The organism is Pseudomonas sp. GW821-FHT05D12 (assembly GCF_059419825.1).
Map to the genome: position 1 here is coordinate 173,015 of NZ_JBWKSN010000011.1, position 93,790 is coordinate 266,804.

At 62.2% G+C, this 93,790-nt stretch carries 97 protein-coding genes, 1 pseudogene and 1 riboswitch (1 of these 99 only partly in view); of the genes and pseudogenes, 47 read left to right on the plus strand and 51 right to left on the minus strand.

Annotated features, from left to right (window positions below):
- On the plus strand, positions 1-61 hold the 3' portion of the coding sequence (locus tag AC07SI_RS21110) for a fructose-bisphosphate aldolase (protein ID WP_223015466.1). Its footprint begins 233 nt before the window's first position; only the last 61 of its 294 coding nucleotides appear in the window; its start codon lies off the left edge, out of view; it ends in the stop codon at positions 59-61.
- Between the two features lie 60 nt (positions 62-121).
- On the opposite strand, the gene fba is transcribed toward AC07SI_RS21110, so the two are convergent.
- The 6 genes from fba to tkt form a co-directional block, all read right to left on the minus strand.
- Complete coding sequence (fba, locus tag AC07SI_RS21115) at positions 122-1,186, minus strand: class II fructose-bisphosphate aldolase (protein ID WP_003177554.1); 1,065 nt, start codon at positions 1,184-1,186, stop codon at positions 122-124.
- 198 nt (positions 1,187-1,384) lie between these two features.
- The gene (locus AC07SI_RS21120) at positions 1,385-1,717 is read right to left on the minus strand and encodes an MliC family protein (RefSeq protein WP_106802423.1); all 333 of its coding nucleotides are present in this window, start codon (positions 1,715-1,717) and stop codon (positions 1,385-1,387) included.
- Positions 1,718-1,779: 62 nt separating this feature from the next.
- Positions 1,780-2,007, minus strand: coding sequence for a hypothetical protein (locus AC07SI_RS21125; RefSeq protein ID WP_495006444.1), 228 nt, complete (start codon positions 2,005-2,007; stop codon positions 1,780-1,782).
- A 29-nt stretch (positions 2,008-2,036) separates the two neighbouring features.
- The gene (locus tag AC07SI_RS21130; RefSeq protein ID WP_025857657.1) at positions 2,037-3,200 is read right to left on the minus strand and encodes a phosphoglycerate kinase; all 1,164 of its coding nucleotides are present in this window, start codon (positions 3,198-3,200) and stop codon (positions 2,037-2,039) included.
- 17 nt (positions 3,201-3,217) lie between these two features.
- Positions 3,218-4,273 carry an erythrose-4-phosphate dehydrogenase gene (epd, locus tag AC07SI_RS21135; protein ID WP_106802420.1) on the minus strand — a complete coding sequence of 352 codons (1,056 nt, stop codon included), beginning with the start codon at positions 4,271-4,273 and terminating at the stop codon, positions 3,218-3,220.
- A gap of 167 nt (positions 4,274-4,440) precedes the next feature.
- The gene (gene tkt, locus AC07SI_RS21140; protein WP_106802419.1) at positions 4,441-6,438 is read right to left on the minus strand and encodes a transketolase; all 1,998 of its coding nucleotides are present in this window, start codon (positions 6,436-6,438) and stop codon (positions 4,441-4,443) included.
- 259 nt (positions 6,439-6,697) lie between these two features.
- Here tkt and AC07SI_RS21145 point away from each other — a divergent pair, with 259 nt between their 5' ends.
- The 5 genes from AC07SI_RS21145 to AC07SI_RS21165 all read left to right on the plus strand — a co-directional run bounded on the left by AC07SI_RS21145 (position 6,698) and on the right by AC07SI_RS21165 (position 11,697).
- Positions 6,698-7,693, plus strand: coding sequence for an ArsR/SmtB family transcription factor (locus tag AC07SI_RS21145; RefSeq protein ID WP_065904848.1), 996 nt, complete (start codon positions 6,698-6,700; stop codon positions 7,691-7,693).
- A 19-nt stretch (positions 7,694-7,712) separates the two neighbouring features.
- Positions 7,713-8,903, plus strand: a complete 1,191-nt coding sequence (gene metK / locus AC07SI_RS21150; RefSeq protein WP_495006445.1) for a methionine adenosyltransferase — start codon at positions 7,713-7,715, stop codon at positions 8,901-8,903.
- Between the two features lie 216 nt (positions 8,904-9,119).
- The gene (locus tag AC07SI_RS21155) at positions 9,120-9,470 is read left to right on the plus strand and encodes a hypothetical protein (protein WP_065904850.1); all 351 of its coding nucleotides are present in this window, start codon (positions 9,120-9,122) and stop codon (positions 9,468-9,470) included.
- A gap of 96 nt (positions 9,471-9,566) precedes the next feature.
- Entirely contained in the window at positions 9,567-11,231 is a 1,665-nt protein-coding gene (gene ligB / locus AC07SI_RS21160; protein ID WP_495006446.1) for an NAD-dependent DNA ligase LigB, read from the plus strand.
- Between the two features lie 70 nt (positions 11,232-11,301).
- Positions 11,302-11,697 carry a DUF1090 domain-containing protein gene (locus tag AC07SI_RS21165; RefSeq protein ID WP_065904854.1) on the plus strand — a complete coding sequence of 132 codons (396 nt, stop codon included), beginning with the start codon at positions 11,302-11,304 and terminating at the stop codon, positions 11,695-11,697.
- A 6-nt stretch (positions 11,698-11,703) separates the two neighbouring features.
- On the opposite strand, the gene AC07SI_RS21170 is transcribed toward AC07SI_RS21165, so the two are convergent.
- A complete protein-coding gene (locus AC07SI_RS21170; RefSeq protein ID WP_065904855.1) occupies positions 11,704-12,153 on the minus strand; it encodes a c-type cytochrome in 450 nt (149 codons plus the stop codon).
- A 128-nt stretch (positions 12,154-12,281) separates the two neighbouring features.
- On the opposite strand from AC07SI_RS21170, the gene mltA reads away from it, so the two are divergent.
- Positions 12,282-13,469 carry a murein transglycosylase A gene (mltA, locus tag AC07SI_RS21175; protein ID WP_495006447.1) on the plus strand — a complete coding sequence of 396 codons (1,188 nt, stop codon included), beginning with the start codon at positions 12,282-12,284 and terminating at the stop codon, positions 13,467-13,469.
- 292 nt (positions 13,470-13,761) lie between these two features.
- Here the strand turns inward: mltA and AC07SI_RS21180 are convergent, their stop codons facing one another.
- Positions 13,762-14,148, minus strand: a complete 387-nt coding sequence (locus tag AC07SI_RS21180; protein ID WP_065904857.1) for an MAPEG family protein — start codon at positions 14,146-14,148, stop codon at positions 13,762-13,764.
- A 182-nt stretch (positions 14,149-14,330) separates the two neighbouring features.
- Between AC07SI_RS21180 and AC07SI_RS21185 the strand changes: the two genes are divergently transcribed.
- Positions 14,331-15,590 (plus strand): cation:proton antiporter, encoded by a 1,260-nt coding sequence (locus AC07SI_RS21185; RefSeq protein WP_495006448.1) that lies wholly within the window; start codon positions 14,331-14,333, stop codon positions 15,588-15,590.
- On the opposite strand, the gene AC07SI_RS21190 is transcribed toward AC07SI_RS21185, so the two are convergent.
- From AC07SI_RS21190 to AC07SI_RS21200, 3 genes are all read right to left on the minus strand, one after another.
- On the minus strand, positions 15,584-16,471 hold the full coding sequence (locus AC07SI_RS21190) for a formate/nitrite transporter family protein (RefSeq protein WP_495006449.1): 888 nt from the start codon (positions 16,469-16,471) through the stop codon (positions 15,584-15,586). The genes AC07SI_RS21185 and AC07SI_RS21190 overlap by 7 nt on opposite strands.
- 71 nt (positions 16,472-16,542) lie before the next feature.
- Complete coding sequence (locus tag AC07SI_RS21195; protein WP_495006450.1) at positions 16,543-18,474, minus strand: patatin-like phospholipase family protein; 1,932 nt, start codon at positions 18,472-18,474, stop codon at positions 16,543-16,545.
- A gap of 105 nt (positions 18,475-18,579) precedes the next feature.
- Complete coding sequence (locus tag AC07SI_RS21200) at positions 18,580-18,984, minus strand: acyl-CoA thioesterase (RefSeq protein ID WP_065904864.1); 405 nt, start codon at positions 18,982-18,984, stop codon at positions 18,580-18,582.
- Between the two features lie 189 nt (positions 18,985-19,173).
- A riboswitch (S-adenosyl-L-homocysteine riboswitch) is annotated at positions 19,174-19,279 on the plus strand.
- A gap of 21 nt (positions 19,280-19,300) precedes the next feature.
- Between AC07SI_RS21200 and ahcY the strand changes: the two genes are divergently transcribed.
- The 5 genes from ahcY (at position 19,301) to rhlE2 (ending at position 25,850) form a co-directional block, all read left to right on the plus strand.
- Positions 19,301-20,710: an adenosylhomocysteinase gene (gene ahcY / locus AC07SI_RS21205; protein WP_010207176.1), complete on the plus strand. Its 1,410-nt coding sequence runs from the start codon at positions 19,301-19,303 to the stop codon at positions 20,708-20,710.
- A 165-nt stretch (positions 20,711-20,875) separates the two neighbouring features.
- Entirely contained in the window at positions 20,876-21,721 is an 846-nt protein-coding gene (gene metF, locus AC07SI_RS21210; RefSeq protein ID WP_065904866.1) for a methylenetetrahydrofolate reductase [NAD(P)H], read from the plus strand.
- An 83-nt stretch (positions 21,722-21,804) separates the two neighbouring features.
- The gene (locus AC07SI_RS21215; protein ID WP_495006451.1) at positions 21,805-22,887 is read left to right on the plus strand and encodes a hypothetical protein; all 1,083 of its coding nucleotides are present in this window, start codon (positions 21,805-21,807) and stop codon (positions 22,885-22,887) included.
- A gap of 63 nt (positions 22,888-22,950) precedes the next feature.
- Positions 22,951-23,742: a substrate-binding periplasmic protein gene (locus AC07SI_RS21220; protein WP_120450288.1), complete on the plus strand. Its 792-nt coding sequence runs from the start codon at positions 22,951-22,953 to the stop codon at positions 23,740-23,742.
- Between the two features lie 221 nt (positions 23,743-23,963).
- On the plus strand, positions 23,964-25,850 hold the full coding sequence (gene rhlE2, locus AC07SI_RS21225) for an RNA helicase RhlE2 (RefSeq protein WP_495006452.1): 1,887 nt from the start codon (positions 23,964-23,966) through the stop codon (positions 25,848-25,850).
- A 226-nt stretch (positions 25,851-26,076) separates the two neighbouring features.
- Here rhlE2 and AC07SI_RS21230 read toward each other — a convergent pair whose 3' ends face one another.
- Complete coding sequence (locus AC07SI_RS21230) at positions 26,077-26,655, minus strand: YceI family protein (protein ID WP_065904872.1); 579 nt, start codon at positions 26,653-26,655, stop codon at positions 26,077-26,079.
- Between the two features lie 32 nt (positions 26,656-26,687).
- Positions 26,688-27,239, minus strand: a complete 552-nt coding sequence (locus tag AC07SI_RS21235; protein ID WP_003216842.1) for a cytochrome b — start codon at positions 27,237-27,239, stop codon at positions 26,688-26,690.
- Between the two features lie 281 nt (positions 27,240-27,520).
- Between AC07SI_RS21235 and AC07SI_RS21240 the strand changes: the two genes are divergently transcribed.
- Entirely contained in the window at positions 27,521-28,927 is a 1,407-nt protein-coding gene (locus AC07SI_RS21240) for an adenosylmethionine--8-amino-7-oxononanoate transaminase (RefSeq protein WP_495006453.1), read from the plus strand.
- 65 nt (positions 28,928-28,992) lie between these two features.
- Positions 28,993-29,712, plus strand: coding sequence for a 16S rRNA (uracil(1498)-N(3))-methyltransferase (locus AC07SI_RS21245; protein WP_495006454.1), 720 nt, complete (start codon positions 28,993-28,995; stop codon positions 29,710-29,712).
- A 53-nt stretch (positions 29,713-29,765) separates the two neighbouring features.
- Here the strand turns inward: AC07SI_RS21245 and AC07SI_RS21250 are convergent, their stop codons facing one another.
- From AC07SI_RS21250 to AC07SI_RS21260, 3 genes are read right to left on the minus strand one after another with little or no spacing between them, the layout of a single operon-like run.
- Complete coding sequence (locus AC07SI_RS21250) at positions 29,766-30,668, minus strand: transporter substrate-binding domain-containing protein (protein WP_106802409.1); 903 nt, start codon at positions 30,666-30,668, stop codon at positions 29,766-29,768.
- Positions 30,669-30,692: 24 nt separating this feature from the next.
- Positions 30,693-31,043 carry a RidA family protein gene (locus AC07SI_RS21255; RefSeq protein ID WP_065904878.1) on the minus strand — a complete coding sequence of 117 codons (351 nt, stop codon included), beginning with the start codon at positions 31,041-31,043 and terminating at the stop codon, positions 30,693-30,695.
- Between the two features lie 10 nt (positions 31,044-31,053).
- Positions 31,054-32,295 carry a D-amino acid dehydrogenase gene (locus AC07SI_RS21260; RefSeq protein ID WP_495006455.1) on the minus strand — a complete coding sequence of 414 codons (1,242 nt, stop codon included), beginning with the start codon at positions 32,293-32,295 and terminating at the stop codon, positions 31,054-31,056.
- Between the two features lie 107 nt (positions 32,296-32,402).
- On the opposite strand from AC07SI_RS21260, the gene AC07SI_RS21265 reads away from it, so the two are divergent.
- Positions 32,403-33,305 (plus strand): LysR family transcriptional regulator, encoded by a 903-nt coding sequence (locus AC07SI_RS21265; RefSeq protein WP_495006456.1) that lies wholly within the window; start codon positions 32,403-32,405, stop codon positions 33,303-33,305.
- Positions 33,306-33,328: 23 nt separating this feature from the next.
- On the opposite strand, the gene trhA is transcribed toward AC07SI_RS21265, so the two are convergent.
- Positions 33,329-33,946 (minus strand): PAQR family membrane homeostasis protein TrhA, encoded by a 618-nt coding sequence (gene trhA / locus AC07SI_RS21270; RefSeq protein ID WP_065904887.1) that lies wholly within the window; start codon positions 33,944-33,946, stop codon positions 33,329-33,331.
- A 203-nt stretch (positions 33,947-34,149) separates the two neighbouring features.
- On the opposite strand from trhA, the gene AC07SI_RS21275 reads away from it, so the two are divergent.
- From AC07SI_RS21275 to AC07SI_RS21285, 3 genes are read left to right on the plus strand one after another with little or no spacing between them, the layout of a single operon-like run.
- Positions 34,150-34,716 (plus strand): chromate transporter, encoded by a 567-nt coding sequence (locus tag AC07SI_RS21275; RefSeq protein WP_120450299.1) that lies wholly within the window; start codon positions 34,150-34,152, stop codon positions 34,714-34,716.
- Complete coding sequence (locus tag AC07SI_RS21280; RefSeq protein WP_282397442.1) at positions 34,716-35,258, plus strand: chromate transporter; 543 nt, start codon at positions 34,716-34,718, stop codon at positions 35,256-35,258. The genes AC07SI_RS21275 and AC07SI_RS21280 overlap by 1 nt, the downstream gene beginning before the upstream one ends.
- Before the next feature lie 38 nt (positions 35,259-35,296).
- Positions 35,297-36,217 (plus strand): LysR family transcriptional regulator, encoded by a 921-nt coding sequence (locus tag AC07SI_RS21285; protein WP_065904893.1) that lies wholly within the window; start codon positions 35,297-35,299, stop codon positions 36,215-36,217.
- A 17-nt stretch (positions 36,218-36,234) separates the two neighbouring features.
- Here AC07SI_RS21285 and madM read toward each other — a convergent pair whose 3' ends face one another.
- The 14 genes from madM to AC07SI_RS21355 form a co-directional block, all read right to left on the minus strand.
- Positions 36,235-36,999 (minus strand): malonate transporter subunit MadM, encoded by a 765-nt coding sequence (gene madM / locus AC07SI_RS21290; protein ID WP_058426582.1) that lies wholly within the window; start codon positions 36,997-36,999, stop codon positions 36,235-36,237.
- 1 nt (position 37,000) lies between these two features.
- Entirely contained in the window at positions 37,001-37,414 is a 414-nt protein-coding gene (gene madL / locus AC07SI_RS21295) for a malonate transporter subunit MadL (RefSeq protein WP_064454526.1), read from the minus strand.
- Between the two features lie 67 nt (positions 37,415-37,481).
- Complete coding sequence (gene mdcH, locus AC07SI_RS21300; protein WP_495006457.1) at positions 37,482-38,381, minus strand: malonate decarboxylase subunit epsilon; 900 nt, start codon at positions 38,379-38,381, stop codon at positions 37,482-37,484.
- A complete protein-coding gene (locus AC07SI_RS21305) occupies positions 38,378-38,974 on the minus strand; it encodes a malonate decarboxylase holo-ACP synthase (RefSeq protein WP_495006458.1) in 597 nt (198 codons plus the stop codon). The genes mdcH and AC07SI_RS21305 overlap by 4 nt, the downstream gene beginning before the upstream one ends.
- Positions 38,968-39,738 (minus strand): biotin-independent malonate decarboxylase subunit gamma, encoded by a 771-nt coding sequence (gene mdcE / locus AC07SI_RS21310; protein ID WP_495006459.1) that lies wholly within the window; start codon positions 39,736-39,738, stop codon positions 38,968-38,970. Before mdcE ends, AC07SI_RS21305 begins: the two co-directional genes overlap by 7 nt.
- Positions 39,735-40,574, minus strand: a complete 840-nt coding sequence (locus tag AC07SI_RS21315; protein WP_106802403.1) for a biotin-independent malonate decarboxylase subunit beta — start codon at positions 40,572-40,574, stop codon at positions 39,735-39,737. Before AC07SI_RS21315 ends, mdcE begins: the two co-directional genes overlap by 4 nt.
- Positions 40,567-40,866 carry a malonate decarboxylase subunit delta gene (locus AC07SI_RS21320; RefSeq protein ID WP_213554037.1) on the minus strand — a complete coding sequence of 100 codons (300 nt, stop codon included), beginning with the start codon at positions 40,864-40,866 and terminating at the stop codon, positions 40,567-40,569. The genes AC07SI_RS21315 and AC07SI_RS21320 overlap by 8 nt, the downstream gene beginning before the upstream one ends.
- A complete protein-coding gene (locus AC07SI_RS21325; protein ID WP_495006460.1) occupies positions 40,866-41,699 on the minus strand; it encodes a triphosphoribosyl-dephospho-CoA synthase in 834 nt (277 codons plus the stop codon). Before AC07SI_RS21325 ends, AC07SI_RS21320 begins: the two co-directional genes overlap by 1 nt.
- Positions 41,700-43,370 carry a malonate decarboxylase subunit alpha gene (gene mdcA / locus AC07SI_RS21330; protein ID WP_065904906.1) on the minus strand — a complete coding sequence of 557 codons (1,671 nt, stop codon included), beginning with the start codon at positions 43,368-43,370 and terminating at the stop codon, positions 41,700-41,702.
- A 325-nt stretch (positions 43,371-43,695) separates the two neighbouring features.
- The gene (locus AC07SI_RS21335; protein WP_106802400.1) at positions 43,696-44,130 is read right to left on the minus strand and encodes a hypothetical protein; all 435 of its coding nucleotides are present in this window, start codon (positions 44,128-44,130) and stop codon (positions 43,696-43,698) included.
- A complete protein-coding gene (locus tag AC07SI_RS21340; RefSeq protein ID WP_213554043.1) occupies positions 44,093-44,722 on the minus strand; it encodes a nucleotidyltransferase domain-containing protein in 630 nt (209 codons plus the stop codon). The genes AC07SI_RS21335 and AC07SI_RS21340 overlap by 38 nt, the downstream gene beginning before the upstream one ends.
- 61 nt (positions 44,723-44,783) lie before the next feature.
- Entirely contained in the window at positions 44,784-45,023 is a 240-nt protein-coding gene (locus tag AC07SI_RS21345; RefSeq protein WP_495006461.1) for a DUF6124 family protein, read from the minus strand.
- 526 nt (positions 45,024-45,549) lie between these two features.
- Complete coding sequence (locus tag AC07SI_RS21350) at positions 45,550-45,969, minus strand: hypothetical protein (protein ID WP_065902111.1); 420 nt, start codon at positions 45,967-45,969, stop codon at positions 45,550-45,552.
- A complete protein-coding gene (locus AC07SI_RS21355) occupies positions 45,947-46,330 on the minus strand; it encodes a polymorphic toxin type 44 domain-containing protein (protein WP_106802397.1) in 384 nt (127 codons plus the stop codon). The genes AC07SI_RS21350 and AC07SI_RS21355 overlap by 23 nt, the downstream gene beginning before the upstream one ends.
- Positions 46,331-46,600: 270 nt before the next feature.
- On the opposite strand from AC07SI_RS21355, the gene AC07SI_RS21360 reads away from it, so the two are divergent.
- Positions 46,601-46,882 carry a HigA family addiction module antitoxin gene (locus AC07SI_RS21360; protein WP_495006462.1) on the plus strand — a complete coding sequence of 94 codons (282 nt, stop codon included), beginning with the start codon at positions 46,601-46,603 and terminating at the stop codon, positions 46,880-46,882.
- Positions 46,883-47,026: 144 nt separating this feature from the next.
- On the opposite strand, the gene AC07SI_RS21365 is transcribed toward AC07SI_RS21360, so the two are convergent.
- The 6 genes from AC07SI_RS21365 to pilG all read right to left on the minus strand — a co-directional run bounded on the left by AC07SI_RS21365 (position 47,027) and on the right by pilG (position 56,872).
- Complete coding sequence (locus tag AC07SI_RS21365) at positions 47,027-47,482, minus strand: chemotaxis protein CheW (protein ID WP_065902115.1); 456 nt, start codon at positions 47,480-47,482, stop codon at positions 47,027-47,029.
- Entirely contained in the window at positions 47,475-53,291 is a 5,817-nt protein-coding gene (locus AC07SI_RS21370; protein WP_495006463.1) for an Hpt domain-containing protein, read from the minus strand. Before AC07SI_RS21370 ends, AC07SI_RS21365 begins: the two co-directional genes overlap by 8 nt.
- Positions 53,292-53,467: 176 nt before the next feature.
- The gene (locus AC07SI_RS21375) at positions 53,468-55,519 is read right to left on the minus strand and encodes a methyl-accepting chemotaxis protein (RefSeq protein WP_106802394.1); all 2,052 of its coding nucleotides are present in this window, start codon (positions 55,517-55,519) and stop codon (positions 53,468-53,470) included.
- Positions 55,516-56,040, minus strand: coding sequence for a chemotaxis protein CheW (locus AC07SI_RS21380; RefSeq protein ID WP_065902122.1), 525 nt, complete (start codon positions 56,038-56,040; stop codon positions 55,516-55,518). Before AC07SI_RS21380 ends, AC07SI_RS21375 begins: the two co-directional genes overlap by 4 nt.
- 12 nt (positions 56,041-56,052) lie before the next feature.
- The gene (gene pilH, locus AC07SI_RS21385) at positions 56,053-56,418 is read right to left on the minus strand and encodes a twitching motility response regulator PilH (RefSeq protein ID WP_014720320.1); all 366 of its coding nucleotides are present in this window, start codon (positions 56,416-56,418) and stop codon (positions 56,053-56,055) included.
- A 46-nt stretch (positions 56,419-56,464) separates the two neighbouring features.
- Positions 56,465-56,872 carry a twitching motility response regulator PilG gene (pilG, locus tag AC07SI_RS21390; RefSeq protein WP_010564379.1) on the minus strand — a complete coding sequence of 136 codons (408 nt, stop codon included), beginning with the start codon at positions 56,870-56,872 and terminating at the stop codon, positions 56,465-56,467.
- Between the two features lie 238 nt (positions 56,873-57,110).
- Between pilG and gshB the strand changes: the two genes are divergently transcribed.
- The 7 genes from gshB (at position 57,111) to AC07SI_RS21425 (ending at position 63,216) form a co-directional block, all read left to right on the plus strand.
- Positions 57,111-58,064, plus strand: a complete 954-nt coding sequence (gene gshB / locus AC07SI_RS21395; RefSeq protein ID WP_106802393.1) for a glutathione synthase — start codon at positions 57,111-57,113, stop codon at positions 58,062-58,064.
- A 77-nt stretch (positions 58,065-58,141) separates the two neighbouring features.
- The gene (locus AC07SI_RS21400; protein WP_065902126.1) at positions 58,142-59,050 is read left to right on the plus strand and encodes an energy transducer TonB; all 909 of its coding nucleotides are present in this window, start codon (positions 58,142-58,144) and stop codon (positions 59,048-59,050) included.
- Between the two features lie 273 nt (positions 59,051-59,323).
- Positions 59,324-59,893, plus strand: coding sequence for a YqgE/AlgH family protein (locus AC07SI_RS21405; protein ID WP_065902129.1), 570 nt, complete (start codon positions 59,324-59,326; stop codon positions 59,891-59,893).
- On the plus strand, positions 59,893-60,330 hold the full coding sequence (gene ruvX / locus AC07SI_RS21410) for a Holliday junction resolvase RuvX (RefSeq protein WP_065902131.1): 438 nt from the start codon (positions 59,893-59,895) through the stop codon (positions 60,328-60,330). Before AC07SI_RS21405 ends, ruvX begins: the two co-directional genes overlap by 1 nt.
- A gap of 82 nt (positions 60,331-60,412) precedes the next feature.
- Entirely contained in the window at positions 60,413-60,919 is a 507-nt protein-coding gene (gene pyrR / locus AC07SI_RS21415; protein WP_065902137.1) for a bifunctional pyr operon transcriptional regulator/uracil phosphoribosyltransferase PyrR, read from the plus strand.
- Positions 60,920-60,943: 24 nt separating this feature from the next.
- A complete protein-coding gene (locus AC07SI_RS21420; protein WP_065902138.1) occupies positions 60,944-61,948 on the plus strand; it encodes an aspartate carbamoyltransferase catalytic subunit in 1,005 nt (334 codons plus the stop codon).
- Entirely contained in the window at positions 61,945-63,216 is a 1,272-nt protein-coding gene (locus tag AC07SI_RS21425; protein ID WP_065902139.1) for a dihydroorotase, read from the plus strand. The genes AC07SI_RS21420 and AC07SI_RS21425 overlap by 4 nt, the downstream gene beginning before the upstream one ends.
- Positions 63,217-63,360: 144 nt before the next feature.
- On the opposite strand, the gene AC07SI_RS21430 is transcribed toward AC07SI_RS21425, so the two are convergent.
- Positions 63,361-63,789 (minus strand): NINE protein, encoded by a 429-nt coding sequence (locus tag AC07SI_RS21430; RefSeq protein ID WP_106802392.1) that lies wholly within the window; start codon positions 63,787-63,789, stop codon positions 63,361-63,363.
- 250 nt (positions 63,790-64,039) lie between these two features.
- Here AC07SI_RS21430 and AC07SI_RS21435 point away from each other — a divergent pair, with 250 nt between their 5' ends.
- On the plus strand, positions 64,040-64,678 hold the full coding sequence (locus tag AC07SI_RS21435) for a C40 family peptidase (protein WP_106802391.1): 639 nt from the start codon (positions 64,040-64,042) through the stop codon (positions 64,676-64,678).
- A gap of 308 nt (positions 64,679-64,986) precedes the next feature.
- On the opposite strand, the pseudogene AC07SI_RS21440 reads toward AC07SI_RS21435, so the two are convergent.
- Positions 64,987-66,020, minus strand: a pseudogene (locus AC07SI_RS21440) (type IV pilus twitching motility protein PilT).
- 57 nt (positions 66,021-66,077) lie between these two features.
- Between AC07SI_RS21440 and AC07SI_RS21445 the strand changes: the two are divergent.
- The 9 genes from AC07SI_RS21445 (at position 66,078) to AC07SI_RS21485 (ending at position 72,774) form a co-directional block, all read left to right on the plus strand.
- Complete coding sequence (locus AC07SI_RS21445; protein WP_495006464.1) at positions 66,078-66,764, plus strand: YggS family pyridoxal phosphate-dependent enzyme; 687 nt, start codon at positions 66,078-66,080, stop codon at positions 66,762-66,764.
- Between the two features lie 33 nt (positions 66,765-66,797).
- Positions 66,798-67,616 (plus strand): pyrroline-5-carboxylate reductase, encoded by an 819-nt coding sequence (proC, locus tag AC07SI_RS21450; protein ID WP_213554054.1) that lies wholly within the window; start codon positions 66,798-66,800, stop codon positions 67,614-67,616.
- A 24-nt stretch (positions 67,617-67,640) separates the two neighbouring features.
- Positions 67,641-68,228, plus strand: coding sequence for a YggT family protein (locus AC07SI_RS21455; RefSeq protein WP_065902151.1), 588 nt, complete (start codon positions 67,641-67,643; stop codon positions 68,226-68,228).
- Positions 68,229-68,416: 188 nt separating this feature from the next.
- Complete coding sequence (gene metX, locus AC07SI_RS21460) at positions 68,417-69,556, plus strand: homoserine O-succinyltransferase MetX (RefSeq protein WP_065902154.1); 1,140 nt, start codon at positions 68,417-68,419, stop codon at positions 69,554-69,556.
- Positions 69,557-69,563: 7 nt separating this feature from the next.
- Positions 69,564-70,184, plus strand: a complete 621-nt coding sequence (gene metW / locus AC07SI_RS21465; protein ID WP_016972957.1) for a methionine biosynthesis protein MetW — start codon at positions 69,564-69,566, stop codon at positions 70,182-70,184.
- 21 nt (positions 70,185-70,205) lie between these two features.
- Positions 70,206-70,640, plus strand: a complete 435-nt coding sequence (locus AC07SI_RS21470; RefSeq protein WP_065902156.1) for a DUF4426 domain-containing protein — start codon at positions 70,206-70,208, stop codon at positions 70,638-70,640.
- Positions 70,637-71,233, plus strand: a complete 597-nt coding sequence (gene rdgB / locus AC07SI_RS21475; RefSeq protein WP_495006465.1) for an RdgB/HAM1 family non-canonical purine NTP pyrophosphatase — start codon at positions 70,637-70,639, stop codon at positions 71,231-71,233. The genes AC07SI_RS21470 and rdgB overlap by 4 nt, the downstream gene beginning before the upstream one ends.
- Positions 71,230-72,432: a radical SAM family heme chaperone HemW gene (hemW, locus tag AC07SI_RS21480; RefSeq protein ID WP_495006466.1), complete on the plus strand. Its 1,203-nt coding sequence runs from the start codon at positions 71,230-71,232 to the stop codon at positions 72,430-72,432. The genes rdgB and hemW overlap by 4 nt, the downstream gene beginning before the upstream one ends.
- Before the next feature lie 18 nt (positions 72,433-72,450).
- Positions 72,451-72,774, plus strand: coding sequence for a DUF3392 domain-containing protein (locus tag AC07SI_RS21485; RefSeq protein ID WP_016972961.1), 324 nt, complete (start codon positions 72,451-72,453; stop codon positions 72,772-72,774).
- Between the two features lie 138 nt (positions 72,775-72,912).
- On the opposite strand, the gene trmB is transcribed toward AC07SI_RS21485, so the two are convergent.
- The 4 genes from trmB to AC07SI_RS21505 form a co-directional block, all read right to left on the minus strand.
- Complete coding sequence (gene trmB, locus AC07SI_RS21490; protein WP_065902164.1) at positions 72,913-73,638, minus strand: tRNA (guanosine(46)-N7)-methyltransferase TrmB; 726 nt, start codon at positions 73,636-73,638, stop codon at positions 72,913-72,915.
- Positions 73,639-73,647: 9 nt separating this feature from the next.
- Positions 73,648-74,442 carry a thiazole synthase gene (locus AC07SI_RS21495; RefSeq protein WP_015886353.1) on the minus strand — a complete coding sequence of 265 codons (795 nt, stop codon included), beginning with the start codon at positions 74,440-74,442 and terminating at the stop codon, positions 73,648-73,650.
- Between the two features lie 63 nt (positions 74,443-74,505).
- Positions 74,506-74,706 carry a sulfur carrier protein ThiS gene (gene thiS / locus AC07SI_RS21500; protein ID WP_032865944.1) on the minus strand — a complete coding sequence of 67 codons (201 nt, stop codon included), beginning with the start codon at positions 74,704-74,706 and terminating at the stop codon, positions 74,506-74,508.
- 71 nt (positions 74,707-74,777) lie between these two features.
- Entirely contained in the window at positions 74,778-75,158 is a 381-nt protein-coding gene (locus AC07SI_RS21505) for a DUF423 domain-containing protein (protein ID WP_065902165.1), read from the minus strand.
- A 74-nt stretch (positions 75,159-75,232) separates the two neighbouring features.
- On the opposite strand from AC07SI_RS21505, the gene mtgA reads away from it, so the two are divergent.
- Positions 75,233-75,955 (plus strand): monofunctional biosynthetic peptidoglycan transglycosylase, encoded by a 723-nt coding sequence (gene mtgA, locus AC07SI_RS21510; RefSeq protein WP_120450346.1) that lies wholly within the window; start codon positions 75,233-75,235, stop codon positions 75,953-75,955.
- 179 nt (positions 75,956-76,134) lie between these two features.
- Here mtgA and rpoH read toward each other — a convergent pair whose 3' ends face one another.
- The 4 genes from rpoH to ftsY all read right to left on the minus strand — a co-directional run bounded on the left by rpoH (position 76,135) and on the right by ftsY (position 80,206).
- Positions 76,135-76,989, minus strand: coding sequence for an RNA polymerase sigma factor RpoH (gene rpoH, locus AC07SI_RS21515; protein WP_003176698.1), 855 nt, complete (start codon positions 76,987-76,989; stop codon positions 76,135-76,137).
- Between the two features lie 129 nt (positions 76,990-77,118).
- Complete coding sequence (ftsX, locus tag AC07SI_RS21520; RefSeq protein WP_106802384.1) at positions 77,119-78,141, minus strand: permease-like cell division protein FtsX; 1,023 nt, start codon at positions 78,139-78,141, stop codon at positions 77,119-77,121.
- Positions 78,138-78,809, minus strand: a complete 672-nt coding sequence (gene ftsE / locus AC07SI_RS21525; protein WP_003213784.1) for a cell division ATP-binding protein FtsE — start codon at positions 78,807-78,809, stop codon at positions 78,138-78,140. The genes ftsX and ftsE overlap by 4 nt, the downstream gene beginning before the upstream one ends.
- Positions 78,806-80,206, minus strand: a complete 1,401-nt coding sequence (gene ftsY / locus AC07SI_RS21530; protein ID WP_495006467.1) for a signal recognition particle-docking protein FtsY — start codon at positions 80,204-80,206, stop codon at positions 78,806-78,808. Before ftsY ends, ftsE begins: the two co-directional genes overlap by 4 nt.
- A gap of 230 nt (positions 80,207-80,436) precedes the next feature.
- Here ftsY and AC07SI_RS21535 point away from each other — a divergent pair, with 230 nt between their 5' ends.
- The 4 genes from AC07SI_RS21535 (at position 80,437) to AC07SI_RS21550 (ending at position 85,145) form a co-directional block, all read left to right on the plus strand.
- Positions 80,437-81,792, plus strand: coding sequence for a M16 family metallopeptidase (locus AC07SI_RS21535; RefSeq protein WP_262132648.1), 1,356 nt, complete (start codon positions 80,437-80,439; stop codon positions 81,790-81,792).
- Positions 81,785-83,275, plus strand: a complete 1,491-nt coding sequence (locus AC07SI_RS21540) for a M16 family metallopeptidase (RefSeq protein ID WP_120450351.1) — start codon at positions 81,785-81,787, stop codon at positions 83,273-83,275. The genes AC07SI_RS21535 and AC07SI_RS21540 overlap by 8 nt, the downstream gene beginning before the upstream one ends.
- Entirely contained in the window at positions 83,275-83,892 is a 618-nt protein-coding gene (gene rsmD / locus AC07SI_RS21545) for a 16S rRNA (guanine(966)-N(2))-methyltransferase RsmD (RefSeq protein ID WP_065902177.1), read from the plus strand. The genes AC07SI_RS21540 and rsmD overlap by 1 nt, the downstream gene beginning before the upstream one ends.
- A gap of 257 nt (positions 83,893-84,149) precedes the next feature.
- Positions 84,150-85,145 (plus strand): hydrolase, encoded by a 996-nt coding sequence (locus AC07SI_RS21550; RefSeq protein ID WP_495006468.1) that lies wholly within the window; start codon positions 84,150-84,152, stop codon positions 85,143-85,145.
- Between the two features lie 119 nt (positions 85,146-85,264).
- On the opposite strand, the gene AC07SI_RS21555 is transcribed toward AC07SI_RS21550, so the two are convergent.
- Positions 85,265-86,119 carry a sulfurtransferase gene (locus AC07SI_RS21555; RefSeq protein WP_495006469.1) on the minus strand — a complete coding sequence of 285 codons (855 nt, stop codon included), beginning with the start codon at positions 86,117-86,119 and terminating at the stop codon, positions 85,265-85,267.
- 33 nt (positions 86,120-86,152) lie between these two features.
- Complete coding sequence (locus AC07SI_RS21560; RefSeq protein WP_065902184.1) at positions 86,153-86,824, minus strand: TetR/AcrR family transcriptional regulator; 672 nt, start codon at positions 86,822-86,824, stop codon at positions 86,153-86,155.
- Between the two features lie 146 nt (positions 86,825-86,970).
- Between AC07SI_RS21560 and AC07SI_RS21565 the strand changes: the two genes are divergently transcribed.
- From AC07SI_RS21565 to AC07SI_RS21585, 5 genes are all read left to right on the plus strand, one after another.
- A complete protein-coding gene (locus AC07SI_RS21565; RefSeq protein WP_495006470.1) occupies positions 86,971-88,398 on the plus strand; it encodes a coniferyl aldehyde dehydrogenase in 1,428 nt (475 codons plus the stop codon).
- 28 nt (positions 88,399-88,426) lie between these two features.
- Complete coding sequence (locus AC07SI_RS21570) at positions 88,427-88,972, plus strand: twin-arginine translocation pathway signal protein (RefSeq protein WP_106802377.1); 546 nt, start codon at positions 88,427-88,429, stop codon at positions 88,970-88,972.
- 115 nt (positions 88,973-89,087) lie between these two features.
- The gene (locus AC07SI_RS21575; RefSeq protein WP_495006471.1) at positions 89,088-90,683 is read left to right on the plus strand and encodes a GMC family oxidoreductase; all 1,596 of its coding nucleotides are present in this window, start codon (positions 89,088-89,090) and stop codon (positions 90,681-90,683) included.
- Between the two features lie 114 nt (positions 90,684-90,797).
- Positions 90,798-91,277, plus strand: a complete 480-nt coding sequence (coaD, locus tag AC07SI_RS21580) for a pantetheine-phosphate adenylyltransferase (protein ID WP_003176711.1) — start codon at positions 90,798-90,800, stop codon at positions 91,275-91,277.
- A 268-nt stretch (positions 91,278-91,545) separates the two neighbouring features.
- Positions 91,546-91,797: a YfhL family 4Fe-4S dicluster ferredoxin gene (locus AC07SI_RS21585; RefSeq protein ID WP_017139475.1), complete on the plus strand. Its 252-nt coding sequence runs from the start codon at positions 91,546-91,548 to the stop codon at positions 91,795-91,797.
- A 133-nt stretch (positions 91,798-91,930) separates the two neighbouring features.
- On the opposite strand, the gene mutM is transcribed toward AC07SI_RS21585, so the two are convergent.
- Positions 91,931-92,743, minus strand: a complete 813-nt coding sequence (gene mutM, locus AC07SI_RS21590; RefSeq protein ID WP_065902194.1) for a bifunctional DNA-formamidopyrimidine glycosylase/DNA-(apurinic or apyrimidinic site) lyase — start codon at positions 92,741-92,743, stop codon at positions 91,931-91,933.
- Positions 92,744-92,764: 21 nt separating this feature from the next.
- On the minus strand, positions 92,765-93,577 hold the full coding sequence (locus AC07SI_RS21595; protein ID WP_177343930.1) for an HDOD domain-containing protein: 813 nt from the start codon (positions 93,575-93,577) through the stop codon (positions 92,765-92,767).
- Positions 93,578-93,790: the final 213 nt, after the last annotated feature.

Sequence of the window (93,790 nt, forward strand, 5' to 3'; positions counted from 1 at the left end):
CGTGAGCGATGTATTCCGGGTGATTGAACACCGGGGTTTCGACAGCTCCACCGTCGCCTGATCAAATTCCATAAACAAAAAAGCCCGCATCGCTGCGGGCTTCTTTTTAAACGCCTGAGGCTCAGTTCACCTTAGCGTTCAACTCACCTTTCAAATATCGCTGGTACATCGCTTCCAACGAGATCGGCTTGATCTTCGAAGCGTTACCGGCGGTGCCGAACGCTTCGTAGCGAGCGATACACACATCACGCATCGCAGTCACGGTAGCGCCGAAGAATTTGCGTGGGTCAAATTCGCTCGGGTTGGTGGCCATCAGGCGACGCATCGCACCGGTGGAGGCCAGGCGCAGGTCGGTGTCGATGTTGACCTTGCGCACGCCGTACTTGATGCCTTCGACGATTTCTTCAACCGGTACGCCGTAGGTTTCTTTGATGTCACCGCCGTACTGGTTGATGATCGCCAGCCACTCTTGCGGAACCGAGGAAGAGCCGTGCATCACCAGGTGGGTGTTAGGGATGCGCTTGTGGATTTCCTTGATGCGGTCGATGGCCAGCACGTCGCCGGTCGGCGGCTTGGTGAACTTGTAGGCGCCGTGGCTGGTGCCGATGGCGATGGCCAGGGCATCAACCTGGGTCTTCTTGACGAAGTCGGCGGCTTCTTCCGGGTCAGTCAGCATCTGGCTGTGATCCAGCACGCCTTCGGCGCCGATGCCGTCTTCTTCACCGGCCATGCCGGTTTCCAGGGAACCCAGGCAGCCCAGCTCGCCTTCAACCGAAACGCCGCAGGCGTGAGCCATGGCCACGGTTTGTTGGGTGACGCGTACGTTGTATTCGTAGTCGGTTGGGGTCTTGCCGTCTTCACCGAGGGAGCCGTCCATCATCACCGAGCTGAAGCCCAGCTGGATGGAACGCTGGCACACGTCCGGGCTGGTGCCGTGGTCCTGGTGCATGCACACCGGGATATGCGGGAATTCTTCGATCGCGGCGAGGATCAGGTGACGCAGGAACGGGGCACCCGCGTATTTGCGCGCACCGGCCGAAGCCTGGACGATCACCGGGGAGTCTGTCTTGTCAGCGGCTTCCATGATGGCGCGCATCTGCTCAAGGTTGTTGACGTTAAAGGCTGGGACGCCGTAGCCGAACTCGGCTGCGTGGTCCAGCATTTGACGCATGCTGATAAGTGCCATTGTGTTGTCTCTCCCGGTCGAGGGTCGTTAATCGTGCAAGCCTGCCGTAGCGGCGGCTGCTATTCAAGTTATTGCAGGTCAGGGTGAGTGCATCTGACCGGCTGAATCGTTATTGCTGATGAGCTGGACTCAAATTCCAATCGGAAACACCGCTTTCGCGGGCAAGCCAGTTCCCACATTTGATCTTCAGTGATCTCACTATTGGGCCTTGCAGCCGCGCCCGATCAAATCATCAGTGGCGACCCAGTAAACCAGGCCTTCCTCACCTTTTGTGTGGAACGCCAACTGGTCGTTGCTATAAAGCACGCCCGAGGCGGCAACGTCCTGTTTAAGGCGATAAACCTGGTCCGAACCACCGAGGCGAACATCCACCTCGTTGCGGGCCTGGTTGGCAAAGCGCCAGTTCACTTCGGCCTTGCTGTCGCAAATCCAAGTGGTCCATTTATCGGCAGGCTCTGCCTTGTTGAACATGTTCATGCTGCTGCAACCGGCCAGAAGGGCCAGGGCTGCCAGGGCGAAAACGCCTTTCATTGCCAATCCTCGAACGACGGCCCAAAGCGCCGTCATTGCTGTCGGTTAGTTGATCTGACCCGTCAAGGGCAACCCTGTTCCTGACCGTTGGGCGCGGCGTCGTATTTCTCCAGCCGCTCGTTGCCGATGCGCTTGTTGATCACCGGCATGGTCTCGGCCTGCCAGTCCGCCTGATAACAGCTCTTTTTCTGCGCCGGGGCAGACTTATCCGCCTCCGGCACAGTGCTTGGCGTGCTGCCGCAGCCGGCCAACAGGCCCGCCGCGATCATCAATGCCAACGGCTTGATCATGGGAATACTCCTTTTCCGGATCACGAGCCTCAGCCTTTGGCTCGGGTTTCCAGCACTTCAACGGCCGGCAGGACTTTGCCTTCGACGAACTCGAGGAACGCGCCGCCACCGGTAGAAATGTAGGAGATCTGGTCAGCAACGCCATATTTATCGATGGCGGCCAGGGTGTCGCCACCACCGGCAATGGAGAACGCCGAGCTTTCGGCAATGGCCTTGGCCAGCACTTTGGTGCCGTTGCCGAACTGGTCGAACTCGAACACGCCGACCGGGCCGTTCCACAGAATGGTCTGCGAGGCTTTCAGCAGTTCAGCGAAGTTGGCCGCGGTTTGTGGGCCGATATCCAGGATCATGTCGTCGGCAGCCACATCAGCAATCAGCTTGACGGTAGCTTCGGCGCTTTCAGCGAATTCCTTGGCCACGACCACGTCGACCGGCAATGGCACGCTGACTTTGGCGGCGATGGCGCGGGCGGTGTCGAGCAGGTCCGGCTCGTACAGCGACTTGCCTACCGGATGGCCGGCGGCGGCCAGGAAAGTGTTGGCAATGCCGCCGCCGACGATCAACTGGTTGCAGATCTGGCTGAGGCTGTTGAGCACGTCCAGCTTGGTCGAGACCTTGGAGCCGGCCACGATGGCGGCCATTGGCTGTGCCGGCGCGCCCAGGGCCTTGCCCAATGCATCCAGTTCAGCGGCCAGCAGTGGGCCAGCCGCGGCGACCTTGGCGAACTTGGCCACGCCGTGGGTCGAACCTTCGGCGCGGTGGGCGGTGCCGAAGGCGTCCATCACGAACACGTCGCACAGCGCAGCGTATTGCTGGGCCAGTTCGTCGCTGTTCTTTTTCTCGCCTTTGTTGAAGCGCACGTTTTCGAACAGCACGATGTCGCCGGCCTTCACGTCGACGCCACCCAGGTAATCAGCGACCAGTGGCACGTCGCGCCCCAGGGCCTTGCTCAGGTAGTCGGCTACCGGCTTGAGGCTGTTCTCGGCGGAGAACTCACCTTCGGTCGGACGACCCAGGTGCGAGCAGACCATCACGGCCGCGCCTTTTTCCAGGGCCAGCTTGATGGTCGGCAGCGAGGCCAGGATTCGCGCATCGCTGGTGACAACACCGTCCTTGACTGGGACGTTGAGGTCTTCGCGAATCAGTACGCGCTTACCTTGCAGATCGAGGTCGGTCATCTTCAACACGGTCATGGGTCGCAGTTCCTGAATTACTGTTGAGGTTGTTTAGAGGCGATGTGCAGATAATGTTCCGCAACATCCAGCATTCGGTTGGCAAAGCCCCATTCGTTGTCGAACCAGGCCAGGATGTTCACCAGCCTCGGGCCGGAAACGCGGGTCTGGCTGGCATCGACAATGGCCGAATGCGGGTCATGGTTGAAATCACAACTGGCGTGGGGCAACTCGGTGTAGGCCAGCAGGCCTTTGAGCGGGCCGCTGGTGGCGGCGTCGCGCAGGATCCGGTTGACCTCCGTCGCGTCGGTATCGCTGACGGTTTGCATGGTGATGTCCAGGCAGGACACGTTCACCGTCGGCACCCGTACGGCTTTGGCCTGAATTCGCCCGGCAAGTTCCGGCAGCAGTCGCTCGATACCGCGAGCCAGGCCGGTGGACACCGGAATCACTGACTGGAACGCCGAGCGCGTGCGACGCAGGTCTTCGTGGTGATAGGCATCGATCACCGGCTGGTCGTTCATCGCCGAGTGAATCGTGGTGATCGACACGTAATCCAGGCCAATCGCCTGATCCAGCAGACGCAACAGCGGCACGCTGCAATTGGTGGTGCAGGACGCGTTGGAGACCAACAACTCAGTGCCGGTCAGGCAATCCTGGTTGATGCCGTAGACGATGGTGGCGTCGACATCCGCCTCGCTGGCCATCGGCTGGGAAAACAGCACACGCGGTGCGCCGGCGTCGAGGAAACGCTGGCCATCGGCACGGGTGTGGTAGGCACCGGAGCATTCCAACACCAGGTCGACGCCCAGCGCCGCCCAGTCGATGCCCTCGGGGGTGGCACTGCGTAATACTTTTACGCAGTCGCCATTGATATGCAGACAATCGCCTTCCACACGCACTTCGCCGGGGAAGCGGCCGTGAGTGGAGTCAAAGCGTGTCAGGTATTCGATGCTGGCCATGTCGGCCAAATCGTTGATAGCAACAATCTCAAACCCGGCCGCCGCCCCTCGCTCGAACAGAGCACGCAAGACGCAACGACCAATGCGGCCGTAGCCGTTGAGTGCAACTTTGTAAGGACGCGGTTGGGGCATGGGGTTCTCGATTACCTTGGGTAATGGGGTGTCTACCAGACTGCCTTCGCGAGCAAGCCCGCTCCCACATTTGGAATGGGTTCACAATTGCAACCATGTGAACCCGATCTAATGTGGGAGCGGGCTTGCTCGCGAAGGCGTCAGTACAGCCACCTCAATCTACAGCCTTAGTCTTCCAGCAGCTCTTCAGCCTGGCCCAGGATATTTTCCAGGGTGAAGCCGAACTCTTCGAACAACGCTGGCGCCGGCGCCGACTCACCGTAGGTGGTCATGCCGATCACGCGGCCTTCCAGGCCCACGTACTTGTACCAGTAGTCGGCGTGAGCCGCTTCGATGGCGATACGTGCGCTGACCTGCAGTGGCAATACCGATTGCTTGTAGCCGGCGTCCTGGGCTTCGAACACGCTGGTGCACGGCATGGACACAACGCGCACGTTGCGGCCTTGCTCGGTCAGCTTGTCGTAGGCCTGGACGGTCAGGCCGACTTCGGAACCGGTGGAGATCAGGATCAGCTCCGGCTCGCCGACGCAGTCCTTGAGCACATAACCGCCACGGCTGATGTCGGCGATCTGCGCGTCTGTACGCGCCTGGTGCTGCAGGTTCTGACGCGAGAAGATCAGCGCCGAAGGGCCGTCCTTACGCTCGATCGCGTGTTTCCAGGCCACTGCGGATTCGACCGCGTCGGCTGGACGCCAGGTGTCCAGGTTCGGCGTGGTGCGCAGGCTGGTCAACTGCTCGACCGGCTGGTGCGTCGGGCCGTCTTCGCCCAGGCCGATGGAGTCGTGGGTGTACACGTGGATCACGCGCTTCTTCATCAGTGCGGCCATGCGCACGGCGTTGCGCGCATATTCCATGAACATCAGGAAGGTCGCGCCGTAAGGCACCAGGCCGCCGTGCAGGGACACGCCGTTCATGATGGCGCTCATGCCGAACTCGCGTACGCCGTAGTACATGTAGTTGCCGCTGGCGTCTTCGGCCGAGACACCTTTGCAGCCTTTCCACAGGGTCAGGTTGGAACCGGCCAGGTCAGCCGAGCCGCCGAGGATCTCAGGCAGCAGCGGGCCAAAGGCGTTCAGGGTGTTCTGGCTGGCTTTACGGCTGGCGATGGTCTCGCCCTTGGCCGCGACTTCGGCGATGTAGGCCGAGGCTTTTTCCGAGAAGTCCGCAGGCAGGTCACCGGCCAGGCGGCGTACCAGTTCGTTGGCCAACTCAGGGAATTCGGCGGAGTAGGCCGCGAAACGCTGGTCCCACTCGGCTTCGGTCGCCAGGCCTTTTTCCTTGGCGCTCCACTCGGCGTAGATGTCGGCCGGGATTTCGAACGGGCCGTGGTTCCACTTCAGCGCTTCGCGGGTCAGGGCGATTTCCGCGTCACCCAGTGGGGCGCCGTGGCAGTCTTCTTTACCCTGCTTGTTCGGCGAGCCGAAACCGATGGTGGTCTTGCAGCAGATCAGGGTGGGTTGCTCGCTCTTGCGCGCGGTGTCGATGGCGGTCTTGATCTCTTCCGGATCGTGGCCATCCACGTTGCGGATCACCTGCCAGTTGTAGGCTTCGAAACGCTTGGGCGTGTCATCGGTGAACCAGCCTTCGACTTCGCCGTCGATGGAGATGCCGTTGTCATCGTAGAAGGCGATCAGCTTGCCCAGGCCCAGGGTGCCGGCGAGGGACGCGACTTCGTGGGAAATGCCTTCCATCATGCAGCCATCACCCAGGAACACGTAGGTGTGGTGGTCGACGATGTTGTGGCCAGGGCGGTTGAACTGCGCGCCCAGGACTTTTTCGGCCAGCGCGAAACCAACAGCGTTGGCCAGGCCTTGGCCCAGGGGACCGGTGGTGGTCTCGACGCCTGGGGTGTAGCCGAATTCCGGGTGGCCCGGGGTACGGCTGTGCAGCTGGCGGAAGCTCTTGAGGTCATCGATGGTGACGTCGTAGCCGGTCAGGTGCAGCAGCGAATAGATCAGCATCGAGCCGTGGCCGTTGGACAGCACGAAGCGGTCACGGTCGGCGAACGACGGGTTGCTCGGATTGTGTTTCAGGTAGTCACGCCAAAGTACCTCGGCGATATCCGCCATGCCCATTGGGGCACCGGGATGGCCGCTGTTGGCTTTTTGCACGGCATCCATGCTGAGGGCACGAATGGCGTTGGCACGCTCACGACGGCTGGGCATCGCTGATCTCCTGGGGTTTGAATAAAAGAAACGGAAAAAAGGACCGGCATTTTCCCTCAGCCACCGCCTGCGGGCAATGACAGATAGTCACTTGTGGGTGTTTTTCCTGTGGTTTGCGCGGCAATCGCTTGCAGAAAAGACCGACCGGTTCGTCTAAAGGTTATAGCGGCTGCTTATAACTGCCACTTATCGTTCAATATCAAAACTTTTTGATATTGGCCTTGCGAGGTCTTCACCTCGTCACTAGACTGCTGGCCTTATGAATCTACCCGTGCCTTCCCTGCGTCCTGACGACGGCGATGACCTGGCAGCCTTGTGCAAGGCCGCTGGCGACCCGTTGCGCCTGAACGTATTGCGCGCACTGGCCAACGATTCGTTCGGCGTACTGGAATTGGCGCAGATCTTCGCCATCGGCCAGTCCGGCATGAGCCACCATTTGAAGGTACTGGCCCAGGCCGACCTGGTAGCCACCCGCCGCGAAGGCAATGCGATTTTCTACCGTCGCGCCCTGCCCCACACCGAGTTGCTCGGCGGCAAGCTGCACGCCGCCCTGCTCGAAGAAGTCGACAGCCTGGCCCTGCCCAGCGACGTGCAGTCGCGCATCGGTCAGGTCCATGGTCAGCGCGCCGCCGCCAGCCAGGATTTTTTCACCCGGGTTGCCGAGAAGTTTCGCGCCCAGCAGGACCTGATCGCAGGTTTGCCGCAATACCGCGACAGCGTACTGGCGCTGCTGGACAAGCTGAGCTTCAGTGATGAAGCCACGGCACTCGAAGTGGGCCCTGGCGATGGCGGTTTCCTGCCAGAACTGGCGCGGCGTTTCCAGCAGGTCACGGCGCTGGACAACAGCCCGGCCATGCTCGAACTGGCGCGCCAGCTGTGCGAGCGTGAAGCATTGGGCAACGTGCGCCTGCAGTTGGCGGATGCGCTCAATCACAACAGTCTGCAGGCCGACTGCGTGGTGCTGAATATGGTGCTGCACCATTTCGCTGCCCCCGCAGACGCCCTCAAGCAGATGGCGAAGTTGCTGCAACCCGGCGGTAGCCTGCTGGTCACAGATTTATGCAGCCACAACCAGAATTGGGCCAGGGAGGCCTGCGGTGATCTCTGGTTGGGTTTTGAACAGGACGATCTGGCCCGTTGGGCCACCGCTGCGGGACTCGTTCCCGGGGAAAGCCTCTATGTAGGTTTACGTAATGGTTTCCAGATCCAGGTCCGCCATTTCCAGCGGCCGGCTGGCGACACTCACCATCGGTAAATTTCAGGAAAACATCGAGATGAGCGAATACTCCCTTTTCACCTCCGAGTCCGTGTCTGAAGGGCATCCGGACAAAATCGCCGACCAGATTTCTGATGCGGTGCTGGACGCCATCATTGCTGAAGACAAGTTCGCCCGTGTGGCGTGCGAGACCCTGGTGAAAACCGGTGTAGCGATCATCGCTGGCGAAGTAACGACTACCGCCTGGGTTGACCTGGAGCAGATCGTTCGTGATGTGATCACCGACATCGGCTACACCAGCTCCGACGTCGGCTTCGACGGCGCGACCTGCGGCGTGATGAACATCATCGGCAAGCAATCGCCTGACATCAACCAGGGTGTCGACCGTGCCAAGCCTGAAGATCAGGGCGCCGGCGACCAGGGCCTGATGTTCGGCTACGCCAGCAACGAAACCGACGTGCTGATGCCAGCGCCGATCACCTTCTCGCACCAGCTGGTGCAACGCCAGGCTGAAGCCCGCAAGAACGGCCTGCTGCCTTGGCTGCGCCCGGACGCCAAGTCCCAGGTGACCTGCCGCTACGAAGGCGGCAAAGTCGTCGGCATCGACGCCGTTGTACTGTCGACCCAGCACAACCCGGACGTTTCCTACGCTGATCTGCGTGAAGGCGTGATGGAGCTGATCGTCAAGCACGTACTGCCGGCCGAACTGCTGTCCAAGGACACCCAGTTCCACATCAACCCGACTGGCCAGTTCATCATTGGTGGCCCGGTGGGCGACTGCGGCCTGACCGGTCGCAAGATCATCGTCGACAGCTACGGCGGCATGGCCCGTCACGGCGGTGGCGCGTTCTCCGGCAAAGACCCATCCAAGGTTGACCGTTCGGCAGCCTACGCCGGTCGCTACGTGGCCAAGAACATTGTCGCCGCGGGCCTGGCCGAGCGCTGCGAGATCCAGGTGTCCTACGCCATCGGCGTGGCCCAGCCTACGTCGATCTCGCTGAATACCTTCGGTACCGGCAAGATCAGCGACGACAAGATCGTCAAGCTGGTGCGCGAGATCTTCGACCTGCGCCCTTACGCGATCACCACCATGCTCGACCTGCTGCACCCGATGTACCAGGAAACCGCAGCCTACGGCCACTTCGGTCGTACCCCTGCGCAGAAGACTGTCGGCGACGACACCTTCACCACCTTCACCTGGGAAAAGACCGATCGCGCCGACGACCTGCGCACCGCCGCCGGCCTGTAATCGCTCACGGCATATAAAGCCTCGCCGGGTTTACCCCCGGCGGGGCTTTTTTATTGCGTGCGGGATCACCCTCACATTTTTTGGATCCAAAGCTTGCAGGCCAAATAATGGCCCTCTAGAATCCGCGCCCTCTCGGGCCCTCTACCTTATTTGGATATTGCCCTGCGCCAGCCCGGGATCGATCAGCGCGCAGGCAATCGAACATTGAGGTTTTTCATGCGCATCTCCACGCTCGCCCCTGCCGCCCTTCTGCTCAGCCTGTTCGCCCTGCCGGCCCAATCCGCCGACCTGAGCGCACTGAGTGGCGCGCTGACGTCCCAACTGGGTGGCGGCAACTCCGGCGACTGCCAGAAGCAATCCGCGGACCTGCAAGCCAAGATCGATGCAGCCGAAGCCCAGAAAGACAACCTGAAAGTGAAGGCCTTCAAAGCGGCGCAGGAGCAGATCAACAAAGGCTGTAACAAACTTGCTGAAACCCAGGCCAAGGCCGACGCCAAGCAGCAAACCCAGGAGGCCAAGGCTGATAAGAATGACGCCGTGAAAGCCTTGGGCGGTCTGTTCAAGTAACTGGAAACACCCGGTAAAAAGCCCCGCACTGCCGGGGCTTTTTTGTGCCTGTCTGGATCACTTAGGCTGGGCGCCCTTTACGAGCAAGGAATGCTCATGACGCGCTTACTGATTGCGCTGCTGCTCAGCACGCTGACCTTTTCAGCCTGGGCTGACGGCTGCCCGGCTGAAGCCCGGACCCAACTCGGCACCCTGGCCGAACAGATCCGCCAGTGGGATGACAGCTATCACCGGCTCGGCCATTCCCCCGTCAGCGATGAGCTCTACGACCAGGCTCGCCAACGCCTCGCGCAATGGCGCGAATGTTTCCCCCAACCCACGGCAAAGCCCGACAACCCACTGGCCAGCGCACGCGGCACCCTGGCTCACCCGGTCGCCCATACCGGCCTGGCAAAACTGCTGGATGAACAGGCAGTCGGCACCTGGCTCGGCACGCGCCAGGAGGTGTGGATACAACCCAAGGTCGATGGCGTGGCGGTGACATTGGTGTACCGCCAGGGTCGGCTGAGCCGGGTCATCAGCCGTGGCGATGGTCTGCTCGGCCAGGACTGGTCAGCCTCGGCGCGCAAGATCCCCGCCATTGTCCAGCAGTTACCGGAGCCCCTCGACCTGGTGCTGCAAGGCGAACTCTACTGGCGCCTCGACGACCACGTGCAGTCGGCACATGGCGGGCTCAATGCCCGCAGCAAAGTGGCTGGGCTGATGAACCGCAAACACTTGAGCGACATCGAAGCCGCCGGCATCGGCGTGTTCATCTGGGCCTGGCCCGACGGCCCGGCCGCGTTCAACGAGCGCCTGGCCAGCCTGGCACGCTGGGGTTTCACCGACAGCCAGCGCTACAGCCAGCCCATCCAGGACATTACCCACGCCGCACACTGGCGCGCCTATTGGTACAACCATCCCCTGCCCTTCGCCAGTGATGGCGTGGTGCTGCACCAGGCGCAGCGCGCACCCGCCGAGCGCTGGCAGGCCAGCACGCCGTACTGGGCGGTCGCCTGGAAGTACCCGGCGGCCAAGGCCCTGGCGCTGGTGCGCAACGTGCGGTTCAAGATCGGCCGTACCGGGCGCATCACCCCGATGCTCGAACTCGAACCCGTGCGACTGGATGACCGGCAGATCAGCCGTGTCAACGTCGGCTCGCTGAAACGCTGGCAAGCACTGGACATCCGCCCTGGCGATCAGGTCGCCATCAGCCTGGCGGGCCAGATCATCCCACGGTTGGACCAAGTGATCCTGCGCAACGCCACCCGGGTCGACCTGCCGGTCCCGGACCCTCTGGACTTCCACGCCTTGAGCTGCTGGCAGCTGGACCCCGGCTGCGAGGAACAACTGCTGGCGCGGCTCACCTGGCTCAGCGGTGATCAAGGCCTGGCCTTGCCCCATATCGGCCGCGAAACCTGGAACATATTGATCCAGGCCGGTCTAATCGCAGGCTTTCTCGATTGGTTAACCCTGGACGCGGCAGAGCTTGCTAACATTGATGGCTTCGGCGATCGCAGCCGCGCGCGGGTGCTCGACAGCCTGCACAGCGCGCGGCAACGGCCCTTCGCCCAATGGCTCAAGGCCCTGGGCATACCGCCTGCGGCACGCAACAACCTGGAAGGCGGCTGGCAGACACTGGCCGCCAAGGACACCCAGGCCTGGCAGGCCACCGATGGCATCGGCCCGGGTCGCGCAGCGCAACTGAGCGCTTTTTTCCGCGATCCGCACGTACAGGCTTTGGCTGAAACACTACGCGTGGCCGGGATAGACGGGTTTTGAACCCGGCCTGGCCACCTTTGAACGGCGGCAGAATTCATCCTGCTGCCAGATTGCGACTTTGGAGTCCCACATGAAATTTCTCGCCCCCTTTGTCTTGTTGACTGTCGCAAGCTGCATGGCCACGCCACTGCTGGCGGCCGAAGAAGTTGCCCCCCTCACCGGCTGCGCCGCCAAGCGCCAGGCCATCAGCGCCCAGATCGAACAAGCCAAGGCGCATGGCAACAGCGCGCAACAGGCCGGCCTGGAAAAAGCCCTGAGCGAAGTCACTGCCAACTGCACCGACGCCTCCTTGAGGAAGGAGCGCGAAAACAAGGTGCTCGACGCCAAGCACGAAGTCAGCCGCCGTCAGGCTGACCTCGACAAGGCGATGAAAAAGGGCGATGCCGAGAAAATCAACAAGCGTAAGGACAAGCTCGCCCAGTCGCGCAAAGAACTGCAGGACGCCGTGGAACAACTCGACGAATAACGCCGGTCAGTGATCGCGAAACTGCTTATGGCAGGCGCTGCAGGCATCTTCGACTTTCTGCACCGCAGGCCCAAGGTTGCTGGCCTTATACGGCTGGACCTGGCTGGCGACCACCAGTTCACCGGTGGCCGCTTCAAGGTTGCGGGCCAGTTCCTGGAAGCGTGCCTGTTGTTGCCATACGTCGTCCTTGGCACTGGTGTGATCTTCTTCGCGCACGCTCGGGAAGTGCTTCCACGGTTCATGCGACAACGCATCAAGCTTGACCGCGCCTTCGGCAAACTTCGCGCCGTCGAACGGGATGCGCCCGCGCAACATGCCGCCCAGGTCCTCGCCGGTCTTGAGCATCTGCTTGAAAATCGCCTTGCGCTGGCCCAGCGGGGAATTTGGATCGACGCCGCCACAGGCGGACAAGGCCACGCAGGCCAGCAATACAACCGTCAGTTTTTTAAAAGTCATGATGGCTCAGGGTCACGGGAAACGGCGGCCAGTATCCTCGCCCCGCCCGTAAAGACCAATAGCCCTATTAATAATAAGGGTTGCCCGGCTGCGCTACAGCGCGGGCAATCGCTTCAGGAATTGCGTTTATGAATGTCGTGCTGAAAACCTGGAGCCGTCGCCTGGCGTGGGCTCTGCCGATTGCTGCACTGCTGGCCGGCTGTGATGGCGGTAAAGACGCCAACAAAACAGAGGAAGTGGCCAAACCCCATGCCGTAGCCACCTACGTGAGCGCGCCATGGGAAGCCCTGCCGGCGGTGTCCGACAGCGACCTGCTGGCCGGCTTTGAAGCCTGGCGCAGCGCCTGCCAACGCCTCAAGGCCGACCCGATCTGGGGTGCGACCTGTGCCGCAGCGGTCACCGTGCCGGGCAATGCCGTGGCGGTGCGTGGTTTTCTCAAAGAACGCCTGGATGTATTCGGCCTGCGCTCGGCCGACGACACCCCCAATGGCCTGATCACCGGCTACTACGAACCGGTCTACCCCGGCAGCCTGACCAAGACTGCCACCGCCCATGTGCCCGTGTATGGCGTGCCGGATGACCTGATCATCGTCAATCTGGAAAGCATCTATCCGGAACTCAAGGGCAAGCGCCTGCGCGGTCGCCTCGAAGGCCGCGTGCTCAAGCCCTATGACGATGCCAGCGCCATCAACGGCCAAGGCTCCAGCGCCAAGCCGATTGCCTGGCTGACCAACCCGATGGACCTGCAATTTCTGCAGATCCAGGGCTCAGGCCGCATTCAACTCAAGGACGGCCGCCAACTGCGCGTGGGTTATGGCGACCAGAACGGCTACCCCTATCGTCCTATCGGCCGCTGGCTGGTGGAGCAAGGCGAGTTGAAGAAAGAAGAAGTGACCATGGGCGCCATCAGCGCTTGGGCCAAGGCGCACCCGGAGCGAATCCCGGAACTGCTCGCGAGCAACCCCAGCTACGTGTTCTTCAGCGCCCGTCCCGACAGCAATGAAGGTCCACGCGGTTCGCTGAACGTGCCGCTGACGGCAGGCTACAGCGTGGCGGTGGATCGCAAGGTGATCCCGCTGGGCAGCCTGTTGTGGCTGTCGACCACCACGCCCGACGGCTCGGCATTGGCACGTCCCGTCGCCGCACAGGACACCGGCGGTGCAATCACCGGCGAAGTGCGCGCGGATCTGTTCTGGGGCACGGGTGATGCGGCAGGCGAGTTGGCGGGGAATATGAAGCAGCAAGGCCAGATCTGGATGCTGTGGCCCAAAGGCGCGGCGTTGCCGCACGTGCCGGATGCACCCTCGGGTACCTGAGGAACACTGAAGATCAAATGTGGAAACGGGCTTGTCGTGGGGAGAAGGCCTGTCGTGGGGAGCGGACTTACTGTGGCGAGCGGGCTTTCGTGGCGAGCGGGCTTGCCCCGCGTTGGGGTGCGAAGCAGCCCTGACAACAGGCACCGAGTTCCTTCTGAAAAAACTCGGTGTGCCGATTGGGGCCGCTTCGCGCCCCAACGCGGGGCAAGCCCGCTCGCCACAGTAGGCCCGCTTGTCACAGCAGCCCGCTTGCCACAGTAAGCCCGGCCACAATAGAGGGCCGGGCTACGCCTTAGATCGAGACGAAGAAGAAGCTCGCGATCAATACCATTCCTACAAACCACACCAGCGAACGCAGCATTGCCCAGTCGGCGACGTAGCAGATGATGTACAACAGGCGACTGGTGATAAACAGCACCGCCAGCACATTGATGGTCACCAACGACGCAGTCCCGGCAAGGTGGGCGATAATCACCGCCGCCGCGAAGGCGGGTGTCACCTCAAAGCTGTTGAGCTGCGCGTTGTGGGCGCGCTTGGCGAAGCCGTCGAGGGTATCCAGGAAAGCGCGCGGATCATGATTCTGCCGCGGGCCGAATTTGCCGCCACTGAACTTGGCCACCCCTGTGCACAGGTAAGGCAGGAAAATCGCTATCAACACACACCAGAAAGCCACCGTCATCACTGATTCCTTTTGTAGTTTTAAACAGAAATTAGAGTTTTAGCACTAAACCTAGCAAACCGCACTTACCGGCTATGAGCACGCCGCGCACCGAAAGGTTCTATCGCGCTGTGCAACCTCATGCCCGCCCTGCGGTCCACCCATGCACCAAAGAACTGCCACCCAACCTCCAAGGACCCCGGATGCTTGAACTTGTCGCCGCCTTCATCTGCCTCACCACCCTGCTCACCTATGTGAACTTCCGTTTTATCGGCCTGCCACCCACCATCGGCGTGATGGTCACGGCCCTGCTGTTTTCGCTGATCCTGCAAGGCCTGAGCGTGCTCGGCTACCCGGGCCTGGAGGAACGTATCCAGCAACTGATCGGCCAGATCGACTTCGGCGATTTGCTGATGAACTGGATGCTGTCGTTCCTGCTGTTCGCCGGCGCCCTGCACGTCAACCTCAACGACCTGCGCAGCTATCGCTGGCCCATCGGCCTGCTGGCAACGTTCGGCGTGTTGATTGCCACCGTGGTGATCGGCAGCCTGGCGTACTACATCTTCGCGCTGTTTGGCTGGCACGTAAGCTTCCTCTACTGCCTGCTGTTCGGCGCGCTGATCTCACCCACCGACCCGATTGCGGTCTTGGGCGTGCTGCGTACCGCGAACGCCTCCAAACCGCTGAAAACCACGATCGTCGGCGAGTCGCTGTTCAACGACGGCACGGCGGTGGTGGTGTTTACGGTTTTACTGGGTATTGCACAGCTGGGCGAAACGCCGACCGTAGGCGCTACCGCGATGCTGTTTGCCCATGAGGCGATTGGCGGCGTGGTGTTCGGTGGCCTGATCGGCTACCTCGTGTACCTGATGATCAAGAGCATCGAGCAGCACCAGATCGAAGTGATGCTGACCCTGGCCCTGGTCATCGGCGGTTCGGCGATGGCCACCGAACTGCACGTCTCGGCGCCGATTGCGATGGTGGTGGCCGGTCTGATCATCGGCAACCTGGGGCGCAAGCTGGCGATGAACGACATGACCCGTCGCTATCTGGATGGCTTCTGGGAGCTGCTCGATGACATGCTCAACGCGCTGCTGTTCGCGCTGATCGGCATGGAGCTGCTGCTGTTGCCGTTCAACTGGCTGCACGTCTTCGCTGCCAGCCTTCTGGCCGTGGCAATCCTGCTGTCACGCCTGCTGACCGTTGCTCCGGCGATCCTGCTGCTGCGCCGCTGGCGCACGGTGCCACGCGGGACCATCCGCATCCTGACCTGGGGCGGCTTGCGCGGCGGGGTTTCGGTAGCGCTGGCACTGGCCTTGCCGCTCGGCCCGGAGCGCGACCTGCTGCTGAGCATCACCTACATCGTGGTGCTGTCGTCGATCCTGTTGCAGGGGTTGAGCATCGGCAGGCTGGTCAAGCGCGTGACTCGGGAAGAGCCCCAAGCCACGCCCGAGCCTCACTGATCCTTGTTGATCTGCTGCGGATGCCTCGGGTCCGCAGCGGTTTTTCCCGGCAAGCTGCTTTCACTGCGGATCTGCGTGTGACTGATCAACGCAAAGATAAAGCTGCCGCCGATGATATTGCCGGCCAGGGTCGGGCCGGCAAACACCAGCCAGAAATCTTTCCACGGCAATTCGCCGGCAAACACCAGGTACGAAACCTCGGCCGAACCGACGACGATATGGGTGAAGTCCCCCAGGGCCATCAGGTAAGTGATCAGGATAATGATCCACATCTTGGCGCTTTCCATGGAGGGGATCATCCACACCATGGTCGCGATCATCCAACCGGAAACGATGCCTTTTGCAAACATCTGGCCGGCGTCGTTTTCCATGATCTTGCGGCCGATTTCGAGGAAGGCCAGGTCGGTCTTGGTATCGAAGATCGGCAGGTGCAGCATCACATACGCCACCAGCAGGGTGCCGCACAGGTTGCCGACCAGCACGACTGTCCATAAGCGCAGCAGGCGTCCCGCGTTGCCCAGCGTAGGTTTGCTCATCACCGGCAGCACGGCAGTCAGGGTGTTTTCGGTGAACAATTGCTGGCGCGCCAGGATCACCGCGAGGAAGCCCGCGCAGTAGCCGAAGCTGGCGATGACCTTGAAGGCTTCGCCATCTGGCAGGCGCGAGTTGAGCAAGCCCATCGCCATCAGCGACAGTCCCATGGTCAGGCCGGCAGCCAGCGCCGACCACCACAAGGCGGCGACGCTGCGCTCCAGCTCCTGGTCGCCCTGGGTGCGGATGATTTCATGCAACACCGCCGCGCGCGGGGGTTGGTTCTTGTCTACGTCCTGTTGCTCTTCCTGCGACAGGTTGGGGGTCTTGCCGTCTGCTTGAGTGGCCATGATGTACCAGAGTCCGAGGGGTGCCTGTAGCTACGACATGCCGGCACAGTAGCTGTTCAGTGGCCAGGCAACTAAACCCGTTTGCGCCAGGCCTTGGCCATCTCCACAGTAGTGTCACTGGAAGACATACTCCATGGCGTGTTGCGCGCCTGGTAATGTTCGCTGAGATCATCAAGCACACGATTGAACGCCTGCGGCGTGGTGGCCTTGGCCAAGTCTCGTGCCGCGCGCTGCAACAGTTCGACATTGAATGCCGGCTGGCCAGGCCGGAACAGTGACGGGTAGATAACCTCCCGTGTAAAGCTCTCGGCACTCACCGCAATATCGCGACGTTTCATTTCGGCAACAGCGCAAGCCATGACCCTGGAAGTGGACGGTACATCGCCGGAGCCCTGACTAGCAGCCACTTGCAGCAATCGCTGAAAATTTCGCTGGCCTGGGTCATTCAAGCGCCGTCCCAACCACTCCAATTGCTCGGGACTTCGGGCAAGTGCTTCCAGATTGCGCACTGCCGACGACAGCTTCGGTGTGAACAGCAAGCCATCATGCGACTTATCGACCTCTGTAATCGCATGGTCCAGCGCGCACAACGCCTGTTTCGCTTCTTCTCGAAACATCAGCACACTGGCTGCGGCGCTGTCTGCCTGCAACGCCGTCTGCACACTGGCCAGTGTTTCATCATCCATCGCCAGCACCGCCGCATCCAGCGAACCGAACGAGTGAGACTCCCTCGTCGAGGCCAGATTCTGCAGGTGCCCAGCCACCGTTTCACGGGTCCTTTCCTGCAGGTGCTGCTTGTGCTCATCCTTCATGGTGAAGTTGACCGTCCCGTTGAACAGGCCGCGAAAATCTCCCTGCTCAGTATTCAGTGGCGACACCAGCGTCTGGTCGGCAAATGCCTTGAGCCTATTATCCTGGTAAGCCTCGGCAGCCGAATGTGGCGTTCCCGTAATGCAGTCGACCAAGCTGCTGAAAAAACTGCCACTTTGGGCAGGCTCCTCGGCGGAGTCAGGCTCGAATTTGATGATCAGCGACTCGGGCTTGCTCAGGAGGCTCTCGGCAAACAATCGGTCCACCACGCCTGGCGCTGGCGTATTGAGCATCAGGCCACCGTCCTGAAAGGTCGTGGTTTCTGTCGCCATCTGGAAGCCATGCCCCTGTTCCACAGGGCTTTTGAACAGTGCCGGCAACGAACCCGAAATATGCGCAGCGCGGGCAATATCCATGTCTGGCGTCAAACTGCTGTTGAACACTACCAACTGTGGACGCCCTCCAAACATGCCCGTGCCGGTGATATTGAGTTGCTTGACCGCTGCAATACTGCGGCTTAACACCTCAAGGTCGGCAAACGTCGGTGCCCCACCAGCACTGAGCTTGTCAGCAATGCGCATGACTTCGGCAGGCCGGGTTTCTCTGGGAGTGTCGGCAATATGACCAAGAAGCGCCTTGCGCGACTCGTCGCGGATCATGTCCTCCAGCGGGGCGGCATCGGTTTTCAGGCGCGGCAGCAGGGTCATCAGCAACTGGGAAATATTGCCGACCGGGCCCGGCAAGTACCCGAGGTATTTGCCCAGTGTCGAACTGGCGTCCTGCAACCAGGCCGTCACAGGGTCTTTGCTGTTCAGCAAAGTTGGCAGACTGATGTTGTCCGACAGTCCATCGAAGGCTGCGGCACTCATTCCACTGGCAATCAATGCCGCAGAAATCGCACCGGCGGATGAGCCGGAAACCACCTGGATGCCTTCCAGCTTCCGGGCGTCCTCGAGTGCCTGCACCACCCCCGAAAAGGCAACCCCCTTGGCGCCACCACCGCTGAGCACCAAATGCGTGATGGGCGGCCGCGACAATGTCACCTCCACACGCCCATGGGGATCGCGCTGGAGGATCAGATTGCGCGTGCCGCCGCCCTCCACCCGAAACATCTTCGCGGTGTGATCGACGCGGGTACTGACATCTCCAGGCGAGGGAAACTGAACGGGGTTGACCGGATTGAGCACTTTCATGCGCTGACTCACTCTGCGGGGGGTGTAGTGCTGAGTGATGACAGCGCCTGGGAAAGATCCAACCGGAACAATCAGGTAACAGAAACCAAACCGGTGGGCATGCAGTTACTCCTGGATGCCATCCTCTTGAAACTGGTCCTTGACGTACTTGATTTCCGTACGGCCGTGAGGCGCTGGCAGGCCATCTTCACCGAGGTTGACGAAGACCATTTTCTCGACGGTGAGGATGCTTTTACGGGTGATCTTGTTGCGCACTTCACAGGTCAGGGTGATCGAGGTGCGGCCGAATTCGGTGGCGGTGATGCCCAGCTCGATGATGTCGCCCTGGCGCGAGGCACTGACGAAGTTGATTTCGGAGATGTACTTGGTTACCACGCGCTGGTTGCCCAACTGGACAATCGCATAGATTGCCGCTTCTTCGTCGATCCAGCGCAACAGGCTGCCACCGAACAGAGTGCCGTTGGGGTTGAGGTCTTCGGGTTTTACCCATTTGCGGGTGTGGAAGTTCATGGGGACTCCAGGTTTGAGATGTTTGGCGATGGGGTTGTGGCCCCCAGCTTCAAGTTTTAAGCGACAAGCTGCAAGTAGTAGCCGATTCGCTCTTACTTGCCGCTTGTAGCTTGTTGCTTGCCACTAGCCGGACAAAGACAGCTATAATCGCCCCCGATTTCAGAACGGCTACTACCGTTCTCCCGCCACCTGTCCGAGGGGCGCTGCAGCAGGTTCAACCTGTCAGGCTCGGATGGGGCGTTGTCCGGCCTGGTTAGCCAGCTGGATACTAAACGCACAACGGCGCCCATTCGCACACTACGAATGGAGGCTCTTCATGAGCGCTGTAAACACGCCTGCAGATTTCAACGACTACAAAGTCGCCGACATGTCCCTCGCTGCCTGGGGCCGTCGCGAAACCTTTATCGCCGAATCCGAAATGCCTGCGCTGATGGGCCTGCGTCGCAAGTACGCTGCTGAGCAACCGCTCAAGGGCGCGAAGATCCTCGGCTGCATCCACATGACCATCCAGACTGCCGTGCTGATCGAAACCCTGGTTGCCCTGGGTGCCGAAGTACGCTGGTCGTCCTGCAACATCTTCTCGACTCAAGACCAGGCCGCTGCCGCTATCGCTGCTGCCGGTATCGCCGTGTTCGCCTGGAAAGGCGAGACCGAAGAAGAGTACGAGTGGTGCCTGGAGCAAACCATCCTCAAGGATGGCAAGCCATGGGACGCCAACATGATCCTCGACGACGGCGGCGACCTGACCGAGCTGCTGCACAAGAAGTACCCGCAGATCCTCGACCGCGTCCACGGCGTGACCGAAGAAACCACCACCGGCGTACACCGCCTGCTGGACATGCTGGCCAAGGGCGAGCTGAAAATCCCGGCCATCAACGTCAACGACTCGGTGACCAAGAGCAAGAACGACAACAAGTACGGCTGCCGTCACAGCCTGAACGATGCCATCAAGCGCGGCACCGACCACCTGCTGTCGGGCAAGCAAGCCCTGGTGATCGGCTACGGTGACGTGGGCAAGGGTTCGTCCCAGTCCCTGCGTCAGGAAGGCATGATCGTCAAGGTGTCCGAAGTCGATCCGATCTGCGCCATGCAAGCCTGCATGGACGGTTTCGAAGTGGTTTCGCCGTTCATCAACGGCCAGAACGACGGCACCGAAGCGAGCATCGACAAAGCCCTGCTGGGCAAGATCGACCTGATCGTGACCACCACCGGTAACGTCAATGTTTGCGATGCGAACATGCTCAAGGCCCTGAAAAAGCGCGCCGTGGTGTGCAACATCGGTCACTTCGACAACGAAATCGACACTGCTTTCATGCGCAAGAACTGGGCATGGGAAGAAGTGAAGCCACAGGTACACAAGGTTCACCGTACCGGCGCTGGCGATTTCGACCCGCAGAACGATGACTACCTGATCCTGCTGGCTGAAGGCCGCCTGGTTAACCTGGGCAACGCCACCGGCCACCCAAGCCGCATCATGGATGGCTCGTTCGCCAACCAGGTTCTGGCCCAGATCTTCCTGTTCGGCCAGAAATACGCCGACCTGTCGCCTGCCCAGAAAGCCGAGCGCCTGACCGTGGAAGTACTGCCGAAGAAACTCGACGAAGAAGTGGCCCTGGAAATGGTCCGCGGCTTCGGTGGCGTCGTGACTCAACTGACCAAGACCCAGGCCGACTACATCGGTGTGACCGTCGAAGGTCCGTTCAAGCCGCACGCTTACCGCTACTAAGCAGCGGCAAGCTTTCAACGGCAAGCGGCAAGAAATGCGCTTGTGCCGAGGGCTTGCTACTTCATTGCTCTTTAAGCAGCTACCAGCTGCGAGCTTCAAGCTGCAAGAACAGGCAGACCGCCCTCTTGCAGCTTGAGGCTTGCAACTTGCAGCTGGAGACCTCACATGTCCCAAGACCGTCGCTACAGCTTCGAGTTCTTCCCGACCAAGACCGATGCTGGACATGAAAAACTGATGGCCGTTGCCAAGCAACTGGCCAGCTACAACCCTGACTTCTTCTCCTGCACCTACGGCGCCGGCGGCTCGACCCGTGACCGCACGATCAACACCGTGCTGCAGCTGGAAAGCGAAGCCAACATTCCCGCCGCTCCGCACTTGTCGTGCGTGGGCGACAGCAAGGCCGACCTGCGCGGCCTGCTGACCCAATACCAGCAAGCCGGCATCAAGCGCATCGTCGCCTTGCGTGGCGACCTGCCATCCGGCATGGGCATGGCCAGCGGTGAGCTGCGCTACGCCAACGACCTGGTGAGTTTCATCCGAGAAGAAAGCGGCGATCACTTCCATATCGAAGTGGCGGCTTACCCGGAGATGCACCCCCAGGCGCGTAACTTCGAAGACGATCTGCAGAATTTCGTGCGCAAGGCCAACGCCGGCGCCGACAGCGCGATCACCCAGTACTTCTTCAACGCCGACAGCTACTTCTACTTCGTCGAGCGCGTGCGGGCCATGGGTGTGAACATCCCGATCGTGCCAGGCATCATGCCGATCACCAACTACAGCAAGCTGGCACGTTTCTCCGACGCGTGCGGTGCCGAGATCCCACGCTGGATCCGCAAGCAACTGGAAGCCTACGGCGACGACGTCAAGAGCATCCAGGCGTTCGGCGAACAGGTCATCAGCAGCATGTGTGAAGAATTGCTGCAAGGTGGCGCACCCGGGCTGCACTTCTATACGCTTAACCAGGCTGAGCCGAGCCTTGCAATCTGGAACAACCTCAAGCTGCCGCGCTGAGGTCTGACCGAGTTGCACCCAGGCCCTCGTTTATACGAGGGCTTTTTTTGTTCACATCTCCCCGGAATGGAAGCCTGCAGTAAATGAATACAGCGTCCCCGACTCCCCGCCCGCAGCTGGTTTACCTGGTATTCGGCGCCGAGACCTATCATCAGGAAGCGGTATTCAGCATCGCCAGTGCCCTGGCGCAGCTGGGCGCAACCGAGGACCTGCCCCTGGACATCCAGGTGTTCAGCGACAACCCGGCGCCCTACGACGGCCTGCCGGTGCAGGTCCACGTACTGGATGAGGCCACGCGCAAACGCTGGAGCGAGCCTCACGGCTACCATTTCCGCACCAAGCACGTGCTGTTGCGCCAAGTCCTGGAAACGGCGGAGCGGGCACTGCTGATCGACACCGATACGTTTTTCCACGATTCGCCCATGGCCCTGTTCGAGCGCGTCGCGCCCGGCACCCTGCTGTGCAACGCCTTCCACGCCAAGTATGGCGATAACCGCGAAAGCGTGCTGTACGAAGCGCTCGCGCCATACCTGAGCGAAAAAGGCCTGGCCGACGACAACATGTGGCTGCTCAACTCCGGGGTCATGGGCCTGGCACGCCAGGACGCGCACCTGCTGGACCAGTCGATCGCGCTGATGGACGAACTGTTCCCGATGGCTCTCGGCGCCTACACCCTGGAAGAGTTCTGCCTGTCGGTTGCCGCCTACCGCCAGGTCAACGTGCGCCAATGCCCGGACCTGATCCACCACTACTGGAGCCGCAAACAGCTGTTCCGGGCCAAGGTCAAGGCGTGGATCACCAAGCACAGCGCCAGCCCCATCAGCACCCTGGCCCTGGCCGACACACGCAAGGTCTCCGCCCACTTGCCGCGCCCGCCACGCCTGCAGCGCCTGATGTACAAGCTGATCACCCTGGCCCTGCCCAAGCGCAAGCAGCAGTTCATCCGCGAGATTCTCTACGGGTGCTACGAGCACCAAAACGAGTTCGACCAGGCATGTGGCCCGGTTTGGTGGGACAAGGCCCGCCAGAATCAGGAAGAGCGCCAGCAGCGCCCGGTCGATGCACACCAACTGGAGCACTGGTTCGCCAACCCGTTGGTGCGCCTGATTCTCGGTGAGCGGCGTACCGCCATCTACGAGCACCTGATGAGTTCGCAGACGCATTGATACCGCCTGCAGATGCGTGTGCCAGAGCTTCTCTTTAGCGCAGGAGCGTCGTAACCTCAGGGTATGCCCGTGATCCTGAAGCTTGCGACCGCTGCCCTTTTCACTTGCCTGAGCCTGGCCGCTTATGGCGAGAAACTGCGCATTGTCACCGAGCCCTGGGCACCCTATGTGTACGAAGAACGCGGCGCCATGCAGGGACTGGACTACGACACCACGGTGATCGTGTTCCAGCGCCTGGGGGTCGATGTCGAGTGGCAATTCCTGCCCTGGAAGCGCTGCCTGGCCATGCTTGACCAGGGCCAGGCCGACGGCGCGCTGGATATTTTCCACAGCCATGAGCGCGACGCGCTGCTGCTCTACCCCAGCGAACCGCTGTCACAAGTCGAGTTCACCCTGTTCTACGCCAACGAACGGCCGCACCCGGCCCAAAGCCTTGAGGACCTGCGCGGCCTGACCGTCGGCACCTCGCCAGGTTACCTGTACGGCGAGCCGTTCAGCGATTCCACGCTGTTCAACCGCGAAGCGGCGCCCAGCCATGAGGCCAACTTCGGCAAATTGATGCTCGGGCGCATCGACCTGGTGATCACCGACCGCCGGGTCGGCCAGCACGTGATCAAGGCCATGGGCCTGGAAGGCAAGGTCAGCCAGGCCCAGGTCGTGGTCAGCCGCCAGCCGCAATTCCTGGCCGTGCGCCGGGGTGCGGGCATGGACCTGCTGGTGCAGCGCTTTGCCGCCGAGCTCAGGCGCTTCAAACAGGAACCGGCCTACGCCGCCTTGAGTGCCAAATATGGTGGAATCCAGGCCATATCGGCAGCAGGAGACACCGTTGAGCAGCAGGAAAGCAGCGCGCAGTGATTGCTCTGTTATACTCCGGCCTTTCCGCCAGGCTTACGCCCGGCCGCTGAGGTCTTGAAAAAGGCACCCAACCCCGCTACAGCGCAGCTTTCAGCCCGCGCGAGCCGGTGGAGTGCTCGCCAGACGCAGCAGGACCGGACGGGATTGCGCTCCCCTAAGCGCCATTCGCGCCCGGCAAGATTATCCCTCTGGGCCAAGCCCTAACTAAAACAGGATTACTCATGTCCTTTGCTTCCCTCGGTCTCTCCGAGGCTTTAGTCCGCGCCATCGAGGCAGCGGGCTATACCGAGCCTACTCCGGTGCAACAGCGGGCCATTCCCGCCGTGTTGCAAGGTCGCGACCTGATGGTTGCGGCTCAGACAGGTACTGGTAAAACCGGCGGCTTCGCCCTCCCGATTCTGGAGCGGTTGTTCCCCAATGGTCACCCGGACAAATCCCAGCGTCACGGCCCGCGCCAACCGCGCGTACTGGTCCTGACCCCCACCCGCGAACTCGCCGCGCAAGTGCACGACAGCTTCAAGCTGTATGCCCGCGACCTGAAGTTCGTCAGCGCCTGCATCTTCGGCGGCGTCGGCATGAACCCACAGGTTCAGGCCATGTCCCGTGGTGTCGACGTGCTGGTCGCCTGCCCCGGTCGCTTGCTCGACCTGTGCGGCCAAGGCAGCGTCGACTTGTCCCACGTGGAAATCCTCGTGCTGGACGAAGCAGACCGCATGCTCGACATGGGCTTTGTCCATGACGTGAAAAAGGTCCTCGCACGCCTGCCGGCCAAACGTCAGAACCTGCTGTTCTCGGCAACGTTCTCCAACGACATCACCGCCCTGGCCGGCAAGCTGCTGCACAACCCGGAACGCATTGAAGTCACGCCGCCGAACACCACGGTCGAGCGTATCGAACAACGCGTGTTCCGCCTGGCCGCCAGCCACAAGCGTGCGCTGCTGGCCCACCTGATCACCGCCGGCGCGTGGGAACAGGTACTGGTGTTCACCCGCACCAAGCACGGCGCGAACCGCCTGGCCGAGTACCTGGACAAGCACGGCCTCACCGCCGTCGCCATCCACGGCAACAAGAGCCAGAACGCTCGCACCAAAGCCCTGGCCGATTTCAAGGCCGGTGAAGTGCGCATCCTGGTGGCCACCGATATCGCCGCCCGCGGCCTGGATATCGACCAACTGCCACACGTGGTCAACTTCGAACTGCCGAACGTCGACGAAGACTACGTGCACCGTATCGGCCGTACCGGCCGTGCCGGTCGTTCGGGTGAAGCCATCTCCCTGGTTGCACCGGACGAAGAAAAACTGCTGAAAAGCATCGAGCGCATGACCAAGCAGAAAATCGCCGACGGCGACCTGATGGGCTTCGATGCCAGCACCGTCGAGGCTGAAAAGCCAGAAGCGCGCGAGCGTCCGGACGTGCGCAACCCACGCAACCCACGCGGTCCGAAGGGCGATGGCCCGAACGGCGGCGGCGGTGGCGGTGGTCGTCGCGACAAGGGCAAGGACAAGGGCGGCAAGGAAAAAGCGCCTACCAACGGCCGTGGCGAGCGCCCGGCCCGTGAACAAAAACCACGTGAAGGCACCCCGGCCCGCGAACAGCGCCAGCCGACCCAGCCACCACGCGCTGCAGCCGACCGCGCCCCGGACGAGTTCCTCGACGACGACGTGGATAACTTCGGTAACCGCGTTGACTACGTGCCCCAGGCCAAACCAGCCCAGGGTCGTGGCCGTCGTCCAGGCGCCCCGGCGCAAGGTGCCGGCGCTGGTGCTCCACGTGGCGGCCAGCCACAGGGCGGTCGTCAGAACGGTCCGCGCAACAGCAGCGGCGGCACCACCGGTACGCCACCGGCCAAGCGCAACGGCCCGCGTAACGGCGCGCCTCGTGATGGCCAGGCCCGTCGCGATGATTCGCGCAGCAACAACCGTCGCCCGGCCCGTGACGACCAGCCACGCTTGTCCGAACCCGCCGTGCAGAACCCGCGCGGTGGCCCGGCGCCGAAGATCATCCACAAGGAGTCGAAAGCCGACCGCTTCCCGACACCGGAGCAGTTGGATCAACTGCCAGGCCGTCCTCGTGGTGAAAAACCGGCGTTGCTGACCCGCAACCGCTGAGTTTCAAAGCACCACAAAAAATGCCCCGCCTCTTTCGAGACGGGGCATTTTTTTTGACTCGACACTGATCAACTGTGGGAGCTGGCTTGCCTGCGATGGTATCGACTCGGTGTGCCTGATGCTTCGATGCGCCCGCATCGCAGGCAAGCCAGCGCCCACATTGCGTGCATTCCAGGCATAAAAAAACCGGATCTCAGGATCCGGTTTTTTCGGGTAAAAACAGAAATTACTTCTGCTTGACGCCTTCCAGCGAGATGTCCAGGTCTACAGTCTGCGAGGACGGGCCTGGGCCTTTGATGCCGAAGTCGTTCAGGTTGACTGTAGTGGTGGCGTTGAAGCCAGCACGTTCGCCGCCCCATGGATCCTTGCCTTCACCGTTGAAGGTCGCCTTGAAGGTCACAGGCTTGGTCACGCCGTGGAAAGTCAGGTCGCCCGTCACGTCAGCGGTTTTTTCGCCGGTGGATTTAACAGCGGTGGACACGAACTTGGCATCGGCAAACTTGCCAACGTCGAGGAAGTCCTTGCTGGCGATGTGCTTGTCACGTTCTGCGTGGTTCGACCACAGGCTGGCGGTTTTCACGTCGACCGCGATTTTGCTGGCTTCAGGCTTGGCGGCATCCCAGCTGAACGAACCATCCCAGTCCTTGAAGGTACCGTGGATGTAGCTGTAGCCCAGGTGGCTGATTTTCCAGTCGATGAAGGCGTGCTGGCCTTCCTTGTCGATCTTGTAGTCGGCGGCCATCACCTGACCAGCAGACAGCAGGGCGGTACCGATTGCCAGAGCGGCGAGCGTCTTTTTCAACATGCTTTCTATTCCTTGTGAGTCGAGGTTGAACATCAGGCTTTGCGCCCCAGCATACGAACCAGGGTCACATCACGATCAATGAAATGGTGTTTCAGCGCGGCCACGCCATGCAGGCCGGCGAACACCACCAATACCCAGGCCAGGTACAAATGCACCACGCCTGCAGTGTCTGCCTGGTCCGGTAGCCCGGAAACCAGCGCAGGAATCTCAAACAAGCCAAACACCGGGATCCCGACACCGTCTGCGGTGGAAATCAGGTAACCGGCAATCATCACGGCAAACAGCCCGAGATACAGGAACGCGTGGCCAAACGCAGCCCCCAGACGCGTCATGCGGCTATAGCTGGCAAGCGGTGGCGGCGGCGGGCTGACCAGGCGCCAGACGATCCGCACGAGCATGATGGCGAACAGCGTAATGCCGATGCTCTTGTGCAGGTCCGGGGCGTCTTTGCGCCAGGCACTGTAGTAGTCGAGGCCGACCATCCACAGGCCCAATGCGAACAGACCGAACACCACCAGGGCCACGCCCCAGTGCAAAACGATGCTGACCCAGCCATAGCGGGCCGGTGAATTACGTAGTTGCATGTCCCAAATCCCGTAAGAGCTGTGGCAAGACTATCGATTTACCTATCGAATTAAAGCGGAAAATTTCGCTTTGAAATATCGAGAAATACGATCAAGAGCGTATGCAGAGTAAGTTAACAAGAGATTAAGGACTATCCAGAAGAAACGTGACGGACTGTCCTGCGTTTACCACCAATTTACGCTTCAAACTCGCAATGGGTTGTGACACAGGCCTGCATTGCATAGGCTTGCGCGACTGTTTCACCTGCGCCACACGCAGGACCGCTTCGAGGAGATGACCGATGGGCTTGAACAACCAGTGGATGCAACGCGACCTGGCCGTGTTGTGGCATCCCTGTACCCAGATGAAAGACCACCAGCAACTGCCGCTGATCCCCATCAAGCGCGGTGAAGGCGTATGGCTGGAAGATTTCGAAGGCAAGCGCTACCTCGATGCCGTCAGCTCCTGGTGGGTCAACGTGTTCGGCCACGCCAACCCGCGTATCAACCAGCGCATCAAGGACCAGGTCGACCAACTCGAACACGTGATCCTCGCCGGTTTCAGCCACCAACCGGTGATCGAACTGTCCGAGCGCCTGGTGGCGATGACGCCCGAAGGCCTGACCCGCTGTTTCTATGCCGACAACGGTTCGTCGTGCATCGAAGTGGCGCTGAAGATGAGTTTTCACTACTGGCTCAACCGCGGCCAGCCGAACAAAAAGCGCTTCGTCACCCTGACCAACAGCTACCACGGCGAAACCATCGCCGCGATGTCGGTGGGCGATGTGCCGCTGTTTACCGAAACCTACAAGGCGCTGCTGCTGGACACCCTCAAGGTGCCGAGCCCGGATTGCTACCTGCGTCCCGAAGGCATGAGCTGGGAAGAGCATTCGCGCAACATGTTCCAGGCCATGGAACAGACCCTCGCCGACAACCACGACAGCGTCGCGGCGGTGATCGTCGAGCCGCTGGTCCAGGGCGCCGGCGGTATGCGCATGTACCACCCGGTGTACCTCAAGCTGCTGCGCGAAGCCTGTGACCGCTATGGCGTGCACCTGATCCACGATGAAATCGCCGTGGGCTTCGGGCGCACCGGCAGCATGTTCGCGTGCGAGCAGGCCGGTATCCGCCCGGATTTCCTGTGTTTGTCCAAGGCCCTCACCGGCGGCTACCTGCCATTGGCGGCGGTGGTCACCACCGATGATGTCTACGACGCCTTCTACGACGACTACCCGACCCTGCGCGCCTTCCTGCACTCCCACAGCTACACTGGCAACCCGCTGGCGTGCGCGGCCGCCTTGGCGACCCTGGATATTTTCGAAGAAGACAACGTCATCGAGAACAACAAGGCCCTGGCCCAGCGCATGGCCACCGCCACCGCGCACCTGGTGGACCACCCGCACGTGTCGGAAGTGCGCCAGACCGGCATGGTCCTGGCCATCGAGATGGTCCAGGACAAAGCCACCAAGACCGCCTACCCGTGGCAGGAACGCCGTGGCCTGAAGGTCTTCGAGCATGCCCTGGAACGCGGTGCGCTGTTGCGGCCCTTGGGCAGCGTGGTGTATTTCCTGCCGCCGTATGTGATCACGCCGGAGCAGATCGATTTCCTGGCCGAGGTGGCCAGTGAAGGCATCGACATTGCCACCAACAGCAAAGTCAGTGTCGCCGTGCCGAAGGACTTCCACCCAGGCTTCCGCGATCCCGGCTGATCACACCCTTGCAGGCGCCGGCAAGCCGGCGCCTGCAGAAACACCTTATTTTCCAGAGAACAGAAATGAGACTGTCCCGCTTTTTCACCGACACCCCGCTGAGCCTTGGCGAGCACGAGTTGCCCGAAGCCCAGGCGCACTACATCAGCCGTGTACTGCGCATGAACGAAGGTGACGCCGTGCAGTTGTTCGACGGTTCCGGCCAGGAGTTCCTGGGTACTTTGCTGGATGTCGGCAAGAAGCGCGTCAGCGTGCAACTCACGCAAAGCTTCGCCGGGCAGGCCGAATCGCCGCTGCACATCCACCTCGGCCAGGGGTTGTCGCGGGGCGAGCGCATGGATTGGGCGATACAGAAAGCCACCGAACTGGGCGTCAACGCGATCACGCCGATTTTCAGCGAGCGCTGCGAAGTGCGCCTCAAGGATGAACGCGCCGATAAACGCCTGCTGCACTGGCGCCAGGTGGCAATCAGCGCGTGCGAGCAATGTGGGCGTTCGACAGTGCCAGTGATTCACCCACCGCTGCTGCTGGCAGACTGGTTGAAGCAGACCGAGGCCGACTTGAAACTGGTCCTGCACCCGGTGGCCGAGCCGCTGGTCAGCCATGCCAAGCCTGGCAGCCTGGCCTTCCTGATCGGTCCTGAAGGCGGGTTGACCGACAATGAAGTGCAAACCGCGCAAGACGCCGGCTTCCATGCCGCCCGCCTGGGCCCGCGCGTATTGCGGACCGAGACGGCGCCCGTCGTCGCGCTGGCGGTGGCCCAGCAACTCTGGGGCGATTTCTAACCCCGCCTCCAATGTAAGCGCCGGCACGCCGGCGCCTACGGTTGATCGGGTGATCACTCCACCGGGTCACTCACCGGCGTGGCAATGATCGCCTTCAACTCGCTGGTCATCGGGAACTCCAGGTTCAAGCCCTTGGGCGGAATCGGCTGTTCAAACCAACGCTGATAAATCCCGTTGATCGCCCCCGAGCGGTACAGGTCGCCCAGTGCCTCATTGACCACCGCGAGAAACTGCGGGTCGCCCTTGCGCACCATGCAGCTGTAGATTTCCCGCGACTGCTCTTTGCCGACCACCACCCATTTGTGCGGATCCCTGGCCTTGGCGCGCTCACCGTAGAGCAGCGCATCGTCCATATAGAACGCCGCCGCGCGACCGGTCTCGAGCATCTTGAACGCCTCGCCGTGGTCCTTGGCGCTGATCACGAACATATTGGTCTTGTGCTCGGCGTTGTAGTTCTTGAGAAACCGCTCGTTGGTGGTACCGGCGGTGGTCACCACATTTTTGCCCTTGAGGTCGTCAAAGCCCTGGATACCGCTGTCCTTGGCGGTCAGCAACTGCCCCTTCACGTAGATAAAGCCGTAGGAAAATGCCACCTGTTGCTGGCGCTCTGCAGTCACCCCGGTGGAGCCGCATTCGAGGTCGACGGTGCCGTTCTGTACCAGCGGGATACGCGTCTGGGAAGTCACCAGGTTGTATTTCACCTTGAGATCGGCCACCCCGGTTTTCTCCTCGATGCGCTCGACGATCTTGCTCGCCAGGTCCACCGAATACCCCATGGGCTTGCCACTGCTATCCCCCACGTAGGAAAACGGCACCGACGCATCGCGATAGCCCAGGGTGATCGACTTGGCGCTGGCGATCTTGCCCAGCGTGCCGTCCAGCGGCGCTTGGTTGGCATGGGCCTGCGCCCCCAGCAACAGCCCCAGGGTGCAACCGGTCAACAGGATTTTTTTCATTGTTATTCTCCGTTGGTCTTTGAGTTATTTACGGACAGCAATCACGCTGATTTCCACCAGCACACTCGGTCGCGCCAGTTCCGCCTGCAAGGTGGTGCGCGTCGGCGCCATGCCCGGCGACAGCCAGGCAGACCACACATCATTCATTGGGGCGAAACCGTTGCCGATATCTTTCAAGTAAATGGTCGCATTCAAGACATGATCCTTGTCACTGCCGGCCTGGGCCAGCAGCCCGTCGATCTTCGCCAGCACTTCGCGGGTCTGGGTCGCCACGTCGACACCCTCGCCCGGCACCTGGCCCGAGAGGAATACCAGGTCCTTGAAGGTGACGGCGCCGGACAGTCGTTCGTTGCTGCTGATTCGCGTGATGGTCATGGGTGCATCCTTATGCGGCGCGGGGCGCCAGGCCCTGCATATCAATGGAAGGGACGTGTTGGCCGATCAACTCGGCGAGCAATTGGCCGCTGCCGCACGCCAGGGTAAAGCCCAGGGCTCCGTGGCCCAGGTTCAGCCACAGGTTGCGATAGCGACTGGCGCCAATCAGCGGCACGCCGGTCGGGGTAGCCGGGCGCATGCCGGCCCATTCCAGCGCATGCGTGTAGTCGCCAGCTGTAGGAAATGTCTCGATTGCCTGGCGCTTGATCAGTGCCAGGCGCTTGGGCTCAAGGCTGGCGTCGAAGCCGACGATATCCACCATTGCCGCCACCCGCAGTTGTTCGCCGATGCGCGCGTAGACGATCTTGCGGTCGTAGTCGGTGATGCTCACGTTCGGCGCGCGGTGCTGCGTGCCAATCGGCACGCTCAGGCTATAGCCCTTGAGCGGGTACAGCGGCAGTGACAAGCCCGGCAACGCCAACTCGGCACTGCGATGCCCGGCAGCCAGCACCAATTGCTGCACCGGCATCACTTCGCCGCCCAGTTCGATAGCCTGTACCGCACCGTCGGCATGCAGGATCCCGGTGACCTTGCGTCCCAGCATGAAGGTGCAGCGCCCTGACGCTTGAAGACGCGCCGCCAGCTGCTGGCAGAAGGCATGACAGTCCGCCACTTCCTCGTTGGGCGTGTAGATGCCGCCGACAAACCCACCTGCCGCGAGTGTCGGCTCCAGGCGCGCACAATCTACCGCCGACAGCACCTGCTGCTGAAGGACGTCGGTGACCTTGCTGCGCGCACGCTCGAAGGTATCGGCATTGCGAAAAGTCACCAGCTTGCCGTTGCGTCGCCAGTCGAAACCGTCCAGGCCGTCATCGACGCGCCATTGCTGCAAGGTGGATTGGCTCAGGCTCGCCAGGCGCAGCAAGTGCGCGGCGTTGCGTTTGTTCACCGAGCCGCGGCAGGCGCCGATGAAGGCCGCCATCCAGCGCCATTGCTGGGGGTCCAGGCGCGGGCGCAGCTTGAGCGGCGAATCGCCGCGCAGCAACCAGCCAATCGCCTGCAGCGGCACGCCGGCGTCTGCCAGCGGGGCGACGTAGCGGTAGGACAACTGCCCACCATTGGCAAAACTGGTTTCGCTGCCCAGGCTGTCGCGTGCCTCGATCACCGTCACTTCATGGCCGGCGCGCACCAACGCGTAGGCACTCGCCAGGCCGATAACCCCTCCACCGATGATGCAAACCTGCCTGGTCATGCCAGCCCCCAGCCGTTGAATAAGAAGGCTCAAGCCTAGGGGCAGGTGACAGGTCACCGACAATGAATAAAGATGGGTCACCTATAAACAAAGGTTATGGACACGCCATGCGCTTGCGTCATATCGAGATCTTCCAGGCCATCCGCCAGACCGGCTCCATCAGCGCTGCCGCGCAGTTGCTGCATGTGTCGCAGCCGGCCGTGACCAAGGTGTTGCAACACGCGGAGTTACAATTGGGCTTTCCACTGTTCCTGCGGGTGCGCGGCAAGCTGCAACCCACGCCGGAAGCCCTGGCGCTCGAAAGCGAAGTGGAAAAAGTCACCCAGAGCCTGCAAGGCGTGCGACGCCTGGCCAAGAGCTTGCGCCGCGAGCCGGGCCAAAGTGTGCGCATTGGCGCGATCCCGGCCCTCGCGCTGTCGCTGCTGCCGCCGGCGATTCTGGAGTGGAAGCACGATTACCCGAACATCGCCTGCGAACTGTCCAGCGACCACAGCCGCGAGCTGGTGCAGAAACTGTTGATGCGCGAGATCGACCTGGCATTGACGCTCAACTTCTCCGGCCATCCGGGGTTGACCACCCAGGTGTTGGCCAATGGCGTGCTGGTGGCGCTGGCGTCCAAAGGCTATTGGTCCGAGGCTGAAACTCGCCAGCCGCTGCCGCTCGCCGACCTGGCGGGAGCGCCGCTGATCGGACTGTCCAGCGCCGACCCGCTGGCCGCGAAACTCGACAGTTACCTGGAAAACGTCGACCCGCCGCCCCAGGTGACGATCTCGGTGCAAACCTATTCGCTGGCCCGGGCCATGGTGGAATCCGGCGCCGGGCTCACGGTGATCGACCCCTTCACCGCGCTGGGAGCCTCGACCGCCACCACGCGCATCCGCACGCTCACGCCGCCCTTGCCGATCACCTTGTACGCCCTCACCCGCGCCGACGAACCACCGCCGCACATGCTGGCAAACCTGCTGCAGATTTTCGGCAAGCGTGCCCGCGAGCTACTGGAACGCCTGTAAGCGTAATCGCCGGCAAGTGACGGTCACAGCACGTAGTGCATGATCGCCACAAAATGCAGCAGGCTGCCGCCGATCACGAACAGGTGCCAGATGCCATGGGAATGCCGCAGGCGATCCTCCAGGGCAAAAAAGATGATACCCACGGTATACAGCACCCCACCCGACGCCAGCCAGGCGAACCCCGCCGTGCCCAGCGCGGCGAGCAGCGGCTTGACCGCCACCAGCACGATCCAGCCCATCACCGCGTAGATCACGATCGACAGGATGCGCGCCTCGGACCGCGGCTTGATCTCCTGCAGGATACCGATCACCGCCAGCCCCCACACAATCCCGAACAGCGTCCAGCCCCATGGCCCGCGCAGCGTGACCAGGCAGAACGGCGTATAGCTGCCGGCAATCAACAGGTAGATCGAGAAGTGATCGACCTTCTGCATGATCTCTTTCCGTCGCCCCTGCACGCTGTGGTACACGGTGGACGCGCTGTACAGCACCAGCAGGGTAAAGCCGTAAATGGCCACACTGACGATTTTCCAGGGGCTGCCGTCCAGGCTCGCCACCACCAACATCCATACCGCACCGACAAAAGCTGCAACCGCCCCGAGCAAATGGCTCCAGGCGTTGAATCGTTCCCCGTGATACATGTGTCACTCACCTCGAATAACCGTTATCACCTTGAGCATTCTGACCGCAGTCACTCACTATCAGGTAACAACCTTTCTTCATTTGCCCTGACACCACTGCCCATCGGATGATTCACACCGTCCTTGCCGACACAGGGCTCAAGGGCCTCATCGCCGGCAAGCCGGCCCCTGCAAGGGTGCACCTGCCCCCAATGGTATCGACAATGCCTGAGCTCGAACCCGACGTGCCGCAACCCAGCCTATGGCAACTGTTTTACAACTTCGCCATGGTCGGCCTGTTCGGCTTTGGCGGCGTGATGCCCTGGGCGCGGCAGATGATGGTCGACCGCCGCCGCTGGGTCAGCGAACAAGGCTTCAATGAGCTGCTGACCACCGGCCAGTTCTTCCCCGGCCCCAACATCGCCAACGTCGGCATCATCTACGGCCGGCGCCTGCATGGCTTGCCGGGTGCGATTGTGACCGTCTGCGGGCTGTACCTGTTCCCCTCGCTGATCACCGTGTTCGCCGGTTTCGCCTACGCCAAGTGGTGGAGCAACGAGGTGGTGCAGCAGATTTTCGGCGCCGTGATGCCGATCGCCACCGGGCTGATGCTCGGCACCACCCTGCGCTTGCTCAAGGCCATGCCTCGCACCCTCGCCAACTACAGCGCGTTCGTGCTGACCTTCGTGCTGATGGCGGTTTTCGTGCTGCCGCTGTGGATGGTGCTGCTGATCTGCATCCCCAGCTCGCTGGCCCTGAGTTTTGTCAGCACACACAAGGTGGCCGGCTGATGCAAACCGTGCTGCTGCACCTGATGATCCAATGCGCGCTGTGGTCGTTGATGTCGATTGGCGGCAATACCGTGGCCATCAGTGATATCCACCGCTACGCCGTCACCGACATGAACTGGGTCACCGACGCGCAATTCGTCGCGTTCTTCGCCCTGTCCCAGGCGCTGCCGGGGCCCAACGGCATGTTCCTGGTATTTATCGGCCAGCAGGCGGCAGGGTTGCCCGGCGCGCTGGTGGCGCTGGCCGCCAAACTGGTGCCTTGCTCGGTGTTGACCTACGTCGGCGCCGGCTGGCTGGAGCGTCACACCCGCACGCCCTGGGTGCAGCGCGTCAAGCGCAGCCTGCTGCCGCTCTCCATCGGCTTGATTCTCGCCTCGACCTACATCCTGATGAACAGCCTGGAAAACAATGCCACCAGCCTGGTGCTGACGCTGGCCAGTGCTGCCGTGGTGTATTACACGCGCCTGAACGCGATCTGGCTGATCATCCTCGGCGTGGTGCTGGGCCTGTGCAGCGCATGGCTGGGAGTGAACTGGTTTTAGGGGCACAATCGACGGCATTCGAACAAGAGCCCATGGCCATGCTGATCGACGAAGAATTCACCCTCAAAAAGCTCGAGATCTTCCTGGCGTTCATGCGCACCGGCAACCTGGCCCGCGCCGCCGCCGAGCTGCAAACCAGCAACGTCAGCGTGCACCGCGCCATTCACTCGCTGGAAAATGCCCTGCGCTGCCCGCTGTTCAAACACGAAGGGCGCAACCTCACGCCGCTGGAAAGCGCCTACGTGCTTGAAGAGCGCGCGCAAAAACTCATCGCCGATGTGGTCGACAGCGTGCGCCTGACCCGCGAAGCCGCCGGGTTCTCCGCCGAGCGCTTCAAGCTTGGCTCGCTGTACTCGCTGACCGTCAAGACCGTGCCGCAACTGATCATGGGCCTCAAAATCAGGCGCAGCGAACTCAATATCGACCTGATCCTGGGCTCGAATTTCGACCTGCTGTACAAGCTCAAGAACATGGAAGTGGACGCGATCCTCATCTCTCTGGATGAGCACGCCAACGATCCCGACTGCGAACAGATTGCCTTGTTCAGCGACGACATCTTCCTCGCCACCCCGGCCGACTCGCCCTTCGACCGCGAGCGGGAAATCGACCTTGCCGACGTGCGCGACGCGACCTTCATCACCCTTACCCAGGGCTTCGCAACGCACCAGGATGGCAATCGCGTGTTCAAGCAGGCGGGGTTCGAGCCGAAGGTGGCGATGCAGGTCAATGACATCTTCACGCTGTTGAGCATGGTCAGTTCGGGCGTGGGTTATGCGCTGCTGCCGGGAAGGATTGCGGCGGTGTACGAGAACCGCGTGAAGCTGATACCGCTGCAACCCAGGTATCGGTTGCAGCAGCATATCGGCGTGGTGTTCCTGAAGGCCAAGGAGCGTGATCCGAACTTGCTGGCGTTGTTGGCGGAGTGTCGGATGTATGCCAATCGGCAGGGGACAGCCTGACACTCCGCTATCGGGGGTCAGCCCACCAACCCACGCACGATGAAGTACAGCAGCGAAGGCCCGAGCAAACACCCCAGCCCGGTATGGAACGTCGCCGTCAGCGCGCCATACGGCACCAATCGCCGATCCGTCGCCGCCAAGCCTGCCGTCACTCCACTCACGGTGCCGGCCAAGCCGCCAAACACCATCGCCGAGCGCGGGTTATCCAAGCCCATCCAACGCGCCGCCACGGGCGTGCCGACCATCACCAGGATCGCCTTGATCAACCCGGTGGCAATCGACAGCGCCATCACATCCGAGGTCGCGCCAATCGCCGCGCCAGTCACCGGGCCGACGATGTAGGTCACCGCGCCCGCGCCGATGGTGGTCATGCTGATTGCATCGCGGTAGCCAAACACCCAGGCCATGCTCGCGCCGACGATAAACGGCAGGATCGTGCCCAGCAGCAAGGCGATCACGCCAATCATGCCGGCCTTGCGCGCTTCGGTGGCCTGCACCTCAAACGCGGTGGCGACGATGGCGAAGTCACGCAGCATCGCGCCGCCCATCAGGCCGATGCCGGAAAACAGTGCCAGGTCGGCCAGGCCTTTTTGCCCGCCCGTGATCGTGCCGCCGACCCAGGCCAGCACCAGGCCAATGACGATGGCAATCGCCGAGCCGTGGATGCGTCCGAAGGTGAGTCGCTTGGACAGCACCACGGAAATCCACATGACCACGCCAACGAAGGCAAACGCGGTGATCAGGCCGTTATGTTCCAAGCCTTTTTCAATGAGATCCCACATATCAGCGGCCTCCCACGACAGGTGTCGGCGTGATCAGCGGCTCTTCATCGGGTAAAGGTTCACCCTTGTGCGTGCGGCTGATCAGGGCAATGGTGCACCCGCACACCACCACCGAACCAATCGCCGCGAGCACTGCGACCGGGCCGCCATGCAGGGCAGTGACGACGTTCTGTTGCGCGGCCATCGCCACGACCACAGGGATGTACATCGCACCCCAGAAGCCCACGCCCATCTCGCAATCCTTGGTCATGCCGCCGCGTTTTTGCATCCACAGGCGGGCGCAGATCAGCAGGATCATCGCAATCCCCACCCCGCCCACGTTGGATTTGACGCCGAGCAACACGCCAAGCATGTCGCCCATGATCACGCCCGCGAGCGTGCAGATCGCCAGCAATGCCACACCGTAAATAATCATTGTTGTTGTCCTCAAAGTGCTCGATCGAAATTGTTGTTTTTGTGCTTCGAAAGCCTTGGGTGGTGCTTTATCGGTGGCGGCGCTCCTCCTCTTCCAGCAAGGCCTGCAAGGTGTCCAGGCGGGCGCCTTCACAGGCGATCACCGTGCCTTGTTCAAACACGCGGCGTGACAGGCCGGTGAGCACGGCGCCCGGCGGCAGTTCGATCTGCAGGCGCACGCCGCGCTCGTAGGCGCTTTGCACGGTGCCGCGCCAGTCGACGACGCGGCACATATTGAAGGCCAGGTCGTCGCGCAATTGCTCGGGGTTGTGGATCGGCCGCGCACGCGTGCTGCTCAAGTAGGTGATGCGCGGCGGCTTGAGTGCACCGAACGCCTGGGCCAAGCGCTGGGCAGGCGCATCCAGCAGCGCGCAATGGGACGGCACGCTGACCGCCAGGCGCTTGGCGATGCCGTTGCCCTGGATGCGTTCTGCGACAAGCTTCATTGCTGCATCGCTGCCGGCAATGACGGTCTGGTTGTCGGCGTTGATATTGGCCAGGTACACCGGCGTTTCAGCACTGTGTATTTCGGCCAGCAGGTTTTCCACTGTGGATAACGCCGGGCCGATGATTGCGGTCATGCCGTAGCCATGTGGATAAGCGTTTTGCATCAGCTCGCCACGCAGGCTGACCAGTTTGATGGCCTCGTCGAAGTCCAGCGCGCCCGCAATTACCGCCGCCGGGTAGGCACCGATGGACAGGCCCGCGACATAATCCGGGGTGTGTTGCAGGAGGCGGGCGTGGGCCACACCGGCGATCAACAGGCAGAGTTGTACCGCGCGGGTCGACTCAAGGGCTTGCGCCGAGTCGAGCGCCAGGACGTCTTCGCCCAAGGCCTCACTGGCCTGCTCCAACACCTCCAGAGGCAGCTGGTGGAGCATGCCCGGCCGTTGGGCGCCCTGCCCCGGGAAAACCAGGAGGCTGCTCATGCCACGGCCTGCCAAGGGTCTTGCACAAGGTGTGCACCGCTGGCGGTCTTGAGCAGCACGCGGCGTGACCCACTTGCCCATTCGCGCAAGGCGACGGCGCCAAACGGGGTTTGCAGTTGCAGATCCACGGCGCACGGTGCGGTGTTCAATATCGCCAGCAGATCCTCGGCATCAGCGCGCTCAAGTCGCTCCGACGTACGCAGGATCAAATCCAGATCACTCTGCGCGTGCAGCGCTTGAATCCCGCTGGCCAACTCGAAACCCGCGCTGCCCGTGACACCCCACGCCTCCTGCGCCAGCACCGGCCGCAATAAATCGAGCGCGCGCAGCGCGGGTAAATCCCGTGGCGAGACCACACCACACAGAGCCTCGGGGATCACGCGCCGCTGCACTGCCGCCAGCGGCATCTGGGCGGCATAACGCTGCTCACGCAACCGCCCGCGTACGCCGACGGGCACATGACCCGGCTCGGCCATGGCGCGGCGCACCACCACCGGATGGCCAGAGGCGACGGCCTCCAGTACCCAGGCCGGTGCGTCGGCAGGCACGTGCGCCGGGGTCATGCCCCAGAGCAAATCGTGGGCGTTCACCATTGCTCCCGCAGCAGCTGGCGTACCTGGCTGGAGGCGGCGCGATTAGCCGCGCCGAGACGCCCGCTCAAATCGCGGCCGTCGATATCCTTGATCGCATTGACCAGGCAATCGCTGACCCGCGCCACATCGTCCGGCGTGGGCTGTTCAATCTGGCTGACCGACAAGGTCTCCCACAACAGCCCCAAGCTGGCATAGCTGTCGATGTCATAGGCCATCGGCGGCACGCTGGCGGCCAGGGCTTCCAGCTCCTCGACACTGCGCAGGGTCACCCGCGCCGCCGAGGCCTTGCCCATGGCGTGCACCATCACCCCGGGGTCACGCAGGGCGATCAGGCGGTTGGCCTGGTAGCCGTGGGCGAGGAACGCCCCGGACATCGCCTTGCCCACCAGCAGTGCGATCACCGGGTGGCCGGCCAACCGGGCGCGCGCATAGCTGTCGGCGGCGGCGGCCAGGGCCTGGTGAATGCCGAGGGCTTCTTCGCGACGGCCGTAGGCTTGGCTCGGTACATCGACGATGGCGATGATCGGACGCTGGTCACCGTGGGCGATGGCTTCATCCACCGCCTTGGCCAGGCCCCAGCCTTCGAGCAACCCGACTTCGCCGTTACGGGCGCGCGGGAAGCGGTTCTGAGGGTCGGTGACCACGGCGACAAAGCGCACCGTCTGCTCACCCAAGACACCGTCGGCAACCCTCAGCGACTGCGGCAGACCGTCGACAGGGGTGGCGCCGGCGCTCAATGCGTTGAACCACTGCAAGCCTCTCATGAGCGTTCTCCTTGATACAGGTCGCGTACCGTTGCCGCGTCGATTTGCGGCGTGGCGTCCAGTTGCGCAAGACGCGCCAGGTAATGTTCGGCCTGACGGCTGCGCTGTTGAGCAGGCAAGCCTTGTTGCAGCAATGCAGTGACGGTCTGCTGGATCTGCGTCACATCGTCTGCCACGTAGCGGTCGGCCAGGCCGCTGTTGAAGCGCTGCTCGCCGCCGGTCAGGCTCCAGATAAACGGGCGGTCGCGCGAATCGTATTCTTCCAGGCCGGCTTCCTGTTCGATCACTTGCGGGCCATTGAGGCCAAGGCGTGCTTCGCGGGTCACGACCAGGTAGCTGCACAGCCCGGCGGCGATGGACATGCCGCCAAAGCACCCGACACTGCCCGCCACCACACCAATCACCGGTTGATACTGGCGCAGGTCGACAATCGCCGCGTGGATGTCGGCAATCGCGGCCAGGCCCAGGTTGGCTTCCTGCAGGCGCACGCCGCCAGTCTCCAGCAACAGCACGGCGCGGGTCGGGATGCCCTTGCGATTGTCCTCGGCTGCCAGCTCCAAAGCGCCGGCGATTTTTGCACCGCCTACTTCGCCAAGGCTGCCGCCCTGGAAGTTGCCCTCGATGGCGGCAATCACCACCGGTTTTCCATCGATGCTGCCCTTGGCAATCACCACACCGTCATCGGCCTGCGGCACCACACCTTGGCGGCTGAGCCAGGGCGACATGACGCGTTGGAATGGGTCGATCAGTTCGCGGTAGGAACCGGCGTCCAACAAGGACTTGGCCCGCTGCCGGGCGCCCAGTTCGACAAAGCTGTGTTTGGTGAGGTCAGTCATGGCCGATCTCCTCGAAGCCCTGCTCCAGGCGCAGGCGCACCACGCCTGGGGTGGCGCCGAAATCGTGAATATCAATCTTCAAGGCCGGTGGCGTCTGCTCCTGGAAGATCCGTTCGAACAGATGCTGCCAGCGGAGCGCGGCGCCATTCACCGAGGTCTGCACCTGGATGGTCAGCGTGCCCGGCGTGCCCGGCTCCAGCAGCACTTCCAGGTCACCCGAGCCGACGCAACCCACCAGCGCACGGCCTTTTGGCGGTTGCCCGGCGGGGAATTCAAAGGATAAGGTTTCCATCACAACGCTCCGTCGAGGCGGTCGATAAACAGGCAGGCGGCCAACAGGTCGGCGGCGCCACCGGGGGAGGCATTCAGGGCCAGCAGTTGGTGGTCCAATTCATGCAACTGACGGCGACCGGCGAGGGTCGCGCTGCCGCCTGCATCGAGCACGGCCTGGGCGCCGCGCTGCATGGCATGCAGGCCTTCCAGGCCGGCGCGATAGAGCACACAGGTGTCGGCCAGGTCCGTCATGATCGCGAGCAAGGCATCCAGGCGCGCGTTCTGTTCGCCGACGTTTTGCCGGCGGCTCTTGTGCAGTTGCGGCAGGCCGCGTTGCACCACCGAAGGGAAGCCCAGTTGCGCTTCCTCACGGGCGCCCCGTGCGCCGAAACGCTGTGCGACCTGGGCGCCGTGGCTCATCGGTTGCGGCGCGTAGCGGTCGTTGAACAAGGCCAGCTTGGCAGCGTTGAGTGTCACGGCGCGCGGCTCCAACGCCGCCGCTGCGGTCAGCAAGCCAAGGGCCCAGATCGCACCGCGATGGGTATTCACGCCGCCGGTAGTGGCGAGCATGGCTTGCTCACCTTCGCGGCCGATACGCCCAAGGGCTTCGCGCAAGGGCAGGCCGACTTCACCGACGTCAATCGCTGCCTCGGCCATTTCCTTGAACATCGGCCACAGCGACAGCGCCGACGCGTGCATCAGGCCCAGGTGCAAATCGTTGTGGGCACCATTGCCACGCCGATCCACGAGGGCGGGCTTGGGCGACAAGTCAGCCTCATCGATCAACGCGTCGACGGCCATGTCTGCCAGGCGATCAGCCAGGCTCAGTTCATGCAGTTTGAGGGCGCGCATTTACCAGCTCCTGAATTTGGCGGGCGGGTTGTACAAACCACCCGACCAGTCCACCAGGTCGGCGACGCTCTTGGCCGCCAACAACTCACGGGTGGCGTCGGTGCGGCGAATGCCCAAGTCTTCGGGCAAGGCAATCAAGCCTTCGCGACGCATGCGTGCGGTGTCTTTCGGGTTGTGGCGCATGCCGATGGCCGTCACCCCGGCGACGGCGGCGATCATTGCCTGGCGTTCTTCGAGTGAACGCGCCTTGTACAGGTAGGCGATGCCTTCTTCGGTGAGCAGATGGGTCACGTCGTCGCCGTAGATCATGATCGGCGCCAGCGGCATGCCGCTTTTGCGCGCCACTTCCACCGCGTCGAGGGTCTCAACGAAGGTCGGCTTGCCGCCCTCCTGGAAGGTCTCGACCATCTGCACCACCAGCTTCTTGCCGCGTTCAAGCAAGGCTTCTGGCGCATCGTCGTGACGCATGTCCAGCCAGGCCGGTGTGCCGTGGCGACGACCGCGCGGGTCGTGACCCATGTTCGGTGCGCCACCAAACCCGGCGAGACGCCCACGGGTCACGGTGCTGGAATGGCCGTCGCCGTCGACTTGCAGGGTCGCGCCGATAAACAGGTCCACCGCGTACTGGCCAGCGAGTTGGCAGAACATCCGGTTGGAGCGCATCGAGCCGTCGCGGCCGGTGAAGAACACATCCGGGCGCGCGGCGATGTAGTTTTCCATGCCCAGTTCGGTGCCGAAGCAATGCACGCTTTCCACCCAGCCGCTTTCGATCGCAGGGATCAGGGTCGGGTGCGGGTTGAGGGTCCAGTTGCGGCAGATTTTGCCCTTAAGGCCCAGGGACTCGCCGTAGGTGGGCAGGATCAGCTCGATGGCGGCGGTGTTGAAGCCGATGCCGTGGTTGAGCGATTGCACATTGTGTTTTTCGTAGATGCCACGGATCGCCATCATCGCCATCAGCACATGCACCGGCTTGATGTGGCGCGGGTCGCGGGTGAACAGCGGTTCGATGTAGAACGGCTTGTCGGCCACCACCACGAAATCCACCCAACTGGCGGGGATGTCCACGCGGGGCAAGTCGCTGACGTCATCCACCAACTGGTTGACCTGCACGATCACGATGCCATCGCTGAACGCGGCAGGCTCGATCAATGCCGGAGTGTCTTCAGTGCTGGCACCGGTGTAGATATTGCCGGCGCGGTCGGCCATGAACCCGGCAGACAGCACCACATTGGGGATCAAGTCCACCACCAGCCGCGCGTAGAGTTCGATGTAGGTATGGATCGCGCCGATTTCCAGCAGGCCGTCTTCCAGCAACTGGCTGATGCGCAGGGATTGAGTGCCGGCGAACGAAAAGTCCAGCTTGCGCGCGATGCCCTTTTCAAACAGGTCCAGGTGCTCGGAGCGGCCGACACTGGGCATGATCATGTGTAAATCGTGGAGCTTGGCCGGGTCGGCCTTGGCCAGGGAGCGCGAGAGGAAATCGGCTTGCTTCTGGTTGTTGCCCTCCAGCACCACGCGGTCGCCGGGGAGGATCAACGCCTCAAGCGCCGCGACGATCTTGTCACTGGGCAACACGGCCCCGTCGGCAAAGTGCTTGACCAGCCCGAGCCGCCGCTGCTTCTCGTCGCGTCGCCGCGTCCAGCGCGAGTCGGGGGTTATTGTCGTTGTCATGGTCGCTCCACGGGTTTGCTGTCGTGGGCTGTACCTTAGGAGTGATTCGGGGGGCCATCAATCAAGCTGGGCGACGGATCATTACGGCTGGAGTAATGGAGCATCAGCAAATGCTGACCCGAGCCCAGTGAAGATCAAAAATATGGGACGGGGCTTGCCCCCCGATGGCGGTGGGTCAGCCAAGTGATGTATCAACTGACACTCAGCCATCGGGGGCAAGCCCCCTCCCACATTTGTTCAGTGGTGTCTGTGAGATAGCGGTCCCCAAAAGGGGCTGATCAGTCCCTGCTTGGGACCTTTTTCGCAAGCGGGCGCCGGCCCCTCCCTATCGCCACTCATGGCCAGCCAACATAACTTCCACTTTATTCAGCAGTGCCGTCGCGCTATCAACCAACTGGCCTAGCAGCGCCTCATCCTCATCCATATACCCTTCATATTCCGCCAGGTTTCGACGCTCATGACACAGGGCCAACAACCTTACCGCCACCTTGCCCACGTCGGTGGTGTGAACCAGACATTGAAAGACCAGATAGCGTTTGTCCGAGCGATAGCCTTGCAGGCGCAAGGCCGTGAGTGCGAGAGCATGGGCGGCGTTATAAGCCAGGTCGAAACGACTGGCGAACGATAACGCGGCATTACCGGCGTCCTTCAACCGATCCCTGGCAGAACGCATCAGCCCATCACACTCCTTACGATCCGGCGGCTCAGCTTTCAAGCCACCGCTACGTTGCAGATTCTCCAGGTTTGCTTTGCTGTCCATCCGTGGATACCAGGGGGTTGCCCCCCATCAGATTGATCTTGTCCTGCTGCACGACCCGCTGCACAAAACTGTTCCCGGCATTCCATTTGCCAATCCAGTCTTCAGGGGTGTAAAGCGTCGGGTTGATGGGGCGCCCCAGCTGCTCTTCCAACGGTATAAGCCGCTCCATGACTTCACTGTAGTTGAGGCTTTGGCCAATCAGCATCAGATCTATGTCACTGGATGAGTGCGCCTCGCCCTTGGCGATGGAGCCGTAGATAAAGGCCCAGGTTATGTGCTCGGCGAACGGTGCCAATGCATTGCGCAATGGCTCATCCAGGCTCAGCGTCTTGCGCACAATGGCTAACAGCTCCGAGTAGATCGGGCATTGGGGGTTGGCCTGGTAGTGGGTTTGGTTGCCCTGGCGCGTCATGCTCAAAATGCCCGCTGACTGCAAGCGCTCCAGTTCACGGGTGAGACTGCCTTTGCCCACCTGAGCCCACCGCGCAATTTCATTGGTGAAGAAACTTTTGTCCGGCTTACCGAAAAGCAGGCCCAGCACTTTTTGCTGGGTGACAGTGAAGAGCGCGGTGCTGAGCGGTAAGGTGTGCATGACGGCGGCCAAAGAGTCCCAAAAAGGGAACGATAGGTCCCTTTTTGGGAACGATCAAGTTTTAAGCCGCTGGGGAGGGGGAAATCTGCTCCAGCGCCTGATCCACCAACAACTGCCCCATCTCGGCCATTTGCTGGATCCCGAGCAGGATGGCGCGCTGAGAAGTGTCCAGGTCGAAGGCCAGGTTGCAGGTGAGCGCGTTGAGGGAGGACAGGGTTTCGCTGGCATTGACCAGCAGGGTTTCGGTGTTTTGGTGGGGGGTTACGGTGAAGAGGGGCGGATTGGGGGTAGGTTTGACCATGATGAAGCTCCTAAACAGTCAGTAAGGAGCGCCACCGTTCGCTTGCACGCGAATGAGGGTGGCGACCGTGCGCAGGTGTGCAAGACCGGGCCTGTTTAGGACACCCAGCAGGTCCGAAGACCTCCTGCGCGCAGCCGCCATAAAGCAGCGAGCACAAAAAACGCCCGTTGGTTGGCAGGGCGTTTGTACGCCTAAACAGTTTCGTCGGACTTGCACGTCCGTGTCACCGTTTTTTGTGATGACGGAACGAAGACTAGGCGCGCTGACTGCACGCGACAAGTTCATGCAAGGCTCAAAATCCTGCAGGAAAAATCCGAAGGCTCACCACAACTCTCAAGGCAAAGCACTTCCTGTGGCTGTGGCGAGCGGGCTTGCCCCGCGTTGGGCTGCGAAGCAGCCCCAGCAAGATAAATGCGTTGCTTCAGGTAAGCCGAGTTGGCAGGTTTTAGGGCTGCTGCGCAACCCAACGCGGGGCAAGCCCGCTCGCCACATTGATATTGCCCAACCTCGCGCGCAGCATCGAGAATCACAACGCCATGACTACCTTGGCCCCTCCCAGGCCTTCGAGGGCATAACTCTTGTACTCATACACCCGCCCCTGAACATCCAATCGAAGCTCGCCATCCTGCTCACTCACTTGCACAGTGGGCTCTTGGGTTTTCAGAAAGGGATGTGCCGACACTAATGTGGTGAGTATTTCCTGATCATTACCCAGATCCTTATGGACGTAGTATCTGTAGGAAAAGCCCACCGTCGCTCCGCCTTGGCCATCTCGCGCACCGTAAATCGAATTACCGTTGCCCAAGGAATACTTCAACACCACTTCGTCCAGAGCCGGCGCTCCGGGTGACATCAGCCAACTGCCGCCGATATAGATCAGGCAGACCGCCAGCAAGCAATTACGCAGAACAGGTGTGAGTCCCTTAATGGCCTTGAGAAATTGCATACTCAATACCTCTCCTTATCCAATATTGATCTCGCGGGTCGTCACCAAAAGGCTCACCGCCCCACCATAATCCAAAATCCGGAAGCGTGGTTTTTGCGAGGGTTTGAGCAACACCTGCCGCCCGCAACAGCACATGCTCTGGAATCCCCAGCACGGTGCCTGTTGCACCGTAATTGAAATTACCAAAAGCCTCGTATTGACGTCCCCGCCTCTTGTAGTTCCAGGGGCCGGCGGCACGAACCTGAGAATAAAACCAGGAGTAGGCGAACGCCGACCCGGGCTTGAGATGAATGCGTTTGCATGTAGATATCGCCATGTTTTCAAGAATTGAAACACCAGGCGGCATTAATGGTACGGCCATTTGCGAGTCCTAGCTGGCAGTGAGAAGCGCAGAAGCTATCCATCCCACCCAGGCTTGAATACCCGCTCAATCAAATGCAGAACTCGCCTACAGCCAACTCATACCATTCCGACATTTTTTGATCATTTACATGGTCTGCGAGGGCGTGTCGCCTGGTCCTCCGACAGACAGCGAAGAATGTTCGGATAGGCTTTTCAGGCTATTGCTCAAAGACCCAGCCGAAATAGTCGATTATCTTGACTACCACTGAATAGGAGTCTCTATAGGGGTATGCACAACCCACCTCACCCGGGTGAAATCCTGCTAGAGGATGTGGTCCCTGCCCTGGGCATCACCATCACCGAAATGGCCAGGCACCTTGGCTTCGCCCGCGAAACCTTTTCAAGGATCTTGCATGGCCACGCGCCTCTCAGCCCCGGCCTTGCCGTGAGGTTTGAGCGAGCCGGCGTGAGTACCGCGCACCTATGGCTGTCGATGCAAAGCGCCTACGACTTGTGGCAGGCCGAGCATCGGGAGCAGCCGATGATTGAGCCGTTTGCGCGGATTGATTGAGATCTTGGGCCGAGCACAATTCAGTGTGGGAGCTGGCTTGCCAGCGATAGCGGCGGGTCGCTTGTTGATGTTGTGACTGACAAGCCGCCATCGCAGGCAAGCCAGCTCCCACATTTTGATCTTCACGGGATTTGAGTGTGGGGTTCAGGCCAACCCGGACTCCACCAGCAGCGCCTCCAACCCCATCAAATCCGGCACCTTCGCCACATGCTCGCCCACCTGCACCGCTGCCAGTTCCAATGGGCACAGCGGCACATCGACATAACTCAACTGGCTATCGAGCTTGTAAGAACGCGGAATCCCCTGAATCACCAGCGCAATAAACTTCAACGTCGGCCGCCCGCCCAAGGCGTTCAACACAACAATGCGCGAGCGCTCTCCCGTCACGATGGCCTCGCCGCATACCGCTTCGAAGCTGATCAATGGCAATTGCCGATCACGCCACGTCACTTGCCGCAAATACCATGGCGGCGCATCGCTGGCCGGTTCGCCGCGTTGGAAGTCGATCAGCTCGGCGATGGCGACGTTGGGCAGCACCAGGTGGCGGTCGGCCAGGGGCAGGAGCAGGCCGGTGAGTTGGCTGGTGCGGTGGTCAAGCATGGGACTTGCTCCAATAGGCGATGCTTTCCAGCAGCACCGACTCTTGATACGGCTTGCCGAGGTAGTCGTTGACGCCAATCGCCATGGCGCGGTCGCGGTGTTTCTGGCCGGTACGCGAGGTGATCATGATGATCGGCAGCCGCATCAGGCGCGGGTCGTTGCGCACCTGGATGGCCACCTCGAAACCGTCCATGCGCGGCATTTCGATGTCGAGCAGCATCAGGTCCGGGGTGTGTTCTTCGAGCACGGCGATGGCGTCGATGCCGTCTTTGGCCGTGAGCACGTTCATGCCGTTGCGCTCCAGCAGGCGGCTGGTGACTTTGCGCACGGTGACCGAGTCGTCCACCACCAGCACCAGCAGCGGGCGCTTTTTCAGCGGATCGTTGAGGATCAGTGGCGCGTCAACCGCCTGCGCCGGCAACGCCGGTTGCCGCGCGCGGATATGCGCGAGCAAATCGATGATCAGCACCACACGGCCATCCCCGAGGATGGTCGCCCCGGACAATCCCTGCACCCCGGCAAACTGCGGGCCCAGGCCCTTGACCACAATCTCGCGCGTGCCGGCCATGGCATCCACGTGCACCGCCACGCGGCGCTCGTTGCACTGCACCAGTAGCACCGGCACCGGCTGGTACTGGCCGAGCAATTTCGGACGGGCAACGGTGTGTAGCAGGTCGCCGAGGTAGAACAGCTCGTAGCGCTGGCCGGCGTATTCGTAGCGCGGCGGGTCTTGCTGATAGTGCCCGGCCAACTCGTGCGGCAGCACGCGCACCAGGCCCTCGATGGTGTTGAGCGGGATCGCGTATTGGTCGTCCGCGCATTGCACCATCAGCGCGCGGTTGACCGACACGGTGAAGGGCAGGCGAATGCGAAAGTGCACGCCCTCGCCCGGCGTCGAATCAATGAACATCGAGCCGCCGAGTTGACGCACCTCTTCATGCACCACGTCCATGCCCACGCCACGCCCGGAGATCTGCGTGATTTTTTCCGCCGTGGAGAACCCCGGCTGCAGGATGAACTGCAAGACGTCGCGGTCGCTGATCTCTTGATTGGGATCGAGCAGGCCACGCTTGATCGCCTTGCGCCGCACCGCTTCAAGGGGCACGCCGGCGCCGTCGTCGCGCATGTCGAAGACGATGTCGCCGCCTTCGTGGGTCAGGTCCAGGGTGATGCGCCCCTTCTCCGGCTTGCCGGCGGCCAAGCGTGCGTCGCGGGATTCCAGGCCATGGTCGACGGCGTTGCGCAGCATATGTTCGAGCGGCGCGGCCATGCGCTCCAGCACGTTGCGGTCCATCTCACCCTCGGCATTGCCGACGATGAATTCCACGTCCTTGCCCAGCTCGCCCGCCACCTGGCGCACGATGCGCTTGAGGCGCGGCAGCATGCGGCCGAACGGCACCATGCGCGTGCGCATCAGGCCTTCCTGCAACTCGGTGTTGATGCGTGCCTGTTGCTGCAACAGGTCGTGGGCGTCCTGGTTGCGGCGTTCAAGCGTGTCCTTGAGGTCGAGCAGGTCGGAGGCCGATTCAGAGAGTGCGCGGGACAATTGCTGCAACTGTGAATGGCGGTCCATTTCCAGCGGGTCGAATTCTTCATACCCCAGGCGTTCGGCCTCGGCCTGCTGGCGACTGAGGATGCGGCCCTGGGTCTCGGTGTCGAGGCGGCGCAGTTGGTCGCGCATGCGCTCGATGGTGGTTTCCACTTCAGTCAGAGCGATGCGCGCGTCGTTGACCTGCTGCTCGATCCGGCCACGAAAAATCGAGGTTTCACCGGCGAGGTTGACCAGGTCGTCGAGCAGGTCGGCGGAGATTTTCACCATGTCCGCAGCGGGGTCTATCGCGGCTTCGACCTTGCCCGCCGGCAATGCCACCGGCACCACCGGTTCATCGCTGGGGTGCACGAGGCTTTTGATGCGCTCGATCAGCTTGTCCACCGAACCCACCGGCAGGCCATCGGCGACCGCATCGATCATCTGCGCCAGGCGGTCATGGCAGCCCTGCAGCAATGCAAACAACTCGTCAGACGGCGCCAGCAAGCCGGCGGACAGACCCTCGTAGAGAAACTCCAGTTCATGCGCCAGATCACCAATCGGCCCGATCTCGACCATGCGCGCGCCACCCTTGAGGGTGTGCAGGTCGCGCAGCAGGGTTTCGACTTCTTGGCGATTGTTCGGCTCGGCCTGCCAGCGCAGCAACGCGCTGCCGGAACTGTCGAGAATGTCGGCGGCCTCTTCAAGGAAGATATCCAGCAACTCCGGGTCGGCGCTCGAGGTTTCAGCGGCCTGCGCAGCGGCGGAGGGCGTACCGCCCTGGCGCAGCGCGCGCACCTTGGCGATCAGCTCGGCGCTGTCACTCAGGGGCTGATGGTGTTGCAGCTCTTCCAGCTGCAGCGCCAGGCGTTCATGGCTGGCCATCAGTACTTGGGACAGCTCGGGGGAGTAGCTGTAGCGACGGTCCACCAGGCCTTCGTAAAGGCATTCCAGCTCATGGGCCAGGTCGCCCACCGGGCCGATTTCGGCCATCCGCGCGCCGCCCTTGAGGGTGTGCAGGTCGCGCTGCAATGAGGACAACGGCGCCGCGCTGTCGGGCTCCAGCAACCAGCGCTTGAGGGACTGCCCGGCGCTGTCGAGGATATCCACCGCCTCTTCCAGGAAGATCTCGACGATCTCGTCGTCCATGGCGGTGTCGTGCTCCAACTGCTGCGTCGCGGCGCCCAGTTCGGAGATGCTCAGGGTGCGGCTGCCGTCACTCTTGATCAGGCCGGTGGCGGACGGGTCGAGGGCCTCATCCAACAGTTCGCGCAGCGCCTCGACCCGTGCCGGCGCCGGGTTGATTTCCTGCCCGGCGGCCAGTTGGTCGAGCATGCTGATCAACGCTTCATGGGCCTGCTCGGCCTCCTGGAAAAACCGCTCGCTGACCGCCAGGCTGCTCTCTTCCACGGCGCCATACAGGTCGAGCAAGGCTTCACACAGTTCGTCGATGGCGTGCAGGTCGGCGACGTGCGCGCCCTCGCCCAGCGTAGTCAGTTCGTCGAGCAGCGCAGTGAGCTCCTGGCGTTCGCCGGGGTGCTGTTGCCAGCGGCGCAGCAGGCTTTCGGCGTCCAGCAGGATGTCCATGCCCTGGGCCAGGAAGTTGGCGATCAACTGCGGGTCGCGCTTGATGCGCAGGCCAGTGTTGGGCGCGTCGAGCAGCGCTGCGAGCTGTTGATCGAGCAGGCTTTGGGTCCGATTGATCAGGTCCTGCGCGCCCTGGATCGGCGCCAGGGGATCGCTCAGGCGGCGCAGCCCGCGCTGGAACAGGCCCTCGGCTTCGAGCAGCAACTCCACTTCGTCCAGGTCCAGCGGCAGGCGGTGCGCCTTGTACTCGCGGGTCAGGTGATCGAGTGGACGCGCCAGCTCGGCGATAGGCAACACGCCAGCCATGTAGGCGCTGCCCTTGAGGGTATGCAGGGCGCGCTGCAATTCATCGCTGACTTGCAGCGGCACATGCTCGGCGGCCTCTTGCAGGAAGTGGTTGAGGCTCTCCAGGTGACTCTGGGCTTCGTTGCGGAAGATCTCCAGCAGCATCGGGTCATGGGCTTCGGCGACCGGCGCCTGCGCACCGCTGGCCAAGGCGTGGGCGCGAGCGGCCAGGGCGTCGACTGCATCACGCTGGTGCTGGTCGTCGGTGGCAAAATCGGCGATCAGTTCCGGCAGCAAATCCACCGCCTCGTCCAGCACCTGTTGCACCTCGGGGCCGAGCGCCACGCTGCGCTCCAGCACGCGGTTGAGCAGGTTCTCCACGGCCCAGGCCAGCTCGGCCAGTACCAGCGCGCGCACCATGCGGCCGCTGCCCTTGAGGGTGTGGAAGGCGCGGCGCATTTCGCCCTGGGCGGTTTTATCGGCGCTGTTGGGCAAGGAGCGGTGCAGCACCTCAAGGACTTCGTCGGTTTCTTCGAGGAAGACCTCACGTAGCTCGTCGTCGATCGGTTCCTCATCGGCCGGCGGCGGCAGCAGGCTGCCGGGACGCTGCAGGGCCGGCGGGTTGAGGCGCGAAGTGGGACTGGCCAAGGCGTCGAATTGGGATTGGCTGGGTGCGATCTCGGTCGAGAGTGCCCCGTCCGGCGCGACCAGCGCCTGGCGCCAAGGCTTTTCGGCGGGCAGATAACCCAGCGCGGCCAAGCCCTGGGTGGCCAGCTCCAGCACTCGTTCGCCGGCGGCGTCGGGGTCCTGGAGCATGCGTTCGAGGTAGTACTCCAGGCTGCTGATCACATCGGCAAAATGCCCCAACTGCGCCTCGGAAGGCGGGCTGTCGTGGGTCATCAACTGTTCATCGACATAATCGGTGCAACCGCGCATCAGGCTCGCCGCCCGTGGCAGCGGAATCATCGCCAGCGCACCGCGTACCTGGCTCAGCAGCTCCGGCAGGGATTCCAGGCGCTGGCGGTCCCACTGCGCTTCGATGCAATCAATCACCAACTCCTTGGCCTGGCGCAGGCACTGGCAGGACTCGCGGATCACCAGTTGATGAATCTGGGTCAGGTCCGTGGTCGGCAGGCGGCTCTCTTCGCGGCTTTCCGGCTCGACGGTGCCGACCATGCCGGCCAGCGTCGCTTCGACATACAGCAAGGCACCCGCGACATCCATCAGCACCGCGTCATTCGGCTCGCGCTGCCCCTGGGCCAGGCTCAGCACCACGGCGAGCTGGTCGATAATCACTTTGCGTGGCTGGCCAAAGCCCAGCACGGCCAGGGTATCGGCGATCTGCCGCAGCGGCGCGAGCAGCGCGTCGAGGTCGCTGGTGTGCTGGCGGTCGCTGCGCACGAACAGGTCGAGACGTTCCTTGACCCGCACCAGTTCCTCGCACAACGCACCGAGTACCGAGCCCATGGCATTGCGGTCCGGCCCGGCCAGGCGCGCGCGTTCGGCATCGACCACGGCACTGTCGGGCAAGGCCTCATCCAGGCCGTAGCGCTCCTTGAGGCTTTGCATGCGCGGCGTTGGCCGGGTGACCTTGGCCACGTAGAACAGCAGGCTCTTGAGCAATTCATCCGGCGCCGGTCGGTTGATCGCGCCAATGCCCTGGGCCAGCAGGCGCTTGAGTTCCTTGTCACTGGCCTTGAGCAGGCTGCGCAACGCCGGGCTGTTGGCGATCACGCCGGTGAGCATGCCTTCAACGAGCGCCGAGGTGACCTGCCACAGCGGCAACAGCGGCGCGCCCTGGCACAGGGCTTCAAGGCGGGCAAAGACCCGCGCCATGTCTTCCAGGTTGCTCGGGCCGTGGTCTTCACGCAGCAGGCCGGCCAGGGCCTGTTGCAGCAATTGGTGCCACTGGCGCAGTTGCTCGGCAAGGTCAGGGGCGGCGCGCTGGGCCAAGGCTTCGTCGGGCAGCGGTGCAATCGACAGCAGTTGCGGGCTGAACAGGCTGGTTTCCGAGAGCAGGCTTTCACCGCGTGCGGTGCGCAGATCGTTGAGCAGCGGCAACACTACCAACGGCAGGTCGCGGCGGGCGCTGTGGATGCGGTCCAGGTACAACGGCAATTGACCGAGGGCCTGTTGCAGCAGGCGGATGCTTTCATCGCGCCGGCTGACACGCCCGGCCTGCAGGGCCAGGGCCAGTTCTTCGATCTCTTCGGCGAGCAGCGCCGCGCCGTAGAACTCGACCATTTGCAGCGCACCGTGGACCTGGTGGATACCGGCCAGGCACTCGGCGATCGCATCGCCATCGCTGGTGTCGACATAGGTATCGAGCGCCGACCGGGCCTGTTTCAGGGTTTCGGCAATGTCGCCCTTGACCCATTCGAGGGCCACGTAGTCGTGCCGATCAACCATAACTGCTCCGCTTAGAATTCGTGAATTGCGTGTGTTGCCAAGAACCCTGGAGATCCATGTGGGCGCTGGCTGGCCTGCGATGGCGGTGGGTCAGCTGCAGATGTATCCACTGACAGTCCGCTATCGCAGGCAAGCCAGCTCCCACAGTTGGACTGTGGTGTTCTCCAGATAGCCTTTCAATCATCCACCTGTTTTGGCGGTGGCAGGGTGAAACCCGATACCGACCGGCGTAACTGGCTGGCCATCTTCGCCAGGTTGCCGATGCTTTCCGCAGTAGCGGTGGAGCCCGACGACGTCTGGGTGGTGATCTGCTGGATCACGTTCATGGTCAGCGAGATCTGCCCCGCCGACGAGGTCTGTTGCTGCGCCGCGTTGGAGATGCTCTGGATCAGTGCCGCGAGGGTTTTCGACACGCCTTCGATCTCTTCCAGCGCCACCCCGGCGTCCTGCGCCAGCCGCGCGCCGCGCACCACTTCGGTGGTGGTCTGCTCCATGGAGATCACCGCTTCGTTGGTGTCGGCCTGGATCGCCCGCACCAGGGTTTCGATTTGCCGGGTGGCGGCGGAAGAACGCTCGGCGAGCCGCTGCACTTCATCGGCCACCACCGCAAAACCGCGCCCGGCATCACCGGCCATGCTCGCCTGGATCGCCGCGTTGAGGGCGAGGATGTTGGTCTGGTCGGCGATATCATCGATCAGGCTGACGATATCGCCAATCTCCTGGGACGACTCGCCCAGACGCTTGATGCGCTTGGCGGTGTCCTGGATTTGCTCGCGAATGTTGTCCATGCCGTGGATGGTGTTGTGCACCACCTCGTTGCCTTTGTTGGCAATCTCCACCGAACGCTCGGCCACCGCCGAGGATTCAGCGGCGTTGGCCGAGACCTGGTCGATGGACTGGGCCATCTGGTTGATCGCGGTGGAGGCTTCGGCGATCTGTTGGGCCTGATGCTCCGAGGCCTGAGCCAGGTGCATGGCGGTGGCCTGGGTGTCCTGCACCGCGCCGGCGACTTGCCCGGCGGTGAGGTTGATGGTGGCGACCAGGTCGCGCAGTTGGTCGACGGAGTAGTTGATGGAGTCGGCGATGGTGCCGGTGAAGTCCTCGGTCACCGAAGCTGTCACGGTGAGGTCGCCGTCGGCCAGGTCCTCGATTTCATCCAGCAGGCGCATGATCGCGTTCTGGTTGCGCTCGTTCTTCTCGGCGGTTTCATGCAGCTGGCGGTTGGTCTCGCGCACCATGACCAGGCCGATGAGGATGATCGAGGTCAGCGCCAGCAGGCCTAACACGTAGCCGCCGATGGTGTCGAAGCTGCGCCCGCTGGCGAGGTTTTCAAAACCGGTGGCCAGGTGCGAGGCTTCATCGAGCAGGGTTTGCGACAGGTTGAAAATATTGCTCGCCGAAGCGCGCACCTGGAACAGCTGCGGCGAGGTCTCGAGGATTTCATCCACCGAGCCGGAGACAAACTCGAACAGCTCGGCAATTTCTGCCAGCCGCGCACGCGCGTCGCGGTCTTCGACCTGAGTGATGCGCAGCCCGGCGTTGCCCTGGAGCATGCCGTTGAGCACCTGGCCGAAGCGGTTGGCGTCGCGGCCGAAAGCGTCGGCGGCCTGCACGGCGGTTTCGTCGCCGGCGAGCACGGTATTCACCGCGCCGAGAATGCGCTCGGCCAGCAGCGACTGGCGCTGGGCCAAGGCCACCTGGCTGGCCGGAGCGCCGCGTTGCAGCAGGATATCGACGACTTTTTCCGACTCCATCTGTAACTGCGGCACGGTTTCGGCCAGGGTTGCGGCCACCTGGTGCAGGGACAGCACGGTCTGCTCGCTGGCGAGGATCGCGTCGGTGTTCTTCAGCAGCGCTTCCCAGTCGGTCTGTACCGCGCGCATTTCCGCACGTACAGCATTGGGCGCGGCGGGCAGCCCAGTCTCAATGTCACCTTTTTTCAGGTAGCCCCAGCGTTGCGCGAAGTCGTTGCGCGCATCGCTCAAGAGCTTGAACGCAGCCGCCTTGCCGGCAGCGGCTTCGGTGGCGTTCTTGGCGATGCGCTGGGACAGCACGCGCAACTCACCGGCGTGACCGATGTACTGCTTGTCGTAGGTGGACTGGGTATTGAGGTACGCGAAGTTGGCGAACAACAGCATGATGAACACGATCAGCGCGATAAACAGCACGATGATCTGCGAGCGGCTGCGTGAAGCGGCCTGGGGTTTGGGCGTGGTCGGGGTGCTCATGCGGCAACATCCATGAAGCCTGGGGCCTGGGCCAGGGCGAAGGGGCTGAACACCTGCCACTGCTGGTCGCCATCGAACTGGCCCTGGATAAACGGTGCGGCGAAAGCTGCGCTCGCCCGCAGTGCGTCTTGTGCGAAATGCTGCATCCCCACCACCTCGTCTACCAGCAGCCCGACAAACAGGTCGTTGAATTCCACTACCAGCACCCGCCGCTGCTTACGTGCCCGGGACAGTTCCAGGCCGAGAAACCCGCCCAGGTCCATCACCGGCAGCAAGCGCCCGCGCAGATTGGCCACGCCCTTGACCCACGGCTTGACCCCCGGCATCAAGGTGCAGCGCGGTTCATGCAAGACCTCGGCGACTTCGCCCATGGGCGCCACATACCAATGCGGCCCCAGGCGAAAACCGATCCCGCTCCAGCGCTGCAGGCGGGTTTCCTGCGACGGCAGGTCGGCGGCCAGCAAGCGACAGCGGCGGTCGATGTCCAGCAGCAGCTCGAAGGCGGTTTGCGACTCGGTCATCATCGCGAACCTTTAGCCGGCCAGCACCTTGTTCAGCGTGGCGATCAGGGTTTCTTCATCCACCGGCTTGGTCAGGTAATCCTTGGCGCCCTGGCGCGCGCCCCAGATCTTGTCGGTTTCCTGATCCTTGGTGGTGATGATGATGATCGGGATGCCGTTGGTTTCCGGCTCCTTGGACAGCTGGCGCGTGGCCTGGAAGCCATTGAGCCCCGGCATCACGATGTCCATCAGCACGGCATCGGGCTTTTCCTGGCGGGCCAGGGCCACGCCGTCCGCGCCGTTTTCGGCCTTGAGCACCTGGTGGCCATGCTTTTCCAGCATGCCGGTGAGTTTGTACATTTCAGTCGGCGAATCGTCGACGATCAGAACGCGTGCCATGGTTTTCCCCACTACATTGGTCGGCGCCAGCCCTTGTGGGGCGGCGTCAGTGTGCTTGTTCTACTGCGGCGAACCCAGGCACGTAGGCCTTGATCGCGCCCAGCAGTTCTTCCTTGCTGAAAGGCTTGGTCAAAAACTGATCGACACCGACGATGCGCCCCTTGGCCTTGTCGAACAGGCCGTCCTTGGAGGACAGCATGATCACCGGGATCGACTTGAACGCCGGGTTGTTCTTCACCAGGGCGCAGGTCTGATAACCATCCAGGCGCGGCATCATGATGTCGACAAAGATAATGTGCGGGTGATGATCAACAATCCGGGCCAGGGCATCGAAACCGTCGATGGCCGTGATGACATCGCACCCCACGTTCTTCAACAGGGTCTCGGCGGTGCGGCGGATCGTTTTCGAATCGTCGATCACCATCACTCTCAAGGCGTTGGAATGCTGTTCCATATCTGCTCTACCATCGCCACAGCGAATCGTTTTTCGGTGTGTACTGCCTGATGTTGCACAGGATGAGCGCCGCAAGCCTTGGAATTCAAGGGCTGCTGCGCCGTGGCAGTCTTTTTAGCACAGTCTCCGGGCGCAATCTATCGAGCAACCGGCCAGGTGGTTTTTCCTTGACCCACAACAGCCGCAGCGCCACTCTGACGCCACTTTTATGCGCCTAATTTGCTAGAGGAAATCCCCCATGAGCGTTCGCGTCGGCATTGTCATGGACCCTATCGCCAGCATCTCCTATAAAAAGGACAGCTCGCTGGCCATGCTCCTGGCCGCCCAGGCCCGCGGCTGGAGCCTGTTCTATATGGAACAGCCGGATCTTTACCAGGGTGACGGCGAGGCTCGCGCGCGCATGCGCCCGCTGCAGGTGTTTGCCAACCCCGAGAAGTGGTTCGAGCTTTCGGACGAAATCGACAGCCCCCTGAGCGACCTGGACGTGATCCTGATGCGCAAGGACCCGCCGTTCGACATGGAATTCGTCTACTCCACTTACCTGCTGGAGCAGGCCGAGCGCGCCGGGGTGTTGATCGTCAACAAGCCGCAGAGCCTGCGCGACTGCAATGAAAAACTGTTCGCCACGCTGTTCCCGCAGTGCACGCCGCCGACCGTGGTCAGCCGCCGCGCCGATGTGCTGCGTGAATTCGCCGCCAAGCACGGCGACGTGATCCTCAAGCCGCTGGACGGCATGGGCGGTACCTCGATCTTCCGTCACCGTGCAGGGGATCCGAACCTCTCGGTGATCCTGGAGACCCTGACCGCGCTGGGCACCCAGCAGATCATGGGCCAGGCCTACCTGCCGGCGATCAAGGATGGCGACAAGCGCATCCTGATGATCGACGGCGAGCCGGTGGACTACTGCCTGGCGCGCATCCCGGCGGCCGGCGAGACCCGTGGCAACCTGGCCGCGGGCGGCCGTGGTGAAGCGCGGCCGCTGTCGGACAAGGACCGCTGGATCGCTTCCCAGGTCGGCCCGACCCTGCGCGAAAAGGGCCTGCTGTTTGTCGGCCTCGACGTGATTGGTGAAAACCTCACTGAAATCAACGTCACCAGCCCCACCTGTATCCGCGAGATCGACAATGCGTTCGGCACCAATATTGGCGAAATGCTGATGGCGGCGATTGAGCGCAAGCTCCAGGCCAAGTGACATAGAACAGCCGGACATAAACCAACATTGCGTTATCATGCGCCACCTGTGAAACGCGCGATGTTGGTTTTCTTGTCATGACACTCCCGTCCGATCTGCCCCCCGAACTCTCCCACAGCGGCGTGCGCCCGGCTGATCGGCTCGGATTTACCCTGTTCCTCGCTGCACTGATTCACCTGGCCTTGATCCTCGGCGTGGGGTTCACCATGGTCGAACCCAAGCAGATCACCCAGACCCTGGAAATCACCCTCGCCACCTTCAAGAGTGAAAAGCCGCCCGAAAAGGCTGACTTTCTCGCCCAGGACAACCAGCAGGGCAGCGGCACGCTCGACAAGAAAGCGGTGCCCAAGACCACCGAAGTGGCGCCGTTCCAGGACAACAAAGTCAACAAAGTCACCCCGCCACCGCCTGCGCCCAAGCCCGAAGTCAAACAGGCTGCGCCCAAGGCCGCCGTGACCACCGTCGCGCCCAAACCGCAAAAAGCCCCGACCCAGCGCGAAAAGGCCAAGACCGAACCGCAACCCGAGCCTGTAAAGCCGGCGCCCACGTTCGACAGCTCGCAGCTCTCCGACCAGATCTCCAGCCTCGAAGCCGAACTGGCCAACGAACAGCAGCTCTACGCCAAGCGCCCGCGCATCTACCGGTTGAACGCCGCGTCGACCATGCGCGATAAGGGCGCCTGGTATAAGGACGAGTGGCGCAAGAAGGTTGAGCGCATCGGCAACCTGAATTACCCGGATGAAGCCCGACGCCAGCAGATTTATGGCAATTTGCGCTTGTTGGTGTCGATCAACCGCGACGGCACGTTATATGAGGTGCAGGTGCTGGAGTCCTCCGGCCAGCCGCTGCTCGACCAGGCTGCCCAGCGCATCGTGCGCCTGGCCGCGCCCTTTGCGCCGTTCACCGGCGACCTGAATGACGTCGACCGCCTGGAAATCATCCGCACCTGGAAGTTTGCCAAGGGCGACCGGCTGTCCAGTAACTGACACACCGCCCCCTGGCAGCCAGCAGGATTAATAGGGCGAACAGGCTTATTGTGGCGAGCGGGCTTGCCCCGCGTTGGGCTGCGCAGCAGCCCCACTCTTCTCATCGCGTTCCTGCTGAAAAACCGCAGTGTCAGATTCTAGGGCCGCTGCGCAGCCCAACGCGGGGCAAGCCCGCTCGCCACAGTGAGCCCGCCCACCACAGCAGCCCCGCTCGTGACAATTAGGGCCCGCCGCAGCTTGTCAGTTCGCGCCTCCCCCGCCACACTAGCGGACATGAAAAATGTCAGCCCGACCTACCTCAAGCACCAATTCCTGATCGCCATGCCCCATATGGCCGACCCGAACTTTGCGCAGACCTTGACCTATATAGTCGAGCACACGGCCAATGGTGCCATGGGGCTGGTGGTGAACCGCCCGCAGGAGCTGAACCTGGCGGATATCCTCGAGCAACTGCGCCCCGAGATCGACCCGCCGGCGCGTTGCCAGGGCGTGCCGATCTATATCGGTGGGCCGGTGCAGACGGATCGCGGTTTTGTGCTGCACCCCACCGGGCCGAAGTTCCAGGCCACGGTTGACCTGGAAGGTGTGTCGCTGTCCACCTCCCAGGACATACTGTTCGCCATCGCCGACGGCGTCGGCCCGGAGCACAGTGTCATCACCCTCGGTTACGCAGGGTGGGAGGCCGGGCAGCTGGAAGCCGAACTGGCCAGCAATGCCTGGCTGACCTGCCCGTTCGACGCCGACATCCTGTTCCACACCGCCAGCGAACTGCGCCTGGAGGCGGCCGCCGCCAAGCTGCGCGTCAACCTCAGCCTGCTGACCAGCCAAGCGGGGCACGCCTGATGGCTTTGCGCCTGATCCTCGGGTTTGACTACGGCACCAAACAGATCGGCGTCGCGGTCGGCCAGGTCATCACCGGCCAGGCCCGCGAGCTGTGCACCCTTAAAGCCCAGAACGGCGTGCCGGACTGGAACCAGGTCGAAGCCCTGATCAAGGAGTGGAAGCCCGACGCCGTCGTGGTTGGCCTGCCCTTGAACATGGACGGCACACCCAGCGACATGTGCCTGCGCGCCGAGAAGTTTGCGCGTCGCCTCAATGGCCGCTACAACCTGCCCTTCTATACCCACGACGAACGCCTCACCACCTTCGAAGCCAAGGGTGAGCGCCTGGCCCGTGGCGGGCAAAAGGGCAGCTACCGCGACAACCCCGTGGACGCCATCGCCGCCGCCTTGCTGTTGCAGGGTTGGCTGGATGAAAACACCGCTTTATTTGAATCCTGACTGACGCGGCTTGCCGCGTCTTTTTACGTTTGAGCCCGGACCTTGCCGTCACCCCGCCGCGCAAGGCCTAGAAGGAGCCACCATGAGCCTGCCCAATCCCGCCGAACTGATCAGCCAGATGGCGACGAGCCTGACGGCCCATCTGCAACACCGCGCCATCAGCGAACCGCGCTTCATCGGCATTCGCACCGGCGGTGTGTGGGTGGCCCAGGCGTTGCTGGAAGCACTGGGCAGCGATTCGCCCCTGGGCACACTGGATGTGTCCTTCTACCGCGACGACTTCAGCCAGAACGGCCTGCACCCACAAGTGCGCCCGTCGGCCCTGCCATTCGAGATCGAAGGCCAGCACCTGGTGCTGATCGACGACGTGCTGATGAGCGGCCGCACCATCCGCGCCGCCATGAACGAGCTGTTCGACTATGGCCGCCCAGCCAGCGTGACCCTGGTCTGCCTGCTGGACCTGGACGCCGGCGAACTGCCGATCAGCCCGGACGTGGTCGGCGCCACCCTGTCGCTTTCAGCCCACCAGCGGGTAAAATTGTCCGGTCCCACGCCGCTCGAACTCGAACTGCAAGACCTTGCCCTTTAAACCGCCTTGTAAAGAGTCCCCGCGATGACGCCTCTAGATGCCAAGCGCCCGCTGCAGCTCAATGCTCAGGGCCAGTTGCAACATTTCTTGTCCCTCGACGGTTTGCCCCGCGAACTGCTCACCGAAATCCTCGACACCGCCGACTCGTTCCTCGAAGTCGGTGGGCGGGCGGTGAAGAAGGTCCCGCTGCTGCGCGGCAAGACCATCTGCAACGTGTTCTTCGAGAACTCCACCCGCACCCGCACCACCTTTGAACTGGCGGCCCAGCGGCTGTCGGCCGACGTGATCACGCTGAACGTGTCGACGTCGTCGGCGAGCAAGGGCGAGACCCTGCTCGACACCCTGCGCAACCTGGAAGCCATGGCCGCCGACATGTTCGTGGTCCGCCACGGCGACTCCGGTGCCGCGCACTTCATCGCCGAGCACGTGTGCCCGCAGGTCGCGATCATCAACGGCGGCGACGGCCGTCACGCCCACCCGACCCAAGGCATGCTCGACATGCTCACCATCCGTCGGCACAAGGGCAGCTTTGAAAACCTCTCGGTGGCCATCGTCGGCGACATCCTGCACTCGCGGGTAGCGCGCTCGAACATGCTGGCCCTGAAAACCCTGGGTTGCCCGGACATCCGCGTGATCGCGCCGAAAACCCTGCTGCCGATCGGCATCGAGCAATACGGCGTGAAGGTCTACACCGACATGACCGAAGGCCTCAAGGACGTGGACGTGGTGATCATGCTGCGCCTGCAGCGCGAGCGCATGGCCGGTGGCCTGCTGCCGAGCGAAGGCGAGTTCTACCGCCTGTTCGGCCTGACCACCGCGCGCCTGGCCGGGGCCAAGCCGGATGCCATCGTGATGCACCCCGGTCCGATCAACCGCGGGGTGGAGATTGAGTCGGCGGTGGCCGACGGCAACCAGTCGGTAATTCTCAACCAGGTGACCTACGGCATCGCCGTGCGCATGGCGGTGTTGTCCATGGCCATGAGCGGGCAAACCGCGCAACGTCAATTCGAGCAGGAGAAGGCCCAGTGAAGCTCAGCATTCTCGGCGCCCGAGTCATCGATCCGGCCAGTGGCCTGGATCAAGTTACCGATCTTCATCTGGAAGCCGGCAAGATCATCGCCCTCGGCGCGGCGCCCGCAGGCTTCGCCGCCAGCGAGACGATCGACGCCAAAGGCCTGGTGGCCGCGCCTGGGCTGGTCGATCTGAACGTCGCCCTGCGCGAGCCGGGCTACAGCCGCAAAGGCAACATCACCAGCGAAACCCGCGCCGCCGCGGCCGGTGGCGTGACCAGCCTGTGCTGCCCACCACACACCAAGCCCGTGCTGGACACCTCGGCCGTGACCGAGCTGATCCTCGACCGCGCCCGCGAAGCCGGCAATTGCAAGGTGTTCCCCATCGGCGCCCTCAGCAAAGGCCTGGAAGGCGAACAACTCGCCGAGCTGATCGCCCTGCGCGACGCCGGTTGCGTGGCCTTCGGCAACGGCCTGGAAAGCTTTCGCAGCACCCGCACGCTGTGCCGTGCCCTGGAATACGCGGCCACCTTCGACCTGACGGTGATCTTCCACTCCCAGGACCGCGACCTGGCGGAAGGCGGCCTGGCCCATGAAGGCGCGGTCGCCAGCTTCCTCGGCCTGCCGGGCATTCCGGAAACGGCGGAAACCGTGGCCCTGGCCCGCGACCTGCTGCTGGTGGAACAAAGCGGCGTGCGCGCGCACTTCAGCCAGCTGACCAGCGCTCGCGGCGTGGCCCTGATCGCCCAGGCGCAGGCTCGCGGCTTGCCGGTGACGGCGGATGTCGCCCTGTACCAGTTGATTTTGACGGACGAGGCGCTGATCGACTTCTCCAGCCTGTACCACGTACAACCGCCCCTGCGCACCCTGGCCGACCGTGAAGGGTTGCGTGCGGCAGTCAAATCCGGCGTGGTCTCGGCGATCTCCAGCCATCACCAGCCCCACGAGCGGGATGCCAAGCTGGCGCCATTTGGCGCGACCGAGCCGGGCATCAGCAGCGTAGAGCTGTTGCTGCCGTTGGCGATGACCCTGGTGGAAGACGGCCTGCTGGACTTGCCAACCCTGCTGGCACGCCTGAGTGCCGGCCCGGCCGAGGCCCTGCGCCTGCCGGCGGGCAAGCTGGCGGTGGGTGCGGCGGCGGACCTGGTGCTGTTTGATCCGGCCAGCTCCACGGTGGCCGGTGAGCACTGGCTGTCCAAGGGCGAGAACTGCCCGTTCATCGGCCATAGCCTGCCGGCGACGGTGCGCTACACCTTGGTGGATGGGCGGATCAGTTACCAAGCCTGATACAGCACATTGCTAATGTGGGCACGGTCAATGTGGGAGCTGGCTTGCCTGCGATAGCATCACCTCGGGTTGCCTGTTTCACCGAGGTGCCTGCATCGCAGGCAAGCCAGCTCCCACATTTGATTTCCTCCAGGCGGAAGAAATTTATCGTCCGTTATTGCGCTCGGCATTGCGGATCGAGACCTGGGTATTCAACGTCCAGAAGTCATACAGCACCCCCACCAGGAACAACCCGCCGGTCAGCAGGTAGATCAGGCCGGTGATCCATTTGCCCTGGTACATGCGGTGCACGCCGAATACGCCAAGGAACGCCAACAGAATCCACGCCACGTTGTATTCAATGGGCCCGGCGGTAAAACGCAGGTCCGCTTCACGGTCCATGGCCGGGATCAGGAACAGGTCGATCAGCCAGCCGATGCCCAGCAGGCCGAAGGTGAAAAACCAGATTGTACCGGTCACGGGCTTGCCGTAATAGAAGCGGTGCGCGCCGGTAAAACCGAAAATCCAGAGCAGGTAACCAATCACCTTGCTGTGGGTATCTTGCTGCGGACCAATCTGTTGATAGGTGTTCATGCAGTACCTCTTTTGCCTCGATAGATAAATTTTTTCACTTTCTTTGTGACTTTTTTACGGGCGCCCGACGTACGGCCAATGGTATCTTCACTGCCCTGAAAGCCTTATGCCACCTGACTTGTGTAGGACAATTGCGGCGATTCGTCGCGTTTTTCCTGAATTTGACCCCAAGGTTCAGTCGACAAACGGCCTGAGAACAGCACAAAAAGCTGTTATAAAGTTGCGCGCAAACCCATAAGAGCCACGCCTAATGCGACCATTTTTCAAGACATGGCTAACCATCTGCCTATTAATGCCACTGGCCGCCCACGCCACCAATCGTGAGCAACGACTTCCTAACGTCAACGGTTTCACCCCTAAAGTCCACAGCACGCCAAGCACGGCCAAGTCGGTAAAGCAGACCGTCAACCGCCCAACTCAACTGAGCACAGTGCACGGCAAATCGGCGACACACCTGGTTGCCGCCAACACCAAGCAAAGCAGCAACGTCCTCAGCCGCGCCGTCAACGTGCTCGGTACACCTTATCGTTGGGGCGGCAGCAGCCCAAGTAAAGGGTTCGACTGCAGCGGTTTGGTGAAATATGCGTTTAACGACGTCGCCGCAGTGGATTTGCCACGCACTTCCAACGCCATGGCCGCCGGCCACGGGCAGAAGGTCGAGCGCAAGGACCTGAAACCGGGTGACCTGTTGTTCTTCAAGCTCAAGAGCCGCCAGGTCAACCACGTAGCCATCTACCTGGGCAACGACCGCTTCATCCACGCACCACGCCGTGGCAAGGCCGTCAGCATCGACACGCTGAAAAAGCCGTTCTGGGACAAGAACTACGTGATTGCCAAGCGCGTTCTGCCTAAAGAGCAAAACAGCAACCTGCGCGTCGTGCAGCGCTAGATCCAACCGGCAGTCGCTCTCCTGCTTGAAATGCAATCAAATGTGGGAGCGGGCTTGCCTGCGATGACGGTGTGTCAGTGGCAGAGATGTCGCCTGACAGTGCGCTATCGCAGGCAAGCCAGCTCCCACATTGAACCTGCGTCGCGTCGAATATTGCGATCACACAGCGGATTATCCCCTGTGGGAGTTGTCGAGCCTTGGCGAGGCTGCGAAGGCGGTGTGTCAGCCAAAGAAAATGCCCGCAATGCCGCCGCCTTCGCAGCCTCAATCGGGCTCGACAGTTGCTCCCACATTGATATCAGCGCTCTCTAGATATCTGCAGGCACCCTCGCCTTCTCCCGTGCATCCTCTCGGCTGACCAGCCCTTCGCTGACCAACGCCTTCAAGCTCATGTCCAGCGTCTTCATCCCCAACGCCCCGCCGGTCTGAATCGCCGAGACCATCTGCGCTACCTTGTCTTCGCGGATCAAATTGCGAATGGCCGGGGTGGCCAGCATGATTTCATGGGCCGCCACCCGCCCGCCGCCGATCTTCTTGACCAGCACTTGGGCCACTACCGCCTGCAGCGACTCCGACAGCATTGAGCGGACCATGGCTTTTTCTCCCGCCGGGAACACGTCCACAAGGCGGTCCACGGTCTTTGCCGCCGACGACGTGTGCAGGGTGCCAAAGACCAGGTGGCCGGTCTCAGCGGCCGTCAGCGCCAGGCGGATGGTTTCCAGGTCGCGCAGTCACCCACCAGGATCACATCCGGGTCTTCGCGCAGTGCCGAGCGCAAGGCCGTGGAAAAGCTATGACTGTCGCGGTGGACCTGGCGCTGGTTGATCAGCGCCAGTTTCGGCGTGTGGATAAATTCGATCGGGTCTTCCAGCGTGAGGATGTGCTGGCGTCGGTGCTGGTTGAGGTAGTCGATCATCGCCGCCAGGGTGGTGGACTTGCCGGACCCGGTCGGCCCGGTCAGCAGCACCAGGCCGCGCGGCAGTTGGGCGATACGCCGGAACACCTCGCCCAACTCAAGGCCTTCCAGGCTCTGGACTTCAGAAGGAATGGTGCGAAACACCGCGGCCATGCCGCGATCCTGCTGGAATACATTCGCCCGGAACCGCGCCAGCCCGGGCAGCGCGAAGGCGAAATCCGTTTCAAGAGATGTTTCGAAATCCTTTTGCTGGTATTTGTTCAGCAACGGGCTCAACAAGTCCGCCACTTGCGGGGCCGAAAGCACCGGGCAATCCAGCGGCCAAACCTCGCCATCGATTCGCAACATGGGTGCAAGACCTGCCGACAGGTGCAGGTCAGAGGCGCCACGACGCACGCTGGCCGTGAGCAATTCAGTGATATCCATAGGGCTTTCCATTTCCAGTAGAATGCCGCGGACTCCATATCCACGGGCGCATCTTGAATGTCGACGATAGCAGACAACATCGGCCTGGTTAGCCAGCGCATCCGCGCCGCAGCCGACGCCGTGCAACGTGACGCAAACAGCATCCACCTGCTGGCCGTGAGCAAGACCAAACCCGCGCAAGCCGTGCGCGAAGCCTATGCCGCCGGCCTGCTCGACTTCGGCGAGAACTATCTGCAGGAGGCCCTGGGCAAACAGGCGCAATTAACCGACCTGCCCTTGAGTTGGCACTTCATCGGCCCCATTCAATCGAACAAGACTCGCGCGATCGCCGAGAACTTCGCTTGGGTGCATTCCGTGGACCGCCTGAAAATCGCACAACGCCTGTCCGAACAACGCCCGGCCGACCTGCCACCGCTGAATATTTGCATCCAGGTCAATGTCAGCGGCGAAGCCAGCAAGTCCGGCTGTACGCCCGCCGACCTGCCGGCCCTGGCCAACGCCATCAGCGCCCTGCCGCGCCTGAAGCTGCGTGGCCTGATGGCGATCCCTGAGCCGACTGAAGATCGGAGCGCACAAGATGCAGCGTTCGCTGCCGTGCGCGAGCTGCAAGCCAGCCTGAACCTGGCGCTCGACACACTTTCCATGGGCATGAGCCACGACCTCGAGTCGGCCATCGCCCAAGGCGCCACCTGGGTGCGGATCGGTACCGCCCTGTTTGGTGCCCGCGACTACGGCCAGCCATGAAATGGCTGACATCCATCTGAATAAGGACCTGTCATGAGCAACACGCGTATTGCCTTTATCGGCGCCGGCAACATGGCGGCCAGCCTGATCGGCGGCCTGCGGGCCAAAGGCCTGGACGCAGCGCAGATCCGCGCCAGCGACCCCGGTGACGACACCCGTGCCCGCATCAGCGCCGAACACGGTATTCAAACCTTTGCCGACAACGCCGAGGCCATCAGCGGCGTCGATGTGATCGTGCTGGCGGTCAAGCCGCAAGCCATGAAAGCCGTGTGCGAAAGCCTGCGCCCGAGCCTGCAGCCACACCAGTTGGTGGTGTCCATCGCTGCCGGCATCACCTGCGCCAGCATGAACAACTGGCTCGGCGCGCAGCCGATCGTGCGCTGCATGCCCAACACGCCGGCGCTGCTGCGCCAGGGCGTGAGCGGCCTGTACGCCACCGCCGAAGTGAGCGCCGAACAGCGCGACCAGGCCCAGGAGTTGCTGTCTGCCGTGGGCATTGCCCTGTGGCTGGAACAGGAACAACAGCTGGACGCCGTCACCGCCGTCTCCGGCAGTGGCCCGGCGTACTTCTTCCTGCTGATCGAAGCCATGACCGCCGCTGGCGTGAAACTCGGCCTGCCCCACGAAGTCGCCGAGCAACTGGCCGAGCAAACCGCCCTGGGCGCCGCGAAGATGGCCGTTGGCAGCGAAGTTGACGCCGCCGAGCTGCGCCGTCGCGTGACGTCTCCAGGTGGCACCACCCAGGCAGCTATCGAATCGTTCCAGGCCGGCGGCTTTGAAGCCCTGGTCGAAAAAGCTCTGGGTGCCGCGGCACATCGTTCGGCTGAGATGGCCGAGCAGCTGGGCAAATAGTCGTCCCCTACATAGGAAACAAACATGCTCGGAATCAATGACGCTGCCATTTTCATCATCCAGACGCTGGGCAGCCTGTACCTGCTGATCGTGCTGATGCGCTTTATCCTGCAACTGGTGCGGGCGAACTTCTACAACCCGCTGTGCCAGTTCGTGGTCAAGGCCACCCAGCCCTTGCTCAAGCCGCTGCGCCGGGTGATCCCGAGCCTGTTCGGCCTGGACATGTCGTCGCTGGTGCTGGCGCTGCTGCTGCAGATCCTGCTGTTCGCGGTGATCCTGATGCTCAATGGCTACCAGGCCTTCACTGTGTTGCTGTTGCCTTGGGCGCTGATCGGCATCTTCTCGCTGTTTTTGAAGATCATCTTCTGGTCGATGATCATCAGCGTGATCCTCTCCTGGGTCGCTCCCGGCAGCCGTAGCCCGGGTGCCGAACTGGTCTACCAGATCACCGAGCCGGTGCTGGCGCCGTTCCGTCGCCTGATCCCCAACCTCGGCGGCCTGGATATTTCGCCGATCTTCGCGTTCATCGCGATCCAGCTGGTGCAAAGCTGGGTGATTCCGCGCCTGGCGTTCTATGCGTTCATGCCCAAGGAACTGTTCGGCCTGATCTGACGCTGAACAAATGTGGGCGCTGGCTTGCCTGCGATAGCAGCACAGCGGTGTAATCCCAACACCGAGGTGCCCGCATCGCAGGCAAATCGGCGCCCACATTTTGTATCTGCCTACCGGTGCAGGCCTTTGCTTGCCGCTGGGTGCAGCGGTCTTTAGACTTACGCCTCATTTAAACGAGAGCAGGGTCGATGCCAGCTGCCTTCCCCCCCGATTCTGTTGGACTGGTCGTGCCCCAAGTGGCGCACTTCAGCGAACCGCTGGCCCTGGCCTGCGGCCGTTCGCTGCCTGCCTACGACCTGATCTATGAAACCTACGGCCAGTTGAACGCCACGGCGAGCAACGCCGTGCTGATCTGCCACGCCTTGTCCGGCCATCACCATGCCGCCGGCTACCACAGCGTCGACGAGCGCAAGCCCGGCTGGTGGGACAGCTGCATCGGCCCCGGCAAGCCCATCGACACCAACACGTTCTTTGTGGTCAGCCTGAACAACCTCGGCGGCTGCAACGGCTCCACCGGCCCCAGCAGCCTCAACCCGGAAACCGGCAAGCCGTTCGGCGCCGACTTCCCGGTGCTGACCGTGGAAGACTGGGTGCACAGCCAGGCACGCCTCGCCGACCTGCTGGGCATCGCCCAATGGGCCGCCGTGATCGGCGGCAGCCTGGGCGGCATGCAGGCCCTGCAATGGACCATCACCTACCCGGATCGCGTGCGCCACTGCCTGGCAATCGCCTCGGCCCCCAAGTTGTCGGCCCAGAACATCGCCTTCAACGAAGTGGCGCGCCAGGCCATCCTCACCGACCCCGAGTTCCACGGCGGTTCGTTCCAGGAAGCCGGCGTGATCCCCAAGCGCGGCTTGATGCTGGCGCGGATGGTCGGGCACATCACCTACCTGTCCGATGACTCCATGGGCGAGAAATTCGGCCGTGGCCTCAAGAGTGAAAAGCTCAACTACGACTTCCACAGCGTCGAGTTCCAGGTCGAAAGCTACCTGCGTTACCAGGGCGAGGAGTTTTCCGGGCGTTTCGACGCCAACACCTACCTGCTGATGACCAAGGCCCTGGACTACTTCGACCCGGCAGCCAACCATGACGATGACCTGGCGAAAACCTTCGAAGCTGCCACGGCCAAGTTCTGCGTGATGTCGTTCACCACCGACTGGCGCTTCTCGCCGGCCCGCTCCCGTGAGCTGGTGGACGCGCTGATGGCTGCGCGCAAAGACGTCTGCTACCTGGAGATCGATGCTCCGCAAGGCCACGACGCCTTCCTGATCCCGATCCCGCGTTACCTGCAGGCGTTCGGCAATTACATGAACCGCATTACTTTGTGAGAACGCCATGAGAGCCGACCTGGAAATCATCCAAGACTGGATCCCCGCCGGCAGCCGCGTGCTCGACCTTGGCTGCGGCGATGGCGAACTGCTGAGCTGGCTGCGCGACAACAAGCAAGTCACCGGCTACGGCCTGGAAAACGACCCGGACAACATCGCCCAGTGCGTGGCCAAGGGCATCAACGTGATCGAGCAGGACCTGGACAAGGGCCTGGGCAATTTTGCCAGCAACAGCTTCGACATCGTGGTGATGACCCAGGCCCTGCAGGCCGTGCACTACCCGGACCGCATCCTCGACGAAATGCTGCGCGTAGGCCGCCAGTGCATCATCACTTTTCCCAACTTCGGCCACTGGCGTTGCCGCTGGTACCTGGCCACCAAGGGCCGCATGCCGGTGTCGGACTTCCTGCCCTACACCTGGTACAACACGCCGAACATTCACTTCTGCACCTTCGAAGACTTCGAAGCCCTGTGTGGCGAGCGTGAAGCCAAGGTGATCAACCGCCTTGCCGTCGATCAACAGCACCGCCACGGCTGGGCGAGTAAGCTATGGCCCAATCTGTTGGGCGAAATCGGTATTTACCGGGTCAGCAGTCCTGGCCTGACGGACCACAAGATTGCCGTCTAATCACCTTCAAGAGGGACGATCATGAGTCGCCTGGCTATTTTTCTACTGACCACACTGCTTGGGGCCAATGCCATGGCTGCCGACGCTATCGACCCCAATCGCACGAAAGAATTTGGCGATATCACCGTGCGTTACAACACGTTTACCTCGAGTTTCCTGCAACCGGAAACCGCCCAGGAGGTAGGCGTTGTACGCAGCAAGAACAAGGGGTTGATCAACGTTTCGGTATTCAAGGGCGTAACGCCCGTGGTGGCGCAGGTGACTGGCACCATCAAGGACTTGAGTGGCAAGAGCGAAGTGCTGACGTTCAAGCAGATCACCGAAAAAGGCGCGACCAATTACCTCGCGCCTTATTCCGTACCGCAGCAAGAGGTCAAGATTTTTACCATCAACGTTGAAACCGGTGGCAAGGCTCATAGCTTCCAATTCAACCAAGAACTGTTTCCGGCGCAATGATGAACCTCACCCAACTCGTATTGGCCAGCCATAACGCCGGCAAACTCAAAGAACTCCAGGCCATGCTCGGTGAGTCCGTGCAACTGCGCTCGATTGGCGAATTCAGCCAGGTCGAGCCGGAAGAGACCGGCCTGTCGTTCGTCGAAAACGCCATCCTCAAGGCTCGCAACGCCGCACGCATCTCCGGCCTGCCGGCGCTGGCGGATGATTCGGGCCTGGCGGTGGACTTCCTCGGCGGCGCCCCCGGCATCTATTCGGCACGCTATGCCGACGGCAAGGGCGATGCGGCCAACAACGCCAAGCTGCTGGACGCCCTCAAGGACGTGCCGGACGCGCTGCGCGGCGCACAGTTCGTCTGCGTGCTGGCCCTGGTTCGGCATGCCGATGACCCGCTGCCGATCCTCTGCGAAGGCCTGTGGCACGGGCGCATCCTGCACGCGGCCAGCGGCGAGCACGGGTTTGGCTATGACCCTCTGTTCTGGGTGCCGGAGCGTAATGTTTCCAGCGCCGAACTGAGCCCCGCCGACAAGAACCAGATCAGCCACCGCGCCCGCGCAATGCATTTGCTGCGCCAACGCCTGGGCCTGAAATGACCCAGAACACCTCTGCGCAGCCACTGATCCACGGTGGCGCGCAAACACCACGGGCGGCCCTGCCCCACCTGCCGCCCCTGGCGCTGTATATCCACATCCCGTGGTGCGTACGCAAATGCCCGTATTGCGACTTCAACTCCCATACCGCCAGCGCAGTGCTGCCGGAAGAAGAGTATGTCGACGCGTTGCTGGCCGACCTTGATCAAGACCTGCATGCCGTTTATGGCAGGGAACTGAGTTCGATCTTCTTCGGCGGCGGTACGCCGAGCCTGTTCAGCGCCGCCGCGCTGGGCCGCCTGCTCAAGGGCGTGGAAGCACGCATCCCGTTTGCCAGCGATATCGAGATCACCCTGGAAGCCAATCCTGGCACCTTCGAACAAGAGAAGTTCGTGGCCTACCGCAAGCTGGGGATCAACCGGCTGTCGATCGGCATCCAGAGCTTCCAGCAGGAAAAGCTCGAGGCGCTCGGGCGCATCCACAATGGCGATGAAGCCGTGCGCGCTGCTGGCATGGCGCGCCAGGCCGGGTTTGATAACTTCAACCTGGACCTGATGCACGGGCTGCCCGATCAGTCCCTGGACGACGCCTTGAGCGACTTGCGCCAGGCCATCGCACTGAAGCCGACGCACTTGTCCTGGTACCAGTTGACCCTGGAACCCAACACCGTGTTCTGGAACCAGCCGCCCGCGCTGCCGGAAGACGACACGCTGTGGGACATCCAGGAAGCCGGCCAGGCGCTGCTGGCCGAACACGGTTACGCGCAATATGAGGTCTCGGCCTATGCCCAGCCAGGTCGCCCGGCGCGGCACAACCTGAACTACTGGAGCTTCGGCGACTTTATCGGTATTGGCGCCGGTGCCCACGGCAAGCTCAGCCACCCGGACGGGCGCATTGTGCGCACTTGGAAGACCCGTGCGCCGAAGGACTACCTCAACCCGGCCAAAAGCTTCCAGGCCGGAGCGAAAGAACTGACCAATGAGGAGCTGCCGTTCGAGTTCCTGATGAACGCCCTGCGCCTGACTGAAGGTGTCGACGCCAAGCTCTACGCCGAACGCACCGGCCTTGAGCTGGCGAGCCTGGACGCCGCGCGCCGCGAGGCAGAACAAAGTGGCTTAATGCAGGTCGAACCGTCACGCCTGGCGGCCACTGACCGCGGGCAACTCTTTCTCAATGACCTGTTGCAGAAGTTTTTGAGCTGATCGCTCTAAGGAAATCGAATGGATCTGGTACTCGACCTGCTCGCCACCGTATCCCGCTGGAGCCGTAGCAACCTGTCGGAAATCTCCCTGGCCCTGGTCGGCTGTTTGCTGGTGTTATTTGGCGCCGATATCAAAGGCTGGGTCGAAGCGCGCCTGGGCAGCATCGCCGGGGCATTGCGCGTGCCGTTGATGGCCCTGGTGTGCATGATCGGCAGCGGCGCCGCGCTGATCTACGCCACGCCGTGGATCGTGCGGGGGCTGAGCCAGTTCAATAACTACAGCCTCGCACCAGTGCTGGTGGTGGTGCTGGTATTGATTGGCGTAGTTGCGGACCGCCGCTGATTTAGAGCGCACCGCAAAACAACTGTGGGAGCTGGCTTGGCTGCGATGCAGGCACCTCGGTGTATCAGTGATACCCAGGTGATGCTATCGCAGGCAAGCCAGCTCCCACAGTTGATTGCACTTCAGGTTTCCAGCTGATTAAGCCAGCTTCTCGAACTTCAAATCCCACACACCATGCCCAAGCCGCTCGCCGCGGCGCTCGAACTTGGTGATCGGCCGCTCGGCCGGGCGTGGCACGCATTTGCCGTCTTCGGCCAGGTTGCGGTAGCCAGGGGCGACGTTCATCACTTCCAGCATGTATTCAGCATACGGCTCCCAGTCGGTGGCCATGTGCAGGATACCGCCGACTTTCAGCTTGCTGCGCACCAGTTCCGCGAAGGACGCCTGGACGATGCGGCGCTTGTGGTGACGGGCCTTGTGCCATGGATCGGGGAAGAACAGCATCAGGCGATCCAGGCTGTTGTCGGCGATGCAGCGGTTGAGCACTTCGATCGCGTCGCAGTCATACACCCGCAGGTTGGTCAGGCCTTGGGTCAGCACGCCATTGAGCAGCGCGCCGACACCCGGACGGTGTACTTCCACGCCGATGAAATCCTGCTCCGGCGAGGCGGCAGCCATCTCCAGCAGCGAGTGCCCCATGCCGAAACCGATTTCCAGGGAGCGCGGGGCCGAACGGCCGAAGACGTGGTCGTAGTCCACCGGCGCATCGGCCAGCGGCAGGACGAACAGTGGCGTGCCCTGCTCCAGGCCCTTTTGCTGGCCTTCGGTCATGCGCCCGGCACGCATCACAAAACTCTTGATGCGGCGGTGCTTGGACTCGTCACCTTCGTCCACGGTGTTCGGCGTTTCGTTTGATTCAGTCATCAATGGCTCTTACTTGATCAGACCATCCAGCGGCGAAGAGGCGCTGGCGTAGAGTTTTTTCGGCATGCGACCGGCGAGATAGGCCAGGCGGCCCGCGACGATGGCGTGGTTCATGGCTTCGGCCATCATGATCGGCTGCTGGGCGTGAGCGATGGCCGAGTTCATCAGCACCGCGTCGCAGCCCAGCTCCATGGCGATGGTGGCGTCGGAGGCAGTGCCCACGCCCGCATCCACCAGCACGGGGATCTTGGCTTCTTCGAGGATGATCTGCAGGTTGTACGGGTTGCAGATGCCCAAGCCGGAACCGATCAGGCCGGCCAGCGGCATCACGGCGATACAGCCGATTTCTGCCAGTTGGCGCGCGATGATCGGGTCATCGCTGGTGTAGACCATCACGTCGAAGCCTTCCTTGACCAGCGTTTCGGCGGCCTTGAGGGTTTCGATCACATTGGGAAACAGAGTTTTCTGGTCGGCCAGCACTTCCAGCTTCACCAGGTTGTGGCCATCGAGCAGCTCACGGGCCAGGCGGCATGTGCGCACAGCCTCGATGGCGTCGTAGCAACCGGCGGTGTTGGGCAAGAAGGTGTAGCGATCCGGCGACAGCACTTCGAGCAGGTTTGGCTCGCCTTCGATCTGGCCGAGGTTGGTGCGGCGCACGGCGAAGGTGACGATCTCGGCACCCGAGGCTTCGATGGCCAGGCGGGTTTCTTCCATGTCGCGGTACTTGCCGGTGCCGACCAGCAGGCGGGACTGGTAGGTACGACCGGCCAGGACGAAGGGCTTGTCGCTACGAACGATGCTCATGGGAAATCCTCTGTGTGGGTGAGGTTCTGCAGAATACGCGGTGGCGCACAGGCGCCGGACGGGCTAGCCGCCGCCGATGGCGTGGACCACTTCGACTTGGTCACCTTCGGTGAGCGCGGTCTCGGCGTGCTGGCTACGCGGGACGATATCCAGGTTGAGCTCCACTGCGACGCGACGCCCGGTCAGGTCCAGACGGGTCAGCAGGGCCGCAACGGTTTCACCGTCGGGCAGTTCAAAGGATTCGCCGTTCAACTGAATGCGCATGCCACGGGCCGCCATCGTTTTTAGGGGCCAGTATTCTAGCCCGATTGGGACCCAAAGGTCAGCTCCAAGCGTCAAGCGGTCAGCTGCAAGCGCCAGGCAGCGAGACCAAGGAAAAACCAGCCGAGCAGAAACGCCAACCCGCCGAACGGGGTAATGATCCCCAGTTTGCTGATGCCGGTCAGGGTCAGCACGTACAGGCTGCCGGAGAACAAAAGGATGCCGACGGCAAAGGAGATGCCCGCCCAGCCGACCAACCGGCCAGGAATATGTGCGGCCAGCAGCGCCACGCCAAACAGTGCCAGGGTGTGTACCAGCTGATAGGTCACGCCGGTATGGAAGATCGCCAGGTAGTCGGCGCTCAGGCGGTTTTTCAGGCCATGGGCGGCGAAGGCGCCGAGGGCAACACCGGTGAAGCCGAAAAAGGCAGCCAACATCAGAAAACCACGCAGCATGAGGAACTCCAGTCAGACTCAAAGGGCCGGGTCTGTATAATGGCCCGCTCAACGGGTTCGGCCAAGCCATCTCTATGCTGCGTCTCCTCTTCAATCGTTTTCTCAAAGTCGTGAAATGGTTCGCCATCGGCAGTGTCTTGCTGGTGCTGCTGTTTCGTGTCGTCCCGCCACCCTTCACCGCGTTGATGGTGGAGCGCAAGGTCGAATCCTGGTTCGACGGTGAGCCGATTGACCTGCAACGTACCTGGGTGCCGTGGGACCAGATCTCCGATGACCTGAAAGTGGCGGTGATGGCCGGTGAAGACCAGCGTTTCCCGCAACACTGGGGCTTTGATTTCGGCGCGATCCAGGCAGCGATCCTGCACAACGAGCGCGGTGGTTCGATCCGTGGCGCCAGTACGCTGAGCCAGCAGGTCTCGAAAAACCTGTTCCTGTGGGCCGGCCGCAGTTATCTGCGCAAGGGCCTGGAGGCCTGGTTTACCGGGTTGATCGAGGTGCTTTGGCCCAAACAGCGGATTCTTGAGGTGTACCTCAACAGCGTGGAATGGGATGAAGGCGTGTTTGGCGCCGAGGCTGCCGCGCGGCATCACTTTGGGGTGAGTGCCAAGGCACTCTCCCGTCAGCAGGCCAGCTACCTGGCGGCGGTGCTGCCCAACCCTCGGGTGTGGAGTGCCAGCCATCCGACCGCCTATGTGGCACGGCGAGCCGCGTGGATTCGCCAGCAGATGAGCCAGTTGGGTGGGGATGGTTACTTGGTGGAATTGAATAACTCCCGCAAGGCGCCGTGGTCCGACTGAGACCCTACAAAACCGGAGGAGCCTGCTTGAACTGGTCATCTCATCCTTTGGCGAATGACAGGCCGCTATCGCTGGCAAGCCAGCGCCTGCAAGGGATTGCGTGAGGCTCTGGGTTTTGCGCACAAACAAAAATGCCCCAATCTTTCGATCGGGGCATTTTTTTGGCTTTTCGCAGCGTTTTAGGCGGCGATCGACAACTTCAGCTTGTTCATCGCGCTTTTCTCAAGCTGACGAATCCGCTCGGCCGACACGTTGTACTTCTGCGCCAGGTCGTGCAGCGTGGCTTTTTCTTCCGCCAGCCAGCGCTGGTAGAGGATGTCACGGCTACGGTCGTCCAGCACTTCCAGCGCTTCGTGCAGGTTGTGGTTGGAGTTGTCGCTCCAGTCGGCGTCTTCCAGTTGACGGGCCGGATCATACCGGTGGTCTTCCAGGTAATTGGCCGGCGATTGGAAAGCACTGTCGTCGTCCGCTTCGGCGGCCGGGTCGAACGCCATGTCATGGCCAGTCAGGCGGCTTTCCATCTCGCGCACTTCACGCGGCTCCACGCCGAGGCTTTCGGCCACGCGGTGGACTTCCTCGTTGTTGAGCCACGCCAGGCGTTTCTTCTGGCTGCGCAGGTTGAAGAACAACTTGCGTTGGGCCTTGGTGGTCGCGACTTTCACGATGCGCCAGTTGCGCAGGATGAACTCGTGGATTTCCGCCTTGATCCAGTGCACAGCAAACGACACCAGGCGCACACCCATTTCCGGGTTGAAGCGCTTTACAGCCTTCATCAGACCGACGTTGCCTTCCTGGATCAGGTCAGCCTGGGCCAGGCCGTAGCCGCTATAGCTACGGGCGATATGTACGACAAAACGCAGGTGGGCGAGCACCATCTGCCGAGCCGCCCCCAAATCCTGCTCATAGTAGAGACTCTCGGCCAGTTCACGCTCCTGCTCCGGTGTCAGCAATGGAATGCTGTTCACCGTGTGCACATAGGCCTCCAGGTTCGCACCCGGGACCAAAGCATAAGCAGGTTGCAAAGAAGTGGTCATACGAAAAAACCTCCGACTCACATAACTCGTGCAGTTCAGCACTGCGAAAATTGACCGGGAACCGTAGGACAAGTTCCCTAAACCACTGATACGGTCAATACAAACGAAACCACATTACCTTGACATTAACTACTTCGGCGCCAACTCACGTAAATGCCGTGCGACCGCAATCCAAGCACCGATATACCCCAACAGGACCGCGCCAAGCAAGAGCGACAGACCATCGGCCACTGGCACGCCGGCCAGGGCAAAATCACTGCCGTACAAGCCGGCAAGCCCGACTACCGCGTCGTTCAGCCAGTTCAAGCCAAACGCCAGCACACCCCAGGACAAAATCCCGGCACCGAAGCCATAAAGCGCGCCCATGTACAGAAAAGGCCGACGCACATAGCTGTCCGTGCCGCCGACCAGTTTAATCACTTCTATCTCGGTGCGACGGTTTTCAATATGAAGACGAATGGTATTACCTATCACCAAAAGTAATGCAGACACCAACAACACCGTCAGGCCGAACACAAACCGGTCGCCCAGCTTGAGAATTGCTGCCAGCCGCTCGACCCAGACTAGATCAAGTTGCGCCTGTTGTACCTTGGGCAGCTCTGCGAGCTTTTGTCGCAGGGCTTCCAGCGCCGGCTTGTCGACTTCATTCGGCGTCACCAGCACCACGCCCGGCAGTGGGTTCTGCGGCAGCTCCTTCAGCGCCTCGCCCAGGCCGGATTGCTGCTGGAACTCCTCAAGGGCCTGGTCGCGGCTGATGTACTCGGCATCGGCCACACCCGGCAGGTTCTTGATGTCATCGCGCAGGGTCTCGCCGTCTTTGGCGCTCGCATCCAGGTTCAGGTACAGCGAAATCTGCGCCGCACGCTGCCAGGAGCCGCCCAGGCGCTCGACATTATTGAGCAGCAGCGACAGGCCCATCGGCAGGCTCAGGGCCACGGCCATCACTAGGCAGGTGAAAAAGCTGCCGATCGGTTGCTTGCCCAGGCGACGCAGACTGTCAAGCAGGCTGGCGCGGTGGCTTTCGATCCAGGCGCGCAGCAAGGTGCTGAAGTCAGGACCGTCGTCTTCGTCGTGTTTTTTCTTTTTCGGCTGCGGATCGGCCGGTTTCGGTGCCACGCGTTCGGACACCTTGGGGCTGCGTGTAGCACTCATACGCCGGCCTCCCCGTCACCGATCAGGCGGCCGCGCTGCAGGGTCAGCATGCGATGGCGCATACGCGCGATCAGGGCCAGGTCGTGACTGGCGATCAGCACGCTGGTGCCCAGGCGGTTGATGTCTTCGAACACCCCCATGATCTCGGCCGCCAGGCGCGGGTCGAGGTTGCCGGTCGGTTCGTCCGCCAGCAGCAAGGCCGGACGGTGGACGATAGCGCGGGCAATGCCGACGCGCTGTTGCTGGCCGGTGGACAGGTCGCCGGGGTAGAGGTCGGTCTTGTCCGACAGCGCTACGCGCTCCAGGGCCGAATCCACGCGCTTGACGATCTCGGCCTTGGACAGCCCGAGGATCTGCAGCGGCAAGGCAATGTTGTTGAACACCGTGCGATCGAACAGCAACTGGTGGTTCTGGAACACTACGCCGATCTGGCGGCGCAGGAACGGAATCTGTGCATTGCTGATGGTGGCCAGGTCCTGGCCGGCCAGCAGCAGTTTGCCGGTGGTCGGGCGTTCCATGGCCAGCAGCAGGCGCAACAGGGTACTTTTGCCGGCGCCAGAGTGGCCGGTGACAAACAAGAACTCGCCCCGCCGTACTCGAAAGCTCAGCTCATGCAAGCCGACATGCCCGTTGGCATAGCGTTTACCGACCTGTTCGAATCGAATCATGAACGCTCCCGCTCGGCAAACAGTGCCTGTACAAAGGGTTCGGCTTCAAAAGTGCGCAGGTCGTCGATACCTTCACCGACGCCGATATAACGAATCGGCAACCCGAACTGTTTGGCCAGGGCGAAAATCACACCGCCCTTGGCCGTGCCGTCGAGCTTAGTCAATGCCAGGCCGGTCAGTTGCACCGTCTGGTTGAATTGTTTGGCCTGGCTGATGGCGTTCTGGCCCGTACCGGCATCGAGCACCAGCAGCACTTCGTGCGGCGCGTCGGCGTCGAGCTTGCCTATCACGCGGCGGACTTTCTTCAGCTCTTCCATCAAATTGTCTTTGGTGTGCAGGCGACCGGCGGTATCCGCGATCAGCACATCGATGTTGCGGGCCTTGGCGGCTTGCACGGCGTCGAAGATCACCGAGGCGGAATCGGCGCCGGTGTGCTGGGCGATGACCGGGATCTTGTTGCGCTCACCCCAGACCTGCAACTGCTCCACGGCAGCGGCACGGAAGGTGTCGCCGGCAGCGAGCATGACTTTCTTGCCTTCCGACTGCAGCTTCTTCGCCAGCTTGCCAATGGTGGTGGTCTTGCCGGCGCCGTTGACACCGACCACCAGGATCACGAACGGCTTGTTCGGCGTGATCACCAGCGGCGCTTCCACCGGCTTGAGCATCGCTGCCAGCTCGGCCTGCAGGGATTTGTAGAGGGCATCGGCGTCGGTCAACTGCTTGCGCGCGACCTTCTGGGTCAGGCTCTGGATGATCACCGCGGTGGCTTCGACGCCCACGTCGGCGGTCAGCAGGCGGGTTTCGATGTCTTCCAGCAGCTCGTCATCAATGACCTTCTTGCCCAGGAACAGGCTGGCCATGCCTTCGCCGATGCTGGCGCTGGTTTTGCTCAGGCCTTGCTTGAGGCGGGCGAAGAAACCGGTCTTGCTGGTTTCGGCAGGCGCGGCAGGCTCTTCGATGACGGCAGGGGCGGCAGACACTGGCTCGACCACCACCGGTGCCGGTGCTGGCGCTTCTACGGCAACCGGCTGCGGCTCAATGACCACCGGAATCGGCGGCGCCACATGTTCGGCCTGTACATCTTCAACCAGTGCCACGGGCTCTTCGGCCACCGGCAATTGCGGCCATGTCTTGTGCTCGGGTTCTGGTTGCGGCTCTGGCTCTGGCTCAACCTCGGCCAGCGGCTGCAGCACCGGCTCGGCCATCGGCAATACCACCGGCGCCGGCGCTTCGGCAACCGGTTCGGCTTCTACTATAGGGTTCGGGATCGGTTCGGCTGGAACCTGCGGCTGTTCGGCGACGGGGGTTTCCTGCGGTTTTTTGCGCAGCCATCCGAACAGGCCTTTCTTCTCGCCAGCCGCAGCTGGGGTCTTCTTGTCGTCGTTGGAACCAAACATGGAGACGGCTATCTCAAGGTAGCGACGCGCCTGGGGGGCGTCGGTAAATAAAATTCGATGCGTAACAGACTGTTTTTTAGCCAGCTCGTTCATGCGCAACATTTCGTAAGGCCTAAAACGGCCTCAACACGACTGCCGCAGTGGCCGTCCTTAAATCCGATCAGTATCCTAGCACCTCCTCGCCCGCCGACGCTAAGACCAAGCGGGCAGCCCAACAGGTTTAAAAACGAATGAATGCTCTAGCCCGCCACGCCGCAGGCCTGCTGTTCAGCACAGTTTGTCTGCCTCTCTCAGCCCTGGCTGCCGACCCACAACCCACCCACGAATTCACCCTGGATAACGGCCTCAAGGTGGTCGTGCGCGAAGACCATCGCGCGCCGGTGGTGGTTTCCCAGGTCTGGTACAAGGTCGGTTCGAGCTACGAAACCCCGGGCCAGACCGGTTTGTCCCACGCCCTGGAGCACATGATGTTCAAGGGTAGCGCCAAGGTCGGCCCCGGCGAAGCGTCGCTGATCCTGCGCGACCTGGGCGCCGAAGAAAACGCCTTCACCAGCGATGACTACACCGCCTACTACCAAGTGCTGGCCCGTGACCGCCTGGGTGTTGCCTTCGAGCTCGAAGCCGACCGCATGGCCAGCCTGCGCCTGCCGGCCGACGAGTTCAGCCGCGAAATCGAGGTGATCAAGGAAGAGCGCCGCCTGCGCACCGACGACAATCCAATGTCCAAGGCCTACGAGCGCTTCAAGGCCATGGCCTACCCCGCCAGCGGCTACCACACGCCGACCATCGGCTGGATGGCCGACCTGGACCGCATGAAGGTCGAAGAGCTGCGCCACTGGTACCAATCCTGGTATGTGCCGAACAACGCCACCCTGGTGGTGGTCGGCGACGTGACCCCGGACGAGGTGAAAAACCTGGCCCAGCGTTACTTCGGCCCGATTCCCAAGCGCGACGTGCCACCCGCCAAGATCCCGATGGAGCTGGCCGAGCCTGGCGAGCGCCTGCTGACGATGCGTGTGCAGACCCAACTGCCGAGCGTGATCCTCGGTTTCAACGTCCCGGGCCTGGCCACCGCCGAAGACAAGCGCTCGGTACAAGCCCTGCGCCTGATCTCGGCCCTGCTGGACGGCGGCTACAGCGCGCGTATTTCGGAGCGACTGGAGCGCGGTGAGGAGCTGGTCTCCGCCGCATCCACCAGCTACGACGCCTACACCCGTGGCGACAGCCTGTTCACCCTGACCGCCACGCCGAACCAGCAGAAGAAAAAGACCGTTGCCCAAGCCGAAGCGGGCCTGTGGCGCCTGCTGGAAGAATTGAAGTCCAAACCGCCGACCGCCGAAGAACTGGAGCGCATCCGCGCCCAAGTGATCGCCGGCGTGGTCTATCAGCGCGATTCCATCACCAGCCAGGCCACAGCCATCGGCTCGCTGGAAACCGTGGGGCTGTCCTGGAAGCTCATGGACACCGAACTGGCCGACCTGCAAAGCGTGACCCCGGAAGATATCCAGAAAGCCGCGCGCACCTATTTCACCCGCGAACGTCTGAGCGTCGCCCATGTTATGCCTGAGGAGACCGCTCATGAGTGATCGCAAAAGCAGCCGCCTGGTCCTGCCGGGCTTGATCGTCGTCACCTTGATCGCGGCAAGTGCCGTGTATTTCCTGCGCCCGAGCGACTCGATGGCCAGCCAGGCGCTGGACACGGCGCAATCGGCCAACACGCTGCAATCGCTGGCGGAGCTGGACGGCAAGGCGCCGACCAACCGCAAGCTCGACGTGCAGACCTGGACCACCGCCGAAGGCGCCAAGGTGCTGTTCGTGGAAGCGCATGAACTGCCGATGTTCGACATGCGCATCCTGTTCGCCGCCGGCAGCAGCCAGGACGGCAACACCCCAGGCGTGGCACTGCTGACCAACGCCATGCTCAACGAAGGCGTGCCGGGCAAGGACGTCAGCCAGATCGCCAGCGGTTTTGAAGGCCTGGGCGCCGACTTCGGCAATGGCGCTTATCGCGACATGGCTCTGGTATCCCTGCGCAGCCTCAGCGACAGCGATAAACGCGACGCCGCCCTGGCACTGTTCGACCAGGTGATCGGCAAGCCGACCTTCCCTGCCGACTCTCTTGTGCGGATCAAAAACCAGATTCTCGCCGGCTTCGAGTACCAGAAGCAGAACCCCGCCAAGCTGGCCAGCCTGGAGCTGTTCAAGCGCCTGTATGGCGATCACCCGTACGCGCACCCGAGCGAAGGCACGCCGCAAAGCATCCCGAAGATTACCCTCGCGCAGTTGCAGGCGTTCCACGCCAAGGCTTATGCAGCAGGTAATGCGGTGATCGCCGTGGTCGGCGACCTGACCCGCGCCGAAGCCGAAGCCATGACGGCCAAGGTCTCGGCGTCGTTGCCCAAGGGCCCGGCGCTGGCCAAGATTGCCCAGCCGACCGAACCCAAGGCGGGCCTGAGCCATATCGAGTTCCCGTCCAAGCAGACGCACTTGCTGTTCGCCCAACTGGGCATCGACCGCGCCGATCCGGACTACGCAGCCCTGTCCCTGGGCAACCAGATCCTCGGCGGCGGCGGTTTCGGCACGCGCTTGATGAGCGAAGTGCGCGAGAAGCGTGGCCTGACCTACGGCGTGTACTCCGGTTTCTCGCCGATGCAGGTGCGCGGCCCGTTCATGATCAACCTGCAGACCCGCGCCGAAATGAGCGGTGGCACCCTGCGCCTGGTCGAGGACGTGCTGGCCGATTATCTCAAGACCGGCCCGACACAGAAGGAACTGGACGACGCCAAGCGTGAGCTGGCCGGCAGCTTCCCATTGTCCACCGCCAGCAACGCGGACATCGTCGGACAACTGGGCGCGATGGGTTTCTACAACCTGCCGCTGAGCTATCTTGAAGATTTCATGAAACAATCCCAGGCCCTGACCGTAGAGCAGGTCAAGGCGGCCATGAACAAACACTTGAGCGCCGACAAGATGGTCATCGTGACCGCCGGCCCGACGATTGCGCAAAAGCCACTACCGCCCCCCACTGACAAACCCGCCGAGCAGCCGCTCGGGGTTCCGGAGCATTAATGGCCAGTTCATCTCGCCCGAAAAAACCTGTCCACAACGTGCATAACGGTGTGGGCCAACTGCGCATCATTGGTGGCGAATGGGGCAGCCGCAAGCTGAGCTTCCCCGACGTCGTCGGCCTGCGCCCCACGCCTGATCGCGTGCGTGAAACCCTGTTCAACTGGCTCGCGCCGTATATCGGCGGGGCCAAAGTGCTGGATCCGTTTGCCGGCAGCGGCGCATTGTTCCTCGAGGCGCTGTCCCGTGGCGCAGCCCAGGCCCAGGCGCTGGATGCAAGCAATGTGGCGGTGTCCAGCCTCAAGGAGCACCTCGGCACCCTGCGCTGCACCAACGGCCAGGTGCAAACCGCCGACGCGCTGCGCTATCTGGAAACCCAGCCGGCAAGCGAATACGACGTGGTATTCCTCGACCCACCGTTCAACCAGAACCTGTTGCCCGCCGTGTGCACCTTGCTCGAAGAGCGCCAATGGCTGGCGGCGGATGCGTGGATCTACACTGAAAGCGAGACCGCGCCGTCAACCCTCGGCTTGCCTGGCGCCTGGCGCCTGCACCGCGAGCAGAAGTCCGGTCGGGTGTATTACGCGTTGTGGCATCGGTTGGTCGACAGCGTCGCTTAATCTGTGGCGAGCAAGCTTGTTGTGATGAGCGGGCTTGTTGTGGCGAGCACGCTTGTCGTGGTGAGCGGGCTTGCTGTGGTGAGTGGGCTTGTTGTGGTGAGTGGGCTTGTTGTGGTGAGCGGGCTTGCCCCGCGTCGGGCTGCGCAGCAGCCCCATAACCGCGACGGTGCTCTAACTGAATTAATGCGGCGTTCGTGTTGGGGCCGCTTCGCACCCCGACGCGGGTGCAAGCCCGCTCGCCACAGACTGAGAGTTTCATGACACCGTCCTCCGAACTGTTCACCCCCGCCTTCGGCCTCGGCAACCCTCACCTGCAAACCCTGTGGGGGCCGCTATGGCGCCCCACTACCCATATCGAACGCCAGCGCGAACGCCTGTGGCTGGAAGACGGCGATTTTCTGGACCTCGACTGGCATGGCCCGCATGACGCGCAGGCGCCATTGGTGCTGGTGCTGCATGGGCTGACCGGCTCATCCAATTCCCCCTATGTGGCCGGCCTGCAAAAAGTCCTCGCGGCTCAAGGCTGGGCCAGTGCCGCCTTGAACTGGCGTGGCTGTTCCGGCGAACCAAACCTGTTGGCACGCAGCTATCACTCGGGCGCCAGCGAGGATCTGGCCGCGGCGATTGCCCACCTGCGCGCGAAACGGCCGTTGGCGCCGCTGTATGCAGTGGGTTATTCGCTGGGGGGCAATGTGCTGCTCAAACACTTGGGCGAAACCGGTGAAGCCTCCGGTTTGCACGGCGCGGCGGCGGTGTCGGTGCCGTTTCGGCTGGACCAGTGTGCGGACCGGATCGGTCTGGGTTTCTCGCGGGTTTATCAAAAGCACTTCATGCGTGAAATGCTCGCGTATATCCGCGTCAAGCAAAGCCGTTTTTTACAGGATGGCCGGGCAGACGGGCTGAAAACCCTGGAAGCCCTCGGCTCACTGGAGAAGATGCGCACGTTCTGGGACTTCGATGGGCGGGTCACCGCGCCACTGCACGGTTTCCTGAGTGCCGAGGACTACTACCGCCGCGCGTCGAGCCGCTACTACTTAGGATCGATCCGCACCTCGACGCTGATCATCCAGGCCGCCGATGATCCGTTTGTATTCGCCCATAGCCTGCCCGAGGCCAGCGAGTTATCGGAGTGCACCGAGTTTGAGCTGACGGCAAAGGGTGGGCATGTGGGGTTTGTCGACGGCTCGCTGAAGCGCCCGGGTTATTACCTCGAACGCCGAATCCCTCAGTGGCTACTGGCACAACACGGCTGAACATGGAGAAGCTGGCTTGCCTGCGATAGCAGTGTGTCAGCCGATTATCCGCTCGCTGACACGCCCTCATCGCAGGTAAGCCAACTCCCACACTCGATGCTGCTCACACCGCAACCGAATCAGTCGCCCGTAGCAATTTCACGCTGCGAATCGGTAATCCACTCACTCCACGACCCCGCATACAACTTGCCCAACGGGTAACCCGCCAGGCTCAGGGCGAACAGGTTGTGGCACGCCGTCACCCCTGAACCGCAATACGCCACCAACTCCTCCGGTGGACGCCCCTGCAATTGAGCGGCGAAACGTTGCTTGAGCTGGTCGGCTGGCAGGAAACGGCCATCACCGCCAAGGTTTTCGGTGAACGCCGCACACTGCGCGCCGGGGATATGCCCGGCGATCGGGTCGATGGGTTCCACGTCACCGCGAAAACGTGGCTGGGCGCGGGCATCGATCAAGGTCAGGCCCGGTTGGCCCAGGCGTTTTTGCAGGTGTTCGGCATCCAGCACCAGGCGGTTGTCCGGCGTCCCGGCGAAGGTACCCGGCTCGACCACCGGCGCGTCCAGGCTCAGCGGGAAACCGGCGGCGTGCCAGGCCTTGAGGCCGCCGTCCAGCATAAACACGCCGTCACGTTTGCCCAGCCAGGCCAGCAACCACCAGGCGCGGGCAGCAAAGGCGCCGGGGCCGTCGTCATACAGCACGACATCGGTGTCGGCGTTAATACCCCAGGCGCGCAATTGCCGGGCAAAGGTGTCCGCCACCGGCAACGGATGACGACCGGTCACGCCCTTGGTCACCGGGCCGCTGAGATGGCGCTCGAGGTCGGCGTACTGCGCGCCCTCAATATGCCCTTCGGCATAGCTGCACAGCCCGTAGTCCGGGTCTTCCAAGGCAAAACGGCAATCCAGGATCACCAGCCCGGCCGACTTCTGGCGCTCGGCCAATTGCTGGGGGCTGATCAGTTGGGCAAGCGGCATGACGGACTCCTGTGAACAGATTCGGGAAAGGTCCTACTTCACTTCTTCCAGTGCCTGATTCAACGGCACGTAAAACTCTTTGAACAGGGCATCCACCGCGTCTTTCGCCTGGGGCGTGACGAACCCGGCCTCCAGCACCAGCACCTGGTAGACCCCGCGCTTGATGGCTTCGGCGCTCAAATGGGCGGAGTTTTCATTGGTGGTGCACAAGAACCGCACCCACGAGGTGAGGATAATCCACGCATTGAGGGTCAGGGCCTCGGTCTGCACCGGGTCCATGTTGAGGATGCCGGCATCGACAAACCCCTGGTAAATGGCATTGCCCTGGATCAGGCAGCGCTGGGAAAACCGTCGGTAGCCAGTCGCCAGTTCCGGGTCGCTTTCCAGCAAGTGCTCGAGGTCGCGGTGCAGGAAGCGGTAGCGCCACATGCCGGCCAGCACGGCCTGCAGGTAAAAGCGCTTGTCTTCGACGGTCACGGCGCGGCCTTGGGGCGGGCGCAGAAAACTGTCCACCAACGCTTCGTACTCACGAAACAACACGGCGATGATCGCCTGCTTGTTGGGGAAGTGGTAGTACAGGTTGCCCGGCGAAATTTCCATATGGGCGGCAATATGATTGGTGCTCACACTGCGCTCGCCCTGCTGGTTAAAAAGCTCCAGGCTGGTTTGCACAATGCGCTCGCTGGTCTTTACTCGTGGTGCCATAGGGGATCAGCTTCTAAACACGTGATGGGGCATCTTACGGCCTATCCTTGCCAGGATAAATCTGCATGTTGCTGCAATGTTATTTGACAATTTAGAGCAATGACTCTAAAAATCCACGCAGACCTATAACAATCGGGAACTGCGCCATGTCTGCCAACATTGCCTATCTGCAAGATTCCCAGGCGCTGGATCATCTCCAGGACCTGTTCGACGCGCAACGCCGCGCCTATGCCGCCAACCCGATGCCGCCGGCGGCGCAGCGCCAGCAGTGGCTCAAGGCTCTGCGTGATGTGCTCAGTGACGAACGCCAGTCGTTGATCGACGCGATCAGCCAGGACTTCAGCCACCGCAGTGCAGACGAAACCCTGTTCGCCGAATTGATGCCCAGCCTGCATGGCATTCACTACGCCAGCAAACACCTCAAGGGCTGGATGAAACCTTCCCGTCGCGCTGTAGGCATTGCCTTCCAGCCGGCTTCAGCCAAGGTGATCTACCAACCGCTGGGCGTAGTCGGGGTGATCGTGCCCTGGAACTACCCGCTGTACCTGGCCATTGGCCCCCTGGTCGGGGCGTTGGCCGCCGGAAACCGGGTGATGCTCAAGCTCAGCGAGTCCACACCGGCCACCGGCGAGTTGCTCAAGGCGCTGCTGGCGAAGATTTTCCCCGAGGACCTGGTGTGCGTAGTGCTCGGCGAAGCCGAAGTGGGCATGGCGTTCTCCAAGCTGCGTTTCGATCACCTGCTGTTTACCGGCGCCACCAGCATCGGCAAGCATGTGATGCGCGCCGCGGCCGAACACCTCACGCCGGTGACCCTGGAATTGGGCGGCAAATCGCCGGCCATCGTGTCTGCCGATGTGCCACTCAAGGATGCCGCCGAACGAATCGCCTTCGGCAAGGCCTTGAATGCCGGGCAAACCTGCGTGGCGCCAGACTACGTGCTGGTGCCGGAAGATCGCGTTGAGGGTTTCGTCGAGGCTTACAGCAAGGCCGTGCGCGGGTTTTATCCGACGTTAACCGATAACCCGGACTACACCGCCATCATCAATGAGCGGCAACTGGCCCGACTGAATGCCTACATCAAGGACGCCACCGACAAGGGCGCCACGCTGGTCCCCTTGTACGACCAGGGCCAGGCCCGGCGCATGGCCCACAGCCTGTTGCTGAATGTCAGCGATGACATGACCGTGATGCAGGACGAGATCTTCGGCCCGGTGCTGCCGATCGTGCCATATCGCGGCCTCGACCAGGCATTTGCCTACATCAACGAAAGGCCTCGCCCACTGGCCCTGTATTACTTCGGCTACAACAAGGGCGAGCAGAATCGCGTACTCCACGAGACTCATTCCGGCGGCGTGTGCCTGAACGACACCCTGCTGCACGTGGCCCAGGATGACATGCCCTTTGGCGGCATCGGCCCCTCGGGCATGGGCCACTACCACGGCCACGAAGGTTTTCTCACGTTCAGCAAAGCCAAGGGCGTGCTGGTGAAACAGCGCCTCAATGCGGCCAAGTTGATCTACCCGCCGTACGGCAAAGCCATCCAGAAGTTGATCCAGAAGCTGTTCGTTCGCTGATTCCGCCACTCTCGGGATAACAATAACAATGAACCCTAGCCTGACTGATTCACCCGCGCTGTCGCGGCGCGGCGTATTGAAAATCGGCTTGTGCGCCAGTGCTTTCCTGGCCACGGCCGGGCTCGGCGCCAGCCTCAGCGGCTGCTCCAGCAGCACCCCGGCCAGCGGCTTTGCCATGCTGCGCAGCAGTGACCTGCCGTTTTTGCGCGCGGTAATCCCGGTGTTGCTCGAAGGCGCGGCGAGCGCCCAAGAGGTGGTCGCCGGGATTGAAGACACCCTGAAAAAACTCGACTACAGCCTGCAGCACCTGTCACCGGAAATGTTCAAGCTCACCCAGCAACTGTTCGACGTATTGGGCATGGGCATCACCCGTGGCCCATTGACCGGCATCTGGGGCAGCTGGGAAAACGCCAGCGCGGAGCAGATCCGCAACTTCCTGCACCGCTGGGAAAACAGCTATCTCAACCTGCTGCGCATGGGCCAGGGCTCGCTGCTCAAGCTGGTAATCATGTCGTGGTACTTCCGCCCGCAGTCCTGGGCGCATTGCGGCTATCCGGGCCCGCCCAAGGTCTAGCCCTACCTGATAACCCGCTCCAACGTGGGAGCTGTACCCGCAGGCAGGCCGCTTTCGCAGGCAAGCCAGCTCCCACACTGACTGCAACTTCGTATAACAATAAGAGTGCCTGTCTATGCCCGTACCCGATCTGTTCCGCGACGGCCTGGCCCGTGGCTGGAAAACCCACAATGGCGCCGCCCTCGACAACGATCTGACCCTGGAGGCCGACGTAGCGATCATCGGCAGCGGCGCCGGTGGTGGCACCACCGCCGAGATCCTCAGCGCCGCCGGCTACAAGGTGTTGCTGATCGAAGAAGGCCCGCTCAAGACCAGCAGCGACTTCAAGCTGCTCGAGGACGAGGCCTACACCAGCCTGTACCAGGAAGGCATCGGCCGCATGAGCAAAGATGGCGCAATCACCATCCTGCAGGGCCGCGCGGTGGGCGGGACCACGCTGATCAACTGGACCTCCAGCTTTCGTACGCCGGACGCGACACTTTCCCACTGGGCCAGCGAATATGCGGTGAAGGGCCACAGCAGTGCCGAAATGGCGCCCTGGTTCGAAAAAATGGAGCAACGCCTGGGGATCGCCCCTTGGGCCATGCCGCCCAATGCCAACAATGACGTGATCCGCAAAGGCTGCGAGAAGCTCGGCTACAGCTGGCATGTGATCCCCCGCAACGTGCGCGGCTGCTTCAACCTGGGCTATTGCGGCATGGGCTGCCCGGTCAACGCCAAGCAGTCGATGCTGGTAACCACCATCCCCTCGACGCTGGAGAAAGGCGGCGAACTGCTGTATCTGGCTCGCGCCGAACGCCTGCTCTACAGCGGCGACCACATCAGCAGCCTGGAATGCGTGGCGATGGATGAACGCTGTGTGGCACCGACTGGCCGCAAAATCACGGTCAAGGCCAAGCATTACGTGCTGGCCGGCGGCGGCATCAACAGCCCTGCCCTGCTGATGCGCTCGGATGCCCCGGACCCGCATTCGCGGCTGGGCAAGCGCACCTTCCTGCACCTGGTGAATTTCTCCGCCGGGCTGTTCGAGGAGGTGATCAACCCGTTTTACGGCGCGCCGCAGTCAATCTACTCCGACCATTTTCAATGGCAGGACGGCACCACCGGCAAAATGTCCTACAAGCTTGAGGCGCCGCCGCTGCACCCGGCACTCGCCAGCACCCTGCTCGGCGGCTACGGCACGCAGAACGCCTTGGACATGAAGCAATTGCCCAACACCCACGCGATGCTGGCCCTGCTGCGCGACGGTTTCCACCCCGACAGCCCGGGCGGCAGCGTGGAGTTGCGCGGCGATGGCACCCCAGTGCTCGACTATCAGGTATCGGCGTACGCCTGGGACGGCCTGCGTCGCGCCTTTCACAGCATGGCCGAGATCCAGTTCGCGGCGGGAGCCAAGTCGGTCAAGCCGCTGCACCACGATGCGCGCTACGTGACGAGCCTGGGCGAAGCCCGCACGCTGATCGAAGGGCTGAACCTGGAACTGCACCGCACCTGCCTGGGCAGCGCCCATGTGATGGGCGGTTGTGCCATGGGTGAAGACCCGAAAAATGCGGTGGCCGACAGCCTTGGCCGTCATCACCAACTGCGCAATCTGTCGATCCACGATGGCTCGTTGTTCCCCACCAGCATTGGGGCCAACCCGCAATTGTCGGTGTATGGATTGACCGCGCAACTGGCGACAGCCTTGGCCGAACGTCTGAAAACGGCGTGAAAAAACACGCTATTCGCCATGTCTATAGTGCTTTCTTCTGCATAAGTTGACTTGGCCGACCGGGACGGCTGCGATACCATCCGGTTCCCCAACGGACTCCGCCAGGACGACGCGATGAACCGAGTGTTGTACCCAGGTACCTTCGACCCGATTACCAAAGGCCATGGCGATCTGGTCGAACGTGCCTCACGCTTGTTCGACCATGTGATCATCGCGGTCGCGGCCAGCCCCAAGAAAAACCCGCTGTTTCCCCTGGAACAGCGCGTGGAGCTGGCGCGTGAGGTCACCAAGCACCTGCCCAACGTGGAAGTGGTGGGCTTTTCCACATTGCTGGCGCACTTCGCCAAAGAGCAGAACGCCAATGTGTTCCTGCGTGGCCTGCGTGCGGTGTCGGACTTCGAATACGAATTCCAGCTGGCCAACATGAATCGCCAACTGGCACCGGACGTGGAAAGCCTGTTCCTCACGCCGTCGGAGCGTTATTCGTTCATTTCCTCGACGTTGGTCCGTGAAATTGCCGCTTTGGGCGGAGATATCACCAAGTTCGTGCACCCGGCCGTGGCCGATGCGCTGACACTGCGTTTCAAGAAGTAGTTTCTGTAAGCGGGCTTATTGTGGCGAGCGGGCTTGCCCCGCGTTGGGCTGCGAAGCGGCCCGAATAAAGCCACCGCGTAGTTTCAGCCAGCGCACAGCCGCCTGTTCCGGGGCCGCTTCGCAGCTGACGCGGGGCAAGCCCGCTCGCTACAGGTCAGCATGCCAGTTGGCCGCAGTTCATGTGCACTCGCACTGCGGGCGCCAATGCGGCACAATTGCGCGCATTAGTTTTCAGATGCCTTGGCTGACAGCCCTGGCAGGAGTTTCCATGTCCCTGATCATCACCGACGATTGCATCAACTGCGACGTCTGCGAACCCGAGTGCCCGAACGCTGCGATTTCCCAGGGCGAAGAGATCTACGTGATCGACCCGAACCTGTGCACCCAGTGCGTCGGCCACTACGACGAGCCTCAGTGCCAGCAAGTGTGCCCGGTGGATTGCATTCCGCTGGATGAAGCCCATCCGGAAACGGAAGAGCAGTTGATGGCCAAGTACCGGTTGATTACCGGCAAGGCCTGAGATTCTTTAGTGACTGTAAGGGCCTCTTCGCGAGCAAGCCCGCTCCCACAGTTGACCAAGTTCCAAAATGAGAATGCGGTCGAATGGGAGAGCAGGCTTGCTCGCGAAGGCGGCAACAGCCATCACCTGGCAATCAGCTCTGGCACTTGGGGCAAAACACACTCGCCCGCTGCCCCAGCACCACATTGCGCAGCTCGGTCCCACAGACCTTGCACGCCTCGCCCCCGCGGCCGTAGACGAACAGCTCCTGCTGGAAATAGCCCGGCTGCCCGTCGCCACCGATAAAGTCCCGCAGCGTCGTGCCACCCCGCTCAATAGCGGCGGCCAGTACGCGCTTGATCTCGATCGCCAGCTTCAAATAACGCGCCCGAGAAATCCCTCCAGCCGCGCGACGCGGATCGATCCCCGCCGCAAACAGTGCCTCGGTCGCGTAGATATTGCCCACCCCCACCACCACCGCGTTGTCCATGATGAATGGCTTCACTGCCATCGACTTGCCGCGGGACAGTTGGAACAAACGCTCACCATCAAACAGGTCGGTCAACGGCTCCGGCCCCAGGCGAATCAGCAGCTCATGGTTGTGCGGGTCCTGGCTCCAGAGCATCGCGCCAAAGCGCCGGGGGTCGGTGTAGCGCAGGGCCATACCCGATTCCAGCTCGATGTCCACGTGCTCATGCTTGGCTGCCGGCATGCCGACTTCCACCAGCCGCAAGTTGCCCGACATGCCCAGGTGGCTGATCAAGGTGCCGACTTCGGCGTTGATCAACAGGTACTTGGCCCGCCGCTCCACCAGCACGATGCGCTGCCCGGACAGGCGCACATCCAGGTCTTCCGGGATCGGCCAGCGCAGGCGTCGCTCGCGCACTACCACGCGGCTGACCCGCTGGCCTTCCAGGTGCGGCGCAATCCCGCGCCGGGTGGTTTCGACTTCTGGTAACTCGGGCATGTGTACCTCTTGAAGGAAGGGTCAGTGCGCGCCCAGTTCGCGGATCGACAACTTCATGCTCTCGAAGTCGTAGTCCGACAGGCCCACGTAGTCCAGCACCATATGCCCGATCGCATTCCATTCATGATCGACCGCCTGGTTGCCCAGCACCCGGTACGACGAACAGATGTGCTCGGCCATTTTCAGGATCGCCAGCAGGTTTTTCAGCTGAGAGTTGCGCGACGACTCATCGCTGAAAATCGCCAGGGCGTTGTGGTGGTTGGCGATGGCGTCGGTTACATGTTCCGGCAGGCGCCAGGACTTGGCGGTGTAGTAGCCGACCACCGCGTGGTTGGTGTTGAACGCGTTGTTCTCGGTGTCGACCACACGGCAGTCGGGGCCGGCATTGCCATAGGCCTCTTCCAGCACCGCCATGTAGTTGGGGAAGCGCTTGAGCATCAGCGGCACGCCGCAATCGTGGAACAGGCCCAGCGCATACGCCTCGTCGACGGCTTGCGAGCCGGTGCGCTTGGCGAGTGTCAGGCAGGTCATCGCCACATCCTGGGCGGTGTCCCAGAAGCGGTTGAGGGTGACGATGGTGTCATCGCTCATCTCGCCCTTGATCGACTGCGCGTTGATCAGGTTGATGATCGAACGGCTGCCCAGCAGGTTCACCGCGCGCTGGATCGAGGCGATCTTGTTGCTCAGGCCGTAATACGGCGAGTTGACGATTTTCAGCAATGCACCGGACAGGCCCGGGTCCTGGGAGATCAATCGCGCGATCACTTCCAGGTCCGGGTCGGGCATGTATTGCTCCATCTGCAAATCCACCATGATTTGCGGCTGGGGCGGCACGCTGATGCCTTGCAGGGCCTGTTGGATCTGTTCGGCGGAAAGCTCTTGGGACATAAGTACATACTCTGGGCTAGGCGGGGATTCTAACCCTTATGAAGACTTGACCGACACCCAAATGCCGAACTGAAACCGGATCAAAATGTGGGAGCGGGGGGGGGGGGGGGGGGGGGGGGGGGGGGGGGGGGGGGGGGGGGGGGGGGGGGGGGGGGGGGG

Excerpts from the sequence above, each read along its gene's own strand:
- fba (WP_003177554.1), bottom strand. The coding sequence starts at position 1,186 with ATGGCACTTATCAGCATGCGTCAAATGCTGGACCACGCAGCCGAGTTC.
- AC07SI_RS21120 (WP_106802423.1), bottom strand. The coding sequence starts at position 1,717 with ATGAAAGGCGTTTTCGCCCTGGCAGCCCTGGCCCTTCTGGCCGGTTGC.
- AC07SI_RS21125 (WP_495006444.1), bottom strand. The coding sequence starts at position 2,007 with ATGATCAAGCCGTTGGCATTGATGATCGCGGCGGGCCTGTTGGCCGGC.
- AC07SI_RS21130 (WP_025857657.1), bottom strand. The coding sequence starts at position 3,200 with ATGACCGTGTTGAAGATGACCGACCTCGATCTGCAAGGTAAGCGCGTA.
- epd (WP_106802420.1), bottom strand. The coding sequence starts at position 4,273 with ATGCCCCAACCGCGTCCTTACAAAGTTGCACTCAACGGCTACGGCCGC.
- tkt (WP_106802419.1), bottom strand. The coding sequence starts at position 6,438 with ATGCCCAGCCGTCGTGAGCGTGCCAACGCCATTCGTGCCCTCAGCATG.
- AC07SI_RS21145 (WP_065904848.1), top strand. The coding sequence starts at position 6,698 with ATGAATCTACCCGTGCCTTCCCTGCGTCCTGACGACGGCGATGACCTG.
- metK (WP_495006445.1), top strand. The coding sequence starts at position 7,713 with ATGAGCGAATACTCCCTTTTCACCTCCGAGTCCGTGTCTGAAGGGCAT.
- AC07SI_RS21155 (WP_065904850.1), top strand. The coding sequence starts at position 9,120 with ATGCGCATCTCCACGCTCGCCCCTGCCGCCCTTCTGCTCAGCCTGTTC.
- ligB (WP_495006446.1), top strand. The coding sequence starts at position 9,567 with ATGACGCGCTTACTGATTGCGCTGCTGCTCAGCACGCTGACCTTTTCA.
- AC07SI_RS21165 (WP_065904854.1), top strand. The coding sequence starts at position 11,302 with ATGAAATTTCTCGCCCCCTTTGTCTTGTTGACTGTCGCAAGCTGCATG.
- AC07SI_RS21170 (WP_065904855.1), bottom strand. The coding sequence starts at position 12,153 with ATGACTTTTAAAAAACTGACGGTTGTATTGCTGGCCTGCGTGGCCTTG.
- mltA (WP_495006447.1), top strand. The coding sequence starts at position 12,282 with ATGAATGTCGTGCTGAAAACCTGGAGCCGTCGCCTGGCGTGGGCTCTG.
- AC07SI_RS21180 (WP_065904857.1), bottom strand. The coding sequence starts at position 14,148 with ATGACGGTGGCTTTCTGGTGTGTGTTGATAGCGATTTTCCTGCCTTAC.
- AC07SI_RS21185 (WP_495006448.1), top strand. The coding sequence starts at position 14,331 with ATGCTTGAACTTGTCGCCGCCTTCATCTGCCTCACCACCCTGCTCACC.
- AC07SI_RS21190 (WP_495006449.1), bottom strand. The coding sequence starts at position 16,471 with ATGGCCACTCAAGCAGACGGCAAGACCCCCAACCTGTCGCAGGAAGAG.
- AC07SI_RS21195 (WP_495006450.1), bottom strand. The coding sequence starts at position 18,474 with ATGAAAGTGCTCAATCCGGTCAACCCCGTTCAGTTTCCCTCGCCTGGA.
- AC07SI_RS21200 (WP_065904864.1), bottom strand. The coding sequence starts at position 18,984 with ATGAACTTCCACACCCGCAAATGGGTAAAACCCGAAGACCTCAACCCC.
- ahcY (WP_010207176.1), top strand. The coding sequence starts at position 19,301 with ATGAGCGCTGTAAACACGCCTGCAGATTTCAACGACTACAAAGTCGCC.
- metF (WP_065904866.1), top strand. The coding sequence starts at position 20,876 with ATGTCCCAAGACCGTCGCTACAGCTTCGAGTTCTTCCCGACCAAGACC.
- AC07SI_RS21215 (WP_495006451.1), top strand. The coding sequence starts at position 21,805 with ATGAATACAGCGTCCCCGACTCCCCGCCCGCAGCTGGTTTACCTGGTA.
- AC07SI_RS21220 (WP_120450288.1), top strand. The coding sequence starts at position 22,951 with ATGCCCGTGATCCTGAAGCTTGCGACCGCTGCCCTTTTCACTTGCCTG.
- rhlE2 (WP_495006452.1), top strand. The coding sequence starts at position 23,964 with ATGTCCTTTGCTTCCCTCGGTCTCTCCGAGGCTTTAGTCCGCGCCATC.
- AC07SI_RS21230 (WP_065904872.1), bottom strand. The coding sequence starts at position 26,655 with ATGTTGAAAAAGACGCTCGCCGCTCTGGCAATCGGTACCGCCCTGCTG.
- AC07SI_RS21235 (WP_003216842.1), bottom strand. The coding sequence starts at position 27,239 with ATGCAACTACGTAATTCACCGGCCCGCTATGGCTGGGTCAGCATCGTT.
- AC07SI_RS21240 (WP_495006453.1), top strand. The coding sequence starts at position 27,521 with ATGGGCTTGAACAACCAGTGGATGCAACGCGACCTGGCCGTGTTGTGG.
- AC07SI_RS21245 (WP_495006454.1), top strand. The coding sequence starts at position 28,993 with ATGAGACTGTCCCGCTTTTTCACCGACACCCCGCTGAGCCTTGGCGAG.
- AC07SI_RS21250 (WP_106802409.1), bottom strand. The coding sequence starts at position 30,668 with ATGAAAAAAATCCTGTTGACCGGTTGCACCCTGGGGCTGTTGCTGGGG.
- AC07SI_RS21255 (WP_065904878.1), bottom strand. The coding sequence starts at position 31,043 with ATGACCATCACGCGAATCAGCAGCAACGAACGACTGTCCGGCGCCGTC.
- AC07SI_RS21260 (WP_495006455.1), bottom strand. The coding sequence starts at position 32,295 with ATGACCAGGCAGGTTTGCATCATCGGTGGAGGGGTTATCGGCCTGGCG.
- AC07SI_RS21265 (WP_495006456.1), top strand. The coding sequence starts at position 32,403 with ATGCGCTTGCGTCATATCGAGATCTTCCAGGCCATCCGCCAGACCGGC.
- trhA (WP_065904887.1), bottom strand. The coding sequence starts at position 33,946 with ATGTATCACGGGGAACGATTCAACGCCTGGAGCCATTTGCTCGGGGCG.
- AC07SI_RS21275 (WP_120450299.1), top strand. The coding sequence starts at position 34,150 with ATGCCTGAGCTCGAACCCGACGTGCCGCAACCCAGCCTATGGCAACTG.
- AC07SI_RS21280 (WP_282397442.1), top strand. The coding sequence starts at position 34,716 with ATGCAAACCGTGCTGCTGCACCTGATGATCCAATGCGCGCTGTGGTCG.
- AC07SI_RS21285 (WP_065904893.1), top strand. The coding sequence starts at position 35,297 with ATGCTGATCGACGAAGAATTCACCCTCAAAAAGCTCGAGATCTTCCTG.
- madM (WP_058426582.1), bottom strand. The coding sequence starts at position 36,999 with ATGTGGGATCTCATTGAAAAAGGCTTGGAACATAACGGCCTGATCACC.
- madL (WP_064454526.1), bottom strand. The coding sequence starts at position 37,414 with ATGATTATTTACGGTGTGGCATTGCTGGCGATCTGCACGCTCGCGGGC.
- mdcH (WP_495006457.1), bottom strand. The coding sequence starts at position 38,381 with ATGAGCAGCCTCCTGGTTTTCCCGGGGCAGGGCGCCCAACGGCCGGGC.
- AC07SI_RS21305 (WP_495006458.1), bottom strand. The coding sequence starts at position 38,974 with ATGGTGAACGCCCACGATTTGCTCTGGGGCATGACCCCGGCGCACGTG.
- mdcE (WP_495006459.1), bottom strand. The coding sequence starts at position 39,738 with ATGAGAGGCTTGCAGTGGTTCAACGCATTGAGCGCCGGCGCCACCCCT.
- AC07SI_RS21315 (WP_106802403.1), bottom strand. The coding sequence starts at position 40,574 with ATGACTGACCTCACCAAACACAGCTTTGTCGAACTGGGCGCCCGGCAG.
- AC07SI_RS21320 (WP_213554037.1), bottom strand. The coding sequence starts at position 40,866 with ATGGAAACCTTATCCTTTGAATTCCCCGCCGGGCAACCGCCAAAAGGC.
- AC07SI_RS21325 (WP_495006460.1), bottom strand. The coding sequence starts at position 41,699 with ATGCGCGCCCTCAAACTGCATGAACTGAGCCTGGCTGATCGCCTGGCA.
- mdcA (WP_065904906.1), bottom strand. The coding sequence starts at position 43,370 with ATGACAACGACAATAACCCCCGACTCGCGCTGGACGCGGCGACGCGAC.
- AC07SI_RS21335 (WP_106802400.1), bottom strand. The coding sequence starts at position 44,130 with ATGGACAGCAAAGCAAACCTGGAGAATCTGCAACGTAGCGGTGGCTTG.
- AC07SI_RS21340 (WP_213554043.1), bottom strand. The coding sequence starts at position 44,722 with ATGCACACCTTACCGCTCAGCACCGCGCTCTTCACTGTCACCCAGCAA.
- AC07SI_RS21345 (WP_495006461.1), bottom strand. The coding sequence starts at position 45,023 with ATGGTCAAACCTACCCCCAATCCGCCCCTCTTCACCGTAACCCCCCAC.
- AC07SI_RS21350 (WP_065902111.1), bottom strand. The coding sequence starts at position 45,969 with ATGCAATTTCTCAAGGCCATTAAGGGACTCACACCTGTTCTGCGTAAT.
- AC07SI_RS21355 (WP_106802397.1), bottom strand. The coding sequence starts at position 46,330 with ATGGCCGTACCATTAATGCCGCCTGGTGTTTCAATTCTTGAAAACATG.
- AC07SI_RS21360 (WP_495006462.1), top strand. The coding sequence starts at position 46,601 with ATGCACAACCCACCTCACCCGGGTGAAATCCTGCTAGAGGATGTGGTC.
- AC07SI_RS21365 (WP_065902115.1), bottom strand. The coding sequence starts at position 47,482 with ATGCTTGACCACCGCACCAGCCAACTCACCGGCCTGCTCCTGCCCCTG.
- AC07SI_RS21370 (WP_495006463.1), bottom strand. The coding sequence starts at position 53,291 with ATGGTTGATCGGCACGACTACGTGGCCCTCGAATGGGTCAAGGGCGAC.
- AC07SI_RS21375 (WP_106802394.1), bottom strand. The coding sequence starts at position 55,519 with ATGAGCACCCCGACCACGCCCAAACCCCAGGCCGCTTCACGCAGCCGC.
- AC07SI_RS21380 (WP_065902122.1), bottom strand. The coding sequence starts at position 56,040 with ATGACCGAGTCGCAAACCGCCTTCGAGCTGCTGCTGGACATCGACCGC.
- pilH (WP_014720320.1), bottom strand. The coding sequence starts at position 56,418 with ATGGCACGCGTTCTGATCGTCGACGATTCGCCGACTGAAATGTACAAA.
- pilG (WP_010564379.1), bottom strand. The coding sequence starts at position 56,872 with ATGGAACAGCATTCCAACGCCTTGAGAGTGATGGTGATCGACGATTCG.
- gshB (WP_106802393.1), top strand. The coding sequence starts at position 57,111 with ATGAGCGTTCGCGTCGGCATTGTCATGGACCCTATCGCCAGCATCTCC.
- AC07SI_RS21400 (WP_065902126.1), top strand. The coding sequence starts at position 58,142 with ATGACACTCCCGTCCGATCTGCCCCCCGAACTCTCCCACAGCGGCGTG.
- AC07SI_RS21405 (WP_065902129.1), top strand. The coding sequence starts at position 59,324 with ATGAAAAATGTCAGCCCGACCTACCTCAAGCACCAATTCCTGATCGCC.
- ruvX (WP_065902131.1), top strand. The coding sequence starts at position 59,893 with ATGGCTTTGCGCCTGATCCTCGGGTTTGACTACGGCACCAAACAGATC.
- pyrR (WP_065902137.1), top strand. The coding sequence starts at position 60,413 with ATGAGCCTGCCCAATCCCGCCGAACTGATCAGCCAGATGGCGACGAGC.
- AC07SI_RS21420 (WP_065902138.1), top strand. The coding sequence starts at position 60,944 with ATGACGCCTCTAGATGCCAAGCGCCCGCTGCAGCTCAATGCTCAGGGC.
- AC07SI_RS21430 (WP_106802392.1), bottom strand. The coding sequence starts at position 63,789 with ATGAACACCTATCAACAGATTGGTCCGCAGCAAGATACCCACAGCAAG.
- AC07SI_RS21435 (WP_106802391.1), top strand. The coding sequence starts at position 64,040 with ATGCGACCATTTTTCAAGACATGGCTAACCATCTGCCTATTAATGCCA.
- AC07SI_RS21445 (WP_495006464.1), top strand. The coding sequence starts at position 66,078 with ATGTCGACGATAGCAGACAACATCGGCCTGGTTAGCCAGCGCATCCGC.
- proC (WP_213554054.1), top strand. The coding sequence starts at position 66,798 with ATGAGCAACACGCGTATTGCCTTTATCGGCGCCGGCAACATGGCGGCC.
- AC07SI_RS21455 (WP_065902151.1), top strand. The coding sequence starts at position 67,641 with ATGCTCGGAATCAATGACGCTGCCATTTTCATCATCCAGACGCTGGGC.
- metX (WP_065902154.1), top strand. The coding sequence starts at position 68,417 with ATGCCAGCTGCCTTCCCCCCCGATTCTGTTGGACTGGTCGTGCCCCAA.
- metW (WP_016972957.1), top strand. The coding sequence starts at position 69,564 with ATGAGAGCCGACCTGGAAATCATCCAAGACTGGATCCCCGCCGGCAGC.
- AC07SI_RS21470 (WP_065902156.1), top strand. The coding sequence starts at position 70,206 with ATGAGTCGCCTGGCTATTTTTCTACTGACCACACTGCTTGGGGCCAAT.
- rdgB (WP_495006465.1), top strand. The coding sequence starts at position 70,637 with ATGATGAACCTCACCCAACTCGTATTGGCCAGCCATAACGCCGGCAAA.
- hemW (WP_495006466.1), top strand. The coding sequence starts at position 71,230 with ATGACCCAGAACACCTCTGCGCAGCCACTGATCCACGGTGGCGCGCAA.
- AC07SI_RS21485 (WP_016972961.1), top strand. The coding sequence starts at position 72,451 with ATGGATCTGGTACTCGACCTGCTCGCCACCGTATCCCGCTGGAGCCGT.
- trmB (WP_065902164.1), bottom strand. The coding sequence starts at position 73,638 with ATGACTGAATCAAACGAAACGCCGAACACCGTGGACGAAGGTGACGAG.
- AC07SI_RS21495 (WP_015886353.1), bottom strand. The coding sequence starts at position 74,442 with ATGAGCATCGTTCGTAGCGACAAGCCCTTCGTCCTGGCCGGTCGTACC.
- thiS (WP_032865944.1), bottom strand. The coding sequence starts at position 74,706 with ATGCGCATTCAGTTGAACGGCGAATCCTTTGAACTGCCCGACGGTGAA.
- AC07SI_RS21505 (WP_065902165.1), bottom strand. The coding sequence starts at position 75,158 with ATGCTGCGTGGTTTTCTGATGTTGGCTGCCTTTTTCGGCTTCACCGGT.
- mtgA (WP_120450346.1), top strand. The coding sequence starts at position 75,233 with ATGCTGCGTCTCCTCTTCAATCGTTTTCTCAAAGTCGTGAAATGGTTC.
- rpoH (WP_003176698.1), bottom strand. The coding sequence starts at position 76,989 with ATGACCACTTCTTTGCAACCTGCTTATGCTTTGGTCCCGGGTGCGAAC.
- ftsX (WP_106802384.1), bottom strand. The coding sequence starts at position 78,141 with ATGAGTGCTACACGCAGCCCCAAGGTGTCCGAACGCGTGGCACCGAAA.
- ftsE (WP_003213784.1), bottom strand. The coding sequence starts at position 78,809 with ATGATTCGATTCGAACAGGTCGGTAAACGCTATGCCAACGGGCATGTC.
- ftsY (WP_495006467.1), bottom strand. The coding sequence starts at position 80,206 with ATGTTTGGTTCCAACGACGACAAGAAGACCCCAGCTGCGGCTGGCGAG.
- AC07SI_RS21535 (WP_262132648.1), top strand. The coding sequence starts at position 80,437 with ATGAATGCTCTAGCCCGCCACGCCGCAGGCCTGCTGTTCAGCACAGTT.
- AC07SI_RS21540 (WP_120450351.1), top strand. The coding sequence starts at position 81,785 with ATGAGTGATCGCAAAAGCAGCCGCCTGGTCCTGCCGGGCTTGATCGTC.
- rsmD (WP_065902177.1), top strand. The coding sequence starts at position 83,275 with ATGGCCAGTTCATCTCGCCCGAAAAAACCTGTCCACAACGTGCATAAC.
- AC07SI_RS21550 (WP_495006468.1), top strand. The coding sequence starts at position 84,150 with ATGACACCGTCCTCCGAACTGTTCACCCCCGCCTTCGGCCTCGGCAAC.
- AC07SI_RS21555 (WP_495006469.1), bottom strand. The coding sequence starts at position 86,119 with ATGCCGCTTGCCCAACTGATCAGCCCCCAGCAATTGGCCGAGCGCCAG.
- AC07SI_RS21560 (WP_065902184.1), bottom strand. The coding sequence starts at position 86,824 with ATGGCACCACGAGTAAAGACCAGCGAGCGCATTGTGCAAACCAGCCTG.
- AC07SI_RS21565 (WP_495006470.1), top strand. The coding sequence starts at position 86,971 with ATGTCTGCCAACATTGCCTATCTGCAAGATTCCCAGGCGCTGGATCAT.
- AC07SI_RS21570 (WP_106802377.1), top strand. The coding sequence starts at position 88,427 with ATGAACCCTAGCCTGACTGATTCACCCGCGCTGTCGCGGCGCGGCGTA.
- AC07SI_RS21575 (WP_495006471.1), top strand. The coding sequence starts at position 89,088 with ATGCCCGTACCCGATCTGTTCCGCGACGGCCTGGCCCGTGGCTGGAAA.
- coaD (WP_003176711.1), top strand. The coding sequence starts at position 90,798 with ATGAACCGAGTGTTGTACCCAGGTACCTTCGACCCGATTACCAAAGGC.
- AC07SI_RS21585 (WP_017139475.1), top strand. The coding sequence starts at position 91,546 with ATGTCCCTGATCATCACCGACGATTGCATCAACTGCGACGTCTGCGAA.
- mutM (WP_065902194.1), bottom strand. The coding sequence starts at position 92,743 with ATGCCCGAGTTACCAGAAGTCGAAACCACCCGGCGCGGGATTGCGCCG.